This is a genomic window from Maricaulis sp. (assembly GCF_034670125.1).
Lineage (GTDB): Bacteria > Pseudomonadota > Alphaproteobacteria > Caulobacterales > Maricaulaceae > Maricaulis.
Map to the genome: position 1 here is coordinate 399,006 of NZ_JAXMOC010000001.1, position 115,085 is coordinate 514,090.

Sequence of the window (115,085 nt, forward strand, 5' to 3'; positions counted from 1 at the left end):
CCCCGATCTTCGCCCCGCCTCCGCGGGGCATCCGTCGGGGATGACAATTATTGGGTGGTTGGAACGAAAAACGCCCGCCTGAAACAGGCGGGCGTTTTCAATACCGTCGCGAGTGGAGACCTAAGCGTCCACTTCCGCTTCCAGCGCGTGCTCCTGGATGAAGTCGCGTCTTGGCTCCACCACGTCGCCCATCAGCTTGGAGAACAGCTCGTCGGCGGTGTCGGCGTGGGTGACAGACACTTGCAGCAGGGACCGCGCATTGGGGTCGAGCGTGGTTTCCCAGAGCTGGCCGGGGTTCATTTCGCCCAGACCCTTATAGCGCTGGAATTTCATGCCCTTGGCGCCGGAGACGATGACCGCGTCGACCAGCTCGCGCGGCGAGTGAATGGTGACCGGGCCGGACTTCGGCACGAAACTGGCCGGGCCGGCATAGTCATCAGAGATCGCCGTGGCGCGCTCATTGAGGCGTTTGGCGTCCGGGCTGGCGCGCAGATTGCGATCCAGTACCACGGTTTCCATCACGCCGCGCACTTCGCGTTCGAAGACCAGATTGCCGTCCTCTTCATCGAGATGGCCACCCCAGGTGTCCTCACCTTCATCAGCGAAGGTGTTGAGGCGGGCGGCGGCTTCGCGGATCCCGTCTTCGGTGGGTTCCGGAACGAGGGCGCCAGCGAGGGCGGCGGCTTCCAGGGCAAAGCCCGGAGCGCGCGCCGTCATGCGGTCGATGGAAAGCTTGACCTGACGGGCCGCGGCGACGCGTGTGGTCAGGTCCTGACCGGTAACGACTTCGCCGTCATGCAAGGTGAGATGCGCTTCCGACGCCCCCTCCTCGATCAGATAGGCGTCCATCTCGGCCTGGTCCTTCACATAGCGTTCGGAGCGGCCCTTGGTGATTTTGTAGAGCGGCGGCTGGGCGATGTAGAGATAGCCCTTCTCGATCAGCTCCGGCATCTGACGGTAGAAGAAGGTCAGCAAAAGCGTACGGATATGTGCGCCGTCGACATCGGCATCGGTCATGATGATGACCTTGTGATAGCGCAGCTTCTCGTAATTGATCTGGTCGCGACCGATGCCGGTGCCCAGCGCCGTGATCAGCGTGCCGACCTGTTCCGAGGACAGCATCTTGTCGAAGCGGGCGCGTTCCACGTTGAGGATCTTGCCCCGCAGCGGCAGCACGGCCTGGTTTTCCCGGTGACGTCCCTGCTTGGCAGAACCGCCGGCTGAGTCACCCTCGACGATGAAGAGTTCGGACTTGGCCGGATCCTTCTCCTGGCAGTCCGCCAGCTTGCCGGGCAAGGACGAGATTTCCAGCGCCGATTTGCGGCGGGTCAGCTCGCGCGCCTTGCGGGCGGCTTCGCGGGCAGCGGCGGCCTCGATGATCTTGCCGACCACCATCTTCGCTTCGGTCGGATGCTCCTCGAACCATTCCGCCAGCGCCTCGCCCACAGCGCCTTCAACGGCGGGGCGAACTTCCGACGAGACCAGCTTGTCCTTGGTCTGGGACGAGAATTTCGGGTCCGGGACTTTGACCGACAGCACGCAGGTCAGGCCTTCGCGGGCATCATCACCGGAGATCGAGACCTTGGCCTTGGACGCCAGGCCCGACGAGGCCGCATAGGTGTTGATGATCCGGGTCAGCGCGCCGCGGAAACCGGCCAGGTGGGTACCGCCATCGCGCTGCGGGATGTTGTTGGTGAAGCAGAGGACATTCTCGTGATAGCTGTCATTCCACTCCAGCGCGGCCTCGACAGACACGCCGTCCTTCTCGCCAGTGATCAACACAGGCGGCATGAAAATCGGGGTCTTGTTGCGGTCCAGATGAGCCACGAAGGCGGCCACACCGCCGTCATAGACCATGGTATCGGAATAGAGCTCGGCCTCGCGCTCATCGCGCAGGGTGATCTTGACGCCGGAGTTCAGGAAGGCGAGTTCGCGCAGGCGGTGCTGCAGCGTTTCGCGATTGAACTCGGTCATGGTGAAGGTTTCTTCGGACGGCATGAAGCGCACTTCCGTGCCCTTCTGGCCCGGCTCGGCATCCCCCATCACCTTGAGGTCTTCTTCGGCATCGCCGCGACGGAAGCGCATCCAGTGCTTCTTGCCATTGCGCCAGATGGTCAGGTCCATCCAGTCGGACAGGGCATTGACCACCGAGACGCCGACGCCGTGCAGGCCGCCGGAGACCTTGTAGGAGTTCTGGTCGAACTTACCGCCGGCATGCAGCTGGGTCATGATGACCTGGGCTGCCGAAACGCCTTCTTCCTGGTGGATGTCGGTCGGGATCCCGCGGCCATCATCGCGGACTGAAGCCGAACCGTCGGCATGCAGCGTCACCAGGACTTCGGTACAATGCCCCGCAAGGGCCTCGTCGATCGCGTTGTCGACGACCTCATAGACCATGTGATGGAGACCCGAACCGTCATCGGTATCACCGATATACATGCCCGGGCGCTTGCGCACGGCGTCGAGCCCTTTGAGGACCTTGATCGACTCCGCGCCGTATTCCTGATTCGCTTGTTCCGTCATGGTTTTCTTGTACAGGTTTCGCGCGCCTGTGACCACTCGCGCGCACACGCGTGCGTACGCGCGCACGCGTGAGTCAGGGTGCCGGTTTTCTGGTGGCGCGACGCATGAGCCAGCGCCGGCCGATCAGGCCGGTCAACACCAACAAGAGCACAGCTCCCGCCACCGCCAGCCAGGCCCGGATACCGCCACCTTCAAGGCCCAGGATCGCGGCATGACTGGCGAACGCGATCAGGGCCATTTTCGGGACGCTGCCAAGGGCTGTCCCGGCGATGAAATCACGGAACCGCATCGGCGTGCAGCCGGCGGCGATATTGATGATGATCGAGGGCAGGGTCGGCACCAGCCGGATCACCGCGCTGGCCCAGAACCCATGCCGCGCCAGCTCGTCCATGACGATGCGGGCATCGGGGCCCGCGTGACGGTCAATCCAGCCCGACCCGACCCGACGGCCGACGAAGAACCCGAACGCGCAGGCCAGCACCTTGCCGGTCCAGCTGTAGGCGAAGCCGGCCCAGGGCCCGAACGCCGCCACGAGCGCCGCAATCAGCACCGCCTGGGGAGCGCCGAGCGTGATCAGGATGGTGAAGGCCAGTATGGCGACCGGCGGCGCCCAGACCTGCCCGCCAATCGCGGCCAGCCCGTCCAGCGCCTGCCGGGTCACAGCTTCGGGCAGCAACAAGGTCGCAAAACCGCCGAGCGAAAACAAAGCGATGAGGGCCATGATCATGACGAGTTTGCCGGGATGACGCCGGAAGGCGGTCACCAGCTCGCGGCCGATCACCTGTCTGACCCCGGCGTTCCGGCCATGGCGCGATAGAGCGTCAGGCTCATTTCGTCGCCATTGGAATAGTTCTGGCCCTCGATCAGCGCCAAGGGCTCGAGGGTCAGCTCGATCGCTGCCGAGCGGGCCAGGAATTCGTCGACCTCGGCCGCATCGAGCAGAGCCAGCGAGCAGGTGGTGTCCGCCGCCAGCTGGTCCGCCGCGTCGGCCGGGCTTGCCGCCAGAACCGTGGCATAGGGCCCGTGCTGATAGACGAGGCTGGGTTCGCGAAAGGCCGAGGTGACCAGCCGTGTCGGCACGCAGGCACCGTGAGCATCGACGGCCGCCACGATCCGCGGTGTCAGCCACAGGGTCTCCAGCCGCGGCAGCGTCCCGCCATAGACCGTCACCGCGCCCAGCGCCCCGGCGACCAGACCGGCCAGCAGCGAGGACTGGCGACGACCGGCCAGATAGAGCCCGACAGCGGTCAGCGCAGCGGCAAAAATGGCCACGCCTGCCATCACCAATACCGGCGACACTCGACCCTCGGACCAATGCAGAAGGGCCGGCGCCAGCGCCGCAACCAACCCGCTGAAGGCCAGCCAGACAACCGCATAGACACCGGCAGCCACACGCAGCCAAGTCGGCGAGCGCGCCTGCCCGGGCAGGAAGATCGCGGCCGCCGCCAGACAGGCCATAGCCGGATAGAGCGGCATGATGTAGTGCGGCAGCTTGGTGGCGATCAATTCGTAGGCGATCCAGGCTGGCACGATCCAGGCGATCAGGTAGCGCACCGCCGCCTCGCGACGGTTCGACCAGGCCCAGTGGCCGGCGAACACGAAGAACAGGGAGCCCGGCCAGAAGGTCAGCGAGAAGAAGCCGAGATAATAACCCGGAGGTCCGGCGTGTGACTGCTGGCTCTCGCCGACCTTGCCCATCAGGCTGTCGCCCACCGCCTCGGCGTAGAAGGCACCGTCAGAGACAATTCCGATGGCGACGTACCAGGGCAGGGCAATGACCAGGAAAAGCGGCACGCCCCAGAGCGGTTTGAGTTGTTTGAGCCAGGCGAATTTGCGGTCCCAGACCAGCAGGCCCGCCAGCGCCAGACCGACAAAGAGCAAGATGATCGGCCCCTTGACCATCATCCCCGCCCCCAGCGCCGCCCAGAACAGGGCCGGGCGCCACCAATGGCCGACGGGTTCCAGATAGATCCGCATCAGCGCCAGATGGGCAGCGGTGATGGTTGCCAACAGCACCGCATCAGTCTTGGCGATCCGGGCTTCAAAGCCAACTGCGAAACTGGTTGCGACCAACAGCGCCGCGGCCAGCCCTGCGCGGCGCCCGTACAGGCGGGTCGTCAGCGCCCCGGTCATCAGGACTGCGGCAAGGATACCCAGAAATGACGGGATCCGGTGCGCCCAGATGGCGCGATCGTCAGCCGTGCCTGCCAGGGTAACCGAGATCGATTGCAGCCAGTAGACACCCGCCGGCTGCAGGTAGCGTTGTTCCTCCTGGAAACGGATATCGATGAAATCGTCCGTCGCCAGCATCTGGCTGGTCGCCACCGCATAGCGCGACTCGTCACGATCAACCGGCGGAATGGACGAGATCCCGGGCAAGAGCATGACGGCCGACAGGGCCACAAGCACCAGCCAGTCTTTCCAGCCCAGACGGTGCCCGCCCTGGGTCACGACCGACGCTCTTCAATCCGGCCCGGCGCCTTGGTGCGACGGACCAGCCAGATCACGCCCATCGTGTCGAAAATCCCGACGAAAGCCCGACCGATATTGGTGTATTTCGACTGCCCGGCGTGGCGGGCCCGGTGCTGGACCGGGTGATTGATCAGGGGGTGCCCATAGCGCTGGAACAGGGCTGGAAGAAAGCGGTGCATGCCCTCGAAACAGGGCAGCAACAGGAAGCTGTCGCGGCTGAACACCTTCACGCCGCAGCCGGTGTCAGGGCAGTGGTCGCCCAGCACGGTCGCCCGGAAGCCGTTGGCAATCCGCGTCGCGATCAGCCGCGAGACCGGGTCGTTGCGGCGAACCCGGGTGCCGGCGACCAGCGGCACATCGCCATCAGCCGACCACGCCTTTTCCAGCATGTCCGGCAAATCGGCCGGATCGTTCTGGCCATCGCCATCGAGGGTCGCAATCCAGGGCGCGCGCGCAGCGAGGACACCGGACCGCACCGCCTGCGACTTGCCACACCGACGATCATGCCGGACGAGGCGGACCCGCGGGTCGGAATCGGCGATGCCTTGAAGGATTTCCGGGGTGGCGTCGGTCGAACCGTCATCAACGAAGACGATCTCGAAGTCCCCCGCCCGCTCCATCTCACGCAGAACTTCCTCGCAAACAGCCGCGACATTCTCGGCTTCGTCCAGAACGGCAATGACGACTGACGCGCGCAGCGTCGCATCAGTCCGGTCCGGACGGCGGAAATCCGTGTTGATCGTCTCGCTCATGAACAACCCCAGTTGTGCGCGCCGGAGTGTGTGCCGCTTTGGCCGGCGTTTCAAATGCCAATGCCGGTAAAGGCCGCTTGGCAGACACCTGCCGCGACCGCTGCAACCGGGCCGGCTAGCGCAAAAGCAACAACAGGGCGATGCCGGTCATGACGCAGCCGGTCACAATGTCGGCCCCGCGCCGCACAGTCGGCGTCGACAGCCAGGTCCGGGCGCGGTGTGCTGCGCCAATGTAAAAGCCGGCTGTGGGAACGGCCATCGCGACCATGATCAACAGCATGGCCGCATAGCTCAGCGGCGTGATCGCCTCGATCGGCACGAAGGCCGGCACCAGGGTGAGGTAGAAGACGATCGGTTTGGGATTGGACAGCGGCATGGCGATCCCGGCGAGAAAGGTCGCGATCCAGCCCCGCTTCGACCCGGCCTTGAAGACCGGTTTCGGGCGCGCTCCGGTCCAGGCGCTCCAGAACGCCTTGAAGGCCATCCAGCCGAGATAGGAGGCGCCGACCAGCTTGGCGGCGAGCCAGAACGGGCCCAGTTGCTCGGCAACCGCCGACAGGCCTGTCACCGCCAGCGTGAACCAGAACATGTCCCCCAACAGGATACCGCTGCCGTAAATCGCCGCGTGCCAGGGGCCGGCGTCGAGGGTGCGCGCGATCATCGCTGCGATGCCCGGCCCCGGGGTCAGGAACAGGACCAGCAAGGCACCGGCGAACAGAAGCAGGGTTTCAATCGACATCAGGGTCCGCCGTCAGCGCGCGACCGCTATAACGTGTAATCCGGCAGCCCGTCGAAAGCCGAACGCAGCGCATTGCCCCAGTCGAGCGAGAGTTGCGCGTACCAGGCGTCATCCTCTTCGACCCGTCTCTGCACGCCTGCCTCCAGGCTGTCGGCGCGGTAGGCATGCAGGTCCAGCGGCATGCCGACCGAGAGATTGGCCTTCAGGGTCGAGTCGAACGACAGAAGCAGCAGCTTGGTCGCCGATTCCATGCTCATCGACTTGTCGAAGGCGCGGACCAGAATGGGGCGTCCATATTTGGTCTCACCAATCTGGAAGAACGGGGTTTCATCACTGGCTTCGACGAAATTGCCTTCCGGATAGACCATGAACAGGCACATTTTCTGCCCGGCGATCTGGCCACCGACAATCAGGGTCGCGCCGAAGGGGGATTCGGAGGTCGGACCGGCTCCGGTCTGCTCGGCAACGCATTCGCGCAAGGTGCGACCGACAAGGGTTGCGACCTGGAACATGGTCGGCGCATCCAGGATGGACGGAGCCCGGTCGGCCGGCGCCTTGAGGCGCTCCTCGAGCAGGCTGATCACGGCTTGCGTCGTGGCCAGGTTGCCGGCGGTCATGATGGTGATGACCCGGTCGCCCTTCTGCTCCCAGGTGAACAGCTTGCGGAACTTGGACACATTGTCGACGCCCGCATTGGTGCGTGTGTCGGACATGAAGATGAGGCCGGTATCGAGTTTCAGGCCGACGCAATAGGTCACGAATCAGTCTCCCGCGACGTGGTGAGCCACAGCGTTACTGCTGCACTTGAAGCGATACAAGCATCGACTGTCCGCCGCCGCCGAACGTGACACCGGCCACCGGTGCCGCTTCGGAATAGTCCAGGCCGGTGGCTATTTTCACATAGCGCTCATCCGGAGAAATCCCGTTGGACACGTCGAAACCGACCCAGCCCAAACCATCGATATGGACTTCCGCCCAAGCATGCCCGGCATCCTGCTCGACACGGTCATCCATGAACAGATAGCCGCTCACATAACGGGCCGGATAACCCAGCAGCCGAGCCGCCGCGATGAAGATATGGGCATGGTCCTGGCACACACCCTGACCGCTCGCCAGCGCGTCTTCGGCCGTCGTGGTCGCCAGGGTCGTATCGGTCCGGTAGACGACTTCACTGGAGATGAAACGGGCAAGGTCGTGAAAGGCGGTGACGTCCTGACCGTCCATCGCATCGAAGTCACGGATCAGGGCCCGCAATTTCGGCCCGGCCTTGGTCAGCGGCGTTTCGCGGCGGAAATACCAGAGCGGCGCGGTGCCGTCATGGGGGCCGACAATGCCGTTTTCTTCCCGCGTTTCGACCTCGCCCTCACAAACCAGACTGATCGAGGTGCGCTCGGGGTCGATGCGGACCAGATCAACGATGTTCATGTGCTGGTCGTTGAAACGGGCCTCTTCGCTGCCACCCTCGATCCGCAGGGTCCAGCGCAAGACGGTCTGGTGAGCGCGTGTCATTGGCGTCAGACGCACCTGCTGGAGCCCATAGGGAACCGGTTCGGCGAAGTCGTAGCGGGTCAGGTGGGAGATATTGAGGCGCATGGGTCTCACTCGTAGAAGCGGTAATCCGTCTCGATCTGGCGACCGAGCGAATTGATGGTGGCGAGAAATTCGGTCAGGTATTCGTGCAGGCCCGTCTTGAAAACCTGGTCGATCGACTGGCTGCGCAGGCCCTGACGCAGGTCGAGCGCGATATCGAGACTGGGCATGTGCGCGCCGCCATAGGCGTCCTTGAGATAGCGCAGATTGCGCACGAACTTGTCGCTGCAATAGATCAGCGAACGCGGCATTTCCGGCTCGAGGATCAGGAATTCTGCGATCGATGACGGGCTGGCCTCGCCGCCATGCAACCAGTTGAAAGCCCGCTCGGCCGAGGCGCAGCGCAGCACCATGTCCCATTGCACATTGTCCAGTGACGACCCGACGAAAGAGGTCGAGGGCAGCAGGACATAGTATTTCACGTCGAGGATGCGGGCGGTGTTGTCGGCCCGCTCGAGGAAGGTGCCAAGGCGGGCATAGCTGAAAATGTCATTGCGCAGCATGGTGCCGTGATAGAGGCCACGAACCAGCCCGCTTTGATGCCGGATCAGGCTGAGCACTTCGGGCAGATCGCCCTGCTTGACCGGCTTGGCCAGACGGCTGCGAAGGGTCATCCAGCCCTCATTGACCGACTCCCACACCTCGCGGGTCAAAGCGGTCCGGACCATGCGGGCATTGGAGCGGGCGGCGTCGAACACCGACATGACGCTGGATGGATTGTCCCGGCTGCGAAGCAGGAAGTCGATCACGCTGGCACTGTCGAAACCGTCATTATGGGTCAGATAGGCATCCCGGCAGCCGGCCGTCGCGACAATCGACTCCCATTCCGCATCCCCGTCGGCAGCCCGGGTCAGCGCGAGGCGAAAGCCGGCCTCGACCAGGCGGGCGGTATTCTCCGACCGTTCGAGGTGGCGGAACATCCAGTAGAGGCCTGAGGCATGTTTTCCCAGCATGTGTCAGTCCTCCAATACCCAGGTGTCCTTGGTGCCGCCGCCCTGCGACGAGTTCACCACCAGGGACCCTTTTTTCATCGCCACGCGGGTCAACCCGCCTGGCGTCAGCCGGACCCCGTCCGGCGCGACCAGCGCAAAGGGGCGCAGATCCACATGTCGGGGAGCGAGCCCGCCGCGCGTGAGGACGGGAACGGTTGAAAGCGCCAGGGTCGGCTGGGCGATATAGGCGGCCGGCCGGGCTTTCAGCTTGGTCTTGAAGGCAGCGATTTCCTTCTTGGACGCAGCGGGTCCGACCAACATCCCATAGCCCCCGGATCCGTGGACTTCCTTCACAACCAGCTGGTCGAGATTGTCGAGCACATAGGCCAGCGAGTCCGGCTCGGCACAGCGCCAGGTCGGGACATTTTTGAGGATGGCTTGCTGGCCGGTGTAAAACTCGACGATGTCGGGCATGTAGGAATAGATCGCCTTGTCGTCGGCGACGCCGGTTCCCGGTGCGTTGGCGATCGTGATCCCGCCGGAGCGGTAGATGTCCATGATGCCCGGAACCCCAAGCAGGCTGTCCGGGCGGAAGTTCAGCGGGTCGAGATAGTCATCGTCCACACGCCGGTAGAGCACGTCGATCGGTCGATACCCGCGGGTCGTGCGCATCGCGACCCGGCCATCGACAACCTGCAGATCACTCCCCTCGACCAGTTCAACACCCATCTGCTCGGCAAGAAAGGCATGTTCGAAGAAGGCCGAGTTGTGCAGGCCGGGCGTGAGCACGGCGATCACCGGCCGTCCGGTGCAGGCCGGCGGAGCGCTTTTGGCCAGCGCCCGGCGCAACTCGGTCGGGTAATCGGAGACGGGCTGGACCCGGATCCTGGAGAACAGCTCCGGAAACATCTGCAACATCGTCTCGCGGTTTTCCAGCATGTAGGAAACCCCTGACGGGGTCCGCGCATTGTCCTCGAGGACGTAGAACTCATCCTTGCCGGTTCGTACCAGGTCGGTGCCGACAATATGCGTGTACACGCCGCCGGGCGGCGTCACGCCGATCATCTTCGGCAGGAAGGCCTCGTTGTTGGCGATCAGGCTTTCGGGAATGCGGCCGGCCCGGATGATGTCCTGATCATGATAGATGTCGTGCAGGAAGGCGTTGATGGCACGGACCCGCTGGTCGATGCCCTTTTCCAGGCGCGCCCATTCACGGGCCGAGATGATGCGCGGCACGACATCGAACGGGATCAGGCGTTCATCGGCATCGCTCTGGCCATAAACATTGAAGGTGATACCGACACGGCGGAAAAAGGCTTCGGCCTCCTTGGCCTTTGTGCGCAAGCCTGAGGCGTCGGTCTGCTGGAGCCAGTCCTGATAGGCTGCATAGGGTTCGTGGACGCCGCCGGTCCCGTCGAGCATTTCATCGAAGAACACGCAAAACTCCCTTTCGTCCTCAGCACCGGCCGCAGCCGGACCACGGGTTCCGGGCGGTTGAGCTGTGCAAGGCGCACCTGCCGTGCTGATCTTGTCGTCGCGTCGTCTTTTGCGATGCCGGCCCGGATTGGTTCCGATGTGCCTGTGGAGCACGAAGTCCGGCGGGTGGCCGGAACGGGGCCGGTCCCGGCTGATCGATGTGACGACAAACTGCCACTCACCATCAGCTTTCAACTATCTCAAAGGGTTATCTGCTCAACCGTCCCGCGGCAAGCTTCATCCGTCTGTCGCGGGGCGATCCGGGGTGACGAGGTAGCCGTACAGGGTGTCCGCGATGGCCGCGACGAACTGGTCATCGTCCAGCTCAAGCACGGCGGCAGCGCCCTCGTCTCGATACAGGGCCCGCTCGATCGGCAGGGTATTCATCAGATAGGTGAACATCTGGGCCGCCTCGGCCCGGTCTTGGCGTTTGACCTCGTCGCCGAACAGTTCGAGCAGCTGATCGGCGGACTGGCGCGCCTGGTCCAGCATCGCCTCCCACTCATCGCCGATCAGGTCGGGGCGAAGGCGGCTGTATATGTGGGAGGCACGGACCAGATATCCATGCTGGTCGAGGAAGCGCCATGCCACGCGACAGGCAGTGTGAATGGCCGCCCGCAATCCGCCATCGGGCTCGATCTCGACCCGCCCTTCACCCGCCATGAATGCTTCGAGGCGCTCGCGATAGAGCTCGAAAATGACCGGAATGAAGGCGTCCTTGTTTTCAAACCGGCGATAGACCGCGCCGACGGACAATCCGGCCGCCTCTGCCAACTCGGCAATCGACACGTCCGCGAAGGCCTTTTCACGCAGCTTCTGGTCCAGCGCCCGCACCAGCCTGTCCCGCGTTTCCCGCGATCTCGCCTGCCGCGTCGGTCGCACCCCTTGACTCATCCCGCTGCCCCTTCTAAATGTGAACGCGAATTCGCATTCGCATTATATGAACTTGATCGCACGCATCCGCCGCACCGGTCAAGACACAAAGGGAGACTCCCACATGCAGACGCTCACGCAAACACCGTCCCTGATCCTGGGCCTTCTCGCCATCGCCGCGGTCCTGATCGCCGGCTTGGTCAGTGATATCCGGGACAAACGGCGCGCCCCCGAGGACGCGCGGCCGGTCATGCACCAATACCGCAAGACCGGGCTGGTCCTGTGGCTGCTGTGCGCCACCTGCCTTGGCTGCTGGCATGTCGCCGGCCTCCCTTTGACCGGGCTCGGCCTGACCGCCGCCACAGGCTGGGGCGGTGCGCTGGCCTGGACACTGGCCGGCGCCACGATCGTCTACGGTCTCTATTCCCTGGTGACGACCGCGCTCGACCGAACCGCCCGCAGCAAGTTGCGCAGGCAGCTGGCCGAGGCGGAAGGCTTTGATCTGCTGCGCCCGCGCCGACTGTCGGAACATCTCGGCTTTCAGGCCCTGTCAGTGACCGCCGGGATTACCGAGGAAGTCATTTTCCGCGGCTTCCTGATGGCAACGCTGGCCCTGATGATGCCGCTCTGGGCGGCCGCCCTGGCGTCCGTAAGCCTGTTCATCATCGCCCATGCCTACCAGGGCATCTCCGGCATGCTGCGCATCCTGCCGATCACCGTCTTGATGACAGCTGTCGTCCTGCTGGGTGGATCGCTGTGGCCGGCGATGCTCATTCATGTGGTTGTCGACGCTCTGGCCGGATGCCTGGTTGCCCTCACCGATGCCCATGCTCGGGCTGACGACATTCTGGCTGACGCCGAAACGGCCGACGCGCCGGCCGCAAGCGCATCACCGGCCTGAGCCACCGCGGAAGGGATCATCGACGCGCCCGTCCCGGACCTCACGAAACTGGATCGCGTTGCCGAACGGCTCGAACAACACCTGTTCGACGCCGGTCAGCCAGGCCTGGGAGCCGGACGCCAGGATCTCCCGGGCCAGCCCTTCCCGGCGCAGCGCGTCGAGATGGGCGCAGGCTTCATCGAGAAGGAGCAGCGGCGCGACGCCCCATTGCTGGCCCAGCGCCCGGGCCTGGGCCAGGGCGAGTGTCAGGATCAGGGCCTTCTGCTCACCGGTTGAGCAATCGCCCGCCGGCTGGTCCTTGGCGCGATGGCGGGCGAGAAGTTCGGTTCGGTGGGGGCCGCGGGTCAGCGTCCGTCCGGCCGCACCGTCGCGGCGGCGACCGTCCCGCAGCGCGGCCAGGAAGCGGTCCTCCGCCTCGCCCGCCGTCAGGCCCTCGGCAAGATCTGCCTCAACAGCACCGTCCAGCGCCAGGTCAGCCTGCGGGAACACGCCTTCCGGTCGCCGGTCTATCTCACCCTGGAGGCGGATAAGCGCATCCAGACGGGCCGCGGCCATGGCCACACCATGACCGGCCATCTCGACCTCGATGGCGCTGAGCCAGGACGGGTCCTGCCCGCCCTCGTCGAGCAGACGCTGCCGTCGGGTCCGACTTTTCTCATAGGCGCTGGCCGCGTCGGCATGGGCCGGGTCGGCGGCATGGACGAGACGGTCAAAGAATTTCAGGCGATCGGCTCGCGGCCCGGCAAACAGGCGGTCCTGGGCCGGGGTCAGCCAGATCATCGGCAGAAGACGCGCCAGCGCAGTCTGGGCTGCCGGTTCGCCGTCTATGCGGGTCTCCCGCCGGGCCGACCCGCGGGCGCCGACACCCAGGCGGAAACCGCCTTCCCGTGTGTCCGCCTCGGCGAAGACTGCCCATTCCGGCGCCACGCCGGCGGGACCCTTGGTCGCGACCCCGTCAGCCCCGGCCAAGCGCATGCCACGTCCCGGCGCCAGAAACGAGATGGCCTCGAGCAGATTGGTCTTTCCGGCCCCGTTCTCACCGAACAGGGCGACCGGCGCGGCAGCCAGCTCGAGGTCGAGATCGGGATAGCTGCGGAAGTTGGTAAGCCGCAAACGACGAACCGCCGCAGGCGGAACCGGCGGCGGTGTCTCAGGTGGCATCGTGGCGGCCTGACCCGTCACACGCGCAGCGGCATCAATACGTAAAGCGCGTCCGGGTCACCGCTGTCGGTCACCAGGGCCGGGGACGCGGCATCGGCAAAATGGAAGCGGGCCTCGTCGCCTTCGATCTGGGAGGCGACATCCAGCATGTAGCGGGCATTGAAGCCGATCGCGAAGCCTTCATCCGAATAGGAGACCGCGAGCTCTTCCTCGGCCTGTCCGCTTTCGGGATTGTTGACCGCAAGGGTCAGCGCGTCAGCGCCCAGCGACAGTTTCACCGACCGTGACTTCTCGACGGAGATGGTCGCCACACGATCAACGGCCTCGGCGAAGCGCTTGTTCTCGACCGACATCAGGCGCGTATTGCCGCGCGGAATGACGCGCTCATAATCCGGAAAGGCACCGTCGATCAGCTTGGACGTCAGCACCGCACGACCCAGACGGAAACGGATCTTGCCTTCGGATACGGAGACTTCAACGTCGTCGTCGGCGTCTTCGAGCAGGCGCTTGACTTCCTGGACGGTCTTGCGCGGCACGATCACACCCGGCATGCCGTCGGCACCGTCCGGCAGATCGACTTCCGCCAGCGCCAGTCGGACGCCATCGGTCGCCACAGCCCGCAGCGTCTTGCGGCCGTCCTGTTCGGCGGCGTGCAGGTGGATGCCGTTGAGATAGTAGCGCGTCTCCTCGGTGGAGATGGCAAAACGTGTCTTGTCGATCAGGCGCGCCAGCTCGCGAGCCGGCACCTGGAAGCGGTGCTCGAGATCCTCGGTCGGCATGACCGGGAAATCACCCGGTGGCAGGGAAGGCAGCGAGAAGCTGGAACGGCCAGCCTTGAGCGTCAGGCGCGGATCGCTGCCATTCATCTCAAGGGTCACATCGGCGCCATCCGGCAGTTTCCGCGTGATGTCATAGAGGGTGTGCGCCGGCGCCGTTACCAGGCCTTCGCCATCACAGCTGGCATCGGTGGTCTCGAGGATCTCGATATCGAGGTCTGTTGCCGCAAAGCTGGCCCCGTCAGGGCCGGCAGAGATCAGCACATTGGACAGGATCGGAATGGTGTTGCGCTTTTCGACAACGGCCTGCACGTGGCCAAGCGCCTTGAGGAGCGTCGCGCGCTCGATCGTCAGCTTCATATCTCGCGTTCCGCTTTCAACGTCTTCTGCGTCAGCTTCCCGAATCCATGTCGAAGATCAATGGTCAAAGATCAGGGACTGTCTGGACAGCGCGGGACGGATATCGCCCCCCGCCTTCAGGATGGGCCAAAGAGGATACATGAATTCGCGCATTCGCAAGAGATTTATCCAGCGTCCACGCGAATTTCGGGAGACCGGCAGCCCGGGCTCAGCCCTGCAGCTCTCTGGTCAGCGCATCAATCTCGTCTGCGACCGGATCACCGGCGTCAATCATGGCGGTCACTTTTGACACCGCATGGATCACGGTCGAATGGTCACGGCCACCGAAACGGCGCCCGATATCCGGGAGCGACCGCGTGGTCAGCGTCTTGGCGAGATACATCGCAATGTGCCGCGGGCGCACGACCACCTGGGTCCGGCGCTTCGAGCAGATGTCAGCGGTCGTGATGCCGAAATGGGTCGCGACCACCTTCTGGATCTCATCAACGGTGAGGCGGCGCTCCGAACTCAGTGACAGTTCCCGCAAGGCCGTCGACACCACATCCATGGTCACCGGCTGACCGATCAGCGCGGTCCGACAGATGACATTGTTGAGGACGCCTTCCATCTCGCGCGGGCTGGAGGTGATCCGGGCGGCGAGAAAATCGCGCACCGCTTCGGACACGTCGAAGGTCGGATAATGGCAGGTCGCCTGGGCGATCTTGCAATCGAGGATCTGCCGGCGCAGGTCGAGATCGGGCTTGCCCAGCGGGCAGGACAGGCCCCCGGTCAGAAGCGAGCGCAGACGCTCATCCTGCATCTGCAACTCGGCCGGCGGCTTGTGCGACGCCAGGACCACCTGCTTGTTCTCGGCCACCAGCGCCGCGATCGTGTGCAGGAACTCGTCTTCGGTCTTCGGCTTTCCGGCGATGAAGTGGACATCATCGATCAACAGCACATCGACGCCGCGCACGGTTTCCTTGAAGGAGATCGTGTCGCGGGCCCGCATGGCTGTCACGAAGCCGGACAGGAATTCCTCGGCGGTCAGATAGAGCGCCTTGCGGGCACGGGGCCCGTTCCGGGCCGCGGTTGCGACGGCATGGAGCAGATGTGTCTTGCCGACGCCGTAATCGCCATAGAAAAACACCGGATTAAAGGGCGGTGTCGCGGCACCGACCATGGTTCGCGCGGCAGCCGCGGCAACTTCATTGGCCGGACCAACCCGGAAACTGTCAAAACTGAAACGGGTATCAACCGGAGCCGCCTCGACTGCCGGTATTGCCGCCGGGGCGGTGTCCCGGGCGACCGCAGGGCCGGATGACGCCGGAGTACGGGCCGCCGGCACTGCCGGACGGGTCGCTATCACCGGTTGCGGCGCGTCCTGGCCTTCGGCGAGCAGGAGAATGTCACGGTCGGACGGATCGAGTTCGGCCCAAAGTGCGCGAATTCGGGCGCCCCAATGATCTTCCACCCAGTCCCGGTTGAAACTGCTCGGTGCGATGATCGCCAACGCGCCGGTTTCCGCCAGGCGGACCCGCAAACGAGCGATTTCCTGCGAATAAAGCGCCGGTCCGCACTCCTCACGGAGGTGGGCGCGCACGCGACGCCAGATTGCCGAAATTCCCCCCGCGTCAAGCCCGTCGATCGTTGCGGTATTTGCCTCGGAAACAGCCAGTTTGTTCAATGCCATTATCGATCACACTTTTGTTTTTCTCACGCTAACGCGAGAGCTATGTGTTTGTATTTTCGGCAATATAAGCCCATCGGCGGCACTCCACCCTGTGGTGCCGCTACCGGAAAGTTTTCCGCATGGGAATTGTCGCCCTCAGAAGCCCAAAGGTTACTCCCGGGTCGGTCACGGTCAACATGATTCAGCTCCCAGAATCCGAGATTCTTCGCTTGACACGGGAAATCCGTGACCGGGTCGAAGCTTGGCCTTTGCGACAGAATTATGTCGGCGCAAATGGTCCTTTTCAGGAACCATCTGGAGCCGGGTTTCCGGACCCGGTCTCCCGGAAATCGGGTTTGGCAACCCCTCCGTACCAAGATTATTTATTCGAATAATCTTATGCCGCAATGGCGTGCGCGGCGACCGCACCGTTGTGAGCTGCACACAAAGAAATACGCCCGAGGCGTGTGCCCCGGGCGTATATTCAGTCTTGAACGTGAGTGCGTCGGATCAGGCCGACATCGACTTCACGCGGGCCGACAGGCGGGAGACTTTCCGCGAGCCCGTATTCTTGTGGTAGACGCCCTTGCCGACAGCACGCATCAGCTCGGACTCAGCTTCGACCAGAGCGGTCTTGGCAGCAGCCTGGTCGCCAGACGTAATCGCCATTTCGACTTTCTTGACGAAAGTACGGACGCGCGAACGACGAGCCTTGTTGACGGCCGTCCGGCGAGCGATCTTGCGGACCATTTTCTTGGCCGAGTTGGTGTTGGCCATGGATGTAAACCTCTTTATGCGGCCGGGACAGACTTCCCGGCTAAATCCGTGAGCGGCGGCGTATAGGCCCTTGCGGGCGGGGCGTCAACCGCCCACTGCGCCTCGCCGCCTAGCGATGCTTGAAATGAGCAGCCCGTTTCTCGGCGAAGGCAGCCATGCCCTCTTTCTGATCTTCAAGCGCGAATTGTGACATGAACACGCGACGTTCGAAGCGAACGCCCTCGGTCAGGCCGACCTCGAACGAGCGATTGACCGTTTCCTTGGTCATCATGGCCACCGGCAGTGACTTGGCGGCGATGCTCTCGGCCGCTTCCATGACCACGTCCATGAAATCGTCGGCCGGGACGACACGGGACACCAGTCCGGCCCGCTCGGCCTCCTCGGCATCCATCATGCGGCCGGTCAGACACATGTCCATCGCCTTGGCCTTGCCGATGGCGCGCGGAAGTCGCTGGGTACCACCCGCGCCCGGCATAACGCCGAGATTGATTTCCGGCTGACCGAACTTGGCGGATTCCGACGCGATGATGAAGTCGCACATCATGGCGATCTCACAGCCGCCACCGAGCGCATAGCCGGACACACCGGCGATGATCGGCTTGCGGAAACGGGCCACGGCCTCCCAAGTCTCCGCGAACGGGTCCTTGTTGTAGAGGCCGACCATGTCGCGCGACTGGAGTTCCTTGATATCGGCCCCGGCAGCGAAGGCCTTCTTGGAGCCTGTGAGCACCACACAGCCGATGCCGTCGTCCGCTTCACACGCTGCCAACGCGGCAGCGAGTTCGGTGGTCAACTCATCGCACAGCGCATTCAGCGCCTCGGGGCGGTTCAGCGTGATAACGCCAACCCGGCCTTCGGTTTTGTACTGGATCGTCTTGTAGCCCATTTCGGCGCTCCATCTGACGGCGCGGAGATCCCGCGCGGGAAAAGCCGCGCCGCTATAACGCAGACGGGGGCGAGCGTCGATACCGGGTGACCCGTTTGAGTCACCCGGCCCGAATGCCCTCTATTGGCGAGTGACCTGATATCCCTGCTCGCGGAGTAGCGCGATGACGCCATTTTCACCCGGCAGATGAGCTGCGCCCACCGCAATGAGAACCGTGCCCTCACCGTCCATGATCTCGGCAATCTGGGGAATCCAGTTCTGGTTCCGCTGCACGATCAGGGTCTGATAGGCCTCTGGCGCTCCATCGCGCATGCCGGCGATGACCTCGGCGTCGAGGGTTTCCATGTCGCCCGTGGCCCAGGCGGTAACCAGGGTATCCATCATGGCGGGAAGCTCTGCCATGTCTTCGAGCCCCTGCTCGAATGCGCGCGCCTGGGCGTCATCCGGCATGCCGGCAAGGAAGCCGATCTGCTGTTCGGCCGTCTCGAAATAGCCCATCCGCGTGTCGCTGCCTTGGACCATGCCGAGCAGAACCAGCTCCACACCGGCATTGGGGTCCAGCCCCAGCGCCTGCATCTGGCCGACCGCCAGGGCAAGCTGGGCCAGCCAGGGCCGCATGGGCTCAAGCATCGCCGGAGCAAAGCCGAGGCTCGGCGCCAGGTCGGCGAGGGCGGCATTGCCCGACTCGGACAGCAGGGACGACAAGGTCACGCCGGGCGGATTGAGGCCGTACTGCATGACCAGGGGCTGCATCGCCGCCTGGCTTTCGGGCGAATGCACGTCGGCTTCCAGATAGAGCGCATCGGCACTGGCCACCAACGCCCGGATCTCGTCGGTTCGCCACTCCAGACTGCGGGGCAGGAGGTGGAACGTACCGAAGATATAGACCTCGGAATCGGCATCGGAGAGGTGCCAGATCGCCGGATCGGCCTCGATGGACGCGTAATCGGCCGTCTGGGCGAGCGCTGTTGAGGACAGGAGTGCGCCGCCGGCCAGCAAGGCCGCACCGGTCAAAGCCGAAAGGGTCCGGCGAACGGTCGTGAATGAAGACATGGAGAAACCTCTGTGACGTGAATTTCGCCACACGTTACCCGGTTCGCCCTTTTTGACTACCGGGACTGACCCGGTGTGACGTCCCCCGCAGCCTCGGTCATCTCTGGCAGACGCCACAAAACCAGGTGGAACGCCCCGATTGCACCAGACGCTGGATCTCGCCGGCACAGCCGGATGTCGGGCAGGGAGATCCCAGCCGGTCATAGACGCGGAACCGATGCTGGAAGTATCCGAGAGCTCCGTCAGTCGAGGCAAAGTCCTTGAGCGACGAGCCACCCGCCTCGATGGCCTCGACTATGACGTCACGGACCGCCCTTGCCAGTCGCTCGGCTCGGACACCGGGAATGCTCGCCGACAGGCGGCGCGGGCTGATGCCACACCGGTGCAGGGCCTCGCAGACATAGATATTGCCCAGACCCGCAACGATCGACTGGTCCAGCAATGCGGTCTTGATCGGGGTCCGGCGCCCGGCCAGAGCCTCGCCAAGATAGGCTCCGGAAAACCCGTTGCCATGCGGTTCCGGACCGAGCGCGCCCAACGTCTTGTGGGACGCCTCGTCGACGGTCGGGAACAGGTCCATGTAACCAAAGCGGCGCGGATCATTGTAGCGGACAACCACGCCGCCTTCGGCCCGGAACACCACGTGATCATGCTTGGGGTCGGCCGGGGCCGCATGGACGAAATCGCCGGGCTGCGCCGCCTCGCCGTCGACCTCGATGGAGAACCGGCCCGACATTCCAAGATGCCCGATCATGGTTTCGCCGCTGTCCAGCCGCAGCAGGAGGTATTTCGCCCGCCGGTCGATTCTTTGCACCCGGCAACCGGTCAACCGCGCCGCAAAACGCGCCGGAAACGGGAAGCGCAAATTCGGACGATTGAGCTCGACGCCGAGAAGGCGGCGCCCTTCCAGGGCCGGAACCAGGCCCCGGCGAACGGTCTCTACTTCAGGCAATTCAGGCATTTGACGTGTGAATCATCTTTACATTCAGGCGGTTGCACTTTCGCCGCATTTCCCGGCTCATCTTCGCCAGCCTTTTGGGAATTACGGAGACAAGGCCTCATGTTTGATCACATCGATTTCATCCTGTCAGCCGCCATGATTGCGGGCCAGATCGGTCTGGGCATCCTGTTCGCGGATCTGATGAGCGGAATTGTTCACTGGTATATCGACACATACGGCAATCCGAAGACCCCCATACTCGGTCGGCACGTCTACTGGCCGACCATCAATCATCACGCCCAGCCGCTCGACTGCACCCGCGCCAGCTTCTGGTCGCGCAACGGCCCCAACCTGGCGCTGAGCGCGGTATTCTTCATCGTGTTCGTCGCGACAGACCTCATCAACGCCTTCACCCTCAGCGCCCTGGCGACGGGCGTGTTCGCCAGCGAAATCCATGTCTGGAGCCACAAGCCCAAACGCAAGCGCCCGACCGTGGTGCGCTGGCTTCAGGGCGCGGGCCTGCTGCTCAGCCCGAAAGAGCACTGGCAGCATCACACCCACGCGCACAACACCCGCTACTGCACGGTCACCAACCTGCTCAATCCGGGGCTCGACAGGCTGCGTGTCTTCCGACTGGTCGAGGGCATCGTCGAAGGGTTCGCCCGCCGCAAGCCCCGCGATGAGATCATGGGCATCGGGCCGCTCGCCCGCGGACGCCGCATCATGTCCCGGGCTCGCCGTTTCGTCGCGGCCGGGGCGTGGCAAGTCCGCCGCTTTTTGCTGGCCCCCATGCCCCGCCTCGCGCTGGCCTAGCCGGCAGCCCACATGCGACACCAAGGACCGCCTGCGCCGCTTTCCGGTCGGGCGGTCCGGGTCTATGTTGCCGGGCATGAGCACGACCCGGACCGATACCGACACCGTTTCCTTCGGCTTTGCCGATGTGGCGCGCGACGACAAGGCCTCGCTGGTACGCGGTGTCTTCGACCGCTCGGCGCGCCGCTATGACCTGATGAACGACCTGATGTCACTGGGCATCCACCGGGTCTGGAAGGACATGGTGATGACACGCGCCAATCCGCAGCCGGGCGAGGTCCACATTGACGTCGCTGGCGGCACGGGCGACCTGGCGCGCAGTTTCCTGGCCAAGGCCGATGCGGTTGCGGATCGGCGCGGCGACGATCGCAAGGCCTCGGCTATCGTGCTGGACATCAATGAGCAGATGTTGCGCGCCGGCGTGAAACGCGGTCTGAAGCCGCACGAGGAAGGCCGCATTGACTGGGTCACCGGCAATGCCGAATGCCTGCCCCTGCCGGACCGTACCGCGCACTGCGTCACCATTTCGACCGGCATCCGCAATGTCACCGATCGCGCGACAGCCCTGAGTGAGATGCGCCGCGTGCTGAAACCTGGCGGACGCTTCCTGTGTCTGGAGTTCACCCGCCCGACCAGCCGCGCGTGGGAAAAGGCCTATGACGCCTGGTCCTTCAACGTCATGCCGGAGCTCGGCCATTATGTCGCGAAGGATCGTGAGAGCTATCAATACCTGGTCGAATCGATCCGCCGCTTCCCGAACCAGGATGATTTCGCGGACGAGTTGAGGGCCGCCGGTTTCCGTCAGGTCAGCTTCACGAATTTCTCGGGCGGGATCGCCGCGCTGCACGTCGGCTGGGCCTGATCAGTCCTGTCCGCCCCGGTCCTCGCGTTCGCGACGCAACCAGGCCTTCGCCTCCTGAACTGTATCGAAGAGCTGTAACTGTGCCGGATACCCGTCTTCGGTCAGATTGACCCAGAATTCGAGCAGGACCTTTTTCATGCTGTCATTGCAAACCTGAGCCGACCGGCTCGGCGTGTCGCCATAGTGAGCGCGGAGGAATTCAGCCAAACCTGCACTGAGCCGCTGGAAGGACGCGACATCCAGCTCATGCATGTCGGCATCATCCTCGTAGACCACGATGCGATCACATGCCGGCGTCCAGCCGGGCATTGTTACAGCCCGCTGCATAAGTGCCAGCGCATCGCCCTCCGCGATTTCGCCGCGAAAGCGCACGAGAATCCACTGGTGCTCGGCATCCACTTCCAGTTCGTGATTCATTGCCGCCCCGGATTCGATTCACAGCGACAGATTAGAGCAAGCTTTACAGTCGGCAACCACAAGCCCGCACCAACTGCGACGTCATGGCCCTCTCGCCAATTTCGACCCGTACCTCTAAACCGCTTTCATGATTTCCAGTCTCGCCTCTTTCATCCGCCTGATCCGCGCCCTCGTGACCCTGACCCGGCACGACGCGATCCTGCCTGCCGAGTACCAGTCGCTCTATCCGGCACCGGCGCGCTGGCTGGGTGCCGCCATGCGTGTGTTCCGCCGTCGTGATCTGGCGGAAAACCCCGGCGAGCGACTGGCCCGGGCGCTGGAAAAGCTGGGCCCGTCCTACGTCAAATTCGGCCAGATCCTGGCCACCCGCAGCGATGTCATCGGCGAGCGCTTCGCCCGCGGCCTGTCGCGCCTGCAGGACCGCATGCCGGCCTTTGGCGACAGTGAGGCGCGCGACATCCTCGCGGCAGAGCTGGGCAGGCCGGTCGAGGACCTGTTCCAGGAGTTCGGCCCGTCGATCGCTGCAGCGTCCATCGCCCAGGTCCACAAGGCGGTAACGCCTGACGGAGCGGTCGTGGCAGTCAAGATCCTGCGGCCGGACATCGAAGGCCGCATCGCCCGCGATATCCGCACCCTGTCGCTCGGTGCCGCATTGGCGGAACGCTTCTCGCCCGCCAGCCGCCGCCTGGAACCGAAGAAATTCGTTGAAACCGTCTCCCGCTCGCTGTCGCTGGAAACCGACCTGCGGCTCGAAGCCGCCGCCGCGTCGGAACTGGCCGAAGCCGCCGCCGTCGCCGAGGGCTACCATATCCCGACCGTCGACTGGACACGGTCATCGCGGCGCATCCTGACGACGCAATGGATCGACGGCATTCCGCTGTCCGACATCGACGCGGTCGCTGCCAGCGGTATCGACCGCGCTGCCCTGGCGACCCGGTTGACGCGGGCCTTCCTGTCGACCGCCCTCGACCGGGGCGTCTTTCACGCCGACATGCATGGCGGCAACCTGTTCGCACGCACCGATGACACGGTCTGGGCCGTCGACTTCGGCATCATGGGCCGGATCGGGCGCGCCGAGCGACGCTTCCTCGCCCAGATCCTGCACGGCTTCCTGACCCGCGACTATCTGGCCGCCGCCCGCGCCCATTTCGCGGCCGGTTATGTTCCGGCGCGCCATTCGGTCGAGGATTTCGCCAGTGCCCTGCGCGCCGTCGGCGAACCGATTTTCGGCAAGACCGCCGACCAGGTTCCCATGTCGCGCGTCCTGATGCAGCTGTTCGAGATCACCGAACTGTTTGAAATGCGCCTGCGACCGGAACTGGTGATGCTGCAGAAGACGATGGTCCAGTGCGAAGGCGTGTCGCGGCAGCTCGACCCGCAGCACGACATGTGGGGCGCCGCCGCTCCCGTCGTCGAAGCCTGGATGAAACGGGAACTGGGTCCGGAAGGACGCATCCGCGATCTCGGCGAAGACCTGACCCGCTTGCACGACGCCCTGCGCAAACTGCCCGACGCGGTCGACGACTGGGCCGAAGTCGGTGCCCAGCTCAAGGCCGGCAAGCTGTCACTGGGGGGCGGGCCACGGCTGCGGCCCTGGTTCCTGCGTCTGGCCTGGCTTGCAGCTGCCGCAGCGGCGGGAGCGGCCCTGACCGCCGCATTTAGCTAAAATTCCGGGACGATTTACACAAAATCGAAAGAAAGGCCTGCCCATATGCCTGTCATGGCAAGGGATTTCATCATGAATGAAGAGGCACGCAGCCTTCAGCGCGAGTTTTTTCGCATCGACGAGGACGTGATCGACCGGGTGCAACACCTCAAAGCGCGCCTGATGAAGTATGCCGAAGCCGCACTCGAGACCGTGTTCGACCATCTGGTCGGTAATCCGGACGTCGCCCACTATTTCGAGATCACCGACAACATCACCTATTTGCGCGCCGGCATGCTGGCCCATTGTGACGAGCTGTTCTCGGCCCGCTTCGACGAACACTATTACGAAGCCACCGAAGGCATGGGCGAACGTCATGCCAAGCTGGAATTCCCGGCGCATGTCTACACCGCCGCCTATTCCAACATGTTTGCCCGCATCGTCGAGCTGGGCATGGCCGACCGACGCAGCTTCAAGACCGACGACATCACGGCCCTGTCGCGGATCACCCATTACGACATCGAGCTGTCGATGGGCGCCTTCTACCGCCACATCATGGACAAGCGCGCCGCGCTGTCCTCCGACGCCCAGAAGATCCGCCACCTGGTTGATTGAGTTTCGCTGCCGGTTGGCAAGCCGAGGCCGCGACCGTCAGATTGAGTGGGAGACCCGCGCGGTCCCGGGTCAGGCTCCGGGTGATCTGAGCGCCGCGCGCAGGGCTGTCCATAGAACGCTTGTCAGCCAGCAGGCCGTATCCGGTTCTTCAGCTCAAGGGTGAAACCGCGAAGCGGCCGCCTTGCGGCCCTTGACCTGAAGAACCGGATACGGCGACCTCCCGGCAAGCGGTTTATGGAGGGGTGTGCGCCGGGGGCGCGGACGTCGAGGGGCAGTAATTGTGTCTGTCCCAGTTTGTCTGCAGTTTGTTGGCGTCCCCGGTTTTTCACGGTGGGATATATGGGAGGATTAATTGTGTCTGTCCCGTTTATTCCACACCGAACCGGAGCCTTTTTCATTGGTGAGCTCATCTAACGCTTTTACCGCAGCATCCTGAAGTGATGCATTCTTGCGCGCTTCTTCTTGCCAAGCCTTATGTAAATATAGTTCGTTAGCGGCTTCGCCGAGCGTTAATGAAAAGCCAGCTCGAATAGCCCTCGTTGCCGTGTGCGCCGGCACTGCCGCTCGCTTCAAGGCCCACAAGACTTCGCTCACCCCCCTGCCGTCAGCAACAAGCTTAGATACTAGGACTACGGCATCTTCATATTGCATTTGAACCTCTCAACACTGTGAGCCATCAGCCCCTGAACAGATCGGAATCGTACGGTCTCTGGAGCCTGGGCGTGCAGTAGAACTGGTCGGATATCTGTGCGCGGTATAGCGCCACGCCGTATACCCCCGTGCAGCGGCGGCTTCCTGGATAGCACTCGCCCCAGCTGTCATCGCCTCAGCGGCCGCACCACGAGAAATATCTCCCCCTTGCGTGGCATACACCACGAGATCACTAGTTACCAATGTACCTCCGTCCTCAGATACTACAGCCATGAAGGTCACGTCGCCCGCATTGGTCGGAACGACGACTTCCATCTCTCGTGAGGACGAACGCAGGGCATCATCGATAGCACGACCGAAATCATCAGCAACCCCGGATCGAGCTGCGAGCGTCACGGACCCACCTGCGAGCGAAGCGTATGAAGCTCCGCCGAGAGCTTCTCCCAATGCCAAATCTGCTAACAGGACGGTGCCACCCGAGTAAACAGTATAGGCACCCCCAATGATGGCTGCCGGAATTCCAAAGCCAACCAGCATATCACGCCCAAGATTATCGTAATTGTTCTGAGCAACTCGCCGCATAGCTTCTTCGGCGCTGATTCCTTCTGCTTGCGCGATAGCCATAGCGCGATTGAGGTTGTCGATTCCCGCTCCCATTCCGGCGTCTTGCATCATCCCCGTCGGATCGGTCGCATTCAGCGGATTATTCCCCACATAAGCATAGAGATTCATCTGATCCGCATAGCCGATCGGATCGGTCTGCAAAAACCGCCCGATCTCCGGCCAGTAATAGCGGGCGCGATAGTAGTAGAGCTCGCTCTCCGGGTCGTAGCGGCGGCCGGTATAGCGGAAGGGGTTGCCGGATGTGTTGAGCGGCGCCTCGACGCCATAGGGCGTGTAGACATAGCGGTCACTCAGGGCACCATTGGCATCGGCCAGGGCGATGACCGAGCCGAGCCGGTTGGCGTGGTAGTAATGCCGCGCCGTGGCGGCCCCGGTCGACGGATTGACGGTGATCATCGCCTCGCGCTGGTCGACGCCCGGACCGGGGATGTAGCGCTGGAGATACTGGCCGGCATCATTGAGCTCGCCGGTTTCCATACCACCGGCATGACTGAAACGGGTCCAGCTGGCACCATTGTTCAATGACACACCGGTGCACCCCCGATCACATCATAGCGATACTGGATGGTCTGACCGGACTGAACCAGGCCGGTGAGCCGATTGCGGGTGTCGTGCAGGAAGGAGCGCGTGCCGTCGCCGGACAGGTTGTCCGAGAAATCATAGCTCAGCGTATAGTTGGTCGTCGTGCTGCCTTCGACATGCACCACCGCGCCATACTGGTTTTGCACATTGGTCGGCTCTCCCGCTCGCACCGGTTGAGTGCTGGAGAAGTCACGGCTTTGCGTCTGCCCGCCTGCTGACCACAGCCAGCCGGGCGCATTGGTATGCTCGGCTTCCAGATATCCGGCGCCGTCATAGGCATAGGTGGAGGTGACGGACTGGTCGGAGACGAGGTGATGCATCCCTTGGGGTTTCGCCGCTTTACGGTTACCTGTACGGGACCATCAGCGGAGGCGTCACGTGGCCGACAAGTCCATACTCCTGATCATTGGCGGCGGGATTGCCGCCTACAAGGCACTGGAACTGATCCGGACGCTGAAAAAGCGCGGCATTGCCAGTCGCTGCATCCTGACCCGGGCGGGCAGCGAATTCGTCACGCCGCTCTCGGTCTCCGCCCTGTCGGGCGACAAGGTCTATGGCGAGCTGTTCAACCTCACCGACGAAGCCGAGATGGGTCATATCGAGCTGTCACGCTCGGCCGATCTCGTCGTTGTGGCGCCCGCTACCGCCGACCTGATGGCCAAGGCCGCGACCGGCCTGGCCAATGATCTCGCCTCGACTACCCTGCTGGCGACCGACAAGCCGGTCCTGATGGCGCCGGCGATGAATGTACGGATGTGGGATCATCCGGCGACCCAGCGCAGTCTGGCGACCTTGCAGGGCGATGGCGTGCATTTTGTCGGCCCGGACGAGGGCGATATGGCTTGCGGCGAGTTTGGTCCCGGCCGCCTGGCCGAGCCCGATGTGATTGCCGATGCCGTCGCGAGCCTCTTGAATGCCTGACACGCTGAAGGGTCGCCACGTCCTGGTCACCGCCGGACCGACGCGTGAACCGATCGACCCGGTCCGCTTCATCTCCAACCACTCTTCCGGCAAGCAGGGCTATGCCATCGCTCAGGCTTGTGCCGCACTTGGCGCCCGCGTGACCCTGGTCGCCGGGCCGACCGCGCTGGATGACCCGGACGGTGTCGAGACCGTCCATATCGAAACGGCCCGCGACATGCTCGCGGCGGTCGAAACCGCCCTGCCGGCCGATGTCTTCATCGCCGTGGCCGCCGTCGCCGACTGGCGCCCGGCGCAGCCGTCTGACAGGAAACTCAAGCTCGACAAGGCCAGCTTCTCCAGCCTGCCGCTGGTCGAAAACCCGGACATTCTCAAGACCATCTCGCAAATGACCGACGGCCGCCCCGGCCTGGTCATCGGTTTCGCCGCCGAGACCCATGATGTCGAAGCGCTCGCCATCGCCAAGCGCAAGCGCAAGGGCTGCGACTGGATCGTCGCCAATGATGTCTCCGGAGATGTCATGGGCGGAGCCGAGAATGCCGTCCTGCTGGTCACCGGGACGGGCAGTGAAGCCTGGGAGCGGGCGGAGAAGTCGAAGATCGCTGGTCTGCTGGCCGCACGGATCGCATCGGCGCTCTAGCCTCTGGCCAAATCAGGCGGGCTTGGCTTTGATGCGTCCCAACACTCGCCAGCCAGGATGCCGCCATGTCGACCGTGCCCGTGAAGATCAAACCGCTCGATCATTATGAGGGTCTGGCGCTGCCGGCCTACGAAACGCCGCAGTCCGCCGGCATGGACTTGCGCGCGGCAGTGCCTGCCGACGACCCCGTCTCCATCCCGCCCGGCGAATGGCGGCTGATCCCGGTCGGGATCGCGATTGCCCTGCCGGCAGGATATGAAGCCCAGGTCCGTCCGCGCTCCGGCCTCGCCGCCAAGCACGGGATTTCCTGCGTCAACACGCCGGGCACCGTGGACGCCGATTATCGGGGCGAGATTCACGTCAACCTGATCAATCACGGCCGGGCCAATTTCGTCGTCAATCGCGGCGACCGCATCGCCCAGATGATCATCGCCCCGGTCACCCAGGCCGTCTGGGAGGTCGCCGACACGCTGGACGAAACGACACGCGGTACCGGCGGTTTCGGCTCTACGGGCACGAAGTAAGATGCGCCGGTGGCAGATACTGACCGGCATATTGGTCACGCTTTCTCTGACGGGCGCAGGCCTTTGGGCAGCACGTGAGCGGTTTTACCTTCTGGACGGCATCTGTGAGCGAATGCCACTAGAGCAGATCGAGCTGGCCAACGAAATTTTGGTTTCCCGAGATCACGTCGTCGGGAATGATGAAGATGTTCGGTTGGTGCTTTCTCCAAATGAGCTACTCGAAGCCACGTCATTTGTAAGCGGGCAAACAGGGTTATGGCGTGCACCATGGGCCGGCGTGCCGGTTGGCGACACAGACATTGTATTCCGACGCGACGCCGAGATCGTTAACTCACTCGGGGTCGGTGGCGGCTATCTGGTTCTCCAAGGGTGTGGCTACTTCTTCGTTCACAACATCACTCCTGACGAAGAAGCATGGATCCGCGACTGGCTCAGCTCAAAACTGACCGAGACACAGCCATCCCAAACTATGCCTTGACACATTCGTCACTGGCGCCGGGCGCGCGGCCCCCTAAGTTGGTCGCAAAAGGAGAAACAACATGACCGACACACCCGGCCGCGGCCGCATCTATGCCTCCATCGCCGACACCATCGGCAATACCCCGCTGGTCGAGCTGAAAAAGCTCGCCGACGCGCACGGCGCCAAGGGCCGCGTCCTGGCCAAGCTGGAATTCTTCAACCCGCTCGCTTCGGTGAAAGACCGGATCGGTGTGGCGATGATCGACGCGCTGGAAGCGGCCGGAAAGCTGGGCGAGGGCGCCGTGATGGTCGAGCCGACCTCGGGCAATACCGGCATCGGTCTGGCTTTCGTCGCCGCCGCCCGCGGTCACCGTCTGATCCTGACCATGCCGGAATCGATGTCGATCGAGCGGCGCAAACTCCTCAAGCATCTCGGCGCCGAGCTGGTCCTGACCGAAGCCGCCAAGGGCATGAAGGGCGCCATCGCAAAGGCCCAGGAAATCATCGATGCGACACCGGGCGCGGTGATGCCGAGCCAGTTTGCCAATCCGGCCAATCCGGACATCCACCGCAAGACCACGGCTCTGGAAATCTGGAATGACACGGCGGGCGAGGCCGATGTGCTGATCTCCGGCGTCGGCACGGGCGGCACGCTGACCGGCTGCGCCTCGGTGCTGAAAAAGAAAAAACCCGGCTTCCACGTTGTCGCCGTCGAGCCGACCGACAGCCCCATCCTGTCTGGCGGCGCGCCCGGCCCGCACAAGATCCAGGGCATTGGTGCCGGCTTCGTGCCGGACATTCTCGACACCGACCTGATCGACGAAGTGGTCACCGTCTCCAATGACGACGCCTTTGCGATGGCCCGTGAAGCCGCCAAGCTGGAAGGCGTTCCGGGCGGCATCTCCTCCGGCGCGGCGCTGAAAGCCGCCCTGGAGGTCGCCAAGCGCGACGACATGGCGGGCAAGACCATCGTGGTGATCCTGGCGAGTTTTGCGGAGCGCTATCTGTCGACGGCGTTGTTTGAGGATTAGGGAAAGTTGGAGGAGTGCAGAACCCGGGCAAACCGGCTTGGTTGCGCGGTTTTTAAATTCAGGGTCGTAATTTCGAAGCTTGAAATCGTGACACTGGAAGTGCTCTAGTCAACAACCTCGGAGTGCGACTAAGTTCAGCGATCCGAGTGGGGAGACGCTATGGCAGACTTAATTTCAAGCCTAACATCCAAACCTCAGCGGGAAATAGCAGGGTCGGATTCGGCATCCCGGTTCGACTATCAGAAGAACTGGGCCTTTTGTCAGATGATGCGGAGGCACATCGCAGACGAAAGCTACCTCATCGCATTCGAGTTCCACGACGACGTTCTTTTTCTGTCTCCGGCCGATCACCCGAACTATGCAGAGTTCATTCAGGTGAAGACGTCGTCTGCGTCGAAGCCTCGGTCGCTGAGCAGCATCACGACCCGTCCCAAGGGTAAAGCGTCAATCGTTGGAAAGATGTATTCTAATCTTAGCGGCATTTGCTCCAAACACGACGTGCGTGTTGTGCTTGTCTCCAACAACGCATTTGAGTTCACGGACAAGGAGCTTTGCGCCAAAGACCTGGATGCAAAGCTTCGCCAAAGACTGCTAGCCAAGCTGACGGTCGAGATTCCCGGCTTCGATGAGAAGCACCTTGAGAAACTGAACTTCCTTGTAACAGGCGTGAGCCTGGAAGCCATGCAGAGCTTCCTAGTAGGTGAGGCGACGGAGCTTTTCTGCCACAAGTTTGGCGAAGACCACGGACTGAACATCCGCACCTGGATCAGGCTGATTCAGGGCGAGATTACTCGGCGCAATAACCACCCTTCTGACGCGATTGCGACCACGGATGAGCTGATCGAGAAGAAGTGTATCGGTCAGAATCTCGTTGAGGGAACCCTGAACCACATGCATGCAAAGACGCGGCAGACTTTGGATGTTGCGACAATCTCAAATTATCTCACCGCCGCCGGATGGACCATGACCGATCTGATTCGCCTTCAGAAGAAGCTTCCAGAGGCTTCGGCAGATTACTACAACCCATTGAATGGAGAGGTCAAAGATATATCGGATAGGATGCGGTATATCGTCATGGATGAAAATGGCTCGACAATAGATTTAGATGATTTTCTGGATAAATGTGTCGATATGACAATGGATAACGACCACATTGCAAATATTTACAAGCAGACAGACTATCTGCGCGCGCTGGGGGCGCTAGTCTACTATGACGAAGTCTGATTTTAAGAAACTAGTACGCAACTTAAGAAAAGGCAGTTACAGTGAAAAGCCTCGAATTCAGGGATTTGTGGATACTGTCGAAAGCAGAAAGGGCGGGGATAAACCTCAGCCTCAGCCCGAACGTGAATCTCCTGATCGGGGAGAATGATGTCGGCAAGTCCACGCTTATCAAATCAATTTACCACTGCCTAGGTGCGGATACGCCGCAGATTAACAACACCGTCTGGAAAAAGGCGAACCCGATTTACTGCGTGAGATTCGAAATCTCTGGAAAGACCTATCATGTTGTCCGTGATGAAAAATATTTCGGTGTGTTCGATGCCGATAAGCGGTTTATTTCTCGTCACGTAAATATAGGTGGTGCGAACGGCATCGCCAAATTTATGAACAAGCTTCTCAAATTTGATATTGAGCTTGAGCGCCAAAGCGATGGAAAACTCGGCACCGCCGGACCGGCCTTTTATTTCCTCCCCTTCTACGTTGATCAGGATGAAGGGTGGTCAACAACCTGGTCCTCTTTTGTCGGCCTTAAACAGTTTAGCAGCTACCGCAAACTGATGCTTGACTATCACTTGGGTGTTCGGCCACAGAGCTATTACGATGCCAAGAAGCGCCAAATTGGACTTCAGGAGCAGCTCAACGGCATCCAAAGCGAACGCCTCCCAATGCAGGCCGCGCGAAACTCGGTCGAGAAGCGAAAAGTCCGAACGCAGGTTGACCTCGATCCAACCGCATTCCGGGCGGAACTGGAAGCAGTCGTTGATCAGTACAACGTCATCTACGCCCAGCAGCAGGGCGTACTTTCTCGCCTGAAGGAAATCAGGAATCAACGCAACTCGGTTGATACGGAGCTTGATGTGCTGCGGAAAGCCATCACAGAGCTTGAAGCTGATTACCGATACTCAGAGTCTCCAGAAACTCCGGAAGTGGTCGGATGTCCGACCTGCGGTACGGAGTTCTGCAACTCGTTTGTCGAGCGCTTCGGCATCCTTGATGATATTGACCACTGCCATGCCCTTGTGGACCACTGGATGAAGAAACGAAGCGACATCACAGTTCAGCTCAAACACGTGGAAGAGGAATACAAACAAGTCTCGTCTCAACTTCAGGAAGTTGAGGCCACCTTGGCGCGTACGAAGGAGAATGTAACGTTGTCGGAGCTCATCGCTTCCGAAGGCATGAAAGAAATGATCAGCACGCTGAACACCGACATTCAGGAGATGCTGAGCCAAGAAGAGGGCATCAACAATCAACTCTCGAACAATGCCAGATCCCTCAAAGTCGACAGCACCCGAAAGAAGGACGTCGTCACCTGGTACAAGGCTCGGATGAAAGAGTACCTCAACGCCCTTAACGTGGGTGTGCTCACTGAGGACGATTACAATTCACTTGATAGGCAGATCAAAAACAATGCGCTGGGCAGCGACCTGCCGCGAGCACTGTTGGCGCAATACTTTGCCTTTCTCAGCACGATGAATCATTTCAATTCTTTCCTGGTTTGCCCAATGCTGATCGACTCTCCTTTTCAGCAAGAACAGGACCCCACCAACCGGAAGGCAATTCTGGATTTTATCGTCTCGAAGAAGCTTCCTGGTCAGCAGATGATTCTCGCAACCGTATCTGTAGATGAGTTTGCCGATAACAACGAACTGGACAATGCCGCTCGACACGAGCTGGATAACAAGCTGTCAGTCCTCAGGAAGGATAGCTATCAGTCTGTCCTCAATGATATTGGGGAGATGCACCGGGAGACACTAACTACTGCTGGCTAGGCACTCACACTCGCGGGAGCCGGGTCACAGAACGCCGTTACGTCGAAGATCCGTGGATCGGAGATGACGTCGCCGGGCGTCAGCGGGCGGGAGAGTTCCAGGCCTTCCAGCGAGCGCGCCCGCGACAGGGCGACATAGGCCTGACCGTGGGCGAACAGCCGGCGGGCGAGGTCTAGATAGACCTTGTCGAGCGTCAGGCCCTGGGCCTTGTGGATGGTCATCGCCCAGGCGAGGCGCAGCGGGAATTGGGTGAAGGCCCCGGCAGTGGTCTTGGTCAGGGCCTGTTTCTCCGGATCGAAGGCATAGGCATTGCGCTCCCATTTCTGGGCCTCGACAGCATGGACTGTTTCGCCGATGCGCACACGCACGGCTTTTTCGTCAAACCCTTCCACCTGCCCCAGCGTGCCATTGACCCAGCGCCCCTGCGGGTCGTTGCGGGTCAGCATGACCCGGGCGCCGATCTTGAGCACCAAGGGCTCCTCGGCCGGGAAGAGGCGCTGGTCGAACTGGCCCTCGACCTTGGCCTCGAAAGCCTTGTGCGAGGTCGGCAGGCCTTCCAGCCGCGCCTGGTTGATATGCCAGGCCGTCTGATTGGTGGCGGTCAGCACGATGTGCGAGAGCGAGGCCTCCAGCCCCGACCGGCCGGTCACCCGGTCATTCAGGTCGGCGGCCTTGTCGCTGTCGAGATCGCCGTCGCGGATCGCATTGAGAATGTCGACGAAATATTCGTCGGTCTGCCGGAAGACCTGTTCCAGCTCGACATAGGAAAAGCCGGCATCGCGGAAACTGTCCGGGTGGAAGAAGAAGGGCCCGCCATAGGTCGATTCCAGATATTCCGCCTCGGCGCCCTGGATGACCGGCGGAAGCTGGGCGAGATCGCCAACCAGCACGATCTGCACCCCGCCGAAGGGCTCATTGCGCTCGCGATTGAGGCGCAGCGACTTGTCGATCGCCCACATCATGTCGGCGCGGACCATGGAAATCTCGTCGATGACCAGGGTTTCCAGCGCCTGCACGACACGGCGGTGACGCACCTTGCGGATATCGCGGGCGCCGATCATGCGCGGCGGGAAATGGAAGAAGGAGTGGATGGTCTGGCCACCCGCCTGCATCGCCGCCACGCCGGTCGGCGCGATCACCGCCGCACGCGGTCCGGCCCGGCGCAGGAATTCGCGCATCAGCGTCGTCTTGCCGGTGCCCGCACGACCGGTCAGGAAGACATTCGGGCGGGCGCTGGCGAGCCAGTCGAGCAAGCGCTCCTGGTGTTCGGACAGGCTTGGCGCCGGCAGGGGCGGGTTGGCGGGAACGGACATGGCGCCAGATTGCCCCTGTTCGCGCGCGGAACAAGCCTGCAAAGCGCATTCGCTGTCACCGGTGCGGGTGGACAGGCCGGGGCTGCAACCGGGATTCCCTCTTGAAGCGCGACCGCAATCCCGGCACCTATGGGCCATGACCACCGAAATCGATATCGACCGCTTCGCCCGCCATCTTGTCCTCAAGGAAATCGGCGGCCCCGGCCAGCAGGCCCTCGCCCGTGCGCATGTCGCCATTGTCGGAGCCGGCGGCCTCGGCGCGCCCGCAGCGCTCTACCTGGCAGCCGCCGGGGTCGGGACGATCAGCCTGATCGACGCGGATACGGTCACGGTCGACAACCTGCAGCGCCAGATCATCTTCCGCACCCGCCATATCGGCTCGGCCAAGGCCAAGACCGGCGCCCGCGAACTGCGCGCCCTCAACCCGGGCAGCCGCGTGCGCGCCGTCGTCAAGGCGCTTGACAGCGAGAACGCCAAGCGTCTGATCGGAAAGGCCGACCTGGTCCTGGACGGCTGCGACAATTACGAGACCCGTTACGCCGTCAACGCCGCCTGCCTGGCCGGCAGCAAGCCGCTGGTTTCCGGCGCCGTCGGGCGTTGGGACGGACAGGTCTCGCTGTTCAATGCCCGACCCGACGCACCCTGCTATCGCTGTTGGGTCCCGCAAACGCCGCCCGACGGGGAAACCTGCGAACAGGTCGGTGTGGTCGGCGCGCTGACCGGGGTCGTCGGCTCGATCATGGCGATGGAGGCGATCAAGCATATCTGCGGCGCCGGCCGGACCCTCGACGGTCGCATCCACCTGTTCGACGGCCTGTCGATGGAAAGCCGCGCCGTCACGCTGGACAAGGACCCCGCCTGCCCCGCCTGCGGCGGTTAGTTTTCGGGGTCATCGGGGAACTCATCGGCGGTGTCGGTGGTTGCGCCCAGCATTTCGGTCAAGCCGTTCGGGGAGTCATCGGCCGGATCCGGCAGGCCCATCACGCGCCGGAATTGGGGCAGGTTGATGCGTTCAGGCTCTGTCAGGGTCTGCCAGGAGTCGCGATCCGCGGGCTGAACCTCGTCGAGATATTCGCCCATGAAGGCCTCCATCAAGGCAAGCGTCCGGCCCAGGCCCAGCGGCGTTTCGAAATTGTGGCCGGCACCGCGAATGGTGCGCTCACGGAAATCATATCCGGCCGCCTCCAGGGCCTCGATCATGATTTCGGTCTGGGCCATGGGCACGACCTCATCCTTGTTGCCGTGAAGCAGCAGGATAGGCGCCCGCATTCGGCTGATCTGGTGCACCGGGGCCATGGCCCGGACCGCCTCGGCCTCGGTTTCGGGGTCGCCGATCTGCCGGGTCCAGTATTCGACACTGTCCGGCCGGTTCTCGCGGGACCAGTCGATGAAGGCCTCCGGGTCCGAGATGCCGGCCACGCTGACCACACACCGGTAGGCGTCCGGGGTCACAAAGGCACCGGCGAGCGCCGCGTAGCCGCCGTAGGAAAAGCCGGCAATGCAGACCCGGTCCCGTCGCGTCAGCCCGCTATTGATGGCCCATTGCAGCGTGTCGGTGATGTCGTCCTGCACCGCCCGGCTCCACTGTCCGTGAGCGGCGCTGGCGAATGTGCGTCCATAGCCTTCCGAACCGCGGAAATTGGGTTGCAGGATCCGCCAGCCTTCGGCGGCGAAATACTGGGCGACCGGGTCAAAGCCGAAGCTGTCGCGCGCTTCGGGGCCCCCGTGCGGCATGATCACGGTGGGCAGGGCGGCCCCGGGCCGGGCTCCGGCGGGATGGGTGACAAAGACATCGATGACCAGCCCGTCGCGGGTCGTGACCTGCTCGGTTGTGACCCGGCTCAACCGGGTCCCAAGCAGGGCCGGATTGACCGCGGCGAGGGGCCGGACTTCCGACGTCTCCAGCGAATAGGCGTAATAGCTGCCCGGCTCCTGCGGTCCGGTAACAAACAGGAGCAGGGCGTCGGCTGTCACATCCAACGGGTAGACAACCGCGTCGGCCTCGAAATAGGCGGTCAATGCCTGAAAATGGGCGTTGAGGCGCCGGTCGAAAAAACGGGTCCGGATGCGGTCGTCCAGATAGGTGACGGCGATCATCCGATCGGACAGCTCGTCCCTCAGCACGGTGTCCAGATCATAGGTCGGGTGCTCCCAGACCCGGTCACCGATCTCGTCCGCCTCCAGGTCGTATTCGTAGACGCCGCGCCGCTCCGCCCCCTCCGGCCGCACGGCCACCAGCACCGTATCGTCGTCATCGGTATTGGCCGCCCAGATCGAGCGGTTGGCCCGGTGGATGTAGTCGACAAATTCATTCAGCGTGAGCGACTCATCCCGGCTCCAGCGGTCGGAGCCGGATCGCCGGCGATAGATGCGGGCGCGATCATCGTCGACATCCAGATCGAGCCGGAATGTGGCCCGGCCCTGTTCATTGGCGGCCCATTGAACGGTATTTGAGCTGCCGCGTTCAACACGGTCATGGTCACCGGTCACAAGGTCGAGACGCCAGAGATCGAAGTTGGAATTGCGGTGCGCCGCGACAAGGACATGATCGGGCTCACCGGGAAGCGGGTGGACGACTTCCGCGAAATTGTCGGCGGCCCGCATGTCCCAAGCCTCGTCATCGCCAAACAGGACATCGCGCTGACCGGTCGGAATGTGCACCGAGACCAGGCGCCAGTAGAAACGGTAATAGGGTACCCGTGACCGCCGCCGCGGGCGCATGTGTCCATTGTCCTCCGAGGTGGCAATGGTGCCGACAATCAGCCGATCCGGTCCGGCCCAGCTGATTCCGACCGGGATGTCGGTGCCCAGATCAATCTCGCGTGGCGGCGCGTCGGCAGGGCCAGTCAGATCGACCAGCAACAAGCGATGGAGAAGATTGTCCGGGTCGTCGCGATGAACCGAATCCATCGCCCGGGCCAGCGCATGAAAATCGCTGGTGCGTTGCAGATAGGCCACCTGTCGGCCATCCGGCGACATCTGGATCGTCCGGATCGACGGGGGCTGGGCCAGGTCATTGATGGTCAGCGGACGGTTCTGGATGGCCCCGGCCTGGGCGCCGACCACCACCGCAAGCATGGCCGCGAGGAGCCGGCCCACCGGCATTGTGACTGCATTCCAACCCATTCATACCTCTCCACACAGGAACGGGCCTCGCCGCTCCCCTCTGCGGGGTTGGCACCCCGACACTATTCGTCCTTGTTCGCATTCGGGTCGAAGCTGTCGATCCGACCGTCCATCGCGTCATCAAGAAACGCTGCCAAGTTGCGCATGGTGACAATGAAGTCCCGGCCCTCGCCCCAATTATGGGTCAGCCCCGACACCTCTTCATAGACAAAGTCGGCATCTGCGGCCTCGAGGGCGGCGGCCATCACCCGCGACTGCTCGACCGGCACGACCCGGTCCGCATCGCCGTGCAGGAGATAGACCGGTCGGTCTATGCGGTCCGCGATCCGCACCGGGGAGGTTTCGCGCATGAAGTCACGATCGCGGCGCGGATGTCCCAGCAATTCAACCCAGTAGTCATGGACTTCATCACCGGCATCCTCCTTGAACTCGAGGAACTCCTCCACATCGGCGACCGGCGCTCCGGCGAACGCGCACCGGTACAGCTCGGGGGTCAGCGCGGCGCCGATCAGGGCGGCATAGCCGCCATAGCTGAAACCGACAATGCAGACCTGGTCCGGATCGGCCTGGCCGCGTTCGACAAGCGCGGCGACACCGTCGGTCAGATCGTCCTGCATCAGGCGGCCCCATTGCCGGTATCCCGCCTCCGCGTAGGCCCGCCCATAACCCGACGAGCCGCGGTAGTTGGGCTGGAAGACCGTATAGCCCTGGGCGGCCAGGTACTGGACCACCGGGTCAAAGCCCTGCTCGTCGCGGGCCTCGGGCCCGCCATGCGGCATCACCACCAGCGGTGTTGACGAGATGCTGCCGGTGGCCGGCTCGGTCAGGAAGGCGGGGATTTCGGTGCCGTCTCGGGCCGTATAGCTTATGGCCTGCATTGGTTGCAGACTGTCTGCCACCAGATCGCTGTTCACCGCCACCAGCTCGTCGATCACGCCCGCTCCGGCATCGTGCAGATAGTAGACGCCGGGCAGGGTGGCGCCGCTGACATAGACCACCATCCGGTTGGCGCCGAGCGAAACCGGCTCGACAATCACATCTTCGGGAAACTGACGCCGGATGTCGGCATATCCAGCCGCAAAGGCCGGGTCGGCAAAGACAAAATGCCGGCGCGCGCCGGCATAGGAATAGCCGTAATAGCGTCCTGTGTCCTCGTCGATTAGGGCGTAATCAATATCGTAGTCATCGCGAACGGCGACCGGTTCCAGAAACACATCCTCGGCCAGGTCATAGCGATAAATCCCGTAGAATTCCGAACCATCCGGCCGGGCGCGGACATAGATCTCTCCCGGCCGGTCGGACGGTCCGGCCCATTCGAAGTTCGCCCGCGCATCAAACAGGTCGAGCGTGCGCACGGTATTGACCCGGCGCCAGCGCCCGTTCCGGCCTGTGCGGGCATGAAAGCGCAGGTGTTCACCGCTCCGTGTCCGGTCGACCCGCATGACCGCCTCGCCATTGGCGCTGAACCAGGCCACGGTCGCATCATCGCCCCGCTCGACACGGTCCGCTGCACCGGTCTCGATATTGACGCGGTAGAGATTGTAGTTGCGGCGCTCATAGCTGGGCATGAGGATATGGTCAGGGTCATCGGGCAGGAAATCAGTGATCGGCGACCGGTTGGGGTTCCAGAAATTCTCCCCCTCCCCGTCAAACAGCACTGAAACCCGTTGCAAGCTGTCCCGGTCAATGGTCAGGACGCGCGATTGCGACGCGACAAGCTGGTACCGGCCCCGCTCCCGGCGCAGGGTCACGCGGACATTGCGGGCACTGATGGCGATCAGGAAGCGGTCATCATTGGCCCATTCGACCCAGTCCACGCGCCGGTTTCCAACCGAAACCCGGCGCCCGGCCGAATCGCCCTCGGAGTCCAGATCATAGACAAGAATTGTATCGTCGCCGCCGCTGCGGTGGGGCTTTTCGACCAACAACAGATAGCGCCCGTTGGGCGACAGGCGGACATTTTCATAACGCGGCGGACGGATCACGTGCCGCAGGAAATCCTCGATCGCACCATCGCCCATGGACGGAATGCGCTGGGCCCCGACCGGTCCGACCATTGTGGCAAACAAGGCCGCCACACCAAGAACCGCGACCAAGGTCGCCCGAAAAACACTCAATACCGGAATCATGAAACAGCCCCCGACACCAATTTAAGCGTCAGGGCCCGGGTGTTGCAACCGTACAGGCGTCAGCGCCGCGCGGTCAGTTGCAGGCCCAGTCCAATTGCCAGTCCCGGCGCAAGACCGAACAGGATTCCGAGCATCCAGCTACCGGTGACCAGGGCAATGATGAGCCATAGGGCAACACCGACGGCGAGACCTGCAGCGAAGCCCAGGCGCTTGCGAAATCGGGTTGGCGGCGAGGAAGACTCTCGCGGAGCCGGCGGAGGTGTAGAGGTGGTCATGCCGCCTGTATGGGCGACATGACCTCTCCGGAAGCTGTGTGATGCTTTAAATCTTCGTCAGATCACAGTCCGACTGGCACGGATCGTCAGTTGGCGACCGCGTCATTGTAGAGCGTGGTGACCATGCGCTCGGTGGTGATGAAGCGCCAGCTCCACTCCGCGTCATAGTCGGCAAGAGGCTCTGCGGCGAGCACGGTCTCGAGATCGGCACCGCTCTCCACCAGGGTACGGACGCGGAACGCGGCTTCACGCAACATGTCGATCGACGCCTGCAGCTCGGCACGCGTTGAAAGCGGACCATGTCCGGGAATGATGCGGGTGTTCTCGCCAGCCATCGCCAGCCCCCGTTCCATGCCGGCCAGATAGCCGTCCACCGTGCCGCCGGACTCGAGATCGATGAAGGGGAACCAGCCCGAGAAGAAGATGTCACCCATGTGCAGGATGTCGGCTTCGCGGAAATACACGAAGGCGTCTCCATCCGTATGGGCCGACGGGACATGGACCGCCTCGACCGTCTGACCATTCATGTGGAAGCTCAGATCGTCCCCGAATGTGAGGATCGGCAAAGCGCCCGGCACGTCTGTCCACTCGGCGTCGGAATTCTCGATCCGCGTACGGATATTGTGGTGAGCGGCGACGGTCGAGCCCTGCTGCGCGAAATGCGAGTTACCGCCTGTATGGTCGCCATGCCAGTGTGTGTTGACGATGAAGCGCGGGGCGCCCGCGCCGGCGATCTCGACGACCGCGCCCTCGATGACCGAGCCGGTATTGGGGAGCTGGTCATCGACCATCACCACGCCGTCATCGCCGGTCAGCAGGGCAAGATTGCCCGCAATGCCGGTTGAGATCATGTGGATGCCATCGCCCATGTCGGTTGATGTCGCGGTCACGTCCTGCCGGACCGCGCCCGCGGAACCGACGGCGATGCCGCTGGCGGCAAGGACCGCCGCGGCTGTGCTGATTGCCAAACGAAAGCTCATTCATCCCCTCCCGAGAAATCACCGGATCCGCTGTCCGGCCTGTCTGGGTCTGATATAGGCATGTTTTTCGGATTTGCATCCTCACCATCGGGTGATGGCTCGCCGCGCGGGCGCCATTCGAACGCCGCGCCGATGGCCACGCCAAGCGCCAGTCCGAGGCCCAGCTGGTCGAAGGCCGCTCCAAATGCCACGCCAAGGGCGATGCCCACTGCGACCCCGGCACCGGTATTTTTCCGTCGTGTCGACATGCCTCGAACTCCTGGTTTCCGACGCGGAATTTACCACCTGTTCACCCTGTTTTGGCAGAGGGATAAGGTCAAGGAGCGTCCCATGCGAAGCCTCATTACCCTGATCGCCTGCCTGACATTCGCCGGGTCGGTCTTTGCATCCCAGGAAACCGAGCACACGGCCACGCCATCCGGCCAGGCCGTGCCGCGTTTTGTCTCGCTGAAGGTCGACGTCGCCAACGGTCGCTCCGGCCCCTCATCACAGCATGCCATCGCCTGGCGCTATCTGCGGGCCGGCCTGCCCATGGAAGTGATCGCGGAGACCCCGGACTGGCGCCGCGTGCGCGACCCCGATGGCGAGGTCACCTGGATGCACCGGTCGATCCTGTCCGGCCGCCGCTCGGTCTACACCCTGGAAGAAACGCCGCTGCACGCCCGCGACAGCGACAGCTCGCCGGTCGAGGCGGTCGCAGAAGCCGGGGTGGTCCTGTCATTGGAGCGCTGCCGCACCGGTTGGTGCCGTGTCGAGGGCCAGGGATTTCGCGGCTGGGTACGGCCCCACACCCTGTGGGGCGTCTATCCGCAGGAGCTGGACACCGGAAACGACGACGAGACCGACCGCAACCCCGCCTTGAGCACGTCGGTCGCGCATGATACCGCTCTGCCCTGATCTTCCCGGTCGATCTTGAGAGGCCGGGTTTTCGTGACCAGCCCGGTGATCGCCAAGCGCCTTCACCCGCGGCGCAACTGATCGGCTACATGACTGAACGCCAAAGCTCTTTCAGCTACAATGACCTGATCGACTCCAGCAATGGAAAGATGTGGGGACCCGACAACGCGCAGCTCCCCGCGCCGCCCATGCTGATGATGGATCGTATCACCCACATCGATGACGAAACCGGCGAACACGGCAAGGGCCAGATCGTCGCCGAACTCGACATCAAACCCGACCTCTGGTTCTTCGACTGCCACTTCAAGGGCGATCCGGTCATGCCGGGCTGCCTCGGCCTCGACGCCATGTGGCAGCTGGTCGGCTTCTTCCTGTGCTGGAAGGGCAATCCCGGCAAGGGACGCGCCCTGGGCGTGGGCGAGGTGAAGTTCACCGGCCAGATCACCCCGGATTGCAAGAAAGTCCGCTATGTCATCGACCTCAAACGCGTCATCCAGCGCCGCCTGATCATGGCGATCGGCGATGGCCGTGTCGAAGTGGACGGAAAGACCATATATACTGCCAAGGATTTGCGCGTGGGCCTGTTCAAGCCCGGCGAAATGGCCTGACCCAGGAGAGCCTCATGCGTCGTGTTGTCATTACCGGTCTCGGCGTGATTTCCCCGATCGGCAATAATGCTGCGGAAGTCACCGAGTCCCTCAAGAACGGCAAGAGCGGTATCGGCCGCATGGAAAGCTTCGCCGAGCTTGGATTCCGCTGCCAGGTCGGCGGCAAGCCGGACATTGATCCGGCCGCCCATGTCGACAAGCGCGTCTACCGCTTCATGTCGGAAGGCGCCGGCTGGAACTACATGGCCATGGCTCAGGCCATTGCCGACAGTGGTCTGGAAGACAACGACATTTCCAACCACCGCACCGGCATCATCATGGGCTCGGGCGGCCCTTCGGCCGGCACGATCGTCAATGCTGCCGATATCACCCGCGAGAAAGGTCCCAAGCGGATCGGACCGTTCGCCGTGCCCAAGGCGATGAGCTCGACGGCCTCGGCGACGCTGGCCACCCCGTTCAAGATCCTCGGCGTGAACTACTCCATCACCTCGGCCTGCACGACCTCGCTGCATTGTATCGGTGCGGCGACCGAGCAGATCCAGTGGGGCAAGCAGGACGTCATGTTTGCCGGCGGTTGCGAGGAGATCCACTGGGCGCTCTCCAACCTGTTCGACGCCATGGGCGCCATGTCGACCAAGTATAACGACACGCCCGAGCAGGCCTCGCGAGCCTTCGACAAGGACCGCGACGGTTTCGTCGGCGGTGCCGGCGCCGGTGTGGTCGTGCTGGAAGAATACGAGCGGGCCAAGGCGCGCGGTGCCAACATCCTGGCCGAAGTCACCGGCTATGGTGCCACGTCCGACGGGCACGACATGGTCGCCCCGTCCGGTGAAGGCGCTATCCGCTCGATGAAGCTGGCCATGGAAACCGTCAACAAGCCGATCGACTATCTCAACCCGCACGCCACCGCGACCCCGGTCGGCGACATCAAGGAGATGGAAGCGGTCAAGACCGTGTTCGGCGACAGCGCCCCGATGATCTCCGGCACCAAGTCGATGACGGGCCACTCGCTCGGCGCGGCCGGCGTGCACGAGGCCATCTACACGCTTTTGATGATGAAAGAGGGTTTCGTCGCCCCGTCGATCAATGTCTTCGACATGGACCCCGACATTGCGGCGCTGAACCTGCCCATCATCACCGAAACCCGCGACGCCGACCTGAAAACCGCCATGTCGAACTCCTTCGGCTTTGGCGGCACCAACGGCACGGTCGTTTTCGAAAAAGTCTGACCCGCCCGACACGGCGGCATCTGATCCAAAAAGAGGATATCACGATGAGTGACACGGTTTTCCCGGCCGGCGAGCTGATGAAGGGCAAGCGCGGTCTTGTCATGGGCGTGGCCAACAAGAACTCGATTGCCTGGGGCATTGCCCAGCAACTGGCCGCCCAGGGCGCCGAAATCGCCTTCTCCTACCAGGATGAAGCGCTCGAGCGCCGGGTCCGTCCGCTGGTCGAGAGCCTGCCCTGCGAGCCTTTCATGGTCCAGGCCGACGTCACCAATGACGAATCCATGTATGCCTGTTTCAAGGCGCTGGAAGACAAGTGGGGCACGATCGACTTCCTCGTCCACGCCATCGCCTTTGCCGGCAAGGACGAGCTGGTCGGCTCCTTCACCGAGAACACCACCCGCGAGGGCTGGCGCCGGGCGATGGACATCTCGGCCTTCTCCTTCGTCGATGCCGGCAAGCGCGCCTCCCACCTGATGCCCAACGGCGGCGCCATGGTGACGCTGACCTATCTCGGCTCGGAACGCGTCGTCCCGTCCTACAATGTCATGGGCGTCGCCAAGGCGGCTCTCGAGGCCTCGACCCGCTATATGGCCCGCGACCTGGGCCCCAAGGACATCCGCGTCAACGCCCTCTCGGCCGGCCCGATGCGCACCCTCGCCATGGCCGGCATCTCCGGCGGCAAGGCCCTGATGCGCACCGGCCGCGAATGGTCGATGATGAAGCAGGACACCAAAATGGAAGGCGTCGCCGGCGCCGCGCTCTATCTGCTGTCAGACCTCGGCTTCTCGTGTACGGGTGAAACGCTGCATGTGGATGCGGGCTTCCACGCGGTGGCCGTGCCGAGCATGGATGACGACGACTGATATTGGCGACACTGTCGGATTGAAAGACCCCGCTGGCGGATGCTGGCGGGGTTTTTTGTATTTTGTTCAACTAGTTGGCGCTTTACTTAATTCTAAACCGCGCTAGCCTGGCCGGATGACCAAGGTCGTCCTGATGCAATCCATCGAGAGCACCTACACGGAAGTGTCGGGTAAGACCTATTTTGTCCCCAAACGACTGGTAAAAGCTGCGACTGAAGCGGTTGGAGATCTAGCACTCTTTTATGAACCTCGTGCTGGAGGCGGCCGCCTAGCGTACCTCGCAGTAGCACAAATTTCAGACCTTCAGCGCGCGCCTGACGAGTCGGGCGATTGCATTGCCCACCTTTCGAACTACCTGGAATTCACCGAACCAGTTCCCCACCGCAGGCCTGACGGGTCCTACTGGGAAGCAAAGCTTCAGAAAGCCGATGGATCAAGCAACCAAGGCGCCTTTGGAGTGTCGGTCAGGCGAATCCCCGATGATGAATTCAGTTTGATTTGTGATGTCGGCTTTTCTGCGGAACTGTTCGAGGGAACACGCACTGATCGCCCCGGACTTTCAGATCCCCCAGCTGTATTCAAGCGGCCAATCGTCGAGCAACTAGTTTCTCGAAAGTTCCGCGATGCCGCTTTCGCGCGAAAGGTTCGAACAACCTACGACCTTCGCTGTGCGGTTACAGGCCTTCAAATTATCAATGGTGGAGGTCGCGCCGAGATCGAAGCCGCTCACATTCGACCTGTCGCAGACGATGGGCCGGACTCCATCCAAAATGGCGTAGCGCTTTCACGTACAGCCCATTGGCTCTTCGACCGCGGGTTAATCGCAATAGACGACGACTTCCGCCTCCTGAAAGCGAAAGGCTTGTTGCCAGAGGGTGTGGAGCGACTTTTCGATCCTAGTGGTCAAGTTGCGGTCCCGGAGGCGTCACATTTTCGGCCCCATGCCGAGTTTCTGCGATACCACCGGGAAACCTATTTCAAAGGCTAAGAACCCTACTCCCCAGCCCCGCCTTCCTCACCCCCACCCATCGGGTCCTCAACCGGCTTCACCCAGCGATCCCGCCAGTCGGTGCTCTCGCGGCCGCGATAGCCGTGGCTTTCATAGGGGAGAATGACCAGGCGGGCGGCGCGGGCGCGCCGGATGCTCGGAGCTTTACTCGACAACTGACCGTGCCTACCGTGTTCCGCTTGAGGATTGCGTTGAAGCAGTGTGCATCGGGTCAATACATGGTCAGATTTCCAAAGACGTCCTTCCTGGCAGCGCTGATTGCCTTGTGCCTGTCCACGGCACACACGGACGCGCAGAACAATCCAGAGGCCGTGGTTCAATCCTATGGTCAACGTTTTCAAGCAATTGACCAGGAAGCGACCAGCAACCTCCAAAGAATCCGGGATTGGTCATCGGTCCTGTCGCAACTCGTCGCGGATTCTCGCCTGTCGCCGGCACAAAGAGGGGATTTGGAGATGGTCGTTCGTTGCGCGGTCACGATGGCACTTGATCAACAATACCTTTGGGCGACACTTCAGAACTCTCATTCCTACGCTTCCGTTGAGAACGTCCTCAATCTACCCGTTGTAACCACAAACACCGCCAATTCGCTGGATGACTTGCGTTACGCCCTGGAGGCGGCGGAGTGTTTGTGGGACCGGTACGCCCGCTTCGAGGCGGCGGCACAAACGATCAGGCTCGAAAACCTTGACAGGAGAGTGGGTTATGAGGATGCCGCACTTGAGACAATCGGCCGTTCGATTGCCCTGCGCGAACTGATTGCTCGGAATACCGCTCGCTTGGCACCCGATAACCCCGTTCTACATATGAATGCTCGCATTCAGCTTTGCCGGAGTTACCTCGGACAGGCGGTCGCAACCCGGCGCATCAAGTACCCATTCGGAGATTCAGATACCTTGCTTGCGCGCGCGAACACCAACTGCACGGAAGTCCTGCAAGATCTGGTCATCTCAAGTGGCACCACGTCACAGTCTTGGTTTGAGCTCAAGAACGCCCAGATCACTGGTAATCTGGGTAGTGGCGCATCGGAGCAGGCCGCACAGGCCGCAATTGAGTTGGTCGCAGCGTGGGTATCCATCGGAAACGATCCCGAAGAAGCGATGAATCATGTCAGCGGGCTGGTCGAGCATGAGGTGTCCGGAAGAGCTACCTACCAGCAGCATTTGGACCGCCTTTCCTCCGAACGAGGTTGGTAGGGATCACCGGTGACCACCACCCTGGTCGACGCGCGCCTCTTCAATGGGGCGAACCAACCCATTCTTCTTCCTCACCCTCACCCATCGGGTCCTCAACCGGCTTCACCCAACGGTCGAGCCAGTCGATGCTCTCTGCAAGAACATGCAGGATGCTCTCGCGGCCGCGATAGCCGTGGCTTTCATAGGGGAGCATGACCAGGCGGGCGGTGCCGGCATTGCCTTTTACGGCGGCGAACATGCGTTCGGACTGCATGGGATAGGTGCCGGAGTTGTTGTCCATCTGGCCGTGGATCATCAGCATGGGCTCATTGATCTGGTCGGCATGCATGAAGGGTGAGAGCTCGAAATAGGTATCCGGTGCGGCCCAGAAGGTGCGGCGTTCGGACTGGAAGCCGAACGGCGTCAGGGTGCGGTTGTAAGCGCCCGAGCGGGCAATACCGGCGCGGAAGACGTCGGAGGCAGCCAGAAGGTGCGCGGTCATGAAGGCGCCATAGGAGTGACCGGCAATCGCCAGACGCTCGCCATCACCAAAGCCCATCTCGACCGTGACATCGCGCGCGGCTTCTGCCGACAGGACGAGCTGGTCGATGAAGGTGTCATTCACCGTCAGCGGGTCATCGCCGACGATCGGCATGGTGGCATTTTCCAGCAAGGCATAGCCCTGGGTGACCAGGAAGCGCGGGCTGGTGCCGCCGACACGGGTGAACTCATAGGGCGAACCGGAAACCTGACCGGCGGTCGAGGCGTCATTGTATTCCAGCGGATAACCCCAGACGAGGACCGGCAGCGTGTCGCCCTCTTCGTAATCGGCCGGCAGGTAGAGCGTGGCCGAGAGCGGCACGCCGTCCGCACGCTCATAGGTGATCAGCTCGCGGCTGATCTCATTGAGCTGCGGGTGCGGATTGGCGAAGTCGGTGATCTCGGCGGTCTCTTCACCGGTCCGGTGCCAGCGCACATTCGGCGGCGTGACCGGGTCTTCCCAGCGGGTCAGGAAAGACGAGGCATCGGGAGAGGTGAGTCCGATCACCTCCTCATAATTCTCGCCGCTATTGCGCCAGACCTCGGTCGTCTCGAAGGTCTCGAAATCAACCCGGTTAAGGAAGGGACGATCGCCCTCCGGCGTGGCGCCATCGCCGGCCATGTACATGTAGCCATCATGCACGCCGACTACGTTCTGGCCGAATTCATTGCGTACGCTCAGGGCGCTGCCCGGGTTGGCATAGCTGTCCTGGTAATTGCGCTCCTCGGCAAGGCGCGGCTCGACCGAGGGATCGGCGAAATCGACGAGCCAGCGGCGAATGACCCGGGTGTCGCGGTCGTATTCCATCGAGAAGCCAAGCTGGCCCTCGGTGGTGAATTGGGTGCCGTAATACCGGTCCTCGGTGCGCAGGATCTCGACCGGCTCACCGTCAAACGGGGCCTCGAAGGCCCAGGCGCTGTCGCGCTGGTCGGTCTCGACCCGCGGGTCGCCGCCATCGAGCGCTTCGGCCCAGATCAGGCGGGCCGCATGACTGGCCTGCCAGCTGACCGAACGACGGCCGGTCACGACGCCGCCGATCGGCACATTGTCGGCCAGCGGCTGGCGGGCGATCGTGGCAATCTCATCGCCGTCCATATCCGTGACGAAAACCCGGTCCGGGAAGCTGGACCACGGGACCTGATAAGAGAAGGGCTGCTCCATCTCGCCGATCAGGATGTAATCGCCACCTGGTGCCGGATCGGCGGAATAATACAGCCCCGGCTCACCAATCTCGCGCACGCGCGGGCGACCGCTTGTGTTGACCAAAGCCAGCTGGCTTGTCGCCAGCCAGGCAAACAGGGCGGCGTCATGATCGTCGGCAAGCAGGTCCTGATAGGTCCGCACCGGCGCTTCATAACCGCTGGCTTCCTGGGTGACCGGGCCGGACGGCACGCGGGGGCGCTCCGGCATCGGACCGCGATCCGGATCGACCAGGCTGACCAGCAGGCGTTCACCATCTGGCATCCAGTCGAGCGGCGAGAACACCGCATTTATGCCGCTGTCGACCAGTTCGCGGGCCCGGGCATTCTCGACATCGACGACCCACAGGCTGAGCTGGTCATTACGGGTCATCACGAAGGCGATCTGCGATCCGTCCGGCGACCAGCTGGTATTGGAGATGCCGGCATCATCGGGCAGGCTGACCTCTCGCTCTTCGCCGCTCTCCAGATCAACCAGCGACAGGCCGATCACCGAGCGCGGCCCGTGGCGGCCGTTCAGCGTCGCGTCCAGGCGGAGACCGGCCAGGCGCTCCATCGGACGGGCCAGTTCGGCGACCGGCGGAAGGGCTTCGCGGTGCATCAGCAAAAGCGTGTCGCGGGCCGGCGACAGCGAGGTCCAGGGCGACGGCGCCGCGTCGACAATATCGATGATGTCCTGCGGCGGCAGGCGATAGGGGTCCTGCGCGGCCAGTGGCGCCGCCCACAGGGCCGACGCCGCGACCAGTCCGAACCCGCATTTCATCATCGATTTCAACATGCCGTACTCCCCGGAAAAATCCATTCCCGGGGAAGATAGGCGGCTGGGCCGGGGTTTCGTCTAAAGTTTTTGTAATGTCGGCCCGGTCTGCATCGAGGGGGGCGGCGCCACGGCCGGGGCCAGGGCTTTCATCCCCATCACCAGGCGCAGGACAGGGATATGACGCAACACCTCGAAGCCCAGGATGCATCCTCCGAATGTGGCACCGGCGATGAGGGCGAACTCGGTCCACACGCCATATCCGGCATCCCGGATCGCAAAGCCGACAATGACGATGATGGTCTGGTGCAGGATGTACCAGGGAAAAACCGCAGCCGTGAGATAGCGCCGGACCGGGCCATCATGGTTCAACCAGCGCCGGGCTGCCCCGAGCAGGGTCAGGATGATCGACCACATGAAGACGATGCGGGCCAGTCGGGCAAACCACAAAAGGGCCGGCTCGCCGAGCGCGATCTCGATATGGGTATAGGCCCAGGACAGGTAGGCGAGCAGCACAGCGGTCAACGCACCGACAACCGGCAGGGCCCGGTCGACCGTGCGCCAGACGCCGTCATTCTTGGCCATGAAATAGCCGATCAGCACCATCGCAAGCGAATTGGCGTGATTGGCCCAGTCGTCAAGCAGGGCATGGGTGGTCGGGAAGTGCTCGAACAAGGTGAACCGCACGATGAGGAAGGGCAGCAAGGGCAGGCTGATCAGCGCCGCGACCCCGATCCAGCCACGCGACGATGCCCGACCTGCCGCCTGCATCACACCACTGTCGGCGAGCTTGCGCAGAAGCGGGAAGAAAGGCGCCAGAAGGAGGGAATAGACGAATAGATAAACGACATACCAAAGATGGTTCCAGGTCGGCGTGTGCAGTGCCCAGGGCCCGGCCCACTCGCCGGCATACTGGCGGAAGAAATCCCAATAGCCTGGCTCGATGATGCCAGCGATGCGCAGTTCGGAATAGGATTGCGGCGGCACGATCACATACATGCCGAACAGGATCACCGGGAACAGGCGCCAGAGACGGTCGAGGGCAAACGTCCCACCGCCCAGCTTGTCCGACAGGAAGCGCATGGCGACGCCGGAGATCAGGAAGAGCAAGGGCAGGCGCCAGGGGCTGGACAGCCACATGAAGGGCTCCATCGCGTCGTTCGCATTGAGGCTCTTGGCATGCCAGCCCTCCGTGTTGAAGAACATGCCGGTGTGATAGAAGATCAACAGGATGAAGACGCCGATCCGCAGCCAGTCGAGGCCGAACTGGCGGCCGTTGCCGGGTGTATGGGGAGAATGGGTCAATGTCGCAGTCATGGGGTGGCTCCTTGTCGGTCCCTTTCATCCATCTGACCGGTCATCTGCACCAGCAAGGCGGGGCAACCGGCAGGCCGGCGGGACAAGATTGCGCACACGCGGGACGGGCGGCGGTCCCTGGGGATGAATGGCTGACAGCGGCCTTGCCGCCACTTTTGGGCCGGGCGAGACTTTCAGGATGACGACAGCCCTTCCATCTGACCGCACCCGGGCCAACCAGGCCGAGACCCGCGCTTTGTGGCTGGCCTGCCAGTTTGCATGGCTGACACTGTTTGTGTTCTGGGTCATAGCCTCGACCTCGATCGATACGGAGTTCGCGCGCGACGGTCGTGAGGGCCCGCCTTTCTTTTCGTGGGTGACCGAAGGGTCCAGTGTCGTCATGACAGCGCTGATGGTTCCGGCGATGATGTGGCTGGGCCTGCGAGCGCCCCTCGAGCCCGGCCGCTGGCGCGCTTCACTGCCATGGCATCTGGCTGGATTCATTGGCTATACCAGCCTGCACGTGCTCGGCATGGTGCTGATCCGCGAAGGCGTGTGGGCTTTCGCCTATGGAAGTGATTACGAGTTCTTCCACGACGCCCCCTGGCGCGAGATCGTGTATGAGGCGCGCAAGGATATCGGCACCTATGCCGGTTATCAGATCATCATGGCCGTCTCGCTTGCATTGCAGATGCGACAGCTCGAGGTGGAGGTCGCCCGGACCGAAGCACGGCAGACCCACCGCCTGACCCTGAAATGCGGCGGCCGCACCCTGCGGATCGCGGCCGACGAGTTCCGCGCCGCGCAAGCCGCCGGCAATTATGTGGAAATCCGCCTCGCGGGTGGCGAGCACCTGGCCAGGTCGACGCTGACCGAGCTGGAAAAGCAATTGGGAGAAGCCGGTATCGACGCTGTTCGCGTCCATCGCTCCTGGCTGGTCAATCGCGATGCGATCCGCGAAATTGCGCCCACCGGGGAAGGCGATGTCGCCATTACGCTGGATACGGGCAGCACAATCCCCGGCAGTCGCCGCTATCGGGACCGGTTCGAGGCGGCCTAGGTTGCACCGGCCTTGGCCGGCGGTTGACCGGCTCGGCGAAACCAGTGCGCACCCACAATGTACAATCCGGCAAATACGGTCGAGAGGATCAGCCCGTCAACAGCTGCGAGGGTGACCAGACCTGCAAGCCCGATGACAAACACCGTTATGCCGGCGAGGGCCCAGATTGCAGCCATGGCCGCGGGGCGCAGGCGCACGACGGCGGAGCCGACGGCGCCGGCGCCGATTGGCAGCAGGTAGAGCATGTTGATGTCGTTCTGTTCTGATCCGACGATACCGACCGCCCCATTGACCCAGAACATCAGCAAGCTGGCCAGAAGGACCAGTCCGAGTGCAAGGCGCTGGCGGGAGCCGGGGCGTCGCAAGGCACTGACCAGCAACCAGCCGGCGAGGCCCAGACAGGCCAGAAGGACGGCGGCGACGAGAAAATCCAGGGGGGTCCAGTTCATGTCTCAGCCTCGCTGATGCAGATCGATGCCCGGCAGACTGCAACAGAACGGGCTGCCGACCAATGAAAAAGGGCCCGCTGCGCGAGCAGCGGGCCCCTTGTCCGTTCAAGGACCAATCAAGCCTATTCGGCCTGCTCGGTTTCCTTGCCCATCTCTTCGCCGGTTTCCTGGTCGATGATCTTCATCGACAGGCGGACCTTGCCGCGATCATCGAAGCCCAAGAGCTTGACGTAGACTTCCTGGCCTTCCTTGACCACGTCGGACGGGTGGTTCACGCGTTCAGCCTTGAGCTGCGACACGTGGACGAGGCCGTCCTTGGGACCGAAGAAGTTCACGAAGGCACCAAAGTCCATGACCTTGACGACCTTGCCCTTGTAGATCTTGCCTTCTTCCGGCTCGGCGGTGAGGCCGTGGATCCAGTCGAGGGCAGCCTTGATCGAAGCGCCGTCCGAGGACGACACCTTGATCACGCCGTCATCATTGACGTCGACCTTGGCACCGGTGGTTTCGACGATCTCGCGGATCACCTTGCCGCCCGAACCGATCACGTCGCGGATCTTGTCGGTCGGAATGGTGATGGTCTCGATGCGAGGCGCGAATTCACCCAGCTCGGTCCGGGCTTCGCCCAGGGCCTTGCCCATCTCTTCGAGGATGTGCAGACGACCGCCGCTGGCCTGGGCCAGGGCTGTCTTCATGATTTCCTCGTCGATGCCGGCGATCTTGATGTCCATCTGCAGCGATGTGACGCCTTCGGTGGTACCCGCCACCTTGAAGTCCATGTCGCCGAGATGATCCTCATCACCCAGGATGTCCGAGAGAACGGCAACGCCTTCCGGATCCTTGATCAGGCCCATGGCAATGCCAGAGACCGGACGGGTGATCGGCACGCCGGCGTCCATCATGGACAGCGAAGCGCCGCAGACCGTGGCCATCGAGGACGAGCCGTTTGACTCGGTGATCTCGGAGACCAGACGGATCGTGTATGGGAAGTCTTCCTTGGTTGGCAGGACGGCTTTCATCGCACGCCAGGCCAACTTGCCGTGTCCGATTTCCCGGCGACCCGGAGCAAGACGGAATGACGTCTCACCGACCGAATAGGGCGGGAAATTGTAGTGCAGCATGAAGCGTTCTTTGTAGGTGCCCGTCAGAGCGTCGATGAATTGCTCATCTTCGCCCGTGCCCAGGGTCGCAACGACCAGGGCCTGGGTTTCCCCACGCGTGAACAGGGCCGAACCGTGCGTCCGCGGCAGGATGCCGGCTTCGGACACGATCGAGCGGACCTGATCAAGGGAACGACCATCAATCCGCTTGCCGGTCTTGATGATGTTGCCGCGAACCACCGAGCTCTCGACCGCCTTCATGACGTCCTTGAGGGTCGTCATGTCGATGCCGTCCGGACGGTCTTCCGTCTGCAGCAGGGCTTCGATGGCCTTGTCTTTCGCCGCACCGACCGCCTTGTAGCGCTCGGTCTTGTCGACGATCGTGTAGGCTTGGGCCAGATCGTCACCGATCAGGTCGCGAACCTTGGCTTCCTCGGCCGAGTGATCAGCCGGAGCGTAATCCCACGGTTCCTTGGCAGCGCGTTCGGCCAGCTTGATGATCATGTCGATCACTGGCTGGAAAGCCTTGTGACCAGCCATGACAGCGCCGAGCATGACCTCTTCGGACAGCTCCTTGGCTTCCGATTCAACCATCATCACCGCGTCCTGCGTACCGGCGACGACGAGATCAAGCTCGCTGTCATCCATCTCATCGCAAGGCGGGTTGATGATGTATTCGCCGTCCTTGTAGCCGACGCGGGCAGCGCCGATCGGACCCATGAAGGGCAGACCGGACAGGACCAGAGCCGCGGAGGCACCGATCATGCCGACAATGTCGGGATCGTTTTCAAGGTCGTGCGACAGGACCGTCAGCATCACCTGGACTTCGTTCTTGAAGCCCTTGACGAAAAGCGGACGGATCGGACGGTCGATGAGGCGCGAGGTGAGCGTCTCCTTGTCCGTCGGCCGGCCTTCACGCTTGAAGAAGCCGCCGGGGATCTTGCCCGCCGCGAAGTATTTTTCCTGGTAGTTGACCGTCAGCGGGAAGAAATCGACTCCCGGCTTGGCCTGCTTGACGCCAACAGCTGTGGCGAGGACGGTGGTCTCACCGTAGGACACCATGACGGCGCCGTCGGCTTGACGGGCAACCCGCCCGGTTTCGATGGTGAGTGGGCGACCCGCCCACTCAATCGTTTCTTTCTGGATATCGAACATATCGTCTTTCGTACGGATGGCGTCGCGGATCAGCGGCGCAGACCCAGTTTCTCGATGATGGCCTGGTAACGGGCCACGTCCTTGTTCTTGACGTAGTCGAGAAGCCGGCGGCGCTGGGAGACCATCTTAAGAAGGCCGCGACGCGAGTGGTTGTCCTTCTTGTGGGTCTTGAAGTGCTCGGTAAGGTTGGCAATCCGGGTGGTCAGGATGGCCACTTGCACTTCCGGCGATCCCGTGTCGGCTTTGCCACGGGCATGTTCAGCGATCAGCGCGGATTTGCGCTCTTGCGTAATCGACATCGGGTTCTCCTAAACTCGTTATGTCGACTCCCTGAATGGTCAGGGAGTGAGGTTGAAAACACGCGAGGGCTGGAACTTTCCGGCCCTTGCGTCGCCGAGCGCCACTGCCACACCATCGCAAAGGGCCAAAGCGGTAAAGGTGCAGTCCTTGCCCGCGATTTCGCGGGGTTGGCGCTGCGCCTTCAGCTCTTGCGCTTGACGCGGGAGCAGGACGATCGAGCGTCCTAGCTTCAACTGGAAGGTTTCCTCCTCGGTTATGGCCAGTGCCGGGATGTCGTCCAGCGCGGTCTGAACCGGGAGCAGAGCTTCCGAAGCGGCGCCCTTATGAGCCATTTCTTCCAGTTCGTCCAGCCTTGTGGACTCCGCTTCAACGAATCCGGCAACGCGAATTCGGCGCAAGGCGGCGACATGGCCTTCCGTGCCCAGCGCGTGAGCGATATCGCGCGCCATGGAACGAACGTAGGCACCTTTGCCACAACGCATTTCCAGCACGGCCATATCAGCATCGGGACAGTCCAGAAGGTCCAGCGAAAGGATGTGAACCGGGCGCGCCTTCAGCTGGACGTCCTCGCCACTGCGGGCAAGGTCATAGGCCCGCTCGCCATCGACCTTGATGGCGGAGAATGCCGGGGGGATCTGCTGGATCTCTCCGATGAAGTCGGGCAACACCGCGGCGACCTGTTCCGGCGTCGGACGCACATCGCTGGTCGCGACGATCTCACCTTCGCGGTCCAGCGTCGTGGTACGCTCGCCCCACTTGATGGTGAAGCGGTAGATTTTCGAGCCTTCGACCGCAAAGGGGACCGTCTTGGTGGCCTCACCCAGCGCGATCGGCAGAATGCCGGAAGCCAGCGGGTCGAGGGTCCCGGCGTGCCCGGCCTTCTTCGCATTATAGATCCGCCTGACCGCCGAAACGGCCTGGGTCGAAGTCATGTCGAGGGGCTTGTCGAGGATCACCCAGCCGTGGATGTCATCGCCCTTGCGGCGTCTGGCCATGTCTTGCTCCATCTGGCGCCGGGGATCGGACCCGGACGCGGGAGGGGCGGACCTATCGGATCGCCGCCTGCGAGGCAAGGGCGGACCGCTTGATGCCCATCCCGGAACATCATAATCGTGGATCCCGGTGCCGGGAGTTGCGTCATGATCCGAATTCTAGCCGTTTGTTGCGCTGTGCTGGCGCTGTGGAATCCGCCGGCAGGGGCCCAGTCGGACAGTCCGGCGGCCGGCTTTGAACAGGCCGCGCGGGATTGGCTGGCGCCCCTGGTCGACAATCGGGACTTTTCCGGTGTGATCCTGATCCGGCACGGTGAGGCCGAGCCGGTCGCCCTGACCTTTGGCTATGCCGACTGGGTTTCCGGCGCTCCAATGGCCGCGTCTGCCAGATTTCCGGTCGGCTCGATCACCAAGAGCCTGACAGTGGCGATGGCGCGCCGCCTGATCGATGAGGGCCGCCTGTCCGCCGACGCGCCGGTCTCGCGCTATATTCCCGAGTTGACCGGCTATGCTGGAGTCCGGGTCGGTGACATCATCAATCACACCGCCGGACTGACACGGGACATGCCGGCGGACGCCCTGCCCGATGCCCGCAGCGATACCCTTGTTGCCTGGCTGGCAGGTCAGACCCCGCCCGGGCCCGGACCCCATGAATACGCGTATTCCAATCTGGGCTATGGCATTCTTGCGGTCGTCATCGAGCGGGTCGTGAACGCCCGCTTTGAAACACTGATCGCCTCGGAATTCCTGGTCCCGCTGGGCATGAATGACAGCCGGCTTGTGCGCGGCAATGCCCGCCACGGCGACAATGTTCCAGCCGGCTATGCCGCGGGACCCCTGCCGCTGGACTTGCGCGCGCCAATGCCCGATGTGCCCGCTCCCGGCGCCTCAGGCCTGGTGGCGCCAATGGCAGACCTGCTGCGCCTGGCCGAAGCCGTTCGGACCCGGCGGGTGGACCTGTTCGAGGCCGATGGCAGCCTGACCGGGTCGTGGAGCGTCAACCTGGTCAATGGCGAGGCCATCTACACCATCCAGGGATCGGTACCTGGCTACAGTGCCGGCATTTCGATCCTGCCAACACGTGACCTGACCATCGTCTATGGCACCAATATCGATTCCTATAGCAATTGGGGCCTTCGCGAGGTCCTGCACGCCCTCGCCCAGGGGCGTGATCCCGGGCCGCCAAACCTGCGCCCGTCCACCCATGGCCTCACGGAGGCGCATCTGGATGGTGCCGGTGAGTATGAGGGCAGTCCATACGGGCTGATCACCGTGCAACCGGTGGAAGGCGGGCTTGATCTGGTGCTGAGCGAGCGCGGCTGGCGCTTTTATCTCACACCGACCGGCGAAGAGGCGCTGAACTGGCGCCTGTTCAATGTCGACCTGGCGTTCGAACGTGATGAGGCCGGACGGGTGAGCGCGATGTCCGCTGTTGAGCGCGGGCTCGCCGGTGACCCGAGGCGCTGGCGCATGACCCGCACCGACCTGCCTCCACTTCCGCCCGTCGAACCGGCAGACAACGAACGCTAGTCCTCGGCGTCTGCGTCGCCATCGCGGTTGGCATCCAGGTCCTCGCGCCCGGTCGGGCGGTTTTGAACTGGCTGTATTGCCGCGCCTGATCGACGCAAGGCAAACCTTCGCGACTCACAGATCAGGGCCGGGCCTCCGTCACGGAAATCACCGCCGGACGGATGCGGGACCCACCGCAACATGTCGGGTCGCGCTTGTCCGCATCCGTTTGGTTGAGCATGATCCGGGATCCGTGCCATTCGGACGGGCATTCATGTGAAGGTTCAGTGGTGTTTTCGGGACGTCATATCGGAATGCTTTGTTCCGGAGCGGTTTTGGCTCTGTCAGCACTCCTCCTGCTCTGGGTTGGTGTTTCAGCCGCCATGCTGGCCGGATCGCTGCTAGTTCAGGCGGTTTGGACGCTGGGCGCGGCCCAGCTTATGGGGCCCGTCCGCCGCCATATTCCAGACTCCGTTCAATATCACGTACTCGCCTATGCCGCCGGGCTCTCACTGACCGGCATTGGCGGTCTTGTCTTCATGCATCGAGCCTTGCTCGGCGCGACACCGGCCCTGGCTGCCCTCGCGACGATGACGCCGCTGACGGGCCTGGCGATCTGGCGGCTGGCTCGATGGGGCAAAGCCGTCGCAGGTTCCGAACCGATCCGTTGGCCGACAGTCGCTGCCCTGCTCGCCGTGTCCGGCATTGTTGCAGCGATGACGGCCTACGGTTTCGCGAATAATGACGAGAGCATCCGGATCAATTCCACGGCGTGGCTGGAACGCTCCGACATCGTTCCGGAATGGGCCTATCAAAGCGATCGCGTCGTCCATTTTACTCGCAACACCCAGACTCTTTATGAAGAGGGTCTGCCGCCCAGGCGGGTCAATCATCGAGCCTTCCACTCTGTCATCGTCGTAACGACTGTCCTGACAGGTCCGATGAGCGCGGCGGCGGCGTTCTCAGCCGCCAAGGTCCTGGCGATATTTGTATATTTTACATTGAGCTATTCGCTGTTCGGCATTGCCAACCGTGTCTTCGGCATGGGCGTGCGAACCTCGACGCTGATCGGCGCTTCGACGCTGATATTCTCGCCGCTCAAGCTGCCGCTGTTTGCACTTTCACCAACCTATCGGGGATTCCTCTCGGCATCGGGCACGATGTACCACTCCGATACTCAGCTCTTCTCGATGGCCATAGCGGCCGCCGGCCTGCTCGCCACACTGATCGCCTTCCGTGAGAAACGGCCCACGCTGACGCTCAGCGCCTTGCTGATCGGCGCATCCTTCTTCTTCAAACCGCCCAGCTATATGGCTCTCGCACCGGCCATCCTGGGCGCGATTCTGCTTCAATACCGGGATTTCGATCGTGATCGTCTGCTTGGCGCAGTCTCGGTTCTCGCCATTCCCTGGATCTGGTTTACCTATCTGTCCCTGACCGCTGGCAGTTCGCCGATGGACAGTCTTGTGCCGGTCGCCGGCACAGAAGCTGCGACGTCCAACCTCACACTCCAGTTTCGTCCATTCCAAGGATATCAGCACTGGCTCACAGACCGTTTCCCCGACTGGGTTAACGCCATTCCCGGCGGCCAGTATGCGGGAATGATCGTCCTGTCATGTGCTGCATTCTGGGCCGCCTGGGCCCGCGCCGCGGTGCATCCCCTGATCGCGGTCCGTTCCGGGGCACCCGCCCTCCGCGACCACCTCGCGGCCAATGCGCATATTTATCTAATGGTCGGCGCTTTCGTTTTCGCCATCCTGACCTCGACAATGCTCGCCGGACCACCAAGCTCAATGGATATCAACTGGAAATGGCCAGCGGCTGCCAGCTTCGTATTGTGCCTGCCGGCGTTTGCCGCCGCCATCGCCGCGATCCCCAATACCGTTGTGCGGCGCGTCAGCTGGGGCTTGTACGCAATCCAGTGTTTACAGGGCATAGGCTACCTCGCCTATTTCTTCTGGACCTCACGATTGAGCTGACCAGCGGCGCCCCGGCAGGTAACGAACACTAGTCCTCGGCGTCTGCGTCGCCGTCTCGCGCGGCGTCGAGATCCTTTCGAACCGTCGGGCGGTTCAGCAGATCGTCGACATGGCTGGCCGTGTCGAAGGAGTTGTCGGCATGAAAATGGAGTTCCGGCGTGAACTTCATCTCGATCTCGCGACCCAGGCGGCCGCGAAGGAAAGCCGCACACCGGTTGAGCCCCGCGGCAAGCTTGGCTGAATCGCCCCGACCGAGTGGCGCGACATAGACCTTGGCCACACGCAGGTCAGGACTGGGCCGGACCTCCGTCACGGAAATCATCTGGCCTTCAAGGTCGGGATCCCGGAACTCTTCACGCGTGATGATGCCGACAAGCGCGTGGCGGACGAGTTCGCCCGCCCGCAGCTGACGCTGGCTCGGGCCTTTGGAAGTGTTGGTCTGACGGCGGGCCATGGGTATCTCCATCGCGGCGGAAGCGAGGCGCGCGGGTGTACGCCCCTTGCCCGATCGATGCAAGACCCGGCCATCGAGGCCAATTCGTCCCTCAACCTGCCTCGCTCGTCACTTTGCCGGGCCCGAGCCCTTTACCCGGACGCCTGCCGCACGGCTATTCAACGGGACACGCCGCCCGACACGGGCGGCCAGGCACATTGCAGGACACGCGGAAACCATGCTTCGACTGACAACTCTTGCGCTCGCCCTGGCGGGCAGCCTCACCGGCTTCGCCGCCGCATCCGATGAGAACAGCGACGACTCACCGCGGGCGATCGCCGAGGCGTGGATCGAGGCCTATTCCAGCCAGGACTTCGACGGGATGACCGCCTTGATGACCGAGGAAACAGTCTTCGTCGATCCAACATCCTTCGACATCGCAATGGTCACCGACCGTATCGACTGGCAGGGACCGGCGGCCATCACGGCCGGCGTCGGCGCCTGGGGGATGAATCATGGTCGCTATACGATCGCCCGCACCTATGAAGCCTCCGGCCGCGTGATCTTCAATGGCCATATCGACGTGATTTACGGTGAAGGCGAGGAGGCGCAGGCCTTTCGCTACCCGATCACAACCATCATCACGGTCGAAGGCGGGCACGTCACCGAGCATCGTGACTACACGGATTTCAATGGCGCCAGCCGCATCACGGCGCCTCGCTGACCGATCCCCGGCAGACCTGTCTGCCTGACGAGATGGTCCGTGCGGGGTGTGTGCCCTCGCCCGGACCGAGCCGGTGGCCCGGGGTACATTGCCCGAGCCAAAATCCTCGGGTCACCGGCGTGACACGCCCTGAAAAGGAGACTTTGCCGCATGATGAAAAAATCCGGAATCGCGGGCCTCGCCTGCGCCGCTGCCCTGTTGCTGGCGCCATCCGCGCTAACCCAGGGAGACGCCAACAGCGCTGCCGAGGCGGTCGCCCGGACCTATATGGCGCACTATTCCGACCTCGAGCTGGATGCGATGGCGGCGATGCTGTCCGAGGATGTCGCCTTCCGCGACCCGACTGCGGAGACCGAAGAATTCGGCTTCTCCGGGCTGTCGAATGACGGGCGCGATGCGCTGATGGGGCTGCTGCGGGAGTTTATCGACACCTATCAGCCGATCGAACTCGGGTTCGAATGGGACCAAGTCTACACCTCCAACAGCCGTGTGGTCTTCATTGGCCATGTCAATGCGCTCTATCCGACACAGACCGAAGGACAGCGCTTCCGCTGGCGGTCCCAGCAGGTCAGCGTCATCACCGTGCAGAACGGTGTCGTGATCCGCCACGAGGATTTCGCGAATTATGCGACACCCGAACAGGGACTGGTTCCGGCAGTGACGGAGCACTGATTGCGCCGGTCACCTCCCGTGCCTGCGCATGCAAAAGGGCGGCCCGGTCGGGCCGCCCTTTTTTTCATTCCGGTCTGATCCGGCGGATCAGGCTTCGAGTTTGCGGGCCACTTCGATCACTTCAAAGCACTCGATCTGATCACCCTTGCGCAGGTCTTCGTACTTCTCGAACGCCATGCCGCACTCGGTTCCGGCGCGGACGTCAGACACTTCATCCTTGAAGCGCTTGAGCGTCTTGAGCTTGCCTTCGTGCAGGACCGTGTCATCGCGCAGAAGGCGAACGCCACAACCGCGCTTGACCGTACCTTCGGTGACACGACAACCGGCGACCTTGCCGGTCTTGGTGATGTTGAAGACTTCGAGGATCTCGGCGTAACCGATGAAGTTCTCGCGCTTCTCTGGCGCCAGCATGCCTTCCATCGTGTTTCGCACATCATCGATCACGTCATAAATGACCGAGTAGTAACGGATCTCGACGCCTTCACGTTCAGCCAGTTCGCGCGCTTGCTTGTTGGCGCGGACGTTGAACGCGAAGACCGGCGCACCGGACGATTTGGCAAGGAGCACGTCGCTTTCATTCACACCACCCGGAGCGGCTCGAATGATCCGCGCGCGGACTTCGTCATTGCCGATACCCTCGAGCGACTGCTTGATCGCCTCGGCCGAGCCCTGGACATCCGACTTCACGAGAAGCGGCATTTCCTGAGTCTCGTCCTGCTTGAGGCGAGCCATCATCTGTTCGAGCGACGCGCTGGCCGGTGAGGACCCACCGGTCGCCTCACGACCCTTGCGCTGACGGTAATCGGCGATTTCGCGGGCCCGGGACTCGCTGTCGACAACGGCGAACACTTCGCCCGGGTCGGGTGCGCCATCAAGGCCGAGAATCTCGACCGGCACGGACGGACCGGCTTCCGACAATTGCTGGCTGCGTGCATCGACGAGCGCGCGGACACGGCCCCACTGGGCGCCGGCAACCACGATCTCACCGCGTTTGAGCGTACCGCGGCGGACCAGAAGCGTTGCAACCGGGCCACGGCCCTTGTCGACCTGGCTTTCGATCACGATGCCTTCGGCGCTTCGCTCGGGGTTCGCCTTGAGGTCAAGCAATTCAGCCTGCAAGGCGATCGCCTCGGTCAGTTCGTCCAGACCATCACGGGTCTTGGCCGACACATTGACCGACTGCACCTCACCCGACATCGCCTCAACGACGATCTCGTGCTGCAGCAGGTCGGTCAGGACCTTTTGCGGATTGGCCTCGTGCTTGTCGCACTTGTTGACCGCGACAATGATCGGCGTACCGGCAGCCTTGGCATGATGGATCGCTTCAATGGTCTGCGGCTTGACCGAGTCATCGGCGGCCACCACCAGGATCACGATATCCGTCGCCATGGCCCCGCGCGAACGCATGGCCGAGAATGCGGCATGGCCCGGCGTGTCAAGGAAGGTGATCTTCTGGCCACCGGCCAGCTCGACCTGGTAGGCACCGATATGCTGGGTGATGCCGCCGGCTTCGCCCGACGCGATGTCGGTCGAGCGCAGGGCGTCCAGCAGGGACGTCTTGCCGTGGTCGACATGACCCATGACGGCAATGACCGGAGCGCGCGGCAGCTTTGCCTCATCGGCATCATCGTCATCGATGAAGCCCTGCTCGACATCAGCCTCGGAGACCCGCTTCACAACATGGCCGAAATCCTCGACCACCAGCTCGGCGGTATCAGCGTCCAGCACGTCGTTCATGCGGACCATCTGGCCCTGCTTCATCATGTACTTGATGACGTCGACAGAGCGCTCGGCCATGCGGTTGGCCAGATCGGCGACGGTGATGGCTTCCGGAACAATGACCTCGCGTTCGATCTTCTCGCGACCGCCGGACGTGTCCTGGCGACGCTGTTTTTCACGTTCGCGGGCACGGCGCACCGAAGCGAGTGAGCGCTGACGCTCCTCGTCACCTTCCAGGATGTTCTGGATGGTCAGCTTGCCGCGACGACGGTTGTCGGTCTTGGCACGCGCTGGCTGCTGCTTGGTCGCCGGACCCGGACCTGCAGCCCCGCCCTTGCGTTTGACGCGGCCACCAAGCGCCTCGAGCGCGCTGGCTTCGTCCATCGGGACGACATCCGGCGTACGCTTCTCGTCCTTGGCCGGCGGCCGGCGGCGGGACGAGTCGTCGTCGCGCTTGCGGCCGCTGTCCTTGGCCGCCTTGGCCGCTTCAGCCTCGGCCTTCAGCCGCGCTTCGTCCTCGATCGCCTTTTGAGCAGCCTCTTCGGCCTCGCGCGCTTCACGTGCCACGCGCTCGCGCTGCTCTTCCAGCTGCCGCTGCTCACTGGCAGCGCGCTGCGCCATGGCGGCAGCGTCCTGTTTCTTCTGGGCTTCCCGGTCAGCAGCCTCGGCGCGGGCACGGGTAATCGCCCGCTGGCGTGCAACCAGTTCCTCTTCGGACAGGCCGAGCTGGCGAGCCTTGGCAGCCAGCGCGGATTCGCCACTCTTGGCGCCTCCACCCTGTTTGCCGCCGGGACCGCCATCCTTGGCCGGCGTCGCCACGCGCTTGCGCTTCTTCTCCACGACGACCGCCTTGGAGCGGCCGCGCGCAAAGCTTTGCTGCACGGTGCCACCGCCGGAGCGTTTCAGAGATAGCGGCCGGCGGCCGGAGGAGTTGTTGTCGTCTGCGTCGCTCATGCGAGCCTTCCAAATCGGCTTCGTTCCGCGGGGCTTTCCGGTAGCCGAATGCCGGAAATCCGCACTGTTCAAACCACTGCCCGGCCTGAAGGCTCGCTAAACTAGCCAGCTCAAGGCCGATATCAACCGCTATCGCGGCAATCTCCGCACGTCAGCCTTGCGGGACGAGCGGCTGGAAGCCCGAAAGCTTCCCCATCACAGTCGTAAAGGCACGCGCTTGCGAGCCCGTCGACATGGCGGCGTGGACCACCGGAGCGCGGCCAACCGCGTCGCCAATGGCTTCCGCCGTGAAACATCCAGCGACCGGGACATCGCCCCAGGCCGCAAAGGCCAGCCGATCCAGTTTGGACCGCCCGTCCTCGGCACCGTCCGACGCTTCAATGCGCCAGGCCGGCTTGGCAGATTTCAGGGCCAGACGCACCGCATCATAGCCCACTGCCAGGTCACCGGAACGACGCGCCAGCCCCAGGAGACTGAGCGCCCGTGTGACCAGCTGGGCCTCGATCAGGCCCGGCAGGTCTTCCGGCATCGTCACCGGACACCCGAAGGCCCGGTTGAAGGCGGACTTCTTGACCGCCTTCTCGATCATTCCCCGCTCCGCACTGACCCAGGCGCCACGCCCGGGTAGTTTGGCGGCAAGGTCGGGAACGAGCTGGTTGCCAGGCCCGAGGGCCATCCGGATCAGGTTCGCTTCCTCGCGAACATCTCCGGTAACAACGCAGCGCCGTTCCCGCATCAAGCTGGCCCGGGGGCTAGTCAGCCTTCGTCTCCCCGTCCTCTTCCGGCAGCTCGGCGTCGAGGTCGAGACCCAGGGCCTCGGCTTCGGCTTCCAGTGCGGCCAGATCCATGTTTTCGACGTCGAAGGCAGCGGCGGCCTCATCGGCCTCCTCTTCAACGACTTCCGGCTGCGGCAGGTCCTCTTCCGAGATCCAGCCGGCCGCAACGCGGGCCCGCATGATCATCATCTCGGCATCTTCAGCGGCCAGATTGAACTCTTCCAGGATGCCCGGCTCGCGCACGCGCTCGCCATTCTTCGTTTCAAACCAGCCCCGCAGATCGTCGGTTACCAGACCTGCAAGGTCGTCGACAGTCTTGACGTCGTTCTCACCGAACTTGACGGCCATGGCGAGCACAACGCCCTCGACCTCAAGTACCGCATCCTCGACGCCCAGCTCCTTGCGCTTGGCATCCTGTTCAGCGGACAGACGGTCGAGATAATCGCGGGCCCGGGCCTGGATTTCCTCGGCCGTATCCTCGTCGAAACCTTCAATGGCGCCGATCTCGCCGAGGTCGACATAGGCCAGGTCCTCAACGTCGGTGAAGCCTTCCGTCGCCAGAAGCTGGGCAATCACCTCGTCAACATCAAGGGCTGCAATGAACAGCTGGGTCCGCTCGGCAAACTCTTTCTGGCGACGTTCGGACTCTTCTTCTTCGGTCAGGATGTCGATCGACCAGCCGGTCAACTGCGAGGCAAGACGCACATTCTGGCCGCGACGACCGATCGCCAGCGACAGCTGCTCGTCCGGAACGACAACCTCGATGCGCTGGTCTTCCTCATCGAGAACGACCTTGGCCACTTCGGCCGGCTGCAAGGCGTTGACGATGAAGGTCGCCGGGTCGTCCGACCACGGAATGATGTCGATCTTCTCGCCCGCGAGCTCGGAGACCACAGCCTGGACGCGCGAACCGCGCATACCGACACAGGCGCCGACCGGATCGATGGAGGCGTCGTTGGAAATCACCGCAATCTTGGCGCGGGAGCCCGGATCACGGGCAACCGACGGAATCTCGATGATGCCTTCGTAAACTTCCGGCACTTCCTGGGAGAACAGGGCCGCCATGAAATCGGGATGGGCGCGGGACAGGAAGATCTGCGGGCCGCGGACCTCTTCACGCACGTCATAGATGAAGGCGCGGACGCGCTCATTGTTCTGCAGGTTTTCGCGCGGAATGCCGTCGGCACGGCGGATGATCGCCTCGGCGCGGCCGAGATCGATGATGACATTGCCGTATTCAACACGCTTCACGATGCCGGAAATGATCTCGCCGACACGGTCCTTGTATTCTTCAAACTGGCGCTGGCGCTCGGCTTCACGGACTTTCTGGGTGATGACCTGCTTGGCCGTCTGCGATGCCACACGGCCAAATTCGATCGGCGGCAGCTCATCGGAGAACACCGTGCCGATTTCGGCCGTTTTGTCGATTTTCTTGGCGTCAGCGAGGTTGAGCTCCTGGCTGTCGTTTTCGACCTCTTCGACAACGGTCATGTTGCGGGTCAGCGCAAGCTCGCCCGTTTTCGGATCGATCTTGGCGCGGATGTCGTTTTCCGCCCCGTAACGGGAGCGCGCTGCCTTCTGGATCGCTTCCTCGATGGCTTCGATCACGATCGACTCATCGATGGACTTCTCTGCGGCGACCGCACGGGCGATCTGCAGCAATTCCAGCCGGTTTGCACTAACACCAATGCTCATCGGGTGATCCCCGTTGCGTTGAAAAGCGACATCATTCGTCTCCTTCAGTCGTCGCGGCGCCACGGCCCCGCGCTTTCAAATCCGCCTCAATCAAGGCGTCTGTCAAAACCAGTTTGGCCTCAACGATCCAGTCAAACGGGATCATCGTCGTTTCGTCTTCGCCTTCCATGTCGAGGCCGACCTGATCGTCCTCGACACCGGCGAGCAGGCCGCGAAACCGCTTCCGGCCTTCGGCAAGGCGGTCCAGCTCGATCTTGACCTCATTGCCTTCCCAGCGCCCGAAATGGGCCAGCGTGGTCAGCGGGCGATCGATTCCGGGCGAAGAAACCTCAAGGTCATACTCGCCGGCAACCGGGTCTTCGACCTCGAACACCTCGGACAGAGCTCGCGAGAAACGGGCGCAGTCCTCGACCTCGATAGCGGTCCCATTGGTCCGGTCGGCCATGATCTGGAGGCGCGGGCGCTTCCCGGACATGATGCGGACACGCACCACCTCAAGCGCGAGCTCGGCAGCTACCGGCTCGGCGAGGGCAAGGATGCGATCATCCTGTGGCGACTTTGTTTTCAAGGCGTCGGCCCCGTTTGCAGAAACAAAAAGAGCGGCCGCCGTGGGCGACCGCTCGAATGTATCATCCGATACAATCGAACTTGTAGTGAACCCCCCTATACGCCGGGTGGCGGCGATTGGCAAGACGGTTGACTCTGTCAGGCCCGGACAAAGTCCATGAAGACCGGAGCGCAATCGCCCAGATTTTTGGTCTCGTAACGGGTGGTGACATGATCCGCGGGCGGGCAGGACCAGTCATCCGCCGACCGGGCCTGCCATACAAAACGGTTGTCGCCGGCAAACTCGACCATGCAGTGATCGGCATAGGATTTGACGTCCGTGGCGATACGCAAGCGGCCACCGGGCTTGAGCAGGCGCGCGAATTCGTCGCGCGTGGATGACTGGACAAAACGACGCTTGGCGTGGCGTTTCTTGTGCCAAGGGTCCGGAAACAACAAGAAAACCTGATCCAGACAGGTCGCTGCAAAGCGTGGCAGGATCTCGCGCGCATCCGCCCGTGCCAGGCGCACATTGGCAAGACCTTCGGCATCGATCGCCGTCAGCGCCTTGGCGACGCCGTTGAGAAAGGGCTCGACGCCGATAAACCCGGTTTGCGGGGCTGCGGCGGCCTGGGCGACCAGATGCTCGCCACCACCAAAGCCGATTTCGAGGGTCTGGCGGTCACGCCCCGGCATGAGTTCAGCGGGGTCAATCTCGCCGTCATCGGGCAGGCCGATGCGAGGCAAAAGATGGTCGACAAGACCTTGCTGCCGCGCCGACAGGGGTTTGCCCTGGGCACGGCCGAACAGGCGGAAAGCGGGTGTTTGTGCAGGCTCAGACGTCATGGGGCGCGGGTTTAGCGGTTTCCGGAGCGGCTTGCACCGGGAATGTCAGCGGGTCAGGGTCCCGCCCCTTCGTCTTCATCCGCCAGCGTACGCACCAGCTCCAAGACCCGCTTGCGGACCTTGGGGTCCTTGATGCGGGAAAAGGACTCGGCCAGCGCTACCCCGTCGGTGCTCTGAATGAAGTCATAGACAATGGGTGTCTGGTCATCCTCAGCCATGCCGGTCAGGGTCGACCGCTCACCCATGCCTTCGAAGAAGAACTGGACCGGAATCTCCAGAACACGGGACATCCGGTAGAGCCGGCTGGCGCCGACGCGATTGGCGCCGCGCTCATATTTCTGGACCTGCTGGAATGTCACACCCAGATCATCCCCCAGCCGCTCCTGACTCATCTTGAGCAATTGCCGGCGCAACCGAATTCTCGAGCCGACATGAATGTCGATCGGATTGGGCCCCCGAGGGTTCACCTTCGGCATTGGATCACCTCACAGGGGTTGAGCCAGAATGCGGGTCAGTCCGGGCAGGATAGCACAACCAAAGGGGTGCCTTCCAATCAACTCATCTCACGGCTGCGACTGGCCTGCCTGCCGCAAGCCGCGATAACGCTGCCAGGCCATGCCCGCCAGAACCAGCAGGCAAAACGCAAGAAAGGGCGCGTCGCCCCAGAACGAGTAGGGCGTACGGCCGAGCTGGCCGGGCAGGGCGACATCGCGCACACCCTCCGCGCTTGGATCCAGCCTCACCACCGGTCGTCCCAGCGCATCAACAACGCCAGAAACGCCCAAGGCCGCCGAGCGGACCATGGGAAGGCCACTTTCAATGCTGCGATAGCTGGCCTGGTTGAAATGCTGGCGAGGCCCCGTTGTCGGACCGAACCAGGCATCATTCGACAGATTGTATATCCAGCCGGCACGCTGCTCCGAGGACCGAACAAACCCCGGAAAGATCGCCTCGTAGCAGATAAGCGGCAACATCCGCGGCGCGCCCGGCACATCCAGAACATTCGCCCCCGGACCCGGGGTGAACTCGTAGCGGGCCAGGTCACGCAAGGCCGGGATGCCGGTCATGGCCATCACACCGGACAGCGGCGTGAACTCGCCGAACGGGGTCAGGCGCACCTTGTCATACAGGGCGGCAATTCGGGGCGTGCCCGATTCATATCGCAAGGCAGCCAGGGTGTTGTAGTAACGAAGGCCTTGCCCGTCGGAGGCGCGCCGGTTGACGCCCGCAAGCAAGACCTGACCGCGGGTCAATACATCGCCGATGCGGGCCAGCGTATGGCCGTCCTCCAACATGAAAGTCGGCAGTGCGCCCTCGGGCCAGACGACATGTGTGACCTGCTCGATACCCGGCCGCGCGGTCAGGTCGAGATAACGGTCGCGGGTCAGGGCCGCGCCCTCATCACCCCATTTCTGGGACTGCGGAATGCCGGCCTGCACCAGCCGGATCGTGACCCCGGGAACATCGTCGGGCGAGCTGGCGGCAAGGCGAATGGCACCCGTGGCCAACACGATCATGGAAATTCCCAAAGCGGCGAAAGTCGGCAGGGTGCGTCCCAGTTCCAGCCGCGGGGTGACCGCCAGCAACGGCGCGGTCAGGACAAATATGGTCAGCAGGCTCAGCCCGTACACGCCAAACCATGACGCCGTCTGGCTGACCAGGCCGCCGGCCGGCCAGACATAGGCCGGCAGGTTCCAGGGCAGACCGCCCAGCAGGTGGCCACGCAGCCATTCCGCAAATGCCAATGCGGCTGCGAAGACCAGCACACGCCATACAGAGCGTGGGGCGAGCGCGACGTAGATCATGCCGCCAATTCCCCAGAAGACCGCCATGAGCGCGGCGAGGGCGGGCAGGGCGACCGGCGCCAGATACTCCACCCCGTTGCCGCGGGTCAGGAAGGCATAGATCACCCAGGACATGCCGGCGATGAAATAGCCAAATCCAAACAGAAAGCCGCGCAGGAAGGCACTGCGCAGGGGATGATCAAAGCGTCTCGACCCGTCCAGCGCCGCAAACAGGGTCCACAGACCCAGCATCAGGGCCGGCACGATATGCAGCGGCGCCGCTGCCAGCGCGCTGAACAGGCCCGCCACCACCAGGACGGCCCGTGGCCGCCAGCCGGCCCGACTGGCCAGCCAGGTGCGTGGCCACCAGATCAGAAGGTGGGCCCGTCGCATCAGCCGGCGTCCGGACCGTCCGCTTCGGAAGCCGCCGGCTTGGGGCGCTTGTTCGGTGCCCGCACCCGCATGCGCTTGATGCGCCGCGTATCGGCTTCGATGACCTCGAATTCATAGCCGGTCGGATGCCGGATCACTTCACCGCGCTCGGGCACACGACCGATCAGCGTGAACACCAGCCCGCCAAGGCTGTCGACATCCTCATCCTCATCCTCGGCGGCGATCTCCTCGCCGACAACCGCCTCGAAGGCATCAATCTCGGCACGCGCCTCGACATCCCAGACGCCCGGGCCACGCGACCGGATTGCTGGCGTTTCCTCGTCATCGTGCTCGTCTTCGATATCGCCAACAATTGGCTCGATCAGGTCTTCCAGCGTCACCAGCCCATCCGTTCCACCGTACTCATCGACCACGAGCGCAAGGTGCATGCGCCGCCCTTGCATCCGGCGCAAAAGGTCGAGCGCTTTCATCGATGGCGGTGCGAACAACAAGGGGCGACCGATCGACGGCAACACCTGCTTGTGAGCCCATCCGGCCGGGCGCTTGCCCGACGATCCGGGCGCCAGATGGCTGACCACGTCCTTGATGTGAACAACGCCCACCGGGTCGTCGAGGGTATCGCGATAGATCGGCAGGCGCGAATGCGCGGCCTCGGCGAATATCTTGGCCAACTGCCCCAGCGGCGTGGCGACATCAACGCCGATGATATCCGCACGCGGCACCATCACGTCCGCGACCCGCAGCTTGTCCAGCGCGTCGGCCTCGATCGAATTCGGTGCAGGCTGCGCCGATGATGTGGCGGACCCGCCGGAGGAAAGTTGAACAGACCCTACAAGACGCGAAAACCAGGATCGCGGGCTGGGGGTGGTTGGGGAAGGCGTGTCAGTCATTCTGATAGCGGGCAGTGCCCGGATCCTCATTGGCATAGGGGTTGGCAACACCGAGACGGGCGAGGACGCGGCACTCGAGAGCCTCCATCGCTTCGGCTTCATCGTCACGCTGATGGTCATAACCCTGCAGGTGCAAGAAGCCATGAACGACCAGGTGTCGGAGGTGATCGGCCGGATCGAGGGCGCGGTTCCCAGCCTCCCGCATCACCACACCGTGCGCGATGGCGATATCGCCCAAATGATTGTCGGCATGTTCACCGGCGGGAAAGGACAGCACGTTGGTCGGACCCGCCTTGCCGCGGAAGCGGGCGTTCATGTCGGCGATCGCGTCATCACTGCCCAGCAGAATCGCCACAACGCCCGGCGCGCGATCCGGCATCTCCTGGCAGGCTGCAGAGATCGCCTGCTCGACGAGCCGGGTTTTGCCGTCCAGCGATGACCAGGCGTCATCTTCAACAATCAGGTCAACGGCGTTCATCGTGGTTGCACAGGGCCGGACTGGCGCCGCGCATCTTCCTCATAGGCTTCAACAATCCGCGCCACGAGATTGTGGCGCACCACATCAACGCGCGAAAACCGGGTAATGGCAACACCTTTGGTGTTGGCCAGGATATCGAGCGCATGGGGCAGGCCGGACGGATCACGCGGTCCGAGGTCGCACTGGCTTGGGTCACCGGTCACGGCCATCCGGGAGCCTTCGCCCAAGCGGGTCAGCACCATCTGCATCTGCGCGCGCGAGGTGTTCTGCGCTTCGTCGACAATCACAAAGGCCCGGTTGAGCGTGCGCCCCCGCATGAAGGCGATCGGGGCAACCTCGATCCGGCCATCCTCGCGCATCTTTTCCAGCTGACCTCGCCCCAGCGTGTCGGCGAGGGCGTCCCAGACCGGCAGCAGGTACGGGTCGACCTTTTCGTTGAGGTCACCCGGCAGAAAGCCCAGCTTCTCGCCCGCCTCGACCGCCGGCCGCGTGATGATCAGCTTTTCGACCTTGCGCTGGACCAGCATGGAGGCGCCATAGGCCACGGCCAAAAGCGTCTTGCCCGTACCGGCCGGGCCGACGCCAAAAATCAGGTCATAGGCTTTTTCGTTTTTCAGGGAGCGGACATAGGCGCGCTGACCCTCGGTGCGGGCAATCAGGCTGGAGCCGCGCGGCACCCGGATGACACCATCATCGACCAGGCCTGGCGATTCCGCATCATCATGCATGCGCAGTGCCGCCCGCACGGCGGCCTCATCGCAGGTCAGCCCGTGTTCGAGACTGGCATAAAGCCGCTTGAGCACCCTTTTGGCTTCGTCGCGGGCACTGCTGTCTTCCGCCGTGATGACGACCTGGCCACGACCGGGCGCGCTCATGGAAACCCCCAGATCCTCTTCCATGATCATCAGGAAGCGGTCTCCGGCGCCGGCCATGCCGCGCAGACGTTCGACATCCTCGAAATACAGGCTTTCCGATGCCGCCTTGCGGGGTTTGGCAGCCCGCTTGCGGGCCGGGGGACGCGAACCGGTCACGCGGCACTCCGTTTGGTACCGGTCAGCGAGCCGGACAGGGAATTGCGGGAAGCCGCCTCGATCCGGACCTCGCCGATCTGGCCGATCAACTCGGCCGGGCCGTCAACATGGACCGATTGCAGGTAGGGACTGCGCCCGTGCAGCTGGCCATCCAGGCGCCCGGGCTTCTCGAACAGGACCGGCAAGGTCCGGCCGATCATGCTTTCATTGAACGCGGCCTGTTGGTCGCTCAGCAATTCCTGCAAGACGGCAAGCCGGGCCGACTTCACGCCCTCATCGACCTGGTTGAACATCGCCGCACCCGGCGTGCCCGGACGCTTGGAGTATTTGAACGAGAAGCAGGACGCGTAATTGACGCGGCGAACCAGCTCGAGCGTGGCCTCGAAGTCGGCGTCGGTCTCGCCGGGAAATCCGACGATCATATCGCCCGAGATGGCGATGTCCGGCCGCACGGCACGGAGACGGTCGATGATCGCGACATATTCTTGCGCCGTATGCTGGCGGTTCATCGACTTCAAGATCTTGTCCGAACCAGCCTGAACCGGCAGGTGGAAATACGGCATCAGCTTGGGCGTATCGGCGAAGGCCTGGATCAGGTCTTCGTCCATGTCGCGCGGATGCGAGGTGGTGAATCGGATGCGCTCGATACCGCCGATCAGGGCGACATGTCGGACCAGCTTGCCCAGCCCCCAGGCACCCTCGTCCTCGCGGCCGGCTGGCGGCGCGCCGTGGAAAGCGTTGACGTTCTGACCCAGCAGGGTGACTTCGCGGATGCCCTTGGCGGCCAAGGCGCGGATTTCGGCGACGATCTGATCGACCGGGCGCGACCATTCAGCACCGCGCGTATAGGGCACGACACAGAAGGTGCAGAACTTGTCACAGCCTTCCTGCACGGTAACGAAAGCCGAATAGCCTTCGACCTGGCGGTCGCTGCCGAGCCGGTCAAACTTGTCCTCGACCTCGAACTCGGTATCGAGCGCTTCGCCTTTGGCGCGGTGGGCCTGGGCGATCAGTTCCGGCAGCTTGTGATAGGTCTGCGGGCCAACGACCAGATCAACAACTGGCGCCCGCTTCATGATCTCGGCGCCTTCGGCCTGGGCCACACAGCCGGCGACCGCAATCGTCATGCCGCCGGACGCGGCCTTCTCGTCCTTCAGTGGACGCAGACGGCCCAGCTCGGAATAAACCTTCTCGGCAGCTTTTTCGCGGATATGACAGGTGTTGAGGATAACCAGATCCGCGCCCTCGGGCGTCTCCGCCGACTCATAGCCAAGCGGCGTCAGAACGTCTTTCATCCGGTCGGAATCATAGACATTCATCTGACAGCCATAGGTCTTGATGAAGAGGCGTTTGCGCGTCGTGCTCATGAGTTCAGCCAGTTTGCCACAGTCCGTTCACCGCTGTCCCGGACCGACGATCCGGTCGCTGGAAGGCGCGGGTTATGCTTGAAATAGCCTTGCCTCGCAAGGGCTGCGACTAATCGCGCTTCGGCATGACACCCGAGGCGACCGGCGTATCGGACGCAGCCTCCGCAGGCGTCGGCACCGAGGCGGCGGCCGCTCGCGCTGCATGGCGGCGGGCTTGAAGCCCGACCAGCAAGGCCAGGAAGGTCAGTCCAGCAGCCAGGTAGAAGGGAATTCCGGGCAGATAAACCGGAGCGCTATCGCCGGAAAAATACTTGAACACTCGCGACATCAGCAGCGGCCCCACGACCATGGACAGGCTTTGAAGGCTCGTCATGGCACCTTGAAGTTCGCCCTGGGCATTGGCGGGAACAATCCGCGACATCACGCCTTGTAGTGCAGGTTGCCCGATCCCGCCGATCGCCGCGACGCAGATCACGACATAGACCATCCAGCCCTCGGTCACGAGGCCGTAGGCCGTATAGGCGACGACCGCGAGACTGAGCGACAGGATGATGGCTCGCCATTCACCAAGCTTGGGCACCAGAATGCGCGTCAGCCCGCCCTGAACAATCGCCGCAGTGAGCCCGACCACCATCAAGGACAGGCCGACATCCGCTTCGCTCCACCCGAATTTGAAGGTCGAGTAGTAAGACCAGATCGCCGGATACACGGCGTGGCCAAACAGCATCAGGAAAATCGCACCCATCAGAACGAGCGCCACCGGATAGTGACGCATCTGGTAGATCGAGCCAAACGGGTTGGCCCGGCGCCAGTCAAAGCCTCGACGGTTTTCCGGACTGAGGGTTTCGGGCAGCACCACCAAACCGTAAATGAAATTCAGGCCTGCGAGCGCGGCAGCGGCGAAGAAGGGCGCGCGGGGGCCAAACCATTCGCCGAGGAAACCACCGATGGCGGGCCCGACAATGAATCCGATTCCGAAAGCGGCCCCGATCATGCCAAACCGTCCCGCCCGCTCTTCCGGCGGCGTGATATCAGCAATGAAAGCGTTGGCGGTTGAATAGCTGGCACCGAAAATGCCGGCCAGGATACGCCCCACGAGCAGCAGCCAGAACACCGGCGCGAACCCCATGATCAGATAGTCGATGGTGAAACCACCCAGCGCGGCCAGAAGAACCGGCTTGCGTCCGAAGCGGTCGGACAGGCCGCCAATGATCGGTGCGAAGAAGAATTGCATGCCGGCATAGCTGGCCATCAGCCAGCCACCCATGACCGCCGACTCGTTGGCGTCAAGACCTGTCAACTCATGCAGGAGCGCCGGCATCACCGGAATGATCAGGCCAAAGCCGATCATGTCGATCAACACGGTAATGAAAATGAAGATGATGGCGTTCTTGCCGGCCGGTCGCACGGACATGAAAATTCCTCGGTGTCGGACCGGCTCGGCCGGACCCCGCGCCTAGTCGTCGGCGCTCTTGAGAGGCACGCCGTAGAGTTCCAGCCGGTGATCGACAAGCTTGTAGCCCAGCTTGCGGGCAATCGCTTCCTGCAAGCGCTCGATTTCCTCGTTGACGAATTCAATGACTTCGCCGGATTTCAAATCGATCAGGTGATCATGGTGTTCATCACCCACTTCTTCGTAGCGCGATCGTCCATCACGAAAATCATGGCGCTCGATGATGCCGGCTTCTTCAAACAGCCGCACCGTTCGATAGACGGTCGCCAGTGAGATGCGCGGGTCCTCGTCGGAAGCGCGGCGGTGCAATTCCTCGGCATCGGGATGGTCGTCGGACTGCGACAGGACACGCGCAATGACGCGGCGCTGGTCCGTCATCCGCAGCCCTTTGGCGACGCAAAGCTTCTCGATCCGGTCCGGCATGTTCATTCCCCTGATAGACCCGACGAGAAATAGGCGGTCACGGGCCGGTCTGTCCATCTTTGCGCAGCCATTTTTCAAGCACCCGCGCATCGTTGCCATCACGATAATAGGCCTTGCGACGGGCGACCTCGCCATAGCCCGCCCGCTCGTACAGGGCCGCAGCAGCGGGGTTCTGGTCCGAAACCTCCAGGAAAACCCGGGCGACTCCCTGATTGAAAAGGCGGCATTCGCCGCTTGTCAGGAGCGTGTCAGCAAGGCCGCTTCGCCGGTATGCGGGGTCAGTGCCCAGGGTCAGCAGCTCAGCCTCGTCCAGTGCCTGGCGGAACAGGGCGAGAGCCACATACCGGCCGTCCTCCCGGCAGGCCAGGCCGATACAGCCCGGCAGGTTGAGGAGAGCCCCAAACTCGCGGGCCGACCAGCCGGTCGCAAAACAACGCCCATGCAACGCCGCCAGTTCTTCGGCGCTGGATGCCAGGGCAGGCTCGGCGGGCAACCTCATGCCGGTAACACGCCGCCCGGCAGCTTGGCGTCGGGCGGTCTCGCATAGAAGGGAGACGGAAGATTGGCCTGCAGCTCGAGTTCCCCGGTTATCGCCAACAGGACCAATGGGTCGATCATTGCAATGCCAAGATCGGTAAAGCCGGGCGGCAGAAGCGAGGCGCCGGACCCGGTCACCTTGCACGTCGCACCGCCCTGCCCGGCGAGACGTCGGGGGAGGTCCGCGACAGCCACCCGTTCCGGTGCCCCGGCGGTACCATCCCGCCAGATCTGCACGATCACCTCGCCGCGCTTTGCGTCGTGCAGCACGGCTAGCGGGCCGTCTGCCCCTGCCTGGCGGGCCAGGACCGACAGATTTCCGACACCGACACAGTCAGCGTCACAGGCCAGTGCCAGGCCCCGCGCGAAAGCGACACCTACCCGGGTCCCGGCGAAACTGCCCGGGCCGATGGTGACGCCGATGCGTGTCAGCGTCGCCGGCACAGTCGCGGTGTCGGCCAGCAGCTTCTGCACCATGGGCGCGAGATGCTCGGCATGCCCGCGACCGATCCGGTCGCTGATTACCCGGTCGCTTCCATCTGCAAGTCGCAGCGCGACCGTACAGTGCTCACCCGTCGTATCGATTGCCAGCCAGCTCATGATCGCCCTTTAGCGGATATTCTCCGGCAGGTCGAAGGCATGACGCCGTTGCTCCCGACCGGGCTACTCGACGGCCTCGACCGACTGGATTTCGGGAATGTAGTGCTTGAGCAGGTTTTCGATGCCCGACTTCAACGTCATCGTCGAGGACGGGCAGCCCGAACACGCTCCGCGCATCTTCAGGCGTACAATGCCGCTGTCAGCCAGGTAGGAATGAAACAGGATGTCACCGCCGTCCTGGGCCACCGCCGGCCGGACGCGGGTGTCGATCAGCTCGATGATTTCCTTCACCAGGCCTTCGTTCTCACCGGCATAATTGGCGTGCCCGGTTTCACTGGTTTCCGCGCCAACGAGGGGGCGGCCCGATTGCAGGCCGTCCATGATCGTTCCGAGCAGGAAAGGTTTGATATGGTCCCACTCAAAGGCGTCGGTCTTTGTGACCGCGATGAAGTCCTCACCAAAGAACACCCCCGACACGCCGTCGACCAGAAACAGGTCGGCCGCAAGCGGCGCGCTGGCAGCGTCTTCTTCGTTTTCGAATTCGCGCGGCCCGTCCGGCGCGATTTCGCGGCCGGGCAGGAATTTCAGCGTGTTCGGATTGGGCGTCGCTTCGGTCTGGATGAACATGACAGGGCCTCCTGCTGCTCACTTGGCGCTCTTTCTGGTACCATTCAACCACACTTCGGTTGTGGATATCAGACGAGCGCGTCGATCTCGTCCTCGTCCATGTCACCGGGCACCACGGTCACCGGCACCGCCCGGCCCGAAAACAAGCCCTTGCCACGCGCCAAGGCGGTAACCAACGGGCCGGGTCCCTCACCGTTCGCCGAGGCGGCCAGCACCAGGAGCGAAATCAGCGGGTCTTCCTCGAGCAGTTCGGACAGGACCGCGCGCCGATCGCCTTCCCGCAGATACAGCTCCGGACGTTCACCGGTCACGGCTTCGGCGTCTTCAGCCATCGATTCCAGAAGCGTTTCCGCCGCCATTTCAGCTTCGCGTTTCGCTGTCTCGGCGACGCCGATCCAGTGACTGAAGTCTCCCGGCTCATGGGTGGCCAGGATGGCCACATGTGCACCGGTCGCCTGGGCCCGGCGGGCCGCGAAGTACAACGCCGTCCGGCACTCCGAACTGTCATCGGCAACAACAAGGAATTTGCGAGTGCTCTGGGCCATGGGCAGAGTTTGGCGTCTGCCGCACGACACGTCCAGCTATTCATGCTAGCCCCCGGCCCAAGAGGGACAATCATGGCTTTGACGACACTTGAGGATCGCCGGAATGCTCGCGCACCGCTGCGGGTTCTGACGCTCGACGACACAGCGCTGCGCTGGCGGGATGCGAGTTCGGACCCTGACGGGATCGCCGATCACCTCATCGCCCTCGACGAGGTTCGCCAGGTTCGTCTCTCGGTCGAAATGGCAGGCCAGGCCAGTCAGGTTGTCTGCCGGGTCACCGCCGGCAATGGCGACACCGTCGCCTTCGGGTCAATGCGCTGTGCGGGCATGGGTCAATGGGACGCCAATGCCCGCGATTTCCAGGCCTTTCTCGGCGCCCTTCATGCCGCACTCGAAGGCCGGTCCGATCGGGTCGACTATATCGAGGGCTCATCAGTCCGCTTCCTGGTCCTCATGACCGCACTCGGCGGACTGCTGACGGTGTTGGCCGGTGCGGCCTTCGCAAAACTCTTCCTGGTGGACGAGAACGCGATCGGGCTGGTGTTGATACCCGCGATCGCGCTGGGGGTCTGGATGATGCGTTTGTTCTGGCCGCGTGCACCGAAACACTATGACCCGGAAACCTATTCCCGACCGTCAGATCCGGAGACTCCGAGCCCTGTCTAGGCGAGGGGCGTCGCCATGGCAGGAAATGAGGGTTCGGTAATACCTCGTTAACCATGCCGGGACGACGCCCTGCCGTCGGCCAAACGGGCCCGGGATCAGGTCGGGTCCGCTGGCCGGCTCGCCTGGACCGAAAAGACGACGGGAACCGCTCCGGCCCGCTCGAACACCAGCACGCCGCTGGCGGAGTCGCCTTCGGCCACGGCGGCAAGCCCGTGCACCATGAGATGCAAGCCTCCCGGAGCGAACTCCAGGGGGGTCCCGGCTTCGATGCGCTGCGGACCAACCGGGCGCATCCGCATCACGCCCTGCCCGTCCATTGTGTGCCCGTGCAGCTCGACCCGCTCAGCGCCATCAATATGGGCTTCAACGAGGCGGTCCACACGCCCGTCACTCAAGCCGGCCACAAAGTAGGCCGCGGTCACATCGCGCCCTTGTGGATGGGGCCGCATCCACGCAACCGTGACGTCGATGACCGGCATAACGCCGTCATCGGTCAGTGCAGCCCCGTCATCGCCACTGGCCGGCGCGTGGGACATGCCGTCATGGTCGACCGCAGACACGTCTGCCACGGTCGAATCCGTACCGCCGCACGCCGCAAGGGCGAACGCCGACAGGCAGGGAAGAATTATCGTTTTCATCGTGCCGTCCTTGTCAGTTATGGTGGCGTTGTTGCCCGCCACCCCATGCATATTGCCAACCCAACGTCAGCGCCCAGTCACGTTCCATCTGCGGACCGTTGAGGTCCTGATACACCGGTCGCGACAATTCTGCCGCTATCCGCTGACCCCGCAACGCGCCGGATTGTCCGACCCAATTCACACCCAGGGATGCCAGAACCGTGTCGCCACCCAGAAAGGCCGGGTTGGCGGTCTGGACCGGCGCCGCGAAGCGGGCGTCAAAACCGTGCGTCATGCCCTGGCTCCGCGCTTCCAGCCGCCCGAAGAAGGCCCATGACGGCATGGGCGACCATCCAGCCCAGCTGGTGACGTGCGCGACATCACCAACCCGGTATCCCGAATCATTGTCCTGCACGCGCAAGGTGGCAGACGCCTGGCCACCGAACGTCCAGTGACCGGCCTGGTGGGTCAGGGTCGCCGCCAGCATCGGGTCATAGCTGCCGGTGCCCAATTGCATCGGATAGGGCATGACAAGTGTCGGCGTGGTGCCCATGGGGGTCAAAACCCGGGCGCGCTCGCCGGTCGAGCCGGTCGGCAGCGACAGGCCGGCCTGCAGGTTGAGCCGCGTCTGGCCTGTGTCAACGACCCCGAACAAGGCCGACAGCTTCACATCGCCGAAACCCTCGCTCCGGGTGGTGAACCGGCCCAGCTCGCTGGCCCCCATCATCCCGGCAAAGGTCGTGTGAATCATTTCATTCTGCAGATAATTCACCATCATCATCACGGTGACACGGTCGTTCGGAGCATACATCGCGCCCAACATGTGCATGTCCATCGTCATGTCAGTCGGTACGACCCGCAGCGTTGCCGGCGGGCCGTTCACATTCGCAACCGAGGTGACGATTTCTGCCGGGGTCACGCCGCGCGTTCCAATCCGGTTGCCCTCCATCTCCATCCGCATGAAGCGGTAGGAGAACATCCACTCGCCGGCCTCGTGGGTATGGTCACCCATCACGCCGATCGGCGCATGGCCATCGGCCCTGATGGCGTCGGGTTCGTGCGCCAGGGCAGGCGCACTGATGGCGAGCGCAAGGGCGCTCACAGTCGTGAAAAGTCTCATGGGTCTTGTCTCGCATGGGCCTGCGCAATCGTGCGCAGACAGGATCACAAAGGGTTTCAGATGTGATCGGCGAGAGGTGGTGCGCGCGGTTCGGGAAGCCGCACTCCGCTTGACCGAACCGGCGGCCAACCGGTCGGCGTGGATTGCGTCGCCCTCGTGACATGGGCGACCGGCGACACAGAGGCATCCGGTGCCGCCAGAGCCAACCCCGGACACCCCAGGCAGTCATCGCACACCGATACAGGCGCATTGGAATCCGCCGGGGCAGGTGCACCGGACAGCCGGGCCAGCAATGCCAGGTTCTCGTTGTCCTCGACGGACAGTTCGGCCCGGACGTCCCCCGCACAGAGCAGCCAGCCATCATTGCCGGTGACACGGGCCATCGCTTCACCCGCAAAGGGCGATAGCGCGCTCCACACAAGGAGCAGGGCCAGACCGGCCATGCGCAGGCGATACCAAATCATGTCGATGCTCTAGTCGATTTTCGGTCGGGCCGGGAGTGCGGCAAAAAGCCTAGCTCCAGAAGCCGATCGCTGCTTTCGCTTCGGCAATAACCGGTTCCGCCACCGCGCGCGCGCGCTCAGCGCCCTTTTGCAGGATCCGGTCAATCTCGGCCCGTTCGGCGATCAGCCTACGGTATTCGTCGGAGATCGGGGCGAGATGCTCGACCGCGACCTCGGCGAGAGCCGGCTTAAAGGCGCCAAAACCCTGGCCACCATACTCGGCCAGGACAGAGGCTTTGGACCCGCCGGTCAGGGCCGCGAAAATGCCAACAAGATTCGAGGCTTCCGGACGACCGTCCAAACCGTCTACCGATTCCGGAAGCGGCTCAGGATCGGTCTTGGCCTTCTTGATCTTGCGGGCAATCGTGTCGGCATCATCCTCGAGATTGATCCGGGAATTGTCCGACATGTCCGATTTCGACATCTTGGCGGTGCCGTCACGCAGACTCATGATGCGTGCGCCCGGGCCCTGGATGAGCGGCTCTGTGATCGGGAAGACCGCTTCGCCATTGCCGAAATCCCGATTGAAGCGGGCCGCGACATCGCGGCACAGCTCCAGATGCTGCTTCTGGTCATCGCCGACCGGTACATGGGTCGCCTTATAGACCAGGATGTCGGCGGCCATCAGGACCGGATAGGTCAGCAGGCCGACCGAGACGCGCTCCCGGTCCTTGCCACCCTTGTCCTTGAATTGTGTCATCCGCTCGGCCCAGCCGAGCCGGGCGACACAATTGAGGATCCAGGCCAGTTCGGCATGGGCCGGAACCGCAGACTGGGCGAAAATCACGTTCTTTTCCGGGTCCAGGCCAGCGGCAAGATACGCGGCCGTCACGCGGCGGACCGCATCCGGCAAGGCCTCGGCGTCATGCGGCATGGTGATGGCGTGCATGTCGACGACGCAATAGATGCGCTCGGACTCATCCTCATCCTGCAGCGCCACCCAGTTTTTCAGAGCACCGAGATAATTGCCGAGATGCAAGCGACCGGTTGGCTGCATGCCGGAGAATATGCGTTTCGGGCCTTGGTAGGCGGTGGGGGTGTCACTCATGGGATGGCCTTGCGGATAGGACGGACTGGGACATGCGTCTTAACCAGCGCGAGCCGCTGCCTCAAGAGCGCTTGAGTGCGCCGCGCACCTCGGACAGCCGCAGCGCACCGGTCATCAGCGCGGCTGCCCCGTAGACGACGAGCCCGACGCCGCAGACGGCGAGCAGGGTCAACAGGGTCGAATCGAGCAAATGGGCTCGCAACATCTCGGCATGGTGTTCGGCGAGCAAGAGGAAACCCGCCAACGCCGCACAGGCCAGCAGGATGCGGGGTATCTTGCCGATCAGGCGCCTGTCAGGCTCCAACAGACGCCGTCGCCACAAAGTCACGGCCAGCAAAATCGCGTTGACCCAACCTGCGAGGGCTGTCGCGATGGCCAGGCCCACAAAACCCAACGGTCCGAAAAAGAGCGCCAGACCGACCGTCAAATTCACCACCACGCCGACGGTCGCGAATTTCATCGGGGTCAGTGTGTCTTCTCGAGCGAAGAAGCCTGGCGACAACACCTTGATCAAGACAAAGGCCGGCAAGCCGATCGCGAACGGGATCAAGGCGTATCCGACCATTGCGGCATCATTCGGTGTGAACTCGTCCCGCTGGTAAATTCCGGTCGCGATGAAAACCGGGATGACCGCCAGGGCTGTCGCGGCCGGCAAGGTCAGCGCCATGGAGATTTCCAGGGCCCGGTTCATGGCGTTGGACGCCGCCTCGACAGCACCGGCCCGCACGCGGCCGCTGAGGGTTGGAAGCAGCACGACGCCCATGGCGATACCGACTACGCCGAGAGGAAGTTGATAGAGCCGGTCCGCATAGTAGAGCCAGGACCGGGCGCTGATTTCCATGGTCGCGATTGATGAGGTCACAAGGATATTGATCTGCGTGACCCCAGCCGCGAGAGCCCCGGGAACGCCCAGCACGATCAACCGCCTGACGCCGGGTGACAGGCGCGGCAGCTGCAAGGACAAACGCAGGCCCGTCGCCCGGCACGCCGCGAACAGCCACGCCAGTTGCGCCACACCGGACAGGCTGATGCCGATACTGAGATGAAGCGCCATGTTCTCACCTTCGGCCGGCGAGAAATAGAGAATTGCGATCAGGAACAGGTTCAACAGGACCGGCGCCGCCGCTGCCACCGCGAAACGGCCGTGGGAATTGAGAACGCCGCTCAGCATCGCGCTGAGCGACATCATCAGCAGATAGGGCATGGTGATCTGGGTCAGTAGCACGGCCAGCTCGAACGGCCCCGGCTCGCCGACAAAGCCGGGCCCCAGCGCATACATCAACCAAGGCATCAGGAATTGCGCGCCGACCACGAGGACCACCATCGTGGTGAGAAGGACCGACATGACCTGCCGGGCAAATCGGATCGCCTCGTCCTGCTCCCCGCTCTCAAGCTTGCCGGCATAGAGCGGCACGAATGCGGAATTGAATGCGCCCTCCGCGAATATCCGCCGGAAGAGATTGGGGAACTGGAAAGCGGTCAGGAAAACGTCCGTGACCACCCCGGCTCCCAGGGCCGCGGCCAGCAACATTTCACGGACAAGGCCGAGCACACGGCTCGCCATGGTCAGGACACCGACAATTGCCGTCGAACGCAGGAGCCGCATGCCTACCTCAAAACACTGGCCCGAGCCCGGGCAAATCCGCGCTGGGCGGCCGTCTTGTCGAATTCAGTCTCGTTCTCGGAGAACACCGCCAACAAACCATTGCGGACGCGTTGGCCAACAGCGTCATCGACCAGTTTGTCACCGTTGCTGGTAACGTAGAACACGTCTGTTGCCCGTTCACCATAGCCATCGATCTGGGCTGATGTCAGGGCCAGGCGCTCGTCGGCCAGAACATCGGCCAGGTCGGCCAGCAGGCCCGGCCGGTCACGACCGGACGCCTCGATCACGGTTGCATGCTCGGCGACCTCGTTGGAGATGGTCACATTCGGCGTGACCCGGAAGGCGGCATCGCGCCGCTTGAGCGGTGCTGCCGGCCGGCGGCGGACTGTGGTTTCGCCCGTTGCAACCTGCCGCAGATAGGCCACGAGCGCCTGGCGTTGCACCGCATCGTGCTTGCCATAGGGCTGACCGGCCGCGTCCTGGATGTAGAAGATATCGAAAACCTGGTGCGAGGCCGTTGTATTGATGGTTGCACCCACGACATCGGCGCCGACTTCGGCGAAGGCCGCGACAATATCGGCAAACACCCGATCCCGGTCCGGCGACCAGATCATCACTTCCGTTGCGGCCCGGCGGCGGTCCACCCGAACCGCGGCCGAGGTCTGGCGGCCCGCATTGCGCGCATGCCGCACAAAGGCCGCATGCCGGAAGCGGTCCTCCTCGGAAAAAGTGGTCCAATAGGCGTCGTTGAGCTCCGCGGTCCACCAGGCAGCGAAATCGGCATCGATCCGCTCGAGCCGTGGCCGGATGTGGCTTCTGGCCAGTTCGGCCTTTTCGGCGAGGGTTTCTCGGGCGAGCTGGAGATTGTCGCCATCACTCGACAGGACTTGTTCGGTGGCCCAATAGAGTTCACGGATCAGCTGACCCTTCCAGCCATTCCAGACCCCGGGCCCGACCGAACGAATATCGACGACCGTGAGGACCGTCAGCAGCCGCAAACGCTCCACGGTTCCAACCGCGGCGGCAAAATCGGCCACGGTTCGCGGATCGGACAGGTCGCGACGTTGTGCCGTGTCGCTCATCAGCAGATGCGACGCGATCAGCCAGGACACCAGCTCGGTCTCCGTATCGCCCAGGCCCATGCGCTCGCACGCTGTCACCGCCCGCGCGGCGCCCTCGATGCATTGGTCGCCCGCCCCCTTGCCGGTGTCATGCAACAGGACCGCCAGGTGCAGCGCGCGGCGGTTCTGGATCTGGGGTACCAGCTTGGTCGATAGCGGATGATCGAGCGGGTGAAGCCCGTCCTCGATTTCCCGCAGGACGCCCAGCGCATGCAATGTGTGCTCATCGACCGTGTAGCGGTGGTACATGTTGAACTGGGTGCGGGCGACGATATCGCCGAATTCGGGCAGGTAGCGCCCCAGCACACCGGCTTCGGTCATCATCCGCAGCACCGCCATGGGCGCGGCGCTGTCGAGCAAGACAGCAAAAAAGGCCCTCGCGGCGCGCGGCGCACGACGAAAATCATCGTCGATGAGATGCAGGGTGCGCCCAATCCGCGCCACCGCCTCGGGATGCAGGTCGAGGCGGCGAGATGCGGCAACGTGGAAAAACCGCATCAGGCGGATCGGGTCTTCGCGTATCTGCGTTGCGTGGGCAAAATCGAGACGACCGTCACGCACGATGAATTCGCCGACATCGGCGTCCTCCGCCGCCTCCATTCCGGGCGGCAGGAATCGCGCCAACCCCCTTGGCTTCGACTTCCAGGCATCGGCCTCAAGCTTGGCGCAGACCAGACGTGTCAACGCGCCGACATCCATTGCCGTGCGGAAGTACCGGCGCATGAAGCGCTCGACACCACTGTCCGTCTCGCCATCCTCGAAACCCATTCGCGCCGCAATTTCCGGCTGGACGTCAAAGGTCAGACGCTCATCCTTGCCGCCGGCAAGATCGTGCAAGTGAAAGCGGACGGTCCACAGGAAGTCATCGGCCAGTATGTATTTCGAGACGTCCTCGACCGACAGCAATCGACTGCCAACCCAGCGCTCGAATGCGTCGGCACCATAGAGGAATTGCGCCAGCCAGCGCATCAGCTGCAGGTCCCGCAAGCCGCCCTTGCCGGACTTCAGGTTCGGCTCGACCGTGTAGCGGGACCGACCGGCCTTTTCGATGCGGGCGTCACGCTCCTTCAGCTTGGCTTCCACGAAGGCTGGCAGGTCCCCGGCAACGACCTCATCACGAAATCTCTGGGACAGGGACGCGGTCGCAGCCTCATCGCCGGCCAGATGGCGCAAGGAGAGAAGGGCGGTGCGTTCCGACGCATCCACCTGGGTCAGTGCAATGGTCTCGTCCATGGTCCGGCAGGCGCCGCCACCGACATCGATCTTGAGATCCCAGAGGGCGTACAGGAATTGCTGGAGGAAAGTGTCAGTTGCCGCGCTGGCGGCTTCCGGCTTGATCAGCATCAGGTCGATGTCGGAGGACGGGGCCAGTTCCCCCGCTCCAAACCCTCCTTGCGCGCACAGGGCGACACCTGTGGAGCCCGCGGTATCCGCAGCGGCCATGGAATCGAACAGCGCGTGCAGGCAGACACTCATCCCTTCAGACAGCAGATGGGCCGCGATGGCGCCGCCACCGGCACCGGACAGGCTGCCAAAGGCCTGCCTCCGGAACCGTTCGATGGAGGTGCGGACATGAGCCAGAGCTGCAGCGCGGGCGGCCGGTGACTCCCACCCCTGTTGCGCCAGGGCGGAAGCCAGGCGGGCCCGCAATTGCAGACCATCCAGCGAAGCGGGCAGTGCGGGCATCTTCATCGTGGACCCAATCTAGTGCACCGCGACCCGCGGCGTCACGTCTTCTTCACGAGCGCCTTGAGGGCATACAGCACTTCCAGCGCCTCGCGTGGACTCAAGGCATCCGGGTCGACCTGGTCAAGCCTAGTCTCGACCTCGGAAATGACCGGCTCCGGGTCCGGCTCGGCCAGCGCAAACAGGGGCAGGTCTGTGAGCGCCGCAGCCGGTGTCCCATCGGCCTCCAGGCGCGCCAGGATGGCCTGGGCCCGTTTGACCGCGACCCGCGGCAATCCGGCCCGGCGCGCGACCTCGATCCCGTAGGACCGGTCCGCCGCGCCACTCCCGACCTCATGGAGAAAAACCAGTTCGCCTTTCCATTCGCGGGCCTTGAGCGAGACATTGGCCGCGGCATCCAGATCCTCTGCAAGCCGGGTCAACTCGTGATAATGGGTGGCAAACAGGGCCCGGCAACCATTCACTGCATGGAGATGCTCGGCCGCCGCCCAGGCGATCGACAACCCGTCAAACGTCGCGGTGCCACGCCCGATCTCGTCCAGGATGACAAAACTGCGTGCCGTCGCCTGGTTCAGGATGGCGGCCGTCTCGATCATCTCCGCCATGAAGGTGGAGCGACCGCGGGCGAGGTCATCAGCGGCACCCACGCGCGAATAAAGGCGGTCAGCGACACCGATACGGGCGGCCCGTGCCGGAACATGACAACCGGCTTGGGCCAGCATCAGGATCAATGCGTTCTGTCGGAGGAATGTCGATTTACCGGCCATGTTGGGGCCAGTCACGAAGGTCAGTCGTGCGGCCTCAGCGCCGGCGCCGTCGAGACGGCAGTCATTCGGCGTGAACCGGCCGTCACCGGCCTTGGCCAACGCCCGCTCGACCACCGGATGCCGACCTCCGTCCACTTGGAACACGCTGTCGTCGGACATGACGGGGCGAACTGCCTCGCTGTCTTCGGCCCATTCGGCAAGGCCGGCGGCCACGTCCAGTTCAGCCAGCGCGCGCGCGGCTGACCGGATTCGATCGGCCTCCGCCTCGACCCTGTCACGCAGGCTGGCAAAAGCGTCCATCTCCATCGCCAGGGCCCGATCGCCAGCCGAGGCGATCTTCGCCTCCAGCTCGGCCAGCTCGGTGGTCGAGAACCGAATCGCGTTGGCCATGGTCTGACGATGGATGAAGCGATCATCCGCCATCAGGGCGTCGCCGTGCTTGGCGGTCACTTCGACGAAATAGCCCAGCACATTGTTGTGCTTGACCTTCAGGGCATTGACACCGACCGCCTCGGCATAGGTCTGTTGCAGGCCTGCGACCACCCGGCGTGAAGCGTCGCGCAACTGCCGCAACTCGTCCAACTCGACGCGCCAGCCTTCGGCGATGAAACCGCCGTCGCGGGGCAGGAGCGGCGGCTCGTCCACAATCGCCCGTTCAAGCTCGGCGACCAGGTCTGCCAGGTCCGGCTTGTCATCGAGCACCAGCGCCGTGAGACTTTCCGCGATTTGAGCCGGTGGGGTATCCAGCGCATTGTCGAGCAGGCGGGCGGCAATGATCTCGCCTTCCTGCAGGGCCGCAGCGAGTGATTTCAGGTCGCGAGGCCCGCCCCGACCCAGCAATAGCCGCGAAAGGGCGCGCTCGGCATCGCCGGCCTGGCGCAGCCGGTCGCGCAGATCCCGGCGTTCAGTGCGGGCCCGCTCGAACCAGGTGATTGCATCAAGACGGGCTTCGATTTGCGCCACATCGGTCAAGGGTCTGGCCAGTCGCTCGGCCAGCTTGCGCGCCCCCGGCGCGGTCACCGTCCGGTCAATCGCATCAAGCAGAGAGCCCTGACGTGATCCTGACAAAGTGCGTTCGATTTCAAGGCTTGCCCGGGTCGCCGGGTCAATGGCGAGACACGCCCCCGCCGCTATCTGCCGCGGCGGCTCCAGCTTGGCCGGCGCGCCGGCCTGGGACAATGAAAGATAGTCCAGCAAGGCTCCAAGTGCGGCACACTCGGCCCTGGTAAAGTTTCCGAAAGCGGTCAGTTCCTGAACCCTGAACTGGTCCTTCAATTGTCGTTCTGCCGAGGCCGGATCAAATTTGGCTCGTGGCAGGGGTGTCAGGGTCGACCGTGGCGCCAGCATCGCGGCCTCTGCAAAGGCCCGCTCCTCAACCAGCAACTCGGCCGGGTTCATGGCGGCGATCTCCGCAGCAATGTTTTCCGTCGCCACCGGGGAAACCCGGAAATCGCCGGTCGACACATCCGCCCAGGCCAGTGCCGTTTCACCGGTCGCCAGTTGCGCCAGCGCCGCGATGCGGTTGGACACGCGCGGATCGAGCAGGCTGTCCTCGGTCAGCGTCCCGGGCGTCACGACCCGGGTAATGGCCCGACGCACGACCGCTTTGGAACCACCCCTGGCCTTCGCAGCCTTGGGATCCTCCATCTGCTCGCCAACGGCAACTTTGAAACCGGCCTTGATCAGGCGGGCGAGATAGGCTTCGGCGGTGGCCGCCGGCACCCCACACATCGAGATCGGATCACCCTGATGCTCCCCACGCTTGGTCAGCGCGATATCGAGCGCCGCAGATGCCCGCACCGCATCGTCGAAAAACAGTTCATAGAAGTCGCCCATGCGATAGAACAGCAAGGCATCAGCCGGTGCCTGGGCACGCAGCTCGAGGAATTGCTGCATCATCGGGGTCGCGCCTTCACTGGACGGGAAGGTGCGATCGCGCGGCACGGGGAGGGTCGACATGGCATTCATCGGCGCAGACGGTGGCGAGGTTTCGCCTTGCGTGCAAGGGTGCGAAGCGGCTAGAGCGCTGTAACCCCCGGGACTTCAGATCTTACAAGGACATCGGTGATGAACGACAGAACCAGCCGCGTTGAGGACGAGGATGCCCTCGCCTTCCACAAGGAACCTGTTCCCGGCAAACTCGCCATGTCGCCGACCAAGCCAATGGCGACCCAGCGCGATCTGTCACTCGCCTACAGCCCCGGCGTCGCGGTGCCGGTCAAGGCCATCGCTGCCGATCCGGACAAGGTCTATGACTACACGTCCAAGGGCAACATGGTCGCCGTGATCTCCAATGGAACGGCCATCCTGGGCCTTGGCAATTTGGGCGCCATGGCGTCCAAGCCGGTCATGGAAGGCAAGGCCGTCCTGTTCAAGCGCTTTGCCGATATCGACGCCATCGATATCGAGGTCGAAGAGGAAGACGCGGAGCAGTTCATCGAGTGCGTCAAACGCATCGGCAACACCTTCGGCGGCATCAACCTGGAAGACATCAAGGCGCCGGAGAGCTTCATCGTCGAGCAGCGCCTGCGCGAACTGCTCGATGTCCCGGTCTTCCATGACGACCAGCACGGCACCGCCATCATCTCTGCGGCCGGCATTATCAATGCCTGTGAGTTGACCGATCGCCGCATCGAGGACCTCACAGTCGTGGTCAATGGAGCCGGCGCGGCTGGCATCGCAGTTCTCGAATTGCTGAAGGCAATGGGCGTGCACCCGGACAACGCCATTCTGTGTGACAGCAAGGGCGTCATTCACAGCGAACGCGATAATCTGAACCAGTGGAAGGCCGCCCATGCGGTCCAGACCGACAAGCGGTCACTGGCGGAAGCCGTGGACGGAGCCGATTGCTTCCTCGGCCTGTCGGTAGCCGGCGCCCTGACCCAGGACATGGTCAAGACCATGGCCAAGGACCCGATCATTTTCGCGATGGCCAACCCGGATCCGGAGATCACGCCGGAAGATGCCCGGGCCGTGCGTGACGACGCCATTGTGGCCACGGGTCGATCAGACTACCCCAACCAGGTCAACAACGTCCTTGGTTTCCCCTACATCTTCCGCGGCGCGCTCGATGTCCGCGCCCGGACGATCAATGAGGAGATGAAAATTGCCGCGGCGCAGGCCCTGGCCGCGCTGGCCAAGGAAGACGTGCCGGACGAGGTCGCCGCAGCCTATCATGGTGCCCGACCGAGTTTCGGGCGCGATTACATCATTCCCTCTCCCTTCGATCCGCGCCTGATCTCCTACGTCCCGCCCTATGTGGCACAGGCTGCGATGGACACCGGCGTGGCCCGCAAGCCAATCCCGGACATGGCCGCCTATCGCGCCTCGTTGGCCCGCCGCCTCGACCCGACCGCGGCCCTGCTGCAACGGATCCAGGGCGCGGTGATGGGTCATGGCCGCCGTATCGTCTTTGCCGAAGGCGAGGAACCGGCTGTCATTCGCGCCGCCTATGCCTTCCAGAACCAGGAGCTGGGCAAGGCCGTTCTGGTCGGTCGCGAGGAAATCACCCGCGCCAACATGCGCCTGGTCGGCGTGCCGGAAGACTCGATCGAAATCGTCAATGCGCGCCTGTCCGACCGCAATGCCGACTATGCCGACTTCCTGTACGGGCGCCTGCAGCGCAAGGGTTATCTCAAGCGCGACGTGCAGCGCCTGGTCAACAATGACCGCAATGTCTTTTCGGCCTGCATGGTCAAGCTGGGCGATGCCGACGGCATGGTCACAGGCACGACGCGCTCTTATGGCGCGGCACTGGCTGACGTCACCCAGGTTCTCGACCCGGCCGAGGGTCAACGCGTGATGGGCATGTCCATCGCTCTGGCCAAGAACCGTACCCTCTTCATCGCCGACACCAATATCGCGGAATTTCCGGACGAGGAGGCGCTCGCCGATATCGCCATCGAGACCGCCGCAGCGGCCAAGGGCTTCGGCTTCACGCCACGGGTTGCCTTCCTGTCCTATTCAACCTTCGGCAACCCGTCTGGCGACCGGTCGGACAAGCTGCGCCGGGCGGTCGAGATCCTCGACGAGCGCGGCGTTGATTTCGAATACGAGGGCGAGATGAATGTCGATGTCGCGCTCGATCCGTCGCACCGCTTCCTCTATCCGTTCTCGCGCCTGAAGGGACCGGCCAACGTGCTGGTCATGCCGGCCATCCACTCGGCCTCGATCGCCACCAAATTATTGCGCATGGCCGGTGGAGCCACGGTGATCGGACCGATGCTGGTCGGCGTCGAAAAACCGGTCCAGATCGCCCGGCTTGGCGCGTCGGTGTCGGAGATCACCACCCTCGCTGCCTTGGCTGCCTACGACCCGGACAAGCATGATGTGGAAAGCGGGCTGTCTGAGTAGGCGACCAGGGCTATTCAGTCTGCCGTTCCGCGAATTTGTGTTCGCCTCTTGCGGCTGCCGGTCCGAACCGGATGACGACGGCAAGAAGGATGGCCGCCGGTATGGTCCAGGCCGCTGTGATTACAAAGAAGGCAACCCAGCCGACGGCGTCCGCCAGTACGCCCGAAAATCCCGACAGGAACTTCGCGAACAGGGCGTAGAATGAGCTAACCCACGCGTACTGGGTCGCCGCGCTTGCGGGATCAACCAAGCTCGACAGATAGGCGATGAAGACCGTTGTGACAAAGCCGCCGGCCAGATTGTCCCCAACGATCGCGATCAGCAGTTTCCAACTCTCGTCGGGCTGCGCGGTCGCGGCCAGCCAAGCATAGGCGCCGTTTGTCACAAGTGTGATGACCAGCCCGATCACCAAGGCCCGCATCATGCCGATCCGCAGTGCGGTCACACCGCCCACAAACAATCCAATCATCGTCGCCGCAAGGCCGGGCCCTGCCTGTATGCCGCCAACGACAGCGCGATCGAATTCAAGGTCTGAATACAAGGGCGACGCCATCACCCCCATGGTGAAGTCACTGATCCGGTAAAGTGAAATCAGCGCGATAACAGGGATGATCCACCAGCCGAGGCGGGCGAAGAAGTCCTTGAAGGGCTGCCAAACGGCATTGACGACCTTCACCCCGAAACTGCCCTCAAGGGCCCGGCGTCCAACACCGGCCTTTGGTTCCTTCATGAAAAATACCAGGCCGGCCGAGATGGCCATCGCGGCGGCCATGACAAGAAACGAAACATGCCAGTTGGACCATTCGGATATTGCCAAACCCAGGCCGGACGTCATGTAAGCGATGCGGTAGCCAAAGGAGTATGCCGCCGCCATGGTCGCTTGCATGTCATTGGATGCCGACTCGATCCGCCATGCATCAATCGCGACATCCAGGGTCGCGCCGGAGTATGCCAGCAGCAATGCTGCAATTGCGATCGGAAGCAGGGTCGCGAGAGTCCGAAAAACGGAGAGGGCCTCGAAGTGCTCGTCTTCTTTCACAAGCGACAACAAGCGTCGGTACTCTTCTTCCGGTATCTCCACCACCTGAGCGCCAGTATCGTCCAGAGCCGCCTCGACCGGGTGGATCACATTGCCAATGACATTCCCGGCACTTCGATCCGGGTCAGCCTCGGCGGTCGCCAGTGAGTCCAAAAGTACCTGATATTCTCCCACTTCGATCTGGGCCAGGCGCATCCCCGTGTCGTCACGGCGATAGGATGCCCCTGTAGGGTCCGTCGTCGCGACAAACCCAAGCGCGATGACCGTCCCAGCGATTGCGGTGACCATCCATGCCCGTCGTGTGCCGAGTCGCTTGGACAAGACGGGTATTTTGACCCGGTCGACGACCGGGGCCCACAACCATTTGAGGGTGTAGGCCAGTGTGACAAAGTAAAAGAAACCGATGGTTGAACGATCTATCCCGGCATCGCGGAGCCAGTAGGATAATTTCTGGAAAACCATGTAGAGCGGGAGCCCGGACGCAAAGCCCAGGATCAACATCGAGATCATGACCGGCGTCGCATAGACCGCCAGGGTTTGCATGAAAGTGCGCTGCCCCGCGACGCCGGCAGTTTCTCGCGAGTCAGACATTTTCTTACCACTCCGCCAGGGGACGTTGTCAGCCCATGCTGGCGCGGTTTTCGGGGCGGCACAAGCGGTTGAGGGTGTCGGCCAGCTTTTGGGCGTCGAGCGGTTTGGCGAGGAATTCGTCCATGCCGGCAGCCAGGCAGAGCTTCCGGTCGGCCTCGCTGTCATTGGCGGTGAGGGCGATCAATGGCAGACGGCAATTCGCGTCCCGCGCCCGTCGGGCCACCGCGGGCCCGTCCAGGCCTGGCATGCGTTGGTCGAGCAGGGCGGCGTCGACCTTGCCGGCCATGATCGCCTCCAGCGCGGTATCGCCACGGTCCATGAGCGTGACGTGGACTCCCAGCCGTTCCAGAGACTTGCGCGCGATCAACGCGTTCACCGGGTCATCTTCGGCGACCAGGATGTGAAGGCCGGACAGGTCAGGCTGGCAGCGGGCAATCGGGTCAGCGTCCTGATCCGGAGCCTCGTGGGAGCAACTCGTCCCACCCAGTTGCGCGGCCAGCGTCGAAGCGCGCACCGGCTTGACGAACCAATTTCGTTTCCCGTCGGCGACAAGATCGGGACGTTTGGCTTTTTCGGCCGGTGTGACCAATTGCCAGGACCGGGTGGCAGGCGCATTTCGCGCCCAGTCCGCGTCCCAGAGCAATTGCGATCCTGCCGCCACGGAAAGATCGTCAGTTTCGGCCACCAGGATGACCTCGGCGCCCAGCGCGAGCAGCTGGTCACGCAGGATCTCACGCAGGGTTGGGTTGTCGCTCGCGATGGAAATCCGGCGACCCGCAAGCGGTTCGTCCCGACGCCGCGCGAGAACGGGCAGATCAAAGATCAGCCAGAATTTCGCGCCTTCGCCCAGCCGGCTTTCCACCCCCATGGCACTGTTCATCGCATCGGCCAGACGACGGACCATGGCCAGGCCCAGCCCTGCGCCGCTTTCCGCGCCGTCCCGCTCGGCCGCGCCGCGTTCGAAATGCTCGAACAGGCTTTCCTGGTCGGCCTCGGAAATACCCGGCCCGGTGTCGCTGACCGAAAGGGCGAGGCGGTCGCGGCCTTCGCTGTCCGGCGCGTTCGCGATATCGATGCGGACCCCTCCGGACGCGGTGAATTTCACCGCATTGCCAATGAGATTGTAGAGAATTTGCTTGAGCCGGGCGGCATCGCCGGTGACCCGCGACGGTGCGCCTTGCGCGTGAACAACACCGATCTCGAGCGCTTTCTCCTGGGCCCGCGGCGCCGCCAGCTCGACGGTCTCCCGGACCAGGTCAGCGATATCAACCGTTTCGGGCCGCAACTCCAGGCGTCCCGCCTCAAGGCGGGACAGGTCGAGAATGTCGTCCACCATCGCGAGCGCATGGTCAGCCGAAGCGGCGATCGAGCGGACATAGTCCGCCTGATCCGGTTTGAGGGCGGTCGCCTCCAGGAGGCGGGCAACGCCGAGTGCGCCGGCCAGGGGCGTCCGCAATTCGTGCGTAACCGCGGCAAAGAACAGTGACTTGGCGCGCTGCGACTCCTCCAGATCGTCATGGGCGGCCCGGCGGCTGGTGACATCACGGCCAACCGACACAACACCCGCATCACCAGGCAGGAGACGCTCGTCCCACTCGATCCAGACCGCGCCGGCGCGGGTCCGCATCAACATTTCATACCGGCGGGAGTTTTGTGAGGTAACCGGCGGCGCGACGGAGAACCAACGGCCAACCCAATCGTCCCGCTCGCCGCCAAAGGCCGTCAGGAACGCCGAATTGACATAGCGGACCTGGCCACCATTGCCGCGGACGAGAATGAGTTCACCGGTGGCATCCAGCGCCGCGAGGAGAAGCGCATCCAAGCCGGTCGACAGGTCTGGAGTTGTCGAAGGCAGAGGGGGGGGCGCAGATTCGCGATCACCTCGCGCGCCATGGGCGCCCGGCAAGTCCTTCGCTGATCCGCGGTCTCCTGGCTCGTCAGCCATGCCCTGTCCTCGAATACGGTCCACGCCCGTCATAGCCTGTCCGGGTTAATGAAGCGTCGGCGGCCACCCGGTTGCCGCTCCGACACCCTGGTTGGGTGACACTGTCCGGCCCCACTGGCCCTTCAGCCAAGCCCGGTCTGGTGGCGCAGGACAGGATTGGCAGCCAACGCAGCGTCCCGCCATCGGACCGGTGTGTGCGGCGCGGGAAGGCCGCAGCTCGATTGACGAGGTTCGAAACCTGCCGACCGGCGCGCGGCGCCCGAAACCGGAAGCCTGTGGCGCGAGGCGGAAAGCCCGTTGCCTGGGCGAACAGGCAGACGCCCGTTGCCTGAGATACAATGCCGACCGTCCGATGGGAGATTTCGGTGCCAGGCAAGCGTCATCGCGGGCCCGGCGCGCCTTTCCCGGTGCCAGCTGCCCTCGGGCCCCAGATGCCCGGTTACAGATGCCCGGTTACAGACGCCCGGTACAGACGCCCGGTACAGGCGCACGGTACAGGCGCTTGATGACCAAAGACCGGTTCCAGCGGCTCTGGCTGCTGGGCTCCGGGCCTGTCGCCATTCGGACGACACACGTAATGCCATGCCGCTCGCAATGCCGCTCGCCCGGCGGTGTCCGACCCTGCCTGGCCCGTCTCTTTTCCGGCTCCGCGAAATCGGTCATGGACGCTGGCCGGACAGGACTTTGGAGGGTTTTTGTGTCGGATCCCGGAGACCGCGACGACAGGACAGGGCTTCAGCGATATGCAGGCGGCGCACGGCGTCCTGGCCATCCAGATCGGCGATGGTGCGGGCGACCCGCAAGATCCGGTGATAGGAGCGCGCGGTCAGTGACTGATGCATGGCAGCTTCCTGCAACAAGGCCTCTCCGGCTCGATCCGGCGCCGCGACATGGTCGAGCTGATCGGTGGGAAGGTGCGCGTTCAGTCGGCCCCTCTCGAGCTGGGCGTCACGTGCAGCCGCGACACGGGCCGCCGCCTCCGCCGTTCCCTCCGGCGAAGCGGGCAGGGCGAGATCGGCCGGGGTGACGGGCGGCACCCTGATTTGCAGGTCGATGCGGTCGATCATCGGTCCGGATATCCGGGCTTGGTAGTCGATGGCACAGCGCGCCCCGCGTCGACAGGTCTCACCGGCCCCGCCGCCGCCGCAGCGGCACGGATTCATGGCGGCAACGAGCTGGAATCGGGCCGGATAGGCAATATGGGCATTGGCCCGGGCGACGGTGATCGAGCCGGTCTCCAACGGTTGTCGCAGACTGTCGAGGACCTGCGGATGGAATTCCGGCAATTCGTCGAGAAACAGCACACCGCGGTGAGCCAGCGAGGCTTCGCCGGGTCGCGCGCGGCTTCCCCCGCCGACCATCGCCGCCATCGATGCGGAATGGTGGGGCGCGCGAAAGGGCCGATTGCGCGTGAGCCTGCCACGCTCCAGCAGGCCGGCCACCGAGTGGATCATCGAGACGTCCAGCAATTCCGGCGCCGTCAATGGCGGCAGCAGGCCAGGCAGACGTTCCGCCAGCATCGACTTTCCGGACCCCGGCGGCCCGATCATCAACAGGTTATGGTGTCCGGCAGCGGCAATTTCGAGCGCCCGCTTGGCGCCTTCCTGACCTTTGACCTGTTTCAGGTCGACATCGGGACCCGCCTCGATCAACTCGCCGGGAGCCGGGCGGTCCAGAACCTGGCTGCCCTTGAAATGATTGATCAGCTGGATCAGCGTCGCCGGGGCGAGAATGGCCAGGTCGCCTCCGGCCCAAGCCGCTTCCGGACCACAACTCTCCGGACAGATCAGGGCTCGGCCGGAGGCGTGTGCAGCAACAGCGGCAGGCAGCGCGCCGGGGGCGGAACGGATGCGGGCGTCGGCCCCGAGCTCGCCAAACGCGAGATAGTCCTCGGCCACGTCCTTGGGCAGGATATCAAGCTCCGCCAGCACCCCGATCGCGATCGGCAAGTCAAAATGGGCGCCTTCCTTGGGTTGGTCTGCGGGAGCCAGATTGACGATCAGGCGCTTGGATGGAAGCGACAGTCCCAATGCAGAGAATGCCGCCCGAACCCGCTCGCGGCTCTCGGCGACCGCCTTGTCGGCGAGACCGACGATCGAAAATATGGGTTGAGACCCACCCGCAACCTGAACCTGTACGTCCACGATCCGGGCTTCAGAGCCATGAAAGGCGACGGATGCCGTGCGGGCTGCCACTACTTTTCTCCCGTCATAGCGGGGTGTTGATTCACAGAACTCCGCCTGTGTCGCGCCCCGCCACCAGATGTGAAAAGCAACCAGCGACCCACACCAATGCCATTAACCATCCGGCATCATTGGGTTTTCCACAGGCTTGATCACATCAAGATCAAAACAGGAACAAATCATGCACGATTACACGACACACGTCAAACGTGCGGGGTCAATTGCCAATCCGGCGCGCGACCGCATCCCAGAAAGCCGCACAGGCATCGACGCCGGAAAAGCGTTTGAGTTCCTGCACGCCGGTCGGTGACGTGACGTTGATTTCGGTGAGCCTGTCACCAATCACGTCGATACCCACCAGCACCAGGTCACGGTCTTTCAGGACCGGTCCGATCGCGTCACAGATCCGCATGTCGCTGTCGGACAAGTCTGACGGCTCGGCGACCCCGCCCACATGCATGTTGGACCGGGTCTGGCCGTGCTGCGGGACCCGGTTGATCGCGCCAACCGGGACGCCGTCAATGATCAGGATACGCTTGTCGCCCGCCGTCACCGCAGGCAGGAAAGCCTGAGCGATCACGGGTTCACGCGACTGGGCAAAGAAAGTCTCGAGCAAGGCAGAAAAATTGCCGTCACCCGGTTTGAGGCGGAAAACCCCGGCGCCGCCATTGCCGTAGAGCGGCTTGATGATGATGTCCTCATGCCGGTCCCTGAATCCGGTCAGCGCCGCCAGGTCGCGGGTGATCAGGGTTGGCGGAATGATGTCCGGATAGAGAAGCGGAAGGATCTTTTCCGGGCTCGACCGGACCCAGAACGGGTCATTCATCACCAGCGTTTGACCCTTGAGCATCTCCAGAAGATGCGCGGCGGTCTGGTAGGCCATGTCAAATGGCGGGTCCTGACGCATCAGGACCACATCAACATCCGTCGCCAAATCGAGATTGCGCGCCTCGCCCAATTCGGCGTGTTGTCCCTGGACGTGCCTGACCCTGACCGGACGGGCCCGGGCCATGATGCGTCCTTCCTGCCAGGCCAGCTGGTCAGGATGATAGACAAAGAGCTCGGCCCCTCTCGCCTGCGCCTCCTCCATCAGCGCGAAGGTCGTATCGGCGTCGACATTGACCGCTTCAATCGGGTCCATCTGGACCGCTACACGCCATGTCATCATCCGGTCTCCGAGCCGCCCAGCAATTGCGGACCGGAGGTAGGTTCGCCGGGATCGGATTCAACCCCGGGATTGGCTTCACCCACACAGGCTTCCGCCCGGCGTTCGCCCCGGGCCGGCAGATTGGTCGCAACACCGGCGACGCGGACATAGGAAACCACTTCCTGCACGCCCTCGACCAGCGACGCATGGGTGCTGGCCCGTTCGAGTTCGCCGCGGTTGCGGGCGACGCCCAGCAGATAGACGCGGCTGTTTCGAGTCTCGACATTGAAATTGATCGACCGGACGGCCCGGTCAGAGATCAGGCGACCATTGACCCGGGCAGTGATCTCGGCATCGCGGGCGCGATCCCGGAAACCCTGCCCGGCCCCCACTTCGATCTCGTTGGCCACATTGCGAACCGCCACCGAGGACCAGGCCAGACACTCGGCCATGAGACGATCATCCTCGCGCGGCACCCGGCCGGTCAAAAGGGCGATACCCTCGGTAACCTCGACATCGACCCCGTCCAGCGCGAACCCCTCGGAGCGCAGCATGGCGGACTTGATGGCGACCGAAGCGTTGGTGTCATCCAGTTGTCGGCCGATGGAGCGTTCTTGCCCGACCGAGCCAACGCTGCTGCAAGCGGCCGGTACAAGTCCCGCGGCGACCAGCACCAGAGCGATTGAAAATGAGGATAAACGGTCGGCCATGCACGAAACTCCTGTCGAATCGCCCGTGCCCCGGCTTGGGCATTTGCAAACGCGCCACCATGACAAGTCCCGGCGCTTCGGCCAAGCGGCATCGGAACAATCAATGTCACAACAGGTCACGCGCATCGTCGCCGGGCGTCCAGGCCGCTCGCCGGTGCTGCGGCCAGCGCCCCGGAACCACCAGGACCAGGTCGTAGCGCAAATGCAGGTGATGCAATGAGGATCTCGGCGCCCGCCAGATCGAGGCGGCGCGGGTGATCCGGCCACGCTGGCGCGGGCCGATCGAATCCAGTGCCCCGGCAAGCGTGGCTCGCGCCTTGACCTCGATGAAAACCAGATATTCACCGCGACGGGCGACCAGGTCGATCTCCCCGGCAGCGGTGCGGGCCCTGTGATCAAGCAGTCGATACCCCTTCGCGACCAGCCAGGCCATGGCCAGCCATTCGGCCCAACGACCCCGGGCCTCGGCCTGTCGTCGGGCCCGGGTCACCGCGCCGCATCTCCGCCCTTGAGAGCGAGGGCGCGGGCATAGACATCGCGTCGTGGCCATCCCGACGCTTCGGCGACATGCCCCGCCGCCTCCTTGACCCGCATGTCTTCCAGCGCCGCGCGCAGGGCCGTGTCGATCCGACCGGCATCCCAGTCATCGGCGGACGGCGGGCCCACAACGATGACCACCTCACCGCGCGGCGACCCGGCTTCGGCGTAATGGGTCGCCAACTCGGACAGCGACCCCCGCCGGGCTTCCTCATGCATTTTGGTCAGCTCCCGGCAGACCGCTGCCGATCGGTCCCCGAGCACCTTGTGCAGACTTGCCATCATGGCTGGCAGTCGCGACACCCCCTCATAGAAGACGAGACTGCCCGGCACATGCCGGAACGGCTCAAGCCAAGCCTCACGCGGGCCGGTCTTTTGCGGCGGAAAGCCGGCAAAGGTGAAACAGTCGGTCGGCAGGCCGGCAATGGTCAGCGCCGCCAGAACCGCCGACGCCCCCGGTATCGCGATAACCGGAATGCCCGCAGCAATCGCATCCCGGGCCAGCTTGTAGCCCGGGTCGGAGACCAGAGGCGTGCCGGCATCCGACACCAAGGCAATCCGCGCACCCGATTGCAGGGCGTCCAGGATGCCGGGCCGGACCCGCTCGCCATTATGGTCATGATAGGCGGTCAGCTCGACCTTGAGCCCATAGGCGTCCAGCAGCCGGCGGGTGACGCGCGTGTCCTCGGCCAGCACCCGATCAGCCTGACCCAGTACATCCAGCGCCCGCAGGGTTATGTCACGCAGATTGCCGATTGGCGTCGAAACCAGATAAAGGCCCGGCCCCAGTGCTTGCCCCTTGCCGCCGCGGCGGATAGCTTCGCCAAGAATTTCCCGGGATGTTTCGGTCATGCTTACAGTCTTCAATCCGCGTATCGCCCAGTCGGTCGGCACTCTGGCACAAAGCCGCGCGCTGCGCTGCCTTGCTGTCATTGCGATGGTCGGTGCCCTCGCAGCCTGCGGCACGACCCAGACCACACCTCCACCGCCGGTCTTCATTCCACCGGAACCGGTGGTCGAGCAACCGGTCGAGATTGAGCCGGAGCCGGTCGAAGAACCGGTCGCGACAGGGCTCATCCCACCCCACATGGCTGATCGCGATATTGCCCGGGTGGCCGTACTGCTGCCCTTCTCGGCCGACAGTTCCGGCGCCCGTTCCGAGGCGATCCGGCTGTTGCATTCGGCTGAACTGGCGCTGTTCGAGCGCGGCAGTGGCAATCTCCTGATGATCCCGAAGGACACCCAGGGCACTGCCGAAGGCGCCCGTGAAGCGGCTCGCGCCGCCATCGAGGACGGGGCCGACATCATCATCGGGCCACTGTTTGGCCCCGCCGTTTCGGCCGCCGGCCAGGTGGCGCGCCAGGCCGGTGTCCCGGTGATTGCCTTCACCACCGATACCACCGTCGCCGGTGATGGCGTCTATCTTATGAGTTTTCCGCCCGAAATCGAAGTCGCCAGGATTGTCGAATATGCCACTCGACGCGGGGTCGAGCGCTTCGCCTATCTCGGTCCGCAGAACCGCTACGGCATGGCTGTGCATACGGCCCTGCAGGACAATGCAGCCATGACCGGCGGCCATATTGCTGCGGAAAGCTTTTACACCGGCGATGTCGAGGCCATGGCCCGCGCGTCGGCCCGGCTCGCTGAAGGGGTCTTTGAACCCCTGACGCCGGAAGAGGCTGACGAGTTGCGCCTGCTGGACTGGGAGCCCGATCCGGAGGCGCCGTTCCAGGCCGTCATGTTGCCGGAAGGTGGAACGCGTCTGCGCGCGCTGGGCCCGCTACTGATTTCCCAGGCGGTTGACCCGCTTGTGGTCCGCTTCCTGGGCACCGGCTTGTGGAATGATCCGGACCTGTTGCGTGAACCGGCCTTGCGGGGCGGTTGGTTTGCCGGACCGGATCTGAGCGCCCGGACCGCTTTTGAGACGGCTTACGAGGCCAGCTATGGAAGTGAGCCGTCCCGGATCGCCAGCCTTGCCTATGACGCCATGAGCCTGGCGGCGCATCTCGATGGTGGCGAACGCGGCTTCAGCCGCGAGGCGATCGAGGAGGACCAGGGCTTCCTGGGCGCGGACGGCCTGTTCCGCTTCCGGGCCACCGGCATGATCGAGCGCGGCCTGGCGATCTATGAGATGCGGTCACGCGGATTTCGCGAGATAGAACCTGCGCCGCTGTCATTCGACCCGGAACCCGCCTTTTAGGCCCTAGGGCAGAACCTCACGGGTCACGCGGTCGGCCAGAAGGCGCCCCTGGGCGGTCAGTTGCAACCGGCTGTCTGCGCGGTGCAGGAAGCCATCCTTCACCATCCGGTCGATGCCATCACCGTTCAGGCTGCGTCCGGTCGTCACTCGAAGATGGCCCAGGTCCAGCCCGTCAGTGACCCGCAACCCCAGAAAGGCGCGCTCGACCAGATCGTCGTCGGGGGTCAATCGTTCAAGCTGACCGTCGCCTACACCGGACCCGGACCGGCTGACCGCCGCAATATAATCCGCCGGCCGACGGCAGGCGGTGGTCGCGATCCGGCCATCCATCGTCGACCGACCCAGGCGGCCATGGGCGCCGGGACCGACACCGATCCAGTCACCACCCTCCCAGTAGATCCGGTTGTGGACCGATTGATCCGCGGGCGAGCGGGCATGGTTGGAAATCTCATAGGCCGGGAACCCCCTGGAAACACACAGTGCCTGCGTCGCCTCGTAGAGATCGGCCGCACTGTCGCCATCGACCGCCAGGGTTTCACCCCGTTCTGTACGTTTTCCGAACGCCGTCCCCGGCTCGATGGTGAGCTGGTAGGCCGAGACATGACTCGCCCCGCTGGCGAGCGCTTCGCCCAGCTCACGCGTCCACGCCTCGACGGTCTGACCGGTCTGCGCATAGATCATGTCAACGGAAACCCGCGAGAAGGCGGACAGGGCCGCGTCGACGGCCCCGCGCGCCCGGGCTGCGTCATGATCGCGTCCGAGGGCGGCGAGAACCGTGTCGTCAAAGCTCTGGACACCCAGTGAAAGCCGCCCGACGCCGACCGACCCGATTGCCGCAAACCGGGCCTGGTCGGCCGGATTGGCTTCCAGACCGATCTCGATGCCAGGCGCAAACCCCCACAGGCGCTCCGCCGTTTCGATCACACGCGCGATCCAGTCCGGCTTCATGAGCGACGGGGTTCCGCCGCCGAAGTGCAGGCTCGCCAGCGGTCGGTCACCGGTCCTGGCCCGCCAGTCCGACATATCTGTCAGGATGGCGGCCAGCAGGGCCTCATCATTGCCCTTCGGCCGATAGACGTTGAAGTCGCAATAGGGGCAGATGCGGGCACAATAGGGCCAGTGAAGATACAGCCCCAGCGCGTCACCCAGCCGCGAGGGGCCTGTTCCGGTCACGATCCGAACTCGGCGGCAATCATGGCCTCGAGGGCGCGGGCCCGATGGCTGAGCCGGCGCTTGCCGTCGGCACTCATCTCGCCGAATGTGATGTCGTGCCCGCGTGGCTGGAAGATCGGGTCATAGCCGAAACCGCCAGTTCCGCGGGGCGGCCAGACAATCTCGCCCAGAACCTCACCCTCAAAATATCGGACGTCCGATCCGGGGCGCGCCAGGGCGATCGTACAGACAAAACGTGCGGTCCGGTCCGTCGCGCCGGCACGGGACAATTCGCTATCGACCCGCTGCATCGCTCGCAGGAAGTCGCGCGGCTCACCGGCCCAACGCGCCGAGTAGATGCCGGGATCACCACCCAGCGCATCGACCGACAGGCCGGAATCGTCAGCGATACAAGGCAAGCCGGTTGCTTCACAGGCGGCGCGCGCCTTCAGGGCCGCATTACCGCGAAATGTCGCCTCGGTTTCTTCGGGTTCAGGAAGGTCAAGGTCCGCAGCACTCTTCAGGGCTACGCCAAAAGGCGCGAGAATTTGCTCCATCTCCTTGATCTTGCCCACATTATGACTGGCGAGAACCCAGGTTTCGCGCACCATTTCGACCCCTTTCCGCGTGTTTACATATCGCCTTTCGAAAAATTCATATCGAAAAACGATATTTTTCGCTTGCGTCCATCAAACTTTCTGTTTATCGATAAACAACAAGGGCGGGAAACGTCACCCGAACAACATGAATGACAACGGTAATTGGTCAGATACAAGAGAAAGGAAACAGTGAAATGGTCAGGTCCAACAATTCGGGTATCCAGATGATCGGCTCCATCGCCATCAACCTGGTACTGCTGGTCTCGGTCGCGGCAGGTGCGTTCTACGCCATTGCCCCGGTCACGGCATGATGGAAAAAGTCGCGTGAGGTCCGGAAGGCCGGGCTAAGGTCAACGGACCTCGCGTGCGACGCCTAACAGGGAAGGGGCGGTCATGAAGACACTGGGGAGCGGATCACTTGTATCCGTCTTGAAGGTGGTACTGGACATTGTCTGGTACCTGGCCTGGGGTCTGTTGGCCTTTGCTGCCCTCGTCCTGGTCGCTACAGGCACCCTCCTGGCGATGGACTGGCTCGGCTATTCGCCGAATTTCCTGACCGACCTGTTCCAGGCGATCCGGAATTTTGGTGGCGCCTATCCGATCCTGATCGCCCACATCACCGCATTCCTGGTCGTCAATGACCGGCTGCGCCGGATCTTTTCAACGCTTGTCGCCGGCGATCCCTTCGTACCCGAAAACGCCGGCCACCTCCGGCTGATCGCCATCGCCATCGCCGTCTTCCAGGTCCTGCGCTACCTCACCCAGGGCGCTGTCGCGATGGTAATGACCTTGTTGCACGCCGATGCGCCGGTCGTCGGCGGGGTGGAAATCAACAAGCTGGGCAGTTTCGACCTCGGCGCCTGGTTCGCCGTTCTGGCGCTGTTGGTACTGGCGGAAGTGTTCCGCGAAGGCGCGCGGATGCGCCAAGAACAAAAATTGACGATTTAGGGAGACGCACACCATGCCCATTCGCGTCACTCTAGATCGCATGCTCCTCGAGCGCCGCATGTCGCTGACCGAACTCTGCGACCGTGTCGGAATCACCATGGCCAACCTGTCCATCCTCAAGACAGGCAAGGCCAAGGCCGTCCGCTTCTCGACCCTGGAAGCGCTGTGTCGCGAACTGGGTTGTCAGCCCGGCGACCTGCTTGGATTTGACGATGAGGATGATGACGCCGACGCTGCCGAATAGGCGCGCGCGTCTCACAGAACCGCCGGCCCTCGGGTCGACGGGACAGACGGCGGGGGTGGGCCTGCACGGTAGCCCCTTCCCAAAGAGGCCGTGCGGGCCGTTTCCAGCCCCCCAGCGCGCCCCCGCCGTCTGTTCTCTTAATTCACCCGGCTTGACGCCGGAGTGCAAGCCCTAACCCTTCAACGCCGCCAGCTGCGCCTCGCACAGATCGACGACGCCCGCTTTCGCCAGAGCGAAAAGCAGGTCGAAATCGCTCTCCGGGATCGGCTTGTCTTCGGCTGTGGCCTGGATTTCGACGATACCGCCGGTATTGGTCAGAACGAAATTCGCGTCGGCCTCGGCGCGGCGGTCTTCCTCATATTCCAGATCAAGGCGGGTTTCCCCGTCGATCACGCCGCAGGAAATCGCCGCGAGCTGACCGTGAACCGGGTCGCTTGTCAGCAAGCCTTCCTCGATCAGATAGGCGGTGGCCTGTTTCAGCGCGACCCAGGCGCCGGTGATTGCCGCTGTGCGCGTGCCGCCATCAGCCTGCAATACGTCGCAGTCGATGGTGATCTGGCGCTCGCCGAGTGCCTTGAGGTCGACCACGGCGCGCAGGGAACGACCGATCAGGCGCTGGATTTCCTGGGTCCGGCCAGACTGCTTTCCCGCCGTCGCCTCACGGCGTGAGCGTGTATGCGTGGCACGCGGCAGCATGCCGTACTCCGCCGTTACCCAGCCCTTGCCGCCACCGCGCAGCCATGGCGGGACGTTTTCTTCAATGCTGGCAGCACACAGCACATGGGTGCCGCCAAAGCGGGCGAGACAGGAGCCCTCCGCATAGACCGAGACACCGGCTTCCAGCTTGATTTCACGCATTGCGTCGCGGGCACGTCCATTGGGTCGCATCGTCATCTCCGGTTTGACGGCTTCGTTGGCCCCGCTCCTAGCGGCGTTGAGGGCCAGCATCAAGCCGGCATGTCGCGACCGGACGCCAGTGCTGCGGTCGCAAAGCGGATTGAACCGGAAGCCCGGCACGACTAATTGATGGGACATGTCCCTGACCGCCCCTCAATCGGCCCTGGCCGCGCTCGATGACCGCATGCGCACGATCTTTCGCGAAATCGTCGAGGCCTATCTGCGCTCGGGCGACCCGGTTGGTTCGAGGACCCTGTCCCAGAGCGGCAATCTCTCCCTGTCGCCGGCTTCCATCCGCAATACCATGGCGGACCTGGCCGATCTCGGCCTGTTGAGCGCGCCGCATGCCAGCGCCGGACGCATGCCCACCCATGCCGGCCTGCGCCTGTTCGTGGACGGGCTGCTGCAGGTCGGTGAGCTGTCGGCTGACGAACGCAAGGCGATTGAAGGCCAGGTCTCGATGTCGGGGCGTTCGACCAAGGATCTGCTGACCGAGGCGACCTCATTGTTGGGCGGCCTGTCCGGTGGTGCAGGGCTGGTCGTGACCCAGAAACGCGAAGCACCGCTGCGCCATGTCGAATTCGTGCCGCTGTCCAAGGTCGAGATGCTGGGCGTGCTGGTGTTTGAGGATGGCAGCGTCGAGAACCGGCTGATGCGCACGCCTGACGGGATACCGCCCGCGGCGCTGATCGATGCCGGGAACTATCTGTCGACACGCCTCAAGGGCCGCACCCTGAGCGACGCCCGCAAAGCCATCGAGCTGGAAATCGCCGAACGCCGGTCGGCCCTGGACAGCGCCGCCGAAGGCCTGGTCAAGCAGGGCCTCGCAGACTGGAGCGGCGGCAAGGGCCAGGAGCGCTCGCTGATCGTGCGCGGCCAGTCGCGCCTGCTGGAAAGCCTTGATGCGGTTGGCGACCTGGAACGCATCCGCCTGTTGTTCGAAGACATCGAACGCAAGGAAGAGCTGGTCACCCTGCTGGACAAGGCTCGCGACGCGGAAGGCGTGCGCCTTTTCATCGGCGCCGAGAACCCGCTTTTCAGTCTGTCGGGTTCCAGTGTGATTGTGGCTCCCTATATGAACGCCGAGCAGGAAATCATCGGTGCCTTGGGTGTAATTGGCCCCACCCGTTTGAACTATGCCCGTGTTATCCCCCTCGTCGACTACACTGCCCGTGTGGTCGGACAGATACTGGACAGCGCCCGATCGCGAGAGTGAAGAAGCAATGAGCGACACAGAGAACAAGCCGCAAGACGACATCGAAACACCGCAGGACGACGCCGTGGAAGCCGAAGCGTCGAACGATGCCGGTGAAGCCGAAACCGAGCTGGACCCGGTGCTGAAACTGACCGCGGAACTGGACTCGATGCGCGACAAGCTGCTGCGCGCCCTCGCCGAAGCCGAGAACACCCGTCGCCGCGCCGAGCGCGATGTGGCTGACGCGCGCAGCTACGCCGTCTCCAGCTTTGCCAAGGACATGCTGGATGTGTCGGACAATCTTTCGCGGGCTGTCGGCTCTGTCGACGAAGCCGCGCTGGCCGATGTGCCGGACGCCGTGAAAAATGTGGTCGAAGGCGTCGCGATGACCGAGAAGGCCCTGCTCTCCAAGATGGAGCGTCACGGCGTCAAGAAGGTCGACCCTCAGCCGGGCGACACATTCGACCCGCACAAACACCAGGCCGTCGCCCAGATCCCGTCGGACCATGGCACCGGCAAGATCGCAGCCGTCATGCAGACCGGCTTCGTGATCGGAGAGCGCACCCTGCGCGCGGCGATGGTCGCGGTCTCCTCCGGCCCTGCTGCCGGCGGCAGTGACACAGCCGGTGGCTCTGGCGGCAATGTCGATGTGAAGGCCTGAACCGGGTCACATCTGATCACAGCCGCAGCAGCCGACCCAGCAATCACTCGCCTTGCGCCGGACAGCGGGCCATGATGCCCGCGGATCAGGCGGGAGTGCTTCATGTCGATGTTACCGGATTGGACGATGGACGTGATGAACGTCCTGACCCAGATATTCGTGCTCGCGATTGGTGTGGCGGCCCTGATTGTGCTGCTGATGTATGCCGCCGACATCACCCAGACCCGCGATGCGGTTCGCCGGAACTATCCGGTCGTCGGGCGCTTCCGCTCGCTGTTCACGACGCTGGGGGAGTTTTTCCGGCAGTACTTCTTTGCCATGGATCGCGAGGAGCTGCCTTTCAATCGGGCCGAGCGCGAATGGGTCTATCGGTCGTCTGAAGGCAAGGGCGGCACCATTCCGTTTGGATCCACCAAGCCGATGGACAAGCCGGGAACGGCGATTTTTGTCAATTGCCCTTTCCCCCTGCTGGATGATCACGCCGCCAGGACGCAGCCGATGCGGATCGGGCCAAATAGCCGGACCCCCTACGACGCCCCCTCCTTCTTCAATATTTCCGGCATGAGCTATGGCGCGCTGTCGAAACCGGCGGTGCGGGCCCTGTCGCGTGGCGCGGCTAAGGCCGGTATCTGGATGAATACCGGCGAGGGTGGATTGTCGCCCATGCATCTGGAAAGCGGCTGCGACATCGTCTTCCAGATCGGGACGGCCAAATACGGTGTTCGCGATGAGCAGGGCGGACTGTCCGACGAAAAACTGCGCCGGGTCGCCGGTCATGACCAGGTTCGCATGTTCGAGCTGAAACTGTCGCAGGGCGCCAAACCGGGCAAGGGCGGCATCCTGCCGGCAGAAAAAGTGACGCGGGACATCGCAGATATCCGCGGCATTCCGGTCGGTAAGGCATCGATTTCTCCCAACCGGCATCCGGAGTTCGATGATATTGGCGGCCTGCTCGACATGATCGCGCACATTCGTGAGGTCACCGGCAAGCCGGTCGGCTTCAAGGCCGTGATCGGCGCCTATGGCTGGATCGAGGAAATGTGTGTCGAGATCACCAAGCGTGGCCCGGACAGCGCGCCGGACTTCTTCACAATCGACAGCGGCGATGGCGGCACGGGTGCCGCGCCGATGGCGTTGATGGACAATGTCGGCCTGACCATTCGCGAAAGCCTGCCCATTGTGGTCACCCTGCTGGAGCGCTATGGCCTGAACGACCGCATACGCGTGATTGCTTCCGGCAAGCTGCTGACTCCCGGTGCCGTGGCCTGGGCGCTCGCCGCCGGTGCCGACTTCATCCAGTGCGGCCGCGGCTTCATGTTCTCGCTGGGCTGCATCCAGGCGCTGAAGTGTCACCAGAACACCTGCCCGACCGGCGTCACCACCCACAAGAAAAGCCTGCAGCGCGGACTGGTGGTGAAGGACAAGGCCGACCGCGTGGCCGAGTATGCCGACACGGTCCGCAAGCATGTCGAGATGATCGCCCATTCCTGTGGCGTACCGGAGCCGCGCCGGTTGGGGCGCAAACATGTCCGGATTGTCCAGTCCAATGGACGTTCGCTGCCTATGACGGCAATGGATTTCATGCCGGACGACGACGCGCCAAACCGGCAGGTTCCGGGTCAGGACTGAACCCGACAGGCCTCAGGGACGCTTTACCCGACGCATGGTCAGATTGATCCGGCCGCCACCGGGAAAATACTCCGGCGGCAACAGCGTGGACGTGCCCGGATAGATGCGATCGACGCCGTGATAGCAGCGCCGGGCCGCGCCGCCCAGCACGACCACATCGCCTGACGACAACACCATCGAGGCTGTCTTGCCGCCGCGCTGCGCTGCGCCGAGGCGAAAGCGCGCCTTGTCGCCCAGCGAGATCGAAACCACCGCCGCATCCGTTGCCTCCTCATCCCAGTCGACATGCATGCCCATCTTGCTCTCGGGCGCGTACCAGTTGACCAGGCAGGCCTCGGCATCGGCCGGATAGTCCGCCACTTCACGCCAAAGACTGGTCAACGCGTCCGGCATGGCAGACCAGGCCCGTCCGGTCTCTGGGTGGCGCGGCTCGTAGCGATAGCCACCGATCTTGTCGGTGACCCATCCTAACGACCCGAAATTCGTCATCATCACTGACAGGGGCTGGCCGGTCCGCGGCATGGACGGCCGCCAAAAAGGAGTGGCGTCCTGCGATGCGATAACGGCGTCGATCAGCGCGAGCTGCTCCGAGCGCGAGAGTTTTCCTGGCAGAAGACGGAATCCGTCGGGCATGACATAAGGCGTGCTCATGCCACAAAGATGGGCCGCGGTCGGCGGGCTGGCCACCCGGTCTGTGCGGATTGGAAAGCCCGGAGTCATATCAAATGCGTATGGGCGACATGCAACGCAGCTGAGACAGGCCTTGCACTCCTCGCCCCGCCTCCCTAAATCGCCATCAAGCGCAGGGTCAGACCTTGCGGATTGAACCAACACCGGTGTCGGCACACCGGCATCATCAATGACGATCCCGAAGGGGGCAGTCAGCGGGATGTGGAGCGCTTCACACGAAGGCTTTGCATTCGCCGGACGGGTCCCGCTTGGAAAAAACGGAGAGACGATCAATGAGCAAGGTCATCGGCATCGACCTGGGTACGACCAATTCCTGTGTGGCTGTTATGGAAAGCGGCCAACCAAAGGTCATCGAAAATTCCGAAGGCGTCCGGACCACTCCGTCCGTCGTGGCCTTCACCGAGGATGGCGAGCGCCTGATCGGCCAGCCGGCGAAACGCCAGGCCGTCACCAACCCGGACTACACCTTCTTCGCCATCAAGCGCCTGATCGGCCGCATGATGGATGACCCGACGGTCAAGAAGGACATCGACATGGTGCCCTACGCCATCGTCCCGTCCGACAGCAATGACGCCTGGGTCAAGGGTCGCGACAAGAAATACTCCCCGTCGGAAATCTCCGCCTTCACGCTTCAGAAGATGAAGGAAACCGCTGAAAGCTATCTCGGCGAGAAGGTCGAGAAAGCCGTCATCACGGTTCCGGCCTATTTCGACGACGCCCAGCGCCAGGCCACCAAGGACGCCGGCAAGATTGCCGGCCTGGAAGTCCTTCGCATCATCAACGAGCCGACCGCGGCAGCCCTGGCCTACGGCCTCGACAAGGGTGAGAACAAGACGATCGCCGTGTTCGACCTCGGCGGCGGCACCTTCGACGTCTCGGTTCTGGAAATCGGTGACGGCGTATTCGAGGTGAAGGCCACCAATGGTGACACCTTCCTCGGCGGTGAAGACTTCGACATGCGCATCGTCCAATACCTCGCGGACGAGTTCAAAAAAGAGAACGGCATCGATCTGAAGTCCGACAAGCTGGCTCTCCAGCGTCTGAAAGAAGAAGCCGAAAAGGCCAAAAAGGAACTCTCCTCGGCCACCTCCTACGAAGTGAACCTGCCCTTCATCACGGCAGACGCGTCGGGCCCGAAGCACCTCAATATCAAGCTCTCCCGCGCCAAACTGGAAGCCCTCGTCGAGGATCTGGTCAAGCGCACGCTCGAGCCCTGCAAGAAGGCGCTCAAGGATGCCGGCCTCAGCCCGTCCGACATTGACGATATCGTCCTCGTCGGCGGCATGACCCGCATGCCCAAGGTCCAGGAAGCCGTGAAGGGCTTCTTCGGCAAGGACCCGCACAAGGGTGTGAACCCGGACGAAGTCGTTGCAATGGGCGCCGCCATCCAGGCCGGCGTCCTGCAGGGCGACGTGAAAGACGTGCTGCTGCTCGACGTCACCCCGCTGTCGCTGGGTATCGAGACGCTGGGCGGTGTCTTCACCCGACTGATCGACCGCAACACGACAATCCCGACCAAGAAGTCGCAGACATTCTCCACCGCTGACGACAATCAGACGGCCGTGACCATCCGAGTGTCGCAGGGCGAGCGTGAAATGGCGGCGGACAACAAGCTGCTCGGCCAGTTCGACCTGGTCGGCATCCCGCCCTCACCGCGCGGCCTGCCACAGATCGAGGTCACCTTCGACATCGACGCCAACGGCATCGTCAACGTGTCCGCCAAGGACAAGGCGACCGGCAAGGAGCAGCAAATCCGCATCCAGGCCTCGGGTGGTCTGTCGGACGACGATATCGAGCAGATGGTCAAGGACGCCGAGGCCAATGCCGACGCGGACAAGAAGAAGAAGGAACTCGTCGAGGCCCACAATGGCGCCGAAGCGATGATCCATCAGACCGAGAAGCAGCTCGAAGAGTTCGGCGACAAGGTTCCGGGCGAGGACAAGGACGCCATCGAGGCGGCCCTGAACGAGCTGAAGGAAGTCAAGGACGGCGAGGACCTCGAAGCCATCCAGCAAAAGACCCAGGCCCTGGTCCAGGCGGCCATGAAGCTCGGCGAGGCCATGTATGCGGCCCAGCAGACCGAGGCGGCTGAAGCCGATGCCAAGTCTGACGCCGAAGGCGATGATGACGTGGTCGACGCGGAGTTCTCCGAAGTCGACGACGACAAGAAGAAAGACGCGTAAGGTCCGGTTGACCGGGAGGGATTCATGCCCTCCCGGCCCAACACCAGAGCGTGACCATGACCCGTCCTGATCCCCTGACCGCTCCATTCGGAGCCTTTTCGCTTTCACCCCTGGCAGAGCGCTTCCGGTGCCTGCCCATGGCCATGCCCGGTGATGCCCTGCGGCGAAGCGCCGAATCCGTTGTGCGGCGGGCCCTGATGTCCGGCGGTCGAGAGATTGCAGACATTGAGGTCTTTCCGGGCCAGTTCGCCCGCGTGCATTTGCGGGATAATCGCTGCGAGAAACGCGTTTTTGCCGGCTCAAAAAGCTGGGACAATGCCGAGCGCCGTGCGATCCGCGATGCCATGGAAGCCAAGCCGGTCGGTGAGCCCTTCATCTTTGTCGATGCCGGCGCCAATGCGGGACTTTATACCCTGTCTGTGCTGTCCGATGCGATGATGCAGTCGCGACCGGTCAAGGCGATCGCCATCGAGCCCGACATCGAAAACAGGCGGCGGCTGGAATTCAACCTCGGTGTATCCAATGCCACCGCCGTCACTGTCCTGCCCTACGCGCTCGGCGCCGAGGAGGGCGAAGGCGCGATGGTCCAGTCGGACACCAACCGGGGCGAGGTCCATGTCGCCAGCGACGGCGAAGTCGGTGACACAATCCGATTGCGCCCCCTCAAGGCGGCCCTCGCCGAGGCGGGCGCGGATCGGGTCGATGTGATGAAAATGGACATTGAGGGCTTCGAGGAACCCGTCCTGCGGGGCTTCTTCTCCGACGCGCCGCGCAGCCTTTGGCCGACAATGATCCTTCTCGAGACCCGGCATGAAGCAGCCATCACGGATGGCGCCGCCGGTCTCTGTCTTGAACACGGCTATGAAGTAGCCCAGCAAATGCGGCAGAACGCGGTTCTGGTCCTGCCGACAGGTGACGAGTAATGAGCAAGCGCGATTTCTATGAAGTCCTGGGTGTCGAAAAGGGCGCCGACGAGAAAACGCTGAAAAGCGCCTATCGCAAACAGGCCATGAAATTCCACCCGGACCGAAACCCGGGCGACGCCGCGGCTGAAGCCAGTTTCAAGGAAGTCGGGGAAGCCTATTCCGTCCTGTCTGATCCGAACAAGCGCGCCGCCTATGATCGCATGGGTCATGCCGCGTTCGAACAGGGCGGCGGCATGGGAGGCGGTCAGGGTCCGTTTGGTGGCGGCGGCGGAGCGGCTGATTTCGCTGACATTTTCGAGCAGGTCTTCGGAGAGGCCTTCAATATGGGCGGTGGCGGCGGCCGTCGTGGCGGACGCGGTCATGCTGGACCGGCACGCGGCTCAGACCTCCGCTTCGACATGGAAATCTCGCTGGAGGACGCCTTCAACGGCAAGGACGAGACCATCAAGGTACCGACTGCCATGCATTGCGAGCGCTGCGACGGTCAGGGCAATGAACCGGGCACCGAACTGGAAACCTGTGGCACCTGCCAGGGTGCCGGGCGCATTCGCCGCTCCCAGGGATTTTTCACAATGGAACAGACCTGCCCGCAATGCGGTGGTCGTGGCCAGTATGTGAAAACACCCTGCCAGGATTGCGACGGCGTCGGCCGTGTCCGCAAGACCCGTACCCTCAATGTCACGGTCCCGGCCGGAGTTGAGGACGGCACACGGATCCGTCTGGCCGGTGAAGGTGAAGCCGGCGCCCGGGGCGGGCCGCGCGGTGATCTCTATATTTTCATCTCCGTCCGCGAACACGAGATATTCGAGCGCGACGGTCCCAATCTCTACTGCCGCACGCCGGCCTCCATGGTTCAGGCGGCGCTGGGATGCACAATCCAGGTCCCTACCATAGAAGGTGGCAAGGCCGAGATGAAGATCGCCGAGGGGGCCCAGACCGGCAAGCGGATGCGCATGCGTGGCAAGGGCATGCCGCGGCTCCGCGGGGGACCTCGCGGCGACATGATTGTCGAACTCTTCGTCGAGACACCTCGCAATCTGTGTGACCGCCAGAAAGAGCTTCTGAAGGAGTTTTGCGACCTGTCCGGGGAGGGTTGCAATCCCGACAGCGCTGGCTTCTTCAACAAGGTCAAACAGTTCTGGGACGAGGTCACCACCGATGATGGCCGCCCCAATGCCGGCTGACCCGGCTCGATTGGCGGCGTGACATCACGGCACGGAGCGGCTTAGGCTCCCCGGGCGGCACTCGTTGCTGGGTTGGGGAGGAATGCTTTTGACCGACACACAGGCTCGCGCCGGCGCGGAAGCCCGCTTCGACAATATCGAATACCTCGTCTTCCAGCGCTCACCCTTGGGCATGATGGGGACCAGTGCGCTGGTTTTCACCCTGACCTACGGTCTCTACGTGCTGATCGCGCAGGTGACGCAGAGCCCGCCCTTTCTGTATCAGAACGAAGCTGGCGAATGGATCACCCATCAGGTCAACTGGATCGCCTTCGTCCTGTCATTGATCCTGACAGCGGCCATTGCCTTTGCCGGCAGCGCCAAGGGGCGGTGGGAAACCGAGGTCGAGGATCTGATCCGGGCTCTCCCGGACACCGGGCGGACAGCCGCAGAAGACCTGGCCAAGGGCGCACCGGTCAGTTGGCGGGCACGCTATCATCGCCTGTTCTGGGTCGGATTCGTGTTCGGCATCCTGTTCAATTTTCTGCTCATGAACACGGCAGCTGACCTTCTGGGCTATATCAATTCGGTCGGTCTTTGGTTTCTGATCGTGTCACCACTCTTGTTCGGCACCGGGTTTCGAGCCGGCATGGACCTGTCCCGCCGCAGTCGGGAGATCCGGTCGGTGATTGCCGGGCACCTCGTGGTCGATCTTTTCCATCTCGACAGATTAAGTGTTTTCGGCCGGATCGGCCTCAGAGCCGCGCGATCATGGATGATCATGGCCGCCATCCTGCTGCTTTTCATGCTCGATCCCGATCAATTGTGGATCGCCTTGCCTACTATTCTGGCGACCGTGGCGGGGGGTGTTTTCATCCTGACCAGTGCACTCAACCCGGTTCACCGGAAAATATGCGCCGCCAAGGCCGCTGAGCTGGACCGTATCCATGAGGAAATGGCGCGCGTTCGCGACCGGGCGCTGGCGGGTGAGGATGCCGCTTCCTCGGCTCTGGCCGGGCTGACCGACTATGAGGTCTGGGTGGCCGAGCGCCCGGAATGGCCGCTGTCCACTGGTCTGGCCACCCGCTTTTCGCTCTATATCCTGCTGCCGATCCTTCCCATTGTCGGCTCCTATCTGTTCGAGAAGCTGGCAGATCAATTCGTGTCTGGAGGTCCGGTTTGACCGCTCCCATCCGTGTAGCCGTTCTGGGCCCGACCGGCCGCCTCGGCAGCGCCATATGCAACGCCTTGCTCGACAGCCCCGACTTCCGGATCGCCGGCGCAGTGGTGAGGGCCGAATCGCCGGTATCGGGCGAGGATATCGGCAGCTGGCTGGGACGCGATCCGATAGATTGCCGGGCTGACACCGCATTGGAGCCTGCCGTCGAGAATGCCGACATCGTGCTGGATGCCAGCCTGCCCGGCATGACGGTCGCGGCGGCCGAACGCCTGGCAAGTCTCGGTGGCCCGGCGCTGGTAACGGGGGTTTCCGGATTCAATCGGGAGCAGGCCGGCCGGCTTGCTGCCTGTGCCGACCGCATCCCGGTGCTGGTGGCCGGAAACTTCTCGCTTGGCGTCGCCGTGACCGAGGCGCTGGTTCGCGAAGCGGCACACCTTCCCGCCACTGACTGGGATATCGAAGTCCATGAAACCCATCACCGCCGCAAGGCCGACGCGCCCTCCGGCACAGCGCTGATGCTGGCGCGGGCCGCCGCCGAAAGCCGGGGTGAAAGCCTGGAGAGTCTGGCGACCTGGAGTCGGGAGGGTGTCACCGGGCCACGCAAGCCGGGCTCGATCGGCTTTGCCGTCAGCCGCGGCGGCTCCGTCGTCGGCGAGCATTCGGTGCGTTTCCTGGCGGAACTGGAAGAGATCACGATTTCCCATCG

The 115,085-nt window shown here is 63.3% G+C and carries 105 protein-coding genes and 1 pseudogene (1 of these 106 only partly in view); 36 read left to right on the forward strand and 70 right to left on the reverse strand.

Annotated elements, in window-relative coordinates; translation table 11 throughout:
- Positions 1-120 precede the first annotated feature (120 nt).
- The 10 genes from gyrB to VOI18_RS01675 all read right to left on the reverse strand — a co-directional run bounded on the left by gyrB (position 121) and on the right by VOI18_RS01675 (position 11,366).
- Positions 121-2,523 carry a DNA topoisomerase (ATP-hydrolyzing) subunit B gene (gyrB, locus tag VOI18_RS01630; RefSeq protein WP_323760660.1) on the reverse strand — a complete coding sequence of 801 codons (2,403 nt, stop codon included), beginning with the start codon at positions 2,521-2,523 and terminating at the stop codon, positions 121-123.
- A 73-nt stretch (positions 2,524-2,596) separates the two neighbouring features.
- Positions 2,597-3,250: a TVP38/TMEM64 family protein gene (locus tag VOI18_RS01635; protein WP_323760661.1), complete on the reverse strand. Its 654-nt coding sequence runs from the start codon at positions 3,248-3,250 to the stop codon at positions 2,597-2,599.
- A 50-nt stretch (positions 3,251-3,300) separates the two neighbouring features.
- The gene (locus tag VOI18_RS01640; RefSeq protein ID WP_323760662.1) at positions 3,301-4,974 is read right to left on the reverse strand and encodes a glycosyltransferase family 39 protein; all 1,674 of its coding nucleotides are present in this window, start codon (positions 4,972-4,974) and stop codon (positions 3,301-3,303) included.
- A complete protein-coding gene (locus tag VOI18_RS01645) occupies positions 4,971-5,747 on the reverse strand; it encodes a glycosyltransferase family 2 protein (RefSeq protein WP_323760663.1) in 777 nt (258 codons plus the stop codon). The genes VOI18_RS01640 and VOI18_RS01645 overlap by 4 nt, the downstream gene beginning before the upstream one ends.
- 115 nt (positions 5,748-5,862) lie before the next feature.
- A complete protein-coding gene (locus VOI18_RS01650) occupies positions 5,863-6,486 on the reverse strand; it encodes a LysE family translocator (RefSeq protein ID WP_323760664.1) in 624 nt (207 codons plus the stop codon).
- A 26-nt stretch (positions 6,487-6,512) separates the two neighbouring features.
- Entirely contained in the window at positions 6,513-7,244 is a 732-nt protein-coding gene (locus VOI18_RS01655) for a peptidase (RefSeq protein WP_323760665.1), read from the reverse strand.
- Between the two features lie 34 nt (positions 7,245-7,278).
- On the reverse strand, positions 7,279-8,079 hold the full coding sequence (locus tag VOI18_RS01660; RefSeq protein ID WP_323760666.1) for a transglutaminase family protein: 801 nt from the start codon (positions 8,077-8,079) through the stop codon (positions 7,279-7,281).
- 5 nt (positions 8,080-8,084) lie between these two features.
- The gene (locus VOI18_RS01665) at positions 8,085-9,029 is read right to left on the reverse strand and encodes an alpha-E domain-containing protein (protein WP_323760667.1); all 945 of its coding nucleotides are present in this window, start codon (positions 9,027-9,029) and stop codon (positions 8,085-8,087) included.
- 3 nt (positions 9,030-9,032) lie between these two features.
- The gene (locus tag VOI18_RS01670; protein WP_416374848.1) at positions 9,033-10,430 is read right to left on the reverse strand and encodes a circularly permuted type 2 ATP-grasp protein; all 1,398 of its coding nucleotides are present in this window, start codon (positions 10,428-10,430) and stop codon (positions 9,033-9,035) included.
- 291 nt (positions 10,431-10,721) lie between these two features.
- Entirely contained in the window at positions 10,722-11,366 is a 645-nt protein-coding gene (locus tag VOI18_RS01675) for a TetR/AcrR family transcriptional regulator (RefSeq protein WP_323760669.1), read from the reverse strand.
- 115 nt (positions 11,367-11,481) lie between these two features.
- Here VOI18_RS01675 and VOI18_RS01680 point away from each other — a divergent pair, with 115 nt between their 5' ends.
- Positions 11,482-12,258 (forward strand): CPBP family intramembrane glutamic endopeptidase, encoded by a 777-nt coding sequence (locus VOI18_RS01680; RefSeq protein ID WP_323760670.1) that lies wholly within the window; start codon positions 11,482-11,484, stop codon positions 12,256-12,258.
- Here VOI18_RS01680 and recF read toward each other — a convergent pair.
- From recF to mutM, 7 genes are all read right to left on the reverse strand, one after another.
- Positions 12,247-13,419, reverse strand: coding sequence for a DNA replication/repair protein RecF (gene recF, locus VOI18_RS01685; RefSeq protein ID WP_323760671.1), 1,173 nt, complete (start codon positions 13,417-13,419; stop codon positions 12,247-12,249). The genes VOI18_RS01680 and recF overlap by 12 nt on opposite strands.
- Positions 13,420-13,436: 17 nt before the next feature.
- Positions 13,437-14,555 (reverse strand): DNA polymerase III subunit beta, encoded by a 1,119-nt coding sequence (dnaN, locus tag VOI18_RS01690; RefSeq protein WP_323760672.1) that lies wholly within the window; start codon positions 14,553-14,555, stop codon positions 13,437-13,439.
- 208 nt (positions 14,556-14,763) lie between these two features.
- Positions 14,764-16,224, reverse strand: coding sequence for a chromosomal replication initiator protein DnaA (dnaA, locus tag VOI18_RS01695; protein ID WP_323760673.1), 1,461 nt, complete (start codon positions 16,222-16,224; stop codon positions 14,764-14,766).
- Positions 16,225-16,713: 489 nt separating this feature from the next.
- Positions 16,714-16,980 (reverse strand): 30S ribosomal protein S20, encoded by a 267-nt coding sequence (gene rpsT / locus VOI18_RS01700; protein ID WP_011645002.1) that lies wholly within the window; start codon positions 16,978-16,980, stop codon positions 16,714-16,716.
- A gap of 109 nt (positions 16,981-17,089) precedes the next feature.
- The gene (locus VOI18_RS01705; RefSeq protein WP_323760674.1) at positions 17,090-17,866 is read right to left on the reverse strand and encodes an enoyl-CoA hydratase; all 777 of its coding nucleotides are present in this window, start codon (positions 17,864-17,866) and stop codon (positions 17,090-17,092) included.
- A gap of 120 nt (positions 17,867-17,986) precedes the next feature.
- Positions 17,987-18,919 (reverse strand): TraB/GumN family protein, encoded by a 933-nt coding sequence (locus VOI18_RS01710; protein WP_323760675.1) that lies wholly within the window; start codon positions 18,917-18,919, stop codon positions 17,987-17,989.
- 97 nt (positions 18,920-19,016) lie between these two features.
- The gene (gene mutM / locus VOI18_RS01715) at positions 19,017-19,880 is read right to left on the reverse strand and encodes a bifunctional DNA-formamidopyrimidine glycosylase/DNA-(apurinic or apyrimidinic site) lyase (RefSeq protein ID WP_323760676.1); all 864 of its coding nucleotides are present in this window, start codon (positions 19,878-19,880) and stop codon (positions 19,017-19,019) included.
- A 99-nt stretch (positions 19,881-19,979) separates the two neighbouring features.
- On the opposite strand from mutM, the gene VOI18_RS01720 reads away from it, so the two are divergent.
- Both VOI18_RS01720 and VOI18_RS01725 read left to right on the forward strand, forming a co-directional pair.
- Positions 19,980-20,672, forward strand: coding sequence for a fatty acid desaturase family protein (locus tag VOI18_RS01720; RefSeq protein WP_323760677.1), 693 nt, complete (start codon positions 19,980-19,982; stop codon positions 20,670-20,672).
- Positions 20,673-20,748: 76 nt separating this feature from the next.
- On the forward strand, positions 20,749-21,534 hold the full coding sequence (locus VOI18_RS01725) for a class I SAM-dependent methyltransferase (protein ID WP_323760678.1): 786 nt from the start codon (positions 20,749-20,751) through the stop codon (positions 21,532-21,534).
- Here the strand turns inward: VOI18_RS01725 and VOI18_RS01730 are convergent, their stop codons facing one another.
- On the reverse strand, positions 21,535-21,951 hold the full coding sequence (locus VOI18_RS01730; protein ID WP_323760679.1) for a hypothetical protein: 417 nt from the start codon (positions 21,949-21,951) through the stop codon (positions 21,535-21,537). It lies immediately after the preceding gene.
- Between the two features lie 127 nt (positions 21,952-22,078).
- Here VOI18_RS01730 and ubiB point away from each other — a divergent pair, with 127 nt between their 5' ends.
- Together ubiB and VOI18_RS01740 are read left to right on the forward strand one after the other, a co-directional pair.
- Positions 22,079-23,617: a 2-polyprenylphenol 6-hydroxylase gene (gene ubiB / locus VOI18_RS01735; RefSeq protein ID WP_323760680.1), complete on the forward strand. Its 1,539-nt coding sequence runs from the start codon at positions 22,079-22,081 to the stop codon at positions 23,615-23,617.
- Positions 23,618-23,689: 72 nt separating this feature from the next.
- On the forward strand, positions 23,690-24,211 hold the full coding sequence (locus VOI18_RS01740; protein ID WP_323760681.1) for a protoglobin domain-containing protein: 522 nt from the start codon (positions 23,690-23,692) through the stop codon (positions 24,209-24,211).
- 348 nt (positions 24,212-24,559) lie between these two features.
- Here VOI18_RS01740 and VOI18_RS01745 read toward each other — a convergent pair whose 3' ends face one another.
- Genes VOI18_RS01745 through VOI18_RS01755 form a run of 3 tightly spaced genes read right to left on the reverse strand, consistent with a single transcriptional unit; the run spans position 24,560 to position 26,388 of the window.
- Entirely contained in the window at positions 24,560-24,862 is a 303-nt protein-coding gene (locus VOI18_RS01745) for a hypothetical protein (protein ID WP_323760682.1), read from the reverse strand.
- A gap of 9 nt (positions 24,863-24,871) precedes the next feature.
- On the reverse strand, positions 24,872-26,014 hold the full coding sequence (locus VOI18_RS01750; protein WP_323760683.1) for an RHS repeat-associated core domain-containing protein: 1,143 nt from the start codon (positions 26,012-26,014) through the stop codon (positions 24,872-24,874).
- Positions 26,005-26,388: a hypothetical protein gene (locus VOI18_RS01755; protein ID WP_323760684.1), complete on the reverse strand. Its 384-nt coding sequence runs from the start codon at positions 26,386-26,388 to the stop codon at positions 26,005-26,007. The genes VOI18_RS01750 and VOI18_RS01755 overlap by 10 nt, the downstream gene beginning before the upstream one ends.
- Before the next feature lie 58 nt (positions 26,389-26,446).
- Between VOI18_RS01755 and coaBC the strand changes: the two are divergent.
- The 6 genes and pseudogenes from coaBC to VOI18_RS01790 all read left to right on the forward strand — a co-directional run bounded on the left by coaBC (position 26,447) and on the right by VOI18_RS01790 (position 32,639).
- Positions 26,447-27,629 (forward strand): annotated as a pseudogene (gene coaBC, locus VOI18_RS15035) (bifunctional phosphopantothenoylcysteine decarboxylase/phosphopantothenate--cysteine ligase CoaBC).
- 65 nt (positions 27,630-27,694) lie between these two features.
- Complete coding sequence (gene dut / locus VOI18_RS01770) at positions 27,695-28,153, forward strand: dUTP diphosphatase (protein ID WP_323760687.1); 459 nt, start codon at positions 27,695-27,697, stop codon at positions 28,151-28,153.
- 1 nt (position 28,154) lies between these two features.
- Complete coding sequence (locus VOI18_RS01775; RefSeq protein ID WP_323760688.1) at positions 28,155-28,631, forward strand: hypothetical protein; 477 nt, start codon at positions 28,155-28,157, stop codon at positions 28,629-28,631.
- Positions 28,632-28,692: 61 nt separating this feature from the next.
- Complete coding sequence (cysK, locus tag VOI18_RS01780; protein ID WP_323760689.1) at positions 28,693-29,643, forward strand: cysteine synthase A; 951 nt, start codon at positions 28,693-28,695, stop codon at positions 29,641-29,643.
- Positions 29,644-29,802: 159 nt separating this feature from the next.
- Positions 29,803-30,867 (forward strand): dsDNA nuclease domain-containing protein, encoded by a 1,065-nt coding sequence (locus tag VOI18_RS01785; RefSeq protein ID WP_323760690.1) that lies wholly within the window; start codon positions 29,803-29,805, stop codon positions 30,865-30,867.
- A gap of 41 nt (positions 30,868-30,908) precedes the next feature.
- Positions 30,909-32,639: an AAA family ATPase gene (locus VOI18_RS01790; RefSeq protein WP_323760691.1), complete on the forward strand. Its 1,731-nt coding sequence runs from the start codon at positions 30,909-30,911 to the stop codon at positions 32,637-32,639.
- Here VOI18_RS01790 and VOI18_RS01795 read toward each other — a convergent pair.
- Positions 32,636-33,952 carry a DEAD/DEAH box helicase gene (locus VOI18_RS01795; protein ID WP_323760692.1) on the reverse strand — a complete coding sequence of 439 codons (1,317 nt, stop codon included), beginning with the start codon at positions 33,950-33,952 and terminating at the stop codon, positions 32,636-32,638. The genes VOI18_RS01790 and VOI18_RS01795 overlap by 4 nt on opposite strands.
- A 136-nt stretch (positions 33,953-34,088) precedes the next feature.
- Between VOI18_RS01795 and VOI18_RS01800 the strand changes: the two genes are divergently transcribed.
- Complete coding sequence (locus VOI18_RS01800; protein WP_323760693.1) at positions 34,089-34,832, forward strand: HesA/MoeB/ThiF family protein; 744 nt, start codon at positions 34,089-34,091, stop codon at positions 34,830-34,832.
- Here VOI18_RS01800 and VOI18_RS01805 read toward each other — a convergent pair.
- From VOI18_RS01805 to VOI18_RS01825, 5 genes are all read right to left on the reverse strand, one after another.
- On the reverse strand, positions 34,829-37,078 hold the full coding sequence (locus VOI18_RS01805; protein WP_323760694.1) for an alpha/beta hydrolase family protein: 2,250 nt from the start codon (positions 37,076-37,078) through the stop codon (positions 34,829-34,831). The two genes, VOI18_RS01800 and VOI18_RS01805, sit on opposite strands and share 4 nt — an antisense overlap.
- A gap of 62 nt (positions 37,079-37,140) precedes the next feature.
- On the reverse strand, positions 37,141-39,195 hold the full coding sequence (locus tag VOI18_RS01810) for an alpha/beta fold hydrolase (RefSeq protein ID WP_323760695.1): 2,055 nt from the start codon (positions 39,193-39,195) through the stop codon (positions 37,141-37,143).
- Positions 39,196-39,266: 71 nt separating this feature from the next.
- The gene (locus VOI18_RS01815) at positions 39,267-39,482 is read right to left on the reverse strand and encodes a hypothetical protein (RefSeq protein WP_323760696.1); all 216 of its coding nucleotides are present in this window, start codon (positions 39,480-39,482) and stop codon (positions 39,267-39,269) included.
- Positions 39,483-39,568: 86 nt separating this feature from the next.
- Positions 39,569-40,462 (reverse strand): MBL fold metallo-hydrolase, encoded by an 894-nt coding sequence (locus VOI18_RS01820; protein WP_323760697.1) that lies wholly within the window; start codon positions 40,460-40,462, stop codon positions 39,569-39,571.
- Entirely contained in the window at positions 40,459-40,710 is a 252-nt protein-coding gene (locus VOI18_RS01825; RefSeq protein ID WP_323760698.1) for a hypothetical protein, read from the reverse strand. The genes VOI18_RS01820 and VOI18_RS01825 overlap by 4 nt, the downstream gene beginning before the upstream one ends.
- 82 nt (positions 40,711-40,792) lie before the next feature.
- Here VOI18_RS01825 and VOI18_RS01830 point away from each other — a divergent pair, with 82 nt between their 5' ends.
- The 5 genes from VOI18_RS01830 (at position 40,793) to VOI18_RS01850 (ending at position 45,047) form a co-directional block, all read left to right on the forward strand.
- Positions 40,793-41,359 carry an SH3 domain-containing protein gene (locus VOI18_RS01830; protein ID WP_323760699.1) on the forward strand — a complete coding sequence of 189 codons (567 nt, stop codon included), beginning with the start codon at positions 40,793-40,795 and terminating at the stop codon, positions 41,357-41,359.
- A gap of 89 nt (positions 41,360-41,448) precedes the next feature.
- Positions 41,449-41,967, forward strand: coding sequence for a bifunctional 3-hydroxydecanoyl-ACP dehydratase/trans-2-decenoyl-ACP isomerase (fabA, locus tag VOI18_RS01835; protein ID WP_011644985.1), 519 nt, complete (start codon positions 41,449-41,451; stop codon positions 41,965-41,967).
- Positions 41,968-41,981: 14 nt separating this feature from the next.
- Entirely contained in the window at positions 41,982-43,196 is a 1,215-nt protein-coding gene (fabB, locus tag VOI18_RS01840; RefSeq protein ID WP_323760700.1) for a beta-ketoacyl-ACP synthase I, read from the forward strand.
- Positions 43,197-43,240: 44 nt separating this feature from the next.
- On the forward strand, positions 43,241-44,059 hold the full coding sequence (locus tag VOI18_RS01845; protein WP_323760701.1) for an enoyl-ACP reductase: 819 nt from the start codon (positions 43,241-43,243) through the stop codon (positions 44,057-44,059).
- 115 nt (positions 44,060-44,174) lie between these two features.
- Positions 44,175-45,047, forward strand: coding sequence for an HNH endonuclease (locus tag VOI18_RS01850; RefSeq protein ID WP_323760702.1), 873 nt, complete (start codon positions 44,175-44,177; stop codon positions 45,045-45,047).
- A 5-nt stretch (positions 45,048-45,052) separates the two neighbouring features.
- On the opposite strand, the gene VOI18_RS01855 is transcribed toward VOI18_RS01850, so the two are convergent.
- Entirely contained in the window at positions 45,053-45,223 is a 171-nt protein-coding gene (locus VOI18_RS01855; protein ID WP_323760703.1) for a hypothetical protein, read from the reverse strand.
- A gap of 63 nt (positions 45,224-45,286) precedes the next feature.
- On the opposite strand from VOI18_RS01855, the gene VOI18_RS01860 reads away from it, so the two are divergent.
- Positions 45,287-46,264, forward strand: coding sequence for a hypothetical protein (locus VOI18_RS01860; RefSeq protein ID WP_323760704.1), 978 nt, complete (start codon positions 45,287-45,289; stop codon positions 46,262-46,264).
- A gap of 40 nt (positions 46,265-46,304) precedes the next feature.
- Here the strand turns inward: VOI18_RS01860 and VOI18_RS01865 are convergent, their stop codons facing one another.
- The gene (locus VOI18_RS01865) at positions 46,305-48,761 is read right to left on the reverse strand and encodes a prolyl oligopeptidase family serine peptidase (RefSeq protein ID WP_323760705.1); all 2,457 of its coding nucleotides are present in this window, start codon (positions 48,759-48,761) and stop codon (positions 46,305-46,307) included.
- Positions 48,762-48,821: 60 nt separating this feature from the next.
- A complete protein-coding gene (locus VOI18_RS01870; protein WP_323760706.1) occupies positions 48,822-50,057 on the reverse strand; it encodes an acyltransferase family protein in 1,236 nt (411 codons plus the stop codon).
- A 178-nt stretch (positions 50,058-50,235) separates the two neighbouring features.
- On the opposite strand from VOI18_RS01870, the gene VOI18_RS01875 reads away from it, so the two are divergent.
- Positions 50,236-51,096, forward strand: a complete 861-nt coding sequence (locus tag VOI18_RS01875) for a LytTR family DNA-binding domain-containing protein (protein WP_323760707.1) — start codon at positions 50,236-50,238, stop codon at positions 51,094-51,096.
- Here the strand turns inward: VOI18_RS01875 and VOI18_RS01880 are convergent.
- From VOI18_RS01880 to truB, 4 genes are all read right to left on the reverse strand, one after another.
- Complete coding sequence (locus VOI18_RS01880) at positions 51,093-51,545, reverse strand: hypothetical protein (protein ID WP_323760708.1); 453 nt, start codon at positions 51,543-51,545, stop codon at positions 51,093-51,095. The genes VOI18_RS01875 and VOI18_RS01880 overlap by 4 nt on opposite strands.
- 122 nt (positions 51,546-51,667) lie before the next feature.
- On the reverse strand, positions 51,668-53,800 hold the full coding sequence (gene pnp / locus VOI18_RS01885) for a polyribonucleotide nucleotidyltransferase (protein ID WP_323760709.1): 2,133 nt from the start codon (positions 53,798-53,800) through the stop codon (positions 51,668-51,670).
- A 29-nt stretch (positions 53,801-53,829) separates the two neighbouring features.
- Positions 53,830-54,099 (reverse strand): 30S ribosomal protein S15, encoded by a 270-nt coding sequence (rpsO, locus tag VOI18_RS01890; RefSeq protein WP_075190259.1) that lies wholly within the window; start codon positions 54,097-54,099, stop codon positions 53,830-53,832.
- Between the two features lie 39 nt (positions 54,100-54,138).
- A complete protein-coding gene (gene truB, locus VOI18_RS01895; RefSeq protein WP_323760710.1) occupies positions 54,139-55,095 on the reverse strand; it encodes a tRNA pseudouridine(55) synthase TruB in 957 nt (318 codons plus the stop codon).
- A gap of 144 nt (positions 55,096-55,239) precedes the next feature.
- Between truB and VOI18_RS01900 the strand changes: the two genes are divergently transcribed.
- Positions 55,240-56,622 (forward strand): serine hydrolase domain-containing protein, encoded by a 1,383-nt coding sequence (locus VOI18_RS01900; protein ID WP_323760711.1) that lies wholly within the window; start codon positions 55,240-55,242, stop codon positions 56,620-56,622.
- 314 nt (positions 56,623-56,936) lie between these two features.
- The gene (locus VOI18_RS01905; protein ID WP_323760712.1) at positions 56,937-58,580 is read left to right on the forward strand and encodes a hypothetical protein; all 1,644 of its coding nucleotides are present in this window, start codon (positions 56,937-56,939) and stop codon (positions 58,578-58,580) included.
- Positions 58,581-58,608: 28 nt separating this feature from the next.
- Here VOI18_RS01905 and rbfA read toward each other — a convergent pair whose 3' ends face one another.
- On the reverse strand, positions 58,609-59,034 hold the full coding sequence (rbfA, locus tag VOI18_RS01910) for a 30S ribosome-binding factor RbfA (protein WP_323760713.1): 426 nt from the start codon (positions 59,032-59,034) through the stop codon (positions 58,609-58,611).
- A 217-nt stretch (positions 59,035-59,251) separates the two neighbouring features.
- Here rbfA and VOI18_RS01915 point away from each other — a divergent pair, with 217 nt between their 5' ends.
- Positions 59,252-59,737 (forward strand): nuclear transport factor 2 family protein, encoded by a 486-nt coding sequence (locus tag VOI18_RS01915; protein WP_323760714.1) that lies wholly within the window; start codon positions 59,252-59,254, stop codon positions 59,735-59,737.
- Positions 59,738-59,887: 150 nt separating this feature from the next.
- Complete coding sequence (locus VOI18_RS01920) at positions 59,888-60,409, forward strand: nuclear transport factor 2 family protein (RefSeq protein WP_323760715.1); 522 nt, start codon at positions 59,888-59,890, stop codon at positions 60,407-60,409.
- Positions 60,410-60,496: 87 nt separating this feature from the next.
- Here the strand turns inward: VOI18_RS01920 and infB are convergent, their stop codons facing one another.
- The 17 genes from infB to VOI18_RS02005 form a co-directional block, all read right to left on the reverse strand.
- Complete coding sequence (infB, locus tag VOI18_RS01925; protein ID WP_323760716.1) at positions 60,497-63,082, reverse strand: translation initiation factor IF-2; 2,586 nt, start codon at positions 63,080-63,082, stop codon at positions 60,497-60,499.
- Between the two features lie 151 nt (positions 63,083-63,233).
- Entirely contained in the window at positions 63,234-63,818 is a 585-nt protein-coding gene (locus tag VOI18_RS01930; protein WP_323760717.1) for an RNA-binding protein, read from the reverse strand.
- Positions 63,819-63,834: 16 nt separating this feature from the next.
- Positions 63,835-65,553: a transcription termination factor NusA gene (nusA, locus tag VOI18_RS01935; RefSeq protein ID WP_323760718.1), complete on the reverse strand. Its 1,719-nt coding sequence runs from the start codon at positions 65,551-65,553 to the stop codon at positions 63,835-63,837.
- Between the two features lie 31 nt (positions 65,554-65,584).
- A complete protein-coding gene (gene rimP / locus VOI18_RS01940) occupies positions 65,585-66,121 on the reverse strand; it encodes a ribosome maturation factor RimP (protein WP_323760719.1) in 537 nt (178 codons plus the stop codon).
- A gap of 137 nt (positions 66,122-66,258) precedes the next feature.
- Positions 66,259-66,945, reverse strand: coding sequence for a tRNA (guanosine(46)-N7)-methyltransferase TrmB (gene trmB, locus VOI18_RS01945; protein WP_323760720.1), 687 nt, complete (start codon positions 66,943-66,945; stop codon positions 66,259-66,261).
- A gap of 53 nt (positions 66,946-66,998) precedes the next feature.
- Entirely contained in the window at positions 66,999-67,421 is a 423-nt protein-coding gene (locus VOI18_RS01950) for a helix-turn-helix transcriptional regulator (protein ID WP_323760721.1), read from the reverse strand.
- 87 nt (positions 67,422-67,508) lie between these two features.
- Positions 67,509-69,122 carry an apolipoprotein N-acyltransferase gene (lnt, locus tag VOI18_RS01955; RefSeq protein ID WP_323760722.1) on the reverse strand — a complete coding sequence of 538 codons (1,614 nt, stop codon included), beginning with the start codon at positions 69,120-69,122 and terminating at the stop codon, positions 67,509-67,511.
- Entirely contained in the window at positions 69,122-70,012 is an 891-nt protein-coding gene (locus VOI18_RS01960) for a hemolysin family protein (protein WP_323760723.1), read from the reverse strand. Before VOI18_RS01960 ends, lnt begins: the two co-directional genes overlap by 1 nt.
- The gene (ybeY, locus tag VOI18_RS01965) at positions 70,005-70,490 is read right to left on the reverse strand and encodes an rRNA maturation RNase YbeY (protein WP_323760724.1); all 486 of its coding nucleotides are present in this window, start codon (positions 70,488-70,490) and stop codon (positions 70,005-70,007) included. Before ybeY ends, VOI18_RS01960 begins: the two co-directional genes overlap by 8 nt.
- The gene (locus tag VOI18_RS01970; RefSeq protein WP_323760725.1) at positions 70,487-71,521 is read right to left on the reverse strand and encodes a PhoH family protein; all 1,035 of its coding nucleotides are present in this window, start codon (positions 71,519-71,521) and stop codon (positions 70,487-70,489) included. Before VOI18_RS01970 ends, ybeY begins: the two co-directional genes overlap by 4 nt.
- Positions 71,518-72,888: a tRNA (N6-isopentenyl adenosine(37)-C2)-methylthiotransferase MiaB gene (miaB, locus tag VOI18_RS01975; protein ID WP_323760726.1), complete on the reverse strand. Its 1,371-nt coding sequence runs from the start codon at positions 72,886-72,888 to the stop codon at positions 71,518-71,520. Before miaB ends, VOI18_RS01970 begins: the two co-directional genes overlap by 4 nt.
- Before the next feature lie 109 nt (positions 72,889-72,997).
- Complete coding sequence (locus VOI18_RS01980) at positions 72,998-74,302, reverse strand: TCR/Tet family MFS transporter (protein WP_323760727.1); 1,305 nt, start codon at positions 74,300-74,302, stop codon at positions 72,998-73,000.
- Between the two features lie 42 nt (positions 74,303-74,344).
- On the reverse strand, positions 74,345-74,764 hold the full coding sequence (locus VOI18_RS01985) for a Fur family transcriptional regulator (RefSeq protein WP_323760728.1): 420 nt from the start codon (positions 74,762-74,764) through the stop codon (positions 74,345-74,347).
- Positions 74,765-74,801: 37 nt separating this feature from the next.
- Entirely contained in the window at positions 74,802-75,263 is a 462-nt protein-coding gene (locus tag VOI18_RS01990; protein WP_323760729.1) for a GNAT family N-acetyltransferase, read from the reverse strand.
- The gene (gene tsaB / locus VOI18_RS01995) at positions 75,260-75,901 is read right to left on the reverse strand and encodes a tRNA (adenosine(37)-N6)-threonylcarbamoyltransferase complex dimerization subunit type 1 TsaB (protein ID WP_323760730.1); all 642 of its coding nucleotides are present in this window, start codon (positions 75,899-75,901) and stop codon (positions 75,260-75,262) included. The genes VOI18_RS01990 and tsaB overlap by 4 nt, the downstream gene beginning before the upstream one ends.
- A gap of 63 nt (positions 75,902-75,964) precedes the next feature.
- Entirely contained in the window at positions 75,965-76,528 is a 564-nt protein-coding gene (locus VOI18_RS02000; protein ID WP_323760731.1) for a NifU family protein, read from the reverse strand.
- 68 nt (positions 76,529-76,596) lie between these two features.
- The gene (locus VOI18_RS02005) at positions 76,597-77,073 is read right to left on the reverse strand and encodes a universal stress protein (RefSeq protein WP_323760732.1); all 477 of its coding nucleotides are present in this window, start codon (positions 77,071-77,073) and stop codon (positions 76,597-76,599) included.
- Between the two features lie 72 nt (positions 77,074-77,145).
- On the opposite strand from VOI18_RS02005, the gene VOI18_RS02010 reads away from it, so the two are divergent.
- A complete protein-coding gene (locus VOI18_RS02010) occupies positions 77,146-77,739 on the forward strand; it encodes a hypothetical protein (protein ID WP_323760733.1) in 594 nt (197 codons plus the stop codon).
- 95 nt (positions 77,740-77,834) lie between these two features.
- Here VOI18_RS02010 and VOI18_RS02015 read toward each other — a convergent pair whose 3' ends face one another.
- The 7 genes from VOI18_RS02015 to mutS form a co-directional block, all read right to left on the reverse strand.
- Entirely contained in the window at positions 77,835-78,377 is a 543-nt protein-coding gene (locus VOI18_RS02015) for a copper chaperone PCu(A)C (protein ID WP_323760734.1), read from the reverse strand.
- 13 nt (positions 78,378-78,390) lie between these two features.
- A complete protein-coding gene (locus VOI18_RS02020; protein WP_323760735.1) occupies positions 78,391-79,476 on the reverse strand; it encodes a transporter in 1,086 nt (361 codons plus the stop codon).
- A 56-nt stretch (positions 79,477-79,532) separates the two neighbouring features.
- Positions 79,533-79,940, reverse strand: coding sequence for a hypothetical protein (locus VOI18_RS02025; RefSeq protein WP_323760736.1), 408 nt, complete (start codon positions 79,938-79,940; stop codon positions 79,533-79,535).
- 49 nt (positions 79,941-79,989) lie between these two features.
- A complete protein-coding gene (trpS, locus tag VOI18_RS02030) occupies positions 79,990-81,027 on the reverse strand; it encodes a tryptophan--tRNA ligase (protein ID WP_323760737.1) in 1,038 nt (345 codons plus the stop codon).
- Between the two features lie 61 nt (positions 81,028-81,088).
- Positions 81,089-82,633, reverse strand: a complete 1,545-nt coding sequence (gene murJ, locus VOI18_RS02035) for a murein biosynthesis integral membrane protein MurJ (RefSeq protein WP_323760738.1) — start codon at positions 82,631-82,633, stop codon at positions 81,089-81,091.
- A gap of 2 nt (positions 82,634-82,635) precedes the next feature.
- Complete coding sequence (locus VOI18_RS02040; protein ID WP_323760739.1) at positions 82,636-85,446, reverse strand: [protein-PII] uridylyltransferase; 2,811 nt, start codon at positions 85,444-85,446, stop codon at positions 82,636-82,638.
- 35 nt (positions 85,447-85,481) lie between these two features.
- Complete coding sequence (gene mutS / locus VOI18_RS02045; protein ID WP_416374843.1) at positions 85,482-88,175, reverse strand: DNA mismatch repair protein MutS; 2,694 nt, start codon at positions 88,173-88,175, stop codon at positions 85,482-85,484.
- Between the two features lie 99 nt (positions 88,176-88,274).
- Here mutS and VOI18_RS02050 point away from each other — a divergent pair, with 99 nt between their 5' ends.
- A complete protein-coding gene (locus VOI18_RS02050; protein ID WP_323760741.1) occupies positions 88,275-90,560 on the forward strand; it encodes an NADP-dependent malic enzyme in 2,286 nt (761 codons plus the stop codon).
- A 10-nt stretch (positions 90,561-90,570) separates the two neighbouring features.
- On the opposite strand, the gene VOI18_RS02055 is transcribed toward VOI18_RS02050, so the two are convergent.
- The 7 genes from VOI18_RS02055 to rsmI form a co-directional block, all read right to left on the reverse strand.
- A complete protein-coding gene (locus tag VOI18_RS02055; RefSeq protein WP_323760742.1) occupies positions 90,571-92,190 on the reverse strand; it encodes an MFS transporter in 1,620 nt (539 codons plus the stop codon).
- A 28-nt stretch (positions 92,191-92,218) separates the two neighbouring features.
- Positions 92,219-94,012, reverse strand: a complete 1,794-nt coding sequence (locus tag VOI18_RS02060) for an ATP-binding protein (RefSeq protein WP_323760743.1) — start codon at positions 94,010-94,012, stop codon at positions 92,219-92,221.
- Positions 94,013-94,794: 782 nt separating this feature from the next.
- On the reverse strand, positions 94,795-96,330 hold the full coding sequence (locus VOI18_RS02065) for a YifB family Mg chelatase-like AAA ATPase (protein ID WP_323760744.1): 1,536 nt from the start codon (positions 96,328-96,330) through the stop codon (positions 94,795-94,797).
- 205 nt (positions 96,331-96,535) lie between these two features.
- A complete protein-coding gene (gene gshB, locus VOI18_RS02070) occupies positions 96,536-97,483 on the reverse strand; it encodes a glutathione synthase (RefSeq protein ID WP_323760745.1) in 948 nt (315 codons plus the stop codon).
- Positions 97,483-98,175, reverse strand: coding sequence for a BON domain-containing protein (locus VOI18_RS02075; protein ID WP_323760746.1), 693 nt, complete (start codon positions 98,173-98,175; stop codon positions 97,483-97,485). The genes gshB and VOI18_RS02075 overlap by 1 nt, the downstream gene beginning before the upstream one ends.
- 106 nt (positions 98,176-98,281) lie before the next feature.
- A complete protein-coding gene (locus VOI18_RS02080) occupies positions 98,282-98,665 on the reverse strand; it encodes a YraN family protein (RefSeq protein WP_323760747.1) in 384 nt (127 codons plus the stop codon).
- Positions 98,662-99,564, reverse strand: a complete 903-nt coding sequence (gene rsmI, locus VOI18_RS02085) for a 16S rRNA (cytidine(1402)-2'-O)-methyltransferase (RefSeq protein WP_323760748.1) — start codon at positions 99,562-99,564, stop codon at positions 98,662-98,664. Before rsmI ends, VOI18_RS02080 begins: the two co-directional genes overlap by 4 nt.
- Here rsmI and VOI18_RS02090 point away from each other — a divergent pair.
- On the forward strand, positions 99,563-100,912 hold the full coding sequence (locus VOI18_RS02090; RefSeq protein WP_323760749.1) for a penicillin-binding protein activator: 1,350 nt from the start codon (positions 99,563-99,565) through the stop codon (positions 100,910-100,912). The genes rsmI and VOI18_RS02090 overlap by 2 nt on opposite strands.
- 3 nt (positions 100,913-100,915) lie before the next feature.
- Here VOI18_RS02090 and hemW read toward each other — a convergent pair whose 3' ends face one another.
- Entirely contained in the window at positions 100,916-102,085 is a 1,170-nt protein-coding gene (gene hemW, locus VOI18_RS02095) for a radical SAM family heme chaperone HemW (protein ID WP_323760750.1), read from the reverse strand.
- Positions 102,082-102,675, reverse strand: coding sequence for an RdgB/HAM1 family non-canonical purine NTP pyrophosphatase (rdgB, locus tag VOI18_RS02100; protein WP_323760751.1), 594 nt, complete (start codon positions 102,673-102,675; stop codon positions 102,082-102,084). The genes hemW and rdgB overlap by 4 nt, the downstream gene beginning before the upstream one ends.
- A gap of 381 nt (positions 102,676-103,056) precedes the next feature.
- On the opposite strand from rdgB, the gene VOI18_RS02105 reads away from it, so the two are divergent.
- Together VOI18_RS02105 and VOI18_RS02110 are read left to right on the forward strand one after the other, a co-directional pair.
- Positions 103,057-103,611 (forward strand): DUF2975 domain-containing protein, encoded by a 555-nt coding sequence (locus tag VOI18_RS02105; protein WP_323760752.1) that lies wholly within the window; start codon positions 103,057-103,059, stop codon positions 103,609-103,611.
- 13 nt (positions 103,612-103,624) lie between these two features.
- Positions 103,625-103,855: a helix-turn-helix transcriptional regulator gene (locus VOI18_RS02110; RefSeq protein WP_323760753.1), complete on the forward strand. Its 231-nt coding sequence runs from the start codon at positions 103,625-103,627 to the stop codon at positions 103,853-103,855.
- A 171-nt stretch (positions 103,856-104,026) separates the two neighbouring features.
- Here the strand turns inward: VOI18_RS02110 and rph are convergent, their stop codons facing one another.
- On the reverse strand, positions 104,027-104,743 hold the full coding sequence (gene rph, locus VOI18_RS02115; RefSeq protein WP_323760993.1) for a ribonuclease PH: 717 nt from the start codon (positions 104,741-104,743) through the stop codon (positions 104,027-104,029).
- 145 nt (positions 104,744-104,888) lie between these two features.
- On the opposite strand from rph, the gene hrcA reads away from it, so the two are divergent.
- The 3 genes from hrcA to VOI18_RS02130 all read left to right on the forward strand — a co-directional run bounded on the left by hrcA (position 104,889) and on the right by VOI18_RS02130 (position 108,237).
- Complete coding sequence (hrcA, locus tag VOI18_RS02120; protein WP_323760754.1) at positions 104,889-105,968, forward strand: heat-inducible transcriptional repressor HrcA; 1,080 nt, start codon at positions 104,889-104,891, stop codon at positions 105,966-105,968.
- 7 nt (positions 105,969-105,975) lie between these two features.
- Positions 105,976-106,608, forward strand: a complete 633-nt coding sequence (grpE, locus tag VOI18_RS02125) for a nucleotide exchange factor GrpE (RefSeq protein ID WP_323760755.1) — start codon at positions 105,976-105,978, stop codon at positions 106,606-106,608.
- Between the two features lie 108 nt (positions 106,609-106,716).
- A complete protein-coding gene (locus VOI18_RS02130) occupies positions 106,717-108,237 on the forward strand; it encodes an FMN-binding glutamate synthase family protein (protein WP_416374849.1) in 1,521 nt (506 codons plus the stop codon).
- 12 nt (positions 108,238-108,249) lie between these two features.
- Here VOI18_RS02130 and VOI18_RS02135 read toward each other — a convergent pair whose 3' ends face one another.
- Positions 108,250-108,888: an alpha-ketoglutarate-dependent dioxygenase AlkB gene (locus VOI18_RS02135; RefSeq protein WP_323760757.1), complete on the reverse strand. Its 639-nt coding sequence runs from the start codon at positions 108,886-108,888 to the stop codon at positions 108,250-108,252.
- Positions 108,889-109,199: 311 nt separating this feature from the next.
- Between VOI18_RS02135 and dnaK the strand changes: the two genes are divergently transcribed.
- The 5 genes from dnaK to dapB all read left to right on the forward strand — a co-directional run.
- A complete protein-coding gene (gene dnaK / locus VOI18_RS02140; protein ID WP_323760758.1) occupies positions 109,200-111,110 on the forward strand; it encodes a molecular chaperone DnaK in 1,911 nt (636 codons plus the stop codon).
- Positions 111,111-111,166: 56 nt separating this feature from the next.
- Positions 111,167-112,033, forward strand: coding sequence for an FkbM family methyltransferase (locus VOI18_RS02145; RefSeq protein ID WP_323760759.1), 867 nt, complete (start codon positions 111,167-111,169; stop codon positions 112,031-112,033).
- Entirely contained in the window at positions 112,033-113,220 is a 1,188-nt protein-coding gene (gene dnaJ / locus VOI18_RS02150) for a molecular chaperone DnaJ (protein WP_323760760.1), read from the forward strand. Before VOI18_RS02145 ends, dnaJ begins: the two co-directional genes overlap by 1 nt.
- Positions 113,221-113,302: 82 nt before the next feature.
- The gene (locus tag VOI18_RS02155; RefSeq protein ID WP_323760761.1) at positions 113,303-114,382 is read left to right on the forward strand and encodes a hypothetical protein; all 1,080 of its coding nucleotides are present in this window, start codon (positions 113,303-113,305) and stop codon (positions 114,380-114,382) included.
- Positions 114,379-115,085: the 5' portion of a 4-hydroxy-tetrahydrodipicolinate reductase gene (gene dapB, locus VOI18_RS02160; RefSeq protein WP_323760762.1), read on the forward strand. 118 nt of this gene lie beyond the right edge of the window; the window shows 707 of its 825 coding nt (coding positions 1-707); it begins with the start codon at positions 114,379-114,381; its stop codon lies off the right edge, out of view. The genes VOI18_RS02155 and dapB overlap by 4 nt, the downstream gene beginning before the upstream one ends.

Bases quoted from the DNA above. Each gene is read 5' to 3' on its own strand.
- gyrB (WP_323760660.1), bottom strand. From the start codon at position 2,523: ATGACGGAACAAGCGAATCAGGAATACGGCGCGGAGTCGATCAAGGTC.
- VOI18_RS01635 (WP_323760661.1), bottom strand. From the start codon at position 3,250: ATGATCATGGCCCTCATCGCTTTGTTTTCGCTCGGCGGTTTTGCGACC.
- VOI18_RS01645 (WP_323760663.1), bottom strand. From the start codon at position 5,747: ATGAGCGAGACGATCAACACGGATTTCCGCCGTCCGGACCGGACTGAT.
- VOI18_RS01650 (WP_323760664.1), bottom strand. From the start codon at position 6,486: ATGTCGATTGAAACCCTGCTTCTGTTCGCCGGTGCCTTGCTGGTCCTG.
- VOI18_RS01660 (WP_323760666.1), bottom strand. From the start codon at position 8,079: ATGCGCCTCAATATCTCCCACCTGACCCGCTACGACTTCGCCGAACCG.
- VOI18_RS01665 (WP_323760667.1), bottom strand. From the start codon at position 9,029: ATGCTGGGAAAACATGCCTCAGGCCTCTACTGGATGTTCCGCCACCTC.
- VOI18_RS01670 (WP_416374848.1), bottom strand. From the start codon at position 10,430: ATGCTCGACGGGACCGGCGGCGTCCACGAACCCTATGCAGCCTATCAG.
- VOI18_RS01680 (WP_323760670.1), top strand. From the start codon at position 11,482: ATGCAGACGCTCACGCAAACACCGTCCCTGATCCTGGGCCTTCTCGCC.
- recF (WP_323760671.1), bottom strand. From the start codon at position 13,419: ATGCCACCTGAGACACCGCCGCCGGTTCCGCCTGCGGCGGTTCGTCGT.
- dnaN (WP_323760672.1), bottom strand. From the start codon at position 14,555: ATGAAGCTGACGATCGAGCGCGCGACGCTCCTCAAGGCGCTTGGCCAC.
- dnaA (WP_323760673.1), bottom strand. From the start codon at position 16,224: ATGGCATTGAACAAACTGGCTGTTTCCGAGGCAAATACCGCAACGATC.
- rpsT (WP_011645002.1), bottom strand. From the start codon at position 16,980: ATGGCCAACACCAACTCGGCCAAGAAAATGGTCCGCAAGATCGCTCGC.
- VOI18_RS01705 (WP_323760674.1), bottom strand. From the start codon at position 17,866: ATGGGCTACAAGACGATCCAGTACAAAACCGAAGGCCGGGTTGGCGTT.
- VOI18_RS01710 (WP_323760675.1), bottom strand. From the start codon at position 18,919: ATGTCTTCATTCACGACCGTTCGCCGGACCCTTTCGGCTTTGACCGGT.
- mutM (WP_323760676.1), bottom strand. From the start codon at position 19,880: ATGCCTGAATTGCCTGAAGTAGAGACCGTTCGCCGGGGCCTGGTTCCG.
- VOI18_RS01720 (WP_323760677.1), top strand. From the start codon at position 19,980: ATGTTTGATCACATCGATTTCATCCTGTCAGCCGCCATGATTGCGGGC.
- VOI18_RS01725 (WP_323760678.1), top strand. From the start codon at position 20,749: ATGAGCACGACCCGGACCGATACCGACACCGTTTCCTTCGGCTTTGCC.
- VOI18_RS01730 (WP_323760679.1), bottom strand. From the start codon at position 21,951: ATGAATCACGAACTGGAAGTGGATGCCGAGCACCAGTGGATTCTCGTG.
- ubiB (WP_323760680.1), top strand. From the start codon at position 22,079: ATGATTTCCAGTCTCGCCTCTTTCATCCGCCTGATCCGCGCCCTCGTG.
- VOI18_RS01740 (WP_323760681.1), top strand. From the start codon at position 23,690: ATGAATGAAGAGGCACGCAGCCTTCAGCGCGAGTTTTTTCGCATCGAC.
- VOI18_RS01745 (WP_323760682.1), bottom strand. From the start codon at position 24,862: ATGCAATATGAAGATGCCGTAGTCCTAGTATCTAAGCTTGTTGCTGAC.
- VOI18_RS01755 (WP_323760684.1), bottom strand. From the start codon at position 26,388: ATGCATCACCTCGTCTCCGACCAGTCCGTCACCTCCACCTATGCCTAT.
- dut (WP_323760687.1), top strand. From the start codon at position 27,695: ATGTCGACCGTGCCCGTGAAGATCAAACCGCTCGATCATTATGAGGGT.
- VOI18_RS01775 (WP_323760688.1), top strand. From the start codon at position 28,155: ATGCGCCGGTGGCAGATACTGACCGGCATATTGGTCACGCTTTCTCTG.
- cysK (WP_323760689.1), top strand. From the start codon at position 28,693: ATGACCGACACACCCGGCCGCGGCCGCATCTATGCCTCCATCGCCGAC.
- VOI18_RS01785 (WP_323760690.1), top strand. From the start codon at position 29,803: ATGGCAGACTTAATTTCAAGCCTAACATCCAAACCTCAGCGGGAAATA.
- VOI18_RS01795 (WP_323760692.1), bottom strand. From the start codon at position 33,952: ATGTCCGTTCCCGCCAACCCGCCCCTGCCGGCGCCAAGCCTGTCCGAA.
- VOI18_RS01800 (WP_323760693.1), top strand. From the start codon at position 34,089: ATGACCACCGAAATCGATATCGACCGCTTCGCCCGCCATCTTGTCCTC.
- VOI18_RS01805 (WP_323760694.1), bottom strand. From the start codon at position 37,078: ATGGGTTGGAATGCAGTCACAATGCCGGTGGGCCGGCTCCTCGCGGCC.
- VOI18_RS01815 (WP_323760696.1), bottom strand. From the start codon at position 39,482: ATGACCACCTCTACACCTCCGCCGGCTCCGCGAGAGTCTTCCTCGCCG.
- VOI18_RS01820 (WP_323760697.1), bottom strand. From the start codon at position 40,462: ATGAGCTTTCGTTTGGCAATCAGCACAGCCGCGGCGGTCCTTGCCGCC.
- VOI18_RS01825 (WP_323760698.1), bottom strand. From the start codon at position 40,710: ATGTCGACACGACGGAAAAATACCGGTGCCGGGGTCGCAGTGGGCATC.
- VOI18_RS01830 (WP_323760699.1), top strand. From the start codon at position 40,793: ATGCGAAGCCTCATTACCCTGATCGCCTGCCTGACATTCGCCGGGTCG.
- fabA (WP_011644985.1), top strand. From the start codon at position 41,449: ATGACTGAACGCCAAAGCTCTTTCAGCTACAATGACCTGATCGACTCC.
- fabB (WP_323760700.1), top strand. From the start codon at position 41,982: ATGCGTCGTGTTGTCATTACCGGTCTCGGCGTGATTTCCCCGATCGGC.
- VOI18_RS01845 (WP_323760701.1), top strand. From the start codon at position 43,241: ATGAGTGACACGGTTTTCCCGGCCGGCGAGCTGATGAAGGGCAAGCGC.
- VOI18_RS01850 (WP_323760702.1), top strand. From the start codon at position 44,175: ATGACCAAGGTCGTCCTGATGCAATCCATCGAGAGCACCTACACGGAA.
- VOI18_RS01860 (WP_323760704.1), top strand. From the start codon at position 45,287: ATGGTCAGATTTCCAAAGACGTCCTTCCTGGCAGCGCTGATTGCCTTG.
- VOI18_RS01865 (WP_323760705.1), bottom strand. From the start codon at position 48,761: ATGTTGAAATCGATGATGAAATGCGGGTTCGGACTGGTCGCGGCGTCG.
- VOI18_RS01870 (WP_323760706.1), bottom strand. From the start codon at position 50,057: ATGACTGCGACATTGACCCATTCTCCCCATACACCCGGCAACGGCCGC.
- VOI18_RS01875 (WP_323760707.1), top strand. From the start codon at position 50,236: ATGACGACAGCCCTTCCATCTGACCGCACCCGGGCCAACCAGGCCGAG.
- VOI18_RS01880 (WP_323760708.1), bottom strand. From the start codon at position 51,545: ATGAACTGGACCCCCCTGGATTTTCTCGTCGCCGCCGTCCTTCTGGCC.
- pnp (WP_323760709.1), bottom strand. From the start codon at position 53,800: ATGTTCGATATCCAGAAAGAAACGATTGAGTGGGCGGGTCGCCCACTC.
- rpsO (WP_075190259.1), bottom strand. From the start codon at position 54,099: ATGTCGATTACGCAAGAGCGCAAATCCGCGCTGATCGCTGAACATGCC.
- truB (WP_323760710.1), bottom strand. From the start codon at position 55,095: ATGGCCAGACGCCGCAAGGGCGATGACATCCACGGCTGGGTGATCCTC.
- VOI18_RS01900 (WP_323760711.1), top strand. From the start codon at position 55,240: ATGATCCGAATTCTAGCCGTTTGTTGCGCTGTGCTGGCGCTGTGGAAT.
- rbfA (WP_323760713.1), bottom strand. From the start codon at position 59,034: ATGGCCCGCCGTCAGACCAACACTTCCAAAGGCCCGAGCCAGCGTCAG.
- VOI18_RS01915 (WP_323760714.1), top strand. From the start codon at position 59,252: ATGCTTCGACTGACAACTCTTGCGCTCGCCCTGGCGGGCAGCCTCACC.
- VOI18_RS01920 (WP_323760715.1), top strand. From the start codon at position 59,888: ATGATGAAAAAATCCGGAATCGCGGGCCTCGCCTGCGCCGCTGCCCTG.
- infB (WP_323760716.1), bottom strand. From the start codon at position 63,082: ATGAGCGACGCAGACGACAACAACTCCTCCGGCCGCCGGCCGCTATCT.
- VOI18_RS01930 (WP_323760717.1), bottom strand. From the start codon at position 63,818: ATGCGGGAACGGCGCTGCGTTGTTACCGGAGATGTTCGCGAGGAAGCG.
- nusA (WP_323760718.1), bottom strand. From the start codon at position 65,553: ATGAGCATTGGTGTTAGTGCAAACCGGCTGGAATTGCTGCAGATCGCC.
- trmB (WP_323760720.1), bottom strand. From the start codon at position 66,945: ATGACGTCTGAGCCTGCACAAACACCCGCTTTCCGCCTGTTCGGCCGT.
- VOI18_RS01950 (WP_323760721.1), bottom strand. From the start codon at position 67,421: ATGCCGAAGGTGAACCCTCGGGGGCCCAATCCGATCGACATTCATGTC.
- lnt (WP_323760722.1), bottom strand. From the start codon at position 69,122: ATGCGACGGGCCCACCTTCTGATCTGGTGGCCACGCACCTGGCTGGCC.
- VOI18_RS01960 (WP_323760723.1), bottom strand. From the start codon at position 70,012: ATGACTGACACGCCTTCCCCAACCACCCCCAGCCCGCGATCCTGGTTT.
- ybeY (WP_323760724.1), bottom strand. From the start codon at position 70,490: ATGAACGCCGTTGACCTGATTGTTGAAGATGACGCCTGGTCATCGCTG.
- miaB (WP_323760726.1), bottom strand. From the start codon at position 72,888: ATGAGCACGACGCGCAAACGCCTCTTCATCAAGACCTATGGCTGTCAG.
- VOI18_RS01980 (WP_323760727.1), bottom strand. From the start codon at position 74,302: ATGTCCGTGCGACCGGCCGGCAAGAACGCCATCATCTTCATTTTCATT.
- VOI18_RS01985 (WP_323760728.1), bottom strand. From the start codon at position 74,764: ATGCCGGACCGGATCGAGAAGCTTTGCGTCGCCAAAGGGCTGCGGATG.
- VOI18_RS01990 (WP_323760729.1), bottom strand. From the start codon at position 75,263: ATGAGGTTGCCCGCCGAGCCTGCCCTGGCATCCAGCGCCGAAGAACTG.
- tsaB (WP_323760730.1), bottom strand. From the start codon at position 75,901: ATGAGCTGGCTGGCAATCGATACGACGGGTGAGCACTGTACGGTCGCG.
- VOI18_RS02000 (WP_323760731.1), bottom strand. From the start codon at position 76,528: ATGTTCATCCAGACCGAAGCGACGCCCAATCCGAACACGCTGAAATTC.
- VOI18_RS02005 (WP_323760732.1), bottom strand. From the start codon at position 77,073: ATGGCCCAGAGCACTCGCAAATTCCTTGTTGTTGCCGATGACAGTTCG.
- VOI18_RS02010 (WP_323760733.1), top strand. From the start codon at position 77,146: ATGGCTTTGACGACACTTGAGGATCGCCGGAATGCTCGCGCACCGCTG.
- VOI18_RS02015 (WP_323760734.1), bottom strand. From the start codon at position 78,377: ATGAAAACGATAATTCTTCCCTGCCTGTCGGCGTTCGCCCTTGCGGCG.
- VOI18_RS02020 (WP_323760735.1), bottom strand. From the start codon at position 79,476: ATGAGACTTTTCACGACTGTGAGCGCCCTTGCGCTCGCCATCAGTGCG.
- VOI18_RS02025 (WP_323760736.1), bottom strand. From the start codon at position 79,940: ATGATTTGGTATCGCCTGCGCATGGCCGGTCTGGCCCTGCTCCTTGTG.
- trpS (WP_323760737.1), bottom strand. From the start codon at position 81,027: ATGAGTGACACCCCCACCGCCTACCAAGGCCCGAAACGCATATTCTCC.
- murJ (WP_323760738.1), bottom strand. From the start codon at position 82,633: ATGCGGCTCCTGCGTTCGACGGCAATTGTCGGTGTCCTGACCATGGCG.
- VOI18_RS02040 (WP_323760739.1), bottom strand. From the start codon at position 85,446: ATGAAGATGCCCGCACTGCCCGCTTCGCTGGATGGTCTGCAATTGCGG.
- mutS (WP_416374843.1), bottom strand. From the start codon at position 88,175: ATGAATGCCATGTCGACCCTCCCCGTGCCGCGCGATCGCACCTTCCCG.
- VOI18_RS02050 (WP_323760741.1), top strand. From the start codon at position 88,275: ATGAACGACAGAACCAGCCGCGTTGAGGACGAGGATGCCCTCGCCTTC.
- VOI18_RS02055 (WP_323760742.1), bottom strand. From the start codon at position 92,190: ATGTCTGACTCGCGAGAAACTGCCGGCGTCGCGGGGCAGCGCACTTTC.
- gshB (WP_323760745.1), bottom strand. From the start codon at position 97,483: ATGACATGGCGTGTAGCGGTCCAGATGGACCCGATTGAAGCGGTCAAT.
- VOI18_RS02075 (WP_323760746.1), bottom strand. From the start codon at position 98,175: ATGGCCGACCGTTTATCCTCATTTTCAATCGCTCTGGTGCTGGTCGCC.
- VOI18_RS02090 (WP_323760749.1), top strand. From the start codon at position 99,563: ATGCTTACAGTCTTCAATCCGCGTATCGCCCAGTCGGTCGGCACTCTG.
- rsmI (WP_323760748.1), bottom strand. From the start codon at position 99,564: ATGACCGAAACATCCCGGGAAATTCTTGGCGAAGCTATCCGCCGCGGC.
- rdgB (WP_323760751.1), bottom strand. From the start codon at position 102,675: ATGGTGCGCGAAACCTGGGTTCTCGCCAGTCATAATGTGGGCAAGATC.
- VOI18_RS02105 (WP_323760752.1), top strand. From the start codon at position 103,057: ATGAAGACACTGGGGAGCGGATCACTTGTATCCGTCTTGAAGGTGGTA.
- VOI18_RS02110 (WP_323760753.1), top strand. From the start codon at position 103,625: ATGCCCATTCGCGTCACTCTAGATCGCATGCTCCTCGAGCGCCGCATG.
- rph (WP_323760993.1), bottom strand. From the start codon at position 104,743: ATGCGACCCAATGGACGTGCCCGCGACGCAATGCGTGAAATCAAGCTG.
- hrcA (WP_323760754.1), top strand. From the start codon at position 104,889: ATGTCCCTGACCGCCCCTCAATCGGCCCTGGCCGCGCTCGATGACCGC.
- grpE (WP_323760755.1), top strand. From the start codon at position 105,976: ATGAGCGACACAGAGAACAAGCCGCAAGACGACATCGAAACACCGCAG.
- VOI18_RS02130 (WP_416374849.1), top strand. From the start codon at position 106,717: ATGTTACCGGATTGGACGATGGACGTGATGAACGTCCTGACCCAGATA.
- VOI18_RS02135 (WP_323760757.1), bottom strand. From the start codon at position 108,888: ATGAGCACGCCTTATGTCATGCCCGACGGATTCCGTCTTCTGCCAGGA.
- dnaK (WP_323760758.1), top strand. From the start codon at position 109,200: ATGAGCAAGGTCATCGGCATCGACCTGGGTACGACCAATTCCTGTGTG.
- VOI18_RS02145 (WP_323760759.1), top strand. From the start codon at position 111,167: ATGACCCGTCCTGATCCCCTGACCGCTCCATTCGGAGCCTTTTCGCTT.
- dnaJ (WP_323760760.1), top strand. From the start codon at position 112,033: ATGAGCAAGCGCGATTTCTATGAAGTCCTGGGTGTCGAAAAGGGCGCC.
- VOI18_RS02155 (WP_323760761.1), top strand. From the start codon at position 113,303: ATGCTTTTGACCGACACACAGGCTCGCGCCGGCGCGGAAGCCCGCTTC.